106 protein-coding genes and 2 pseudogenes (1 of these 108 only partly in view) are annotated in these 113722 nt (G+C 59.1%); 59 read left to right on the forward strand and 49 right to left on the reverse strand.

From position 1 onward, the window contains the following. Positions 1-355: 355 nt before the first annotated feature. On the forward strand, positions 356-706 hold the full coding sequence (locus tag Q0859_RS12445; RefSeq protein WP_299151672.1) for a hypothetical protein: 351 nt from the start codon (positions 356-358) through the stop codon (positions 704-706). A gap of 283 nt (positions 707-989) precedes the next feature. Here the strand turns inward: Q0859_RS12445 and Q0859_RS12450 are convergent, their stop codons facing one another. Beyond that, positions 990-1919, reverse strand: a complete 930-nt coding sequence (locus tag Q0859_RS12450) for a helix-turn-helix domain-containing protein (protein WP_299151673.1) — start codon at positions 1917-1919, stop codon at positions 990-992. Positions 1920-2121: 202 nt separating this feature from the next. On the opposite strand from Q0859_RS12450, the gene Q0859_RS12455 reads away from it, so the two are divergent. From Q0859_RS12455 to Q0859_RS12495, 9 genes are all read left to right on the forward strand, one after another. Next, positions 2122-2715: a YceI family protein gene (locus Q0859_RS12455; protein WP_299151674.1), complete on the forward strand. Its 594-nt coding sequence runs from the start codon at positions 2122-2124 to the stop codon at positions 2713-2715. Positions 2716-2914: 199 nt separating this feature from the next. Beyond that, complete coding sequence (locus tag Q0859_RS12460; RefSeq protein ID WP_299151676.1) at positions 2915-4324, forward strand: aldehyde dehydrogenase family protein; 1410 nt, start codon at positions 2915-2917, stop codon at positions 4322-4324. Next, a complete protein-coding gene (locus tag Q0859_RS12465; protein WP_299151678.1) occupies positions 4321-5925 on the forward strand; it encodes a GMC family oxidoreductase N-terminal domain-containing protein in 1605 nt (534 codons plus the stop codon). Before Q0859_RS12460 ends, Q0859_RS12465 begins: the two co-directional genes overlap by 4 nt. A gap of 24 nt (positions 5926-5949) precedes the next feature. After that, positions 5950-7203, forward strand: coding sequence for an ABC transporter substrate-binding protein (locus Q0859_RS12470; RefSeq protein WP_299151679.1), 1254 nt, complete (start codon positions 5950-5952; stop codon positions 7201-7203). Positions 7204-7300: 97 nt separating this feature from the next. Continuing rightward, positions 7301-8230, forward strand: coding sequence for a branched-chain amino acid ABC transporter permease (locus tag Q0859_RS12475; RefSeq protein ID WP_299151681.1), 930 nt, complete (start codon positions 7301-7303; stop codon positions 8228-8230). 1 nt (position 8231) lies between these two features. Beyond that, positions 8232-9938 (forward strand): ATP-binding cassette domain-containing protein, encoded by a 1707-nt coding sequence (locus tag Q0859_RS12480; RefSeq protein ID WP_299151683.1) that lies wholly within the window; start codon positions 8232-8234, stop codon positions 9936-9938. Positions 9939-9943: 5 nt separating this feature from the next. Next, entirely contained in the window at positions 9944-10648 is a 705-nt protein-coding gene (locus Q0859_RS12485; protein WP_299151684.1) for an ATP-binding cassette domain-containing protein, read from the forward strand. A gap of 36 nt (positions 10649-10684) precedes the next feature. After that, positions 10685-11344, forward strand: a complete 660-nt coding sequence (locus tag Q0859_RS12490; RefSeq protein ID WP_299151685.1) for a DsbA family protein — start codon at positions 10685-10687, stop codon at positions 11342-11344. A gap of 21 nt (positions 11345-11365) precedes the next feature. Beyond that, positions 11366-11722, forward strand: a complete 357-nt coding sequence (locus tag Q0859_RS12495) for a nuclear transport factor 2 family protein (protein ID WP_299151686.1) — start codon at positions 11366-11368, stop codon at positions 11720-11722. A gap of 238 nt (positions 11723-11960) precedes the next feature. On the opposite strand, the gene Q0859_RS12500 is transcribed toward Q0859_RS12495, so the two are convergent. Together Q0859_RS12500 and rbfA are read right to left on the reverse strand one after the other, a co-directional pair. Then, on the reverse strand, positions 11961-12698 hold the full coding sequence (locus Q0859_RS12500) for a phosphodiester glycosidase family protein (RefSeq protein ID WP_299151687.1): 738 nt from the start codon (positions 12696-12698) through the stop codon (positions 11961-11963). Further along, entirely contained in the window at positions 12695-13090 is a 396-nt protein-coding gene (gene rbfA, locus Q0859_RS12505) for a 30S ribosome-binding factor RbfA (RefSeq protein ID WP_299151688.1), read from the reverse strand. The genes Q0859_RS12500 and rbfA overlap by 4 nt, the downstream gene beginning before the upstream one ends. A gap of 88 nt (positions 13091-13178) precedes the next feature. On the opposite strand from rbfA, the gene dapB reads away from it, so the two are divergent. From dapB to Q0859_RS12520, 3 genes are all read left to right on the forward strand, one after another. Further along, positions 13179-13994 carry a 4-hydroxy-tetrahydrodipicolinate reductase gene (gene dapB / locus Q0859_RS12510; protein WP_299151689.1) on the forward strand — a complete coding sequence of 272 codons (816 nt, stop codon included), beginning with the start codon at positions 13179-13181 and terminating at the stop codon, positions 13992-13994. Between the two features lie 102 nt (positions 13995-14096). Then, positions 14097-14450, forward strand: coding sequence for a dihydrodipicolinate reductase (locus Q0859_RS12515; RefSeq protein WP_299151691.1), 354 nt, complete (start codon positions 14097-14099; stop codon positions 14448-14450). A gap of 62 nt (positions 14451-14512) precedes the next feature. Continuing rightward, complete coding sequence (locus tag Q0859_RS12520) at positions 14513-15310, forward strand: nucleotidyltransferase domain-containing protein (protein ID WP_299151693.1); 798 nt, start codon at positions 14513-14515, stop codon at positions 15308-15310. Positions 15311-15319: 9 nt separating this feature from the next. On the opposite strand, the gene Q0859_RS12525 is transcribed toward Q0859_RS12520, so the two are convergent. Continuing rightward, a complete protein-coding gene (locus tag Q0859_RS12525) occupies positions 15320-15493 on the reverse strand; it encodes a DUF1674 domain-containing protein (RefSeq protein ID WP_299151694.1) in 174 nt (57 codons plus the stop codon). A gap of 86 nt (positions 15494-15579) precedes the next feature. Here Q0859_RS12525 and Q0859_RS12530 point away from each other — a divergent pair, with 86 nt between their 5' ends. The 7 genes from Q0859_RS12530 to Q0859_RS12560 all read left to right on the forward strand — a co-directional run bounded on the left by Q0859_RS12530 (position 15580) and on the right by Q0859_RS12560 (position 24096). After that, complete coding sequence (locus Q0859_RS12530) at positions 15580-16848, forward strand: transcription antitermination factor NusB (protein ID WP_299151695.1); 1269 nt, start codon at positions 15580-15582, stop codon at positions 16846-16848. A 78-nt stretch (positions 16849-16926) separates the two neighbouring features. Beyond that, the gene (locus Q0859_RS12535; RefSeq protein WP_299151697.1) at positions 16927-18672 is read left to right on the forward strand and encodes a heparinase II/III family protein; all 1746 of its coding nucleotides are present in this window, start codon (positions 16927-16929) and stop codon (positions 18670-18672) included. A gap of 15 nt (positions 18673-18687) precedes the next feature. Beyond that, positions 18688-20271 carry a bifunctional phosphoribosylaminoimidazolecarboxamide formyltransferase/IMP cyclohydrolase gene (gene purH, locus Q0859_RS12540; protein ID WP_299151698.1) on the forward strand — a complete coding sequence of 528 codons (1584 nt, stop codon included), beginning with the start codon at positions 18688-18690 and terminating at the stop codon, positions 20269-20271. 6 nt (positions 20272-20277) lie between these two features. After that, positions 20278-20751 carry a signal peptidase II gene (lspA, locus tag Q0859_RS12545; protein ID WP_299151699.1) on the forward strand — a complete coding sequence of 158 codons (474 nt, stop codon included), beginning with the start codon at positions 20278-20280 and terminating at the stop codon, positions 20749-20751. Between the two features lie 51 nt (positions 20752-20802). Next, positions 20803-21309: a DUF3035 domain-containing protein gene (locus Q0859_RS12550; protein ID WP_299151701.1), complete on the forward strand. Its 507-nt coding sequence runs from the start codon at positions 20803-20805 to the stop codon at positions 21307-21309. Positions 21310-21403: 94 nt separating this feature from the next. Next, complete coding sequence (locus tag Q0859_RS12555) at positions 21404-22765, forward strand: pitrilysin family protein (protein WP_299151702.1); 1362 nt, start codon at positions 21404-21406, stop codon at positions 22763-22765. Then, positions 22762-24096, forward strand: coding sequence for a pitrilysin family protein (locus Q0859_RS12560; protein ID WP_299151703.1), 1335 nt, complete (start codon positions 22762-22764; stop codon positions 24094-24096). Before Q0859_RS12555 ends, Q0859_RS12560 begins: the two co-directional genes overlap by 4 nt. Before the next feature lie 82 nt (positions 24097-24178). Here the strand turns inward: Q0859_RS12560 and Q0859_RS12565 are convergent, their stop codons facing one another. The 3 genes from Q0859_RS12565 to deoC are packed head-to-tail and all read right to left on the reverse strand — an operon-like array spanning position 24179 to position 27781. Then, positions 24179-26521, reverse strand: coding sequence for an aldehyde dehydrogenase family protein (locus Q0859_RS12565; RefSeq protein ID WP_299151705.1), 2343 nt, complete (start codon positions 26519-26521; stop codon positions 24179-24181). After that, a complete protein-coding gene (locus tag Q0859_RS12570) occupies positions 26518-26775 on the reverse strand; it encodes a DUF1272 domain-containing protein (protein WP_299151706.1) in 258 nt (85 codons plus the stop codon). Before Q0859_RS12570 ends, Q0859_RS12565 begins: the two co-directional genes overlap by 4 nt. A gap of 4 nt (positions 26776-26779) precedes the next feature. Then, positions 26780-27781 carry a deoxyribose-phosphate aldolase gene (deoC, locus tag Q0859_RS12575; RefSeq protein WP_299151707.1) on the reverse strand — a complete coding sequence of 334 codons (1002 nt, stop codon included), beginning with the start codon at positions 27779-27781 and terminating at the stop codon, positions 26780-26782. A 165-nt stretch (positions 27782-27946) separates the two neighbouring features. Between deoC and Q0859_RS12580 the strand changes: the two genes are divergently transcribed. The 4 genes from Q0859_RS12580 to Q0859_RS12595 are packed head-to-tail and all read left to right on the forward strand — an operon-like array spanning position 27947 to position 31853. Then, on the forward strand, positions 27947-28939 hold the full coding sequence (locus tag Q0859_RS12580; RefSeq protein WP_299151708.1) for a zinc ABC transporter substrate-binding protein: 993 nt from the start codon (positions 27947-27949) through the stop codon (positions 28937-28939). After that, positions 28936-29736, forward strand: coding sequence for a metal ABC transporter ATP-binding protein (locus tag Q0859_RS12585; protein WP_299151709.1), 801 nt, complete (start codon positions 28936-28938; stop codon positions 29734-29736). The genes Q0859_RS12580 and Q0859_RS12585 overlap by 4 nt, the downstream gene beginning before the upstream one ends. A 3-nt stretch (positions 29737-29739) precedes the next feature. Further along, on the forward strand, positions 29740-30942 hold the full coding sequence (locus tag Q0859_RS12590; RefSeq protein ID WP_299151711.1) for a metal ABC transporter permease: 1203 nt from the start codon (positions 29740-29742) through the stop codon (positions 30940-30942). Continuing rightward, positions 30939-31853 (forward strand): metal ABC transporter permease, encoded by a 915-nt coding sequence (locus tag Q0859_RS12595; protein ID WP_299151712.1) that lies wholly within the window; start codon positions 30939-30941, stop codon positions 31851-31853. Before Q0859_RS12590 ends, Q0859_RS12595 begins: the two co-directional genes overlap by 4 nt. Positions 31854-31886: 33 nt before the next feature. Here Q0859_RS12595 and map read toward each other — a convergent pair whose 3' ends face one another. Next, complete coding sequence (map, locus tag Q0859_RS12600; RefSeq protein WP_299151713.1) at positions 31887-32705, reverse strand: type I methionyl aminopeptidase; 819 nt, start codon at positions 32703-32705, stop codon at positions 31887-31889. Positions 32706-32760: 55 nt separating this feature from the next. Continuing rightward, complete coding sequence (gene sfsA, locus Q0859_RS12605; protein WP_299151714.1) at positions 32761-33465, reverse strand: DNA/RNA nuclease SfsA; 705 nt, start codon at positions 33463-33465, stop codon at positions 32761-32763. Positions 33466-33512: 47 nt separating this feature from the next. On the opposite strand from sfsA, the gene Q0859_RS12610 reads away from it, so the two are divergent. Genes Q0859_RS12610 through Q0859_RS12625 form a run of 4 tightly spaced genes read left to right on the forward strand, consistent with a single transcriptional unit; the run spans position 33513 to position 36467 of the window. Beyond that, complete coding sequence (locus tag Q0859_RS12610; protein ID WP_299151715.1) at positions 33513-34235, forward strand: molybdopterin-binding protein; 723 nt, start codon at positions 33513-33515, stop codon at positions 34233-34235. Beyond that, entirely contained in the window at positions 34232-34954 is a 723-nt protein-coding gene (locus Q0859_RS12615; protein ID WP_299151717.1) for a GNAT family N-acetyltransferase, read from the forward strand. The genes Q0859_RS12610 and Q0859_RS12615 overlap by 4 nt, the downstream gene beginning before the upstream one ends. Continuing rightward, positions 34951-35517: a peroxidase-related enzyme gene (locus Q0859_RS12620; RefSeq protein ID WP_299151718.1), complete on the forward strand. Its 567-nt coding sequence runs from the start codon at positions 34951-34953 to the stop codon at positions 35515-35517. Before Q0859_RS12615 ends, Q0859_RS12620 begins: the two co-directional genes overlap by 4 nt. Before the next feature lie 2 nt (positions 35518-35519). Further along, positions 35520-36467, forward strand: a complete 948-nt coding sequence (locus Q0859_RS12625) for an OmpA family protein (RefSeq protein ID WP_299151719.1) — start codon at positions 35520-35522, stop codon at positions 36465-36467. A 16-nt stretch (positions 36468-36483) separates the two neighbouring features. Here Q0859_RS12625 and Q0859_RS12630 read toward each other — a convergent pair whose 3' ends face one another. From Q0859_RS12630 to Q0859_RS12655, 6 genes are all read right to left on the reverse strand, one after another. Continuing rightward, positions 36484-37230 (reverse strand): DUF4344 domain-containing metallopeptidase, encoded by a 747-nt coding sequence (locus Q0859_RS12630; RefSeq protein ID WP_299151720.1) that lies wholly within the window; start codon positions 37228-37230, stop codon positions 36484-36486. Positions 37231-37404: 174 nt separating this feature from the next. Further along, entirely contained in the window at positions 37405-38310 is a 906-nt protein-coding gene (locus Q0859_RS12635; protein ID WP_299151722.1) for a LysR family transcriptional regulator, read from the reverse strand. A 121-nt stretch (positions 38311-38431) separates the two neighbouring features. Then, entirely contained in the window at positions 38432-39199 is a 768-nt protein-coding gene (locus tag Q0859_RS12640; protein WP_299151723.1) for a hypothetical protein, read from the reverse strand. After that, positions 39196-39675, reverse strand: coding sequence for an RNA polymerase sigma factor (locus tag Q0859_RS12645; RefSeq protein ID WP_299151724.1), 480 nt, complete (start codon positions 39673-39675; stop codon positions 39196-39198). Before Q0859_RS12645 ends, Q0859_RS12640 begins: the two co-directional genes overlap by 4 nt. A gap of 160 nt (positions 39676-39835) precedes the next feature. Next, the gene (locus tag Q0859_RS12650; protein WP_299151726.1) at positions 39836-40774 is read right to left on the reverse strand and encodes a zinc transporter ZntB; all 939 of its coding nucleotides are present in this window, start codon (positions 40772-40774) and stop codon (positions 39836-39838) included. 29 nt (positions 40775-40803) lie between these two features. Beyond that, entirely contained in the window at positions 40804-42831 is a 2028-nt protein-coding gene (locus tag Q0859_RS12655) for an NADPH-dependent 2,4-dienoyl-CoA reductase (protein ID WP_299151727.1), read from the reverse strand. A 62-nt stretch (positions 42832-42893) separates the two neighbouring features. Here Q0859_RS12655 and Q0859_RS12660 point away from each other — a divergent pair, with 62 nt between their 5' ends. The 3 genes from Q0859_RS12660 to Q0859_RS12670 are packed head-to-tail and all read left to right on the forward strand — an operon-like array spanning position 42894 to position 44367. Continuing rightward, on the forward strand, positions 42894-43397 hold the full coding sequence (locus Q0859_RS12660; RefSeq protein WP_299151729.1) for a GNAT family N-acetyltransferase: 504 nt from the start codon (positions 42894-42896) through the stop codon (positions 43395-43397). Further along, a complete protein-coding gene (locus Q0859_RS12665; RefSeq protein ID WP_299151731.1) occupies positions 43394-43882 on the forward strand; it encodes an RNA pyrophosphohydrolase in 489 nt (162 codons plus the stop codon). Before Q0859_RS12660 ends, Q0859_RS12665 begins: the two co-directional genes overlap by 4 nt. Continuing rightward, positions 43879-44367 carry a hypothetical protein gene (locus tag Q0859_RS12670; RefSeq protein ID WP_299151732.1) on the forward strand — a complete coding sequence of 163 codons (489 nt, stop codon included), beginning with the start codon at positions 43879-43881 and terminating at the stop codon, positions 44365-44367. Before Q0859_RS12665 ends, Q0859_RS12670 begins: the two co-directional genes overlap by 4 nt. On the opposite strand, the gene Q0859_RS12675 is transcribed toward Q0859_RS12670, so the two are convergent. From Q0859_RS12675 to Q0859_RS12705, 7 genes and pseudogenes are all read right to left on the reverse strand, one after another. Further along, on the reverse strand, positions 44364-44954 hold the full coding sequence (locus Q0859_RS12675) for a GNAT family N-acetyltransferase (RefSeq protein WP_299151733.1): 591 nt from the start codon (positions 44952-44954) through the stop codon (positions 44364-44366). The two genes, Q0859_RS12670 and Q0859_RS12675, sit on opposite strands and share 4 nt — an antisense overlap. A gap of 57 nt (positions 44955-45011) precedes the next feature. Beyond that, a complete protein-coding gene (locus Q0859_RS12680; protein ID WP_299151734.1) occupies positions 45012-46001 on the reverse strand; it encodes an adenosine kinase in 990 nt (329 codons plus the stop codon). After that, positions 45998-46642, reverse strand: coding sequence for an endonuclease III (gene nth / locus Q0859_RS12685; protein WP_299151735.1), 645 nt, complete (start codon positions 46640-46642; stop codon positions 45998-46000). Before nth ends, Q0859_RS12680 begins: the two co-directional genes overlap by 4 nt. A 190-nt stretch (positions 46643-46832) precedes the next feature. Then, positions 46833-47343: pseudogene (locus tag Q0859_RS12690) on the reverse strand (aldehyde dehydrogenase family protein). Then, positions 47250-47582, reverse strand: coding sequence for an aldehyde dehydrogenase family protein (locus Q0859_RS12695; RefSeq protein WP_299151736.1), 333 nt, complete (start codon positions 47580-47582; stop codon positions 47250-47252). The pseudogene Q0859_RS12690 and the gene Q0859_RS12695 overlap by 94 nt, the downstream one beginning before the upstream one ends. Before the next feature lie 120 nt (positions 47583-47702). After that, complete coding sequence (locus Q0859_RS12700; RefSeq protein WP_299151737.1) at positions 47703-48653, reverse strand: LysR substrate-binding domain-containing protein; 951 nt, start codon at positions 48651-48653, stop codon at positions 47703-47705. Further along, entirely contained in the window at positions 48650-49426 is a 777-nt protein-coding gene (locus tag Q0859_RS12705) for an aspartate dehydrogenase (protein WP_299151738.1), read from the reverse strand. Before Q0859_RS12705 ends, Q0859_RS12700 begins: the two co-directional genes overlap by 4 nt. Positions 49427-49570: 144 nt before the next feature. Between Q0859_RS12705 and Q0859_RS12710 the strand changes: the two genes are divergently transcribed. The 5 genes from Q0859_RS12710 to Q0859_RS12730 all read left to right on the forward strand — a co-directional run bounded on the left by Q0859_RS12710 (position 49571) and on the right by Q0859_RS12730 (position 54007). After that, positions 49571-50524 (forward strand): dihydrodipicolinate synthase family protein, encoded by a 954-nt coding sequence (locus Q0859_RS12710; RefSeq protein ID WP_299151740.1) that lies wholly within the window; start codon positions 49571-49573, stop codon positions 50522-50524. 86 nt (positions 50525-50610) lie between these two features. Further along, complete coding sequence (locus Q0859_RS12715) at positions 50611-51153, forward strand: 3-hydroxyanthranilate 3,4-dioxygenase (RefSeq protein ID WP_299151741.1); 543 nt, start codon at positions 50611-50613, stop codon at positions 51151-51153. Between the two features lie 28 nt (positions 51154-51181). Beyond that, positions 51182-52156, forward strand: a complete 975-nt coding sequence (locus Q0859_RS12720) for a TRAP transporter substrate-binding protein (protein ID WP_299151742.1) — start codon at positions 51182-51184, stop codon at positions 52154-52156. A 61-nt stretch (positions 52157-52217) separates the two neighbouring features. After that, on the forward strand, positions 52218-52751 hold the full coding sequence (locus Q0859_RS12725) for a TRAP transporter small permease subunit (protein WP_299151743.1): 534 nt from the start codon (positions 52218-52220) through the stop codon (positions 52749-52751). Then, on the forward strand, positions 52748-54007 hold the full coding sequence (locus Q0859_RS12730) for a TRAP transporter large permease (RefSeq protein WP_299151745.1): 1260 nt from the start codon (positions 52748-52750) through the stop codon (positions 54005-54007). The genes Q0859_RS12725 and Q0859_RS12730 overlap by 4 nt, the downstream gene beginning before the upstream one ends. A gap of 175 nt (positions 54008-54182) precedes the next feature. Here the strand turns inward: Q0859_RS12730 and Q0859_RS12735 are convergent, their stop codons facing one another. Genes Q0859_RS12735 through Q0859_RS12750 form a run of 4 tightly spaced genes read right to left on the reverse strand, consistent with a single transcriptional unit; the run spans position 54183 to position 58373 of the window. Next, entirely contained in the window at positions 54183-55163 is a 981-nt protein-coding gene (locus tag Q0859_RS12735; RefSeq protein ID WP_299151747.1) for a sugar-binding domain-containing protein, read from the reverse strand. Between the two features lie 3 nt (positions 55164-55166). Then, the gene (locus Q0859_RS12740; RefSeq protein ID WP_299151749.1) at positions 55167-55832 is read right to left on the reverse strand and encodes a class II aldolase/adducin family protein; all 666 of its coding nucleotides are present in this window, start codon (positions 55830-55832) and stop codon (positions 55167-55169) included. After that, the gene (locus Q0859_RS12745; protein WP_299151751.1) at positions 55825-56871 is read right to left on the reverse strand and encodes a zinc-binding dehydrogenase; all 1047 of its coding nucleotides are present in this window, start codon (positions 56869-56871) and stop codon (positions 55825-55827) included. Before Q0859_RS12745 ends, Q0859_RS12740 begins: the two co-directional genes overlap by 8 nt. A gap of 2 nt (positions 56872-56873) precedes the next feature. Further along, positions 56874-58373 (reverse strand): FGGY family carbohydrate kinase, encoded by a 1500-nt coding sequence (locus Q0859_RS12750; protein ID WP_299151753.1) that lies wholly within the window; start codon positions 58371-58373, stop codon positions 56874-56876. A gap of 116 nt (positions 58374-58489) precedes the next feature. Between Q0859_RS12750 and Q0859_RS12755 the strand changes: the two genes are divergently transcribed. The 4 genes from Q0859_RS12755 (at position 58490) to Q0859_RS12770 (ending at position 62992) form a co-directional block, all read left to right on the forward strand. Further along, positions 58490-59461 carry a sugar ABC transporter substrate-binding protein gene (locus Q0859_RS12755; RefSeq protein ID WP_299151755.1) on the forward strand — a complete coding sequence of 324 codons (972 nt, stop codon included), beginning with the start codon at positions 58490-58492 and terminating at the stop codon, positions 59459-59461. A 65-nt stretch (positions 59462-59526) separates the two neighbouring features. Then, positions 59527-61050, forward strand: coding sequence for a sugar ABC transporter ATP-binding protein (locus tag Q0859_RS12760; protein ID WP_299151756.1), 1524 nt, complete (start codon positions 59527-59529; stop codon positions 61048-61050). Further along, positions 61040-62014 (forward strand): ABC transporter permease, encoded by a 975-nt coding sequence (locus Q0859_RS12765; protein ID WP_299151757.1) that lies wholly within the window; start codon positions 61040-61042, stop codon positions 62012-62014. Before Q0859_RS12760 ends, Q0859_RS12765 begins: the two co-directional genes overlap by 11 nt. A 3-nt stretch (positions 62015-62017) precedes the next feature. Beyond that, positions 62018-62992 carry an ABC transporter permease gene (locus tag Q0859_RS12770; protein WP_299151759.1) on the forward strand — a complete coding sequence of 325 codons (975 nt, stop codon included), beginning with the start codon at positions 62018-62020 and terminating at the stop codon, positions 62990-62992. On the opposite strand, the gene Q0859_RS12775 is transcribed toward Q0859_RS12770, so the two are convergent. After that, entirely contained in the window at positions 62989-65250 is a 2262-nt protein-coding gene (locus Q0859_RS12775) for a molybdopterin-dependent oxidoreductase (protein WP_299151760.1), read from the reverse strand. The two genes, Q0859_RS12770 and Q0859_RS12775, sit on opposite strands and share 4 nt — an antisense overlap. Before the next feature lie 8 nt (positions 65251-65258). Next, the gene (locus tag Q0859_RS12780; RefSeq protein WP_299151761.1) at positions 65259-66317 is read right to left on the reverse strand and encodes an alcohol dehydrogenase catalytic domain-containing protein; all 1059 of its coding nucleotides are present in this window, start codon (positions 66315-66317) and stop codon (positions 65259-65261) included. A 104-nt stretch (positions 66318-66421) separates the two neighbouring features. Here Q0859_RS12780 and Q0859_RS12785 point away from each other — a divergent pair, with 104 nt between their 5' ends. Together Q0859_RS12785 and Q0859_RS12790 are read left to right on the forward strand one after the other, a co-directional pair. After that, entirely contained in the window at positions 66422-67348 is a 927-nt protein-coding gene (locus Q0859_RS12785) for a transketolase (protein WP_299151762.1), read from the forward strand. 13 nt (positions 67349-67361) lie between these two features. Beyond that, positions 67362-68366 carry a transketolase C-terminal domain-containing protein gene (locus Q0859_RS12790; protein ID WP_299151763.1) on the forward strand — a complete coding sequence of 335 codons (1005 nt, stop codon included), beginning with the start codon at positions 67362-67364 and terminating at the stop codon, positions 68364-68366. A 460-nt stretch (positions 68367-68826) separates the two neighbouring features. Here the strand turns inward: Q0859_RS12790 and Q0859_RS12795 are convergent. Continuing rightward, a pseudogene (locus Q0859_RS12795) lies at positions 68827-69021 on the reverse strand (endonuclease III); the annotation flags it as partial. Between the two features lie 148 nt (positions 69022-69169). Between Q0859_RS12795 and Q0859_RS12800 the strand changes: the two are divergent. The 4 genes from Q0859_RS12800 to Q0859_RS12815 all read left to right on the forward strand — a co-directional run bounded on the left by Q0859_RS12800 (position 69170) and on the right by Q0859_RS12815 (position 72249). Beyond that, positions 69170-69841 carry a hypothetical protein gene (locus Q0859_RS12800; RefSeq protein ID WP_299151765.1) on the forward strand — a complete coding sequence of 224 codons (672 nt, stop codon included), beginning with the start codon at positions 69170-69172 and terminating at the stop codon, positions 69839-69841. A gap of 123 nt (positions 69842-69964) precedes the next feature. Continuing rightward, entirely contained in the window at positions 69965-70813 is an 849-nt protein-coding gene (locus Q0859_RS12805) for a methylated-DNA--[protein]-cysteine S-methyltransferase (RefSeq protein ID WP_299151838.1), read from the forward strand. 139 nt (positions 70814-70952) lie between these two features. Then, positions 70953-71594, forward strand: a complete 642-nt coding sequence (locus Q0859_RS12810; protein ID WP_299151767.1) for an OmpA family protein — start codon at positions 70953-70955, stop codon at positions 71592-71594. A 112-nt stretch (positions 71595-71706) separates the two neighbouring features. After that, entirely contained in the window at positions 71707-72249 is a 543-nt protein-coding gene (locus tag Q0859_RS12815) for an NAD(P)H-dependent oxidoreductase (protein WP_299151768.1), read from the forward strand. Here Q0859_RS12815 and Q0859_RS12820 read toward each other — a convergent pair. Beyond that, the gene (locus tag Q0859_RS12820) at positions 72246-72647 is read right to left on the reverse strand and encodes a VOC family protein (protein WP_299151770.1); all 402 of its coding nucleotides are present in this window, start codon (positions 72645-72647) and stop codon (positions 72246-72248) included. The two genes, Q0859_RS12815 and Q0859_RS12820, sit on opposite strands and share 4 nt — an antisense overlap. Positions 72648-72742: 95 nt before the next feature. On the opposite strand from Q0859_RS12820, the gene Q0859_RS12825 reads away from it, so the two are divergent. Further along, complete coding sequence (locus Q0859_RS12825) at positions 72743-73465, forward strand: acyl dehydratase (protein WP_299151773.1); 723 nt, start codon at positions 72743-72745, stop codon at positions 73463-73465. On the opposite strand, the gene Q0859_RS12830 is transcribed toward Q0859_RS12825, so the two are convergent. Continuing rightward, positions 73462-74493: an FAD-binding oxidoreductase gene (locus Q0859_RS12830; RefSeq protein WP_299151839.1), complete on the reverse strand. Its 1032-nt coding sequence runs from the start codon at positions 74491-74493 to the stop codon at positions 73462-73464. The genes Q0859_RS12825 and Q0859_RS12830 overlap by 4 nt on opposite strands. Before the next feature lie 63 nt (positions 74494-74556). Here Q0859_RS12830 and mnmD point away from each other — a divergent pair, with 63 nt between their 5' ends. Both mnmD and Q0859_RS12840 read left to right on the forward strand, forming a co-directional pair. Beyond that, entirely contained in the window at positions 74557-75207 is a 651-nt protein-coding gene (gene mnmD, locus Q0859_RS12835) for a tRNA (5-methylaminomethyl-2-thiouridine)(34)-methyltransferase MnmD (RefSeq protein ID WP_299151777.1), read from the forward strand. Further along, positions 75204-76073: a DMT family transporter gene (locus Q0859_RS12840; protein ID WP_299151780.1), complete on the forward strand. Its 870-nt coding sequence runs from the start codon at positions 75204-75206 to the stop codon at positions 76071-76073. The genes mnmD and Q0859_RS12840 overlap by 4 nt, the downstream gene beginning before the upstream one ends. Here the strand turns inward: Q0859_RS12840 and Q0859_RS12845 are convergent. Then, positions 76047-78032: a lytic transglycosylase domain-containing protein gene (locus Q0859_RS12845; RefSeq protein ID WP_299151782.1), complete on the reverse strand. Its 1986-nt coding sequence runs from the start codon at positions 78030-78032 to the stop codon at positions 76047-76049. The two genes, Q0859_RS12840 and Q0859_RS12845, sit on opposite strands and share 27 nt — an antisense overlap. A gap of 113 nt (positions 78033-78145) precedes the next feature. Between Q0859_RS12845 and dapA the strand changes: the two genes are divergently transcribed. Further along, positions 78146-79018, forward strand: coding sequence for a 4-hydroxy-tetrahydrodipicolinate synthase (dapA, locus tag Q0859_RS12850; protein ID WP_299151784.1), 873 nt, complete (start codon positions 78146-78148; stop codon positions 79016-79018). 34 nt (positions 79019-79052) lie between these two features. On the opposite strand, the gene Q0859_RS12855 is transcribed toward dapA, so the two are convergent. The 7 genes from Q0859_RS12855 to Q0859_RS12885 all read right to left on the reverse strand — a co-directional run bounded on the left by Q0859_RS12855 (position 79053) and on the right by Q0859_RS12885 (position 88121). Further along, positions 79053-79925 (reverse strand): DmsC/YnfH family molybdoenzyme membrane anchor subunit, encoded by an 873-nt coding sequence (locus tag Q0859_RS12855; protein ID WP_299151785.1) that lies wholly within the window; start codon positions 79923-79925, stop codon positions 79053-79055. After that, on the reverse strand, positions 79925-80683 hold the full coding sequence (locus tag Q0859_RS12860; RefSeq protein WP_299151788.1) for a 4Fe-4S dicluster domain-containing protein: 759 nt from the start codon (positions 80681-80683) through the stop codon (positions 79925-79927). The genes Q0859_RS12855 and Q0859_RS12860 overlap by 1 nt, the downstream gene beginning before the upstream one ends. A 76-nt stretch (positions 80684-80759) precedes the next feature. Further along, positions 80760-80906, reverse strand: coding sequence for a hypothetical protein (locus Q0859_RS12865; protein WP_299151789.1), 147 nt, complete (start codon positions 80904-80906; stop codon positions 80760-80762). After that, positions 80903-83719, reverse strand: a complete 2817-nt coding sequence (locus Q0859_RS12870; RefSeq protein WP_299151790.1) for a molybdopterin oxidoreductase family protein — start codon at positions 83717-83719, stop codon at positions 80903-80905. Before Q0859_RS12870 ends, Q0859_RS12865 begins: the two co-directional genes overlap by 4 nt. Beyond that, positions 83716-84729 (reverse strand): phosphate acetyltransferase, encoded by a 1014-nt coding sequence (gene pta / locus Q0859_RS12875; RefSeq protein WP_299151791.1) that lies wholly within the window; start codon positions 84727-84729, stop codon positions 83716-83718. Before pta ends, Q0859_RS12870 begins: the two co-directional genes overlap by 4 nt. A 37-nt stretch (positions 84730-84766) precedes the next feature. Continuing rightward, entirely contained in the window at positions 84767-86545 is a 1779-nt protein-coding gene (xsc, locus tag Q0859_RS12880) for a sulfoacetaldehyde acetyltransferase (protein WP_299151792.1), read from the reverse strand. 118 nt (positions 86546-86663) lie between these two features. Further along, positions 86664-88121 (reverse strand): PLP-dependent aminotransferase family protein, encoded by a 1458-nt coding sequence (locus Q0859_RS12885; RefSeq protein WP_299151793.1) that lies wholly within the window; start codon positions 88119-88121, stop codon positions 86664-86666. A gap of 322 nt (positions 88122-88443) precedes the next feature. Between Q0859_RS12885 and Q0859_RS12890 the strand changes: the two genes are divergently transcribed. Together Q0859_RS12890 and Q0859_RS12895 are read left to right on the forward strand one after the other, a co-directional pair. Beyond that, positions 88444-89550, forward strand: coding sequence for a DUF2793 domain-containing protein (locus tag Q0859_RS12890; RefSeq protein WP_299151794.1), 1107 nt, complete (start codon positions 88444-88446; stop codon positions 89548-89550). Positions 89551-89839: 289 nt separating this feature from the next. Beyond that, positions 89840-92413, forward strand: a complete 2574-nt coding sequence (locus tag Q0859_RS12895; protein WP_299151796.1) for a glycosyltransferase — start codon at positions 89840-89842, stop codon at positions 92411-92413. Here Q0859_RS12895 and Q0859_RS12900 read toward each other — a convergent pair. Further along, a complete protein-coding gene (locus Q0859_RS12900) occupies positions 92355-93185 on the reverse strand; it encodes an ABC transporter permease (protein ID WP_299151798.1) in 831 nt (276 codons plus the stop codon). The two genes, Q0859_RS12895 and Q0859_RS12900, sit on opposite strands and share 59 nt — an antisense overlap. A gap of 128 nt (positions 93186-93313) precedes the next feature. On the opposite strand from Q0859_RS12900, the gene Q0859_RS12905 reads away from it, so the two are divergent. Further along, positions 93314-94753 carry a capsule biosynthesis protein gene (locus Q0859_RS12905; protein WP_299151800.1) on the forward strand — a complete coding sequence of 480 codons (1440 nt, stop codon included), beginning with the start codon at positions 93314-93316 and terminating at the stop codon, positions 94751-94753. 11 nt (positions 94754-94764) lie between these two features. Continuing rightward, complete coding sequence (locus Q0859_RS12910; protein WP_299151801.1) at positions 94765-95418, forward strand: ABC transporter ATP-binding protein; 654 nt, start codon at positions 94765-94767, stop codon at positions 95416-95418. Positions 95419-95421: 3 nt separating this feature from the next. Here the strand turns inward: Q0859_RS12910 and Q0859_RS12915 are convergent, their stop codons facing one another. From Q0859_RS12915 to rfbC, 6 genes are all read right to left on the reverse strand, one after another. Continuing rightward, complete coding sequence (locus Q0859_RS12915) at positions 95422-96426, reverse strand: hypothetical protein (RefSeq protein WP_299151802.1); 1005 nt, start codon at positions 96424-96426, stop codon at positions 95422-95424. 65 nt (positions 96427-96491) lie between these two features. Further along, positions 96492-100028, reverse strand: a complete 3537-nt coding sequence (locus tag Q0859_RS12920; RefSeq protein WP_299151804.1) for a calcium-binding protein — start codon at positions 100026-100028, stop codon at positions 96492-96494. 319 nt (positions 100029-100347) lie between these two features. Continuing rightward, positions 100348-101241 (reverse strand): glucose-1-phosphate thymidylyltransferase RfbA, encoded by an 894-nt coding sequence (gene rfbA, locus Q0859_RS12925; RefSeq protein ID WP_299151805.1) that lies wholly within the window; start codon positions 101239-101241, stop codon positions 100348-100350. Continuing rightward, on the reverse strand, positions 101238-102095 hold the full coding sequence (gene rfbD / locus Q0859_RS12930; RefSeq protein ID WP_299151806.1) for a dTDP-4-dehydrorhamnose reductase: 858 nt from the start codon (positions 102093-102095) through the stop codon (positions 101238-101240). Before rfbD ends, rfbA begins: the two co-directional genes overlap by 4 nt. A 7-nt stretch (positions 102096-102102) precedes the next feature. Continuing rightward, positions 102103-103143, reverse strand: coding sequence for a dTDP-glucose 4,6-dehydratase (gene rfbB / locus Q0859_RS12935; RefSeq protein ID WP_299151807.1), 1041 nt, complete (start codon positions 103141-103143; stop codon positions 102103-102105). Then, positions 103140-103724 carry a dTDP-4-dehydrorhamnose 3,5-epimerase gene (gene rfbC / locus Q0859_RS12940; protein ID WP_299151808.1) on the reverse strand — a complete coding sequence of 195 codons (585 nt, stop codon included), beginning with the start codon at positions 103722-103724 and terminating at the stop codon, positions 103140-103142. The genes rfbB and rfbC overlap by 4 nt, the downstream gene beginning before the upstream one ends. 289 nt (positions 103725-104013) lie before the next feature. Between rfbC and Q0859_RS12945 the strand changes: the two genes are divergently transcribed. Then, a complete protein-coding gene (locus Q0859_RS12945; RefSeq protein WP_299151809.1) occupies positions 104014-104907 on the forward strand; it encodes a glycosyltransferase in 894 nt (297 codons plus the stop codon). Positions 104908-104944: 37 nt separating this feature from the next. On the opposite strand, the gene Q0859_RS12950 is transcribed toward Q0859_RS12945, so the two are convergent. After that, positions 104945-106339, reverse strand: coding sequence for an aminotransferase class III-fold pyridoxal phosphate-dependent enzyme (locus tag Q0859_RS12950; protein ID WP_299151810.1), 1395 nt, complete (start codon positions 106337-106339; stop codon positions 104945-104947). A gap of 393 nt (positions 106340-106732) precedes the next feature. Between Q0859_RS12950 and Q0859_RS12955 the strand changes: the two genes are divergently transcribed. The 4 genes from Q0859_RS12955 to Q0859_RS12970 all read left to right on the forward strand — a co-directional run bounded on the left by Q0859_RS12955 (position 106733) and on the right by Q0859_RS12970 (position 111314). After that, positions 106733-107743, forward strand: a complete 1011-nt coding sequence (locus tag Q0859_RS12955) for an ABC transporter substrate-binding protein (RefSeq protein WP_299151811.1) — start codon at positions 106733-106735, stop codon at positions 107741-107743. A 147-nt stretch (positions 107744-107890) separates the two neighbouring features. Continuing rightward, positions 107891-108697: an ABC transporter ATP-binding protein gene (locus tag Q0859_RS12960; RefSeq protein ID WP_299151812.1), complete on the forward strand. Its 807-nt coding sequence runs from the start codon at positions 107891-107893 to the stop codon at positions 108695-108697. Further along, entirely contained in the window at positions 108694-109959 is a 1266-nt protein-coding gene (locus Q0859_RS12965; protein ID WP_299151813.1) for an ABC transporter permease subunit, read from the forward strand. The genes Q0859_RS12960 and Q0859_RS12965 overlap by 4 nt, the downstream gene beginning before the upstream one ends. A 179-nt stretch (positions 109960-110138) precedes the next feature. Continuing rightward, the gene (locus tag Q0859_RS12970) at positions 110139-111314 is read left to right on the forward strand and encodes a nucleotide sugar dehydrogenase (RefSeq protein ID WP_299151814.1); all 1176 of its coding nucleotides are present in this window, start codon (positions 110139-110141) and stop codon (positions 111312-111314) included. Positions 111315-111326: 12 nt separating this feature from the next. Here Q0859_RS12970 and Q0859_RS12975 read toward each other — a convergent pair whose 3' ends face one another. Next, positions 111327-112817 (reverse strand): AMP-binding protein, encoded by a 1491-nt coding sequence (locus tag Q0859_RS12975; protein ID WP_299151815.1) that lies wholly within the window; start codon positions 112815-112817, stop codon positions 111327-111329. 110 nt (positions 112818-112927) lie between these two features. Beyond that, a protein-coding gene (locus tag Q0859_RS12980) for a TRAP transporter large permease (protein ID WP_299151816.1) crosses the window boundary here: on the reverse strand, positions 112928-113722 show its 3' portion. Its footprint extends 489 nt past the window's final position; the window shows 795 of its 1284 coding nt (coding positions 490-1284); its start codon lies beyond the right edge, outside the window — the gene reads right to left on this strand; the stop codon is at positions 112928-112930.

Consider the following 113722-nt stretch of genomic DNA (forward strand, 5'->3'; position numbering starts at 1 on the left):
CGTCACTTGGACGAGGTGATACTGCGCGCCACCGTGTTGGTCGTCAGATGAGTCTAACATGACCGATGCCGCAGTCAGCTCGGACAGCCGCTCCGCCAAATTTAGCCGTTGTTTAAGGTTCAGTCCAAAGTCACCACAACCAAATGAGTTATGACCTTAACATTTATGCGACAAAGTTGCCTTCCGATCCCATTCCAGTCTGGATGGAACGTCTCAACACCTGCGACAGAATGGGATTTGAAATACACCCGGGTGTTAAATTCGAACTTGGCCTCAGCGGCTTTTGTCCAGTCAAAATGCCATACCCAGGCAGTGGGCTTTTACGTCACCTCAGGAGTATATATCGGGATTTGAAATGTCTCTACATAGCTTTGATTTTGAGAGTCACCTTAATCTAACTCGCGGCAACATAGTAGCAAAGAGAAGTCAACTTGAGGCACAAGGGCTCAACTTGGAGCTATGGGATAGCTTCAGGTTTCAAGTCTTAATATCATTTATACCCAAAAACAGATTTGAAGCGCTGCTTTCGCTTCTATCTGCAACTATTCTGACTGAAGAACTGAATGCGATATGTAGTGATCCGCAGACCGGTGAAATATTAGAAAAAAAGCAAGTGTCTTCTTGGGCGATTGAACGGGTGAAGCAATGTGATTTGGACATGCGTTGTCAAAATACTGTCACTCACCCCTTTGATGGCTGGAAGTAGTACCATTCTCGCAAAAGCGGTTATTAGATATTCCGGCGCAGAAGCTCATTCTATTCACTTAATTGGTCTCTGATCCATTTCTTAACGACCCGCAGCGCTACAATGCCGTTCTGAGCCCACTTCAACGGTTTCAGCAGCGAGTGTGAATGTTCGTGATAAGGAGGGTGTATTGGGCATAGTTTACCGTCGACGGCCTGCCGCTTCCACCTGCTCGCAGGCAAAATTCAGGAAGATGCCGCGTGCCTTATTTGAATGTATCCGCCGCCATAAAGCATCCAGGATTTCAGCTTACATCACTTGGTGTCTTGCCAAAGACCTTTCGGAAGCATCTGTTGAAATAAGATACGTCGGCAAAACCGGATTGATAGGCGATCGTACTGACCAAGACTGGATTGTGTAACTTGGCGTTCTCGATCAGGCGGGTTCGCGCGGTCTCCAATCGCTTGGCGAGGAGATATTTGGTTGCGGTTGTGCCAAGCGATTTGAACGCGCGCTGAACTTGATAGGGTTGAACGCCCAAATCCTGCGCAATCATTGCCGGGCTAAACTCGGGGTCCTGAAAGCGCGTCTCGATATACCCGATTGATCGAGTGAGAACGGAGCCCTCACGTTGTTCAAGCCGCGCTGTCGTGGTGCCGCCGTGAATGCGCCGCTCCATCAGGGCCACGCCAATCAGGCTTAGCAAAGCGTCCTTTAGGTGAACCTGCGCATCAACGGTAGATTCGCTTTTTGCGATGATGGCATGAATGGCCATAGCAGTTGGATCTTGGCGGTTTACGGACAGACCGCCGGGAATAACGGCACCAAACCGTTCTTCAAGATCAACACGTGGCAGGTGTAGCGACATCTGGATCGAGCGATCCCCAAAAAAAGTAAACTCTGACGGCTTGGCACTGTCTATCAACACCAAATCACCCGGATGCAGGACCGAGAAACGATCATTTTGCCCCATCAGGGCGCGCCCTTCTTTCTGCATGATCAGAAAGAAATTCTCGCCATCATCTTGCCGAATGTTCCGTGATGTCCGCAAAATCTGCTGCAAATCGGTTGCAACAAGTGCGAATTCGAGATCCATCTGGCGGTGAAGCGAGATGCCCCCCCATGTGTCTGCATCACCCTGTGTCGGGCGCACATCAAATTTTCCGCAAGCGTCTTGCAACGATGCCTCAAAGGTCTCGACGGGTAATGTCTGGGTCTGAAGTGCAACTTCCATGCCGCAAAGCTAGGCAAAAAACCGTAGTTTACCAATCAAACTTCCGCGACGAGGGTCGGGCGTCGCCGGAGTCCAATCATTTTGTCGCCCCAGTTTCAGTCCGTCGCTCTGATACAAACCTGGCGTTGCTATCGTCCTACTTGTTCTGGCGGGAACATGAAAAAATCAGGGAAGTCACCTCGTAAGACCAAAGGAACATCGAATGAAAGTCACTTCTCTAACTGCACTTGCCGGTGCCGCCCTTCTGGCCAGCGCGACCCTCTCGTTCGCCGAACAAACATTCAAAACGGATCCGGGCCACACCGAGGTCCGTTTTGGCTGGAGCCATGCGGGTGTCTCTTTTCAAACGGCGGAATTTGATAAAGTCAGCGGGACACTGGTTCTGGATCGCGACAATATCGAGGCCTCTAAAGTGTCGGTCACAGTTGACACCACAAGCGTTTCAACAGGCTTTGAGGTTTTTGACGAGCACATTCAGGCACCTGCGTATTTTGACACGGGTGCCCATCCTGAAATGACATTCACCAGCACCGAGATCAAGCTGACCGGAGACACCACCGCCAAGATTACGGGTGATTTAACAATTAAAGGTGTCACGCAACCACTTGAGTTGGATGCCGAACTGACCTTTCAAGGCGATCACCCTGTCGCGCAGTTTTTTGACTCTTACAAAGGCGATTGGGTTGCGTTTTCCCTGCGCGGAGAAATTGCAGATCACATGTCCTTTGGGGTTGGTCAATTTCCGACGGGACCGATCTCGCTCTTTATCGACACGGAAATGCAGATCGTTGAGTAGGCGCGACATCTAAAGCTTCAACCGTCAAATTTGGAACCCGCCTCAAAGAGATTTGAGGCGGGTTTTTTGTGACCCGTATCTACCAGATAAGACCGTCAAAATCTGTTGTTCCAATCCAAACGTGTTGTTGTTGGCATCCAAGACAGCGCCGAAATCAGCTGATTTCATAGCGCAAAATGATGTTGGTAAGGAATCGAAAATGACGACACTTGCGATGACCATCGGCGGACAATCCGTGAGCAGCAAAGACAGTTTTCCTGTCCTAAATCCCTCTACCGGTGAAACAGTCGGCTATGCGCCAAAGGCGACATTGGCACAGTTGGATGATGCTGTTGCCGCCGCCGAGGCCGCCTTTCAAAACTGGTCACGGAAATCGGATGAAGAGCTGGCTGCGGCCTGTGGTGCCGTAACCGAAAAGATCGGTGCGCACGCAGAAGAGCTGGCGTTGTTGCTGACAGCAGAACAAGGCAAGCCGTTGAATGGTTTGGGGTCACGTTGGGAATTGGGCGGAGCGCAGGCCTGGGCCGGGTATACCAGTGGACTGAGCCTGCCGATGAAGGTGTTGCAGGACAACAATGAGGGGCGCGTTGAAATGCATCGCAAACCTGTCGGTGTTGTCGCCTCGATCACACCTTGGAATTTTCCGGTGATGATCGCAATTTGGCATATTCTGCCGGCACTGCGCACCGGCAATACGGTGATCATCAAACCATCCCCAATGACACCGCTGAGCACCTTGCGGCTTGTGGAACTGATGAACGAGGTTCTGCCCGCAGGTGTTGTGAATGTTGTCACCTCGGATGATCAAACCGGCGACAATATCGGTGCAGGCATGTCCGTACATCCGGGTATCCGAAAGGTTGTGTTCACCGGATCATGTGCGACGGGTCAGAAAATTATGATGTCCGCTGCGGAAACCATGAAGCGTTTGACGCTGGAGATGGGGGGCAATGATGCTGGTATCGTTTTGCCCGACGTTGATCCGGCTGAAATTGCCGAAGGTCTGTTCTGGGGGGGGTTCATCAATAACGGTCAGACCTGCGCGGCGATGAAGCGCCTTTATGTGCATGAAGATGTCTATGACGACGTGTGCAGTGCATTGGTGGATTTCGCCCGGAATATCCCGGTTGGCGATGGCATGGATGAAGGGTCGATTCTTGGCCCGATCCAGAACCAAGGACAGTTCGACAAGGTCCAGCGACTGGTTGAAGCCGCAAAAACCAAAGGTCGGGTGTTGATGGGGGGCGCGCCCGGCAAGGGGTTGTTTTATCCACCAACGATCATTGCCGATCTGAACAACGGCGATCCATTGGTTGACGAAGAACAGTTTGGTCCCGCTTTGCCGATTATCAAATATTCCGACCTTGATGCAGTGATTGAAACGGCCAATGACAACCCTGCGGGTCTGGGTGGGTCGGTTTGGTCCAAAGATGTTGAAAAGGCGAAAGAAATCGCAGGGCGCATGCAATGCGGATCAGTCTGGATCAACAAACACGGTGCCATACAACCCAACGCACCATTTGGCGGGGTCAAGTCATCGGGCCTCGGGGTTGAGTTCGGCGAGGAAGGTCTTGCGGAATATACCGACATTCAGGTGGTGTTCTCATGAGCGAGGAATTTGATTATATCGTCGTCGGCGGCGGGTCGTCCGGCTGTGTCATGGCCTCACGCCTGTCAGAAGAGAGCGGCATGCGCGTTCTTTTAATCGAAAGCGGGCGCAACGATACCAATCGATGGATTCATATCCCCGCCACCTTTTTCAAGGTGTTGGAAGGCGGGCGTGACGTGGTGGCCTATGTCGGAGCGCCAAGCGATGACCTGAATGGCCGGCCTGCAATCGTACCGCAGGGCCATGTGATTGGCGGAGGGTCTTCGGTCAACGCAATGCTCTACATCCGTGGGCAATCTGATGACTATAACAGCTGGGGGCAGCTTGGGCTGCCCGGCTGGTCCTACAAGGACGTGCTGCCCGTGTTTTCGGATCTGGAAAGCAACATAGTGCTCTCTGATGAATTTCACGGGGCCGAGGGCGAGCTGAGCGTTTCGGAAAGACGCCATGCCCATCCGTTAAGCCACGCCTTTATCCGCGCGGCTCAGGAAGCGGGGTTGCCCTATAACCCAGACTTCAACGGTGCTGCACAAGAGGGTGTCGGTTTCTATCAAACCACCACCCGCAATGGGCGCCGATGGTCAGCTGCGCAGGCGTTCCTGCGGCAAGCCGAGGGGCGTTCGAACCTGAAAATTATGACCGAAACCCGTGTTGCGCGGGTGACATTTGACGGCAAGCGCGTCAGCGGTGTCGAGTTGGAAAACGGCACCACGATTGCGGCCAAAGGTGAGGTGATCCTTTGCGCCGGTGCGATTGAAACCCCGCGCTTGTTGCAACTGTCGGGCATCGGCAACGCCGAAGAACTGTCCGAGCTGGGCATCAATGTTGTGCATGACCTGCCCGGCGTGGGCGAAAACTTTCAGGATCATATGGAAAGCACCGTGCAGGGCGAAACCCATGATCCGATATCGATAATGGGGCAGGACAAGGGGCTAAAGTCAGTACGCCATATGTTGGAATACATGGTCAACCGCACCGGATTGCTGACCTCCAACGTGGTGGAATGCGGTGGGTTTGCTGATCTGTCCGATGCAGGAACGCCAGATGTGCAGTTCCACGTACTGCCCTTTATGGTTGGCGGGCTGGATCGCGATCCGATTGACAAGCACGGTATTGCGATTGGGCCCTGTTTCCTGCGCCCCCGGTCACGCGGTTCAGTGAAATTGGCATCATCCAACCCCAAAGACCCGGCAAAATTCGACAGTGGCGCGCTGTCTGATCGCCATGATGTCGACGTGCTGATGCGCGGTGTGCGCAAGGGGATCGAGATATTGGAAGCCCCATCGCTTGCCAAACTGATCAGCCGCCGACATCTGCCAGAACCCGGGATCGAAAAAGACGATTCCGCTTTGGAAGACTACATTCGCCAGACTGCCAAAACAGTCTTTCATCCATCTTCTACCGTCAAAATGGGCCCCGACACGGATCGTATGGCCTGCCTTGATGGAGAGTTGCGCGTGCGCGGCGTTCAGGGCCTTCGGGTTGCTGATGCTTCCGCAATGCCAAACCTCGTGAGCGGAAACACCAACGCTCCGACAATGATGATAGCCGAACGGTGCTCGCGCTTTATGCGCGGCCTCGAAACACTGGGCGGCTATTAAATAAATTTTCTGGGAGGAAAAAGAATGAACCGACTAATATTACCATTGGTGGTGGTCATGGCCTTTGGGGCCAATGGGGCACTGGCGGACGAGAGCGCACCACAATGCGGAACCAATACTGGCGAGGCGGCAACAGGTGAACCGATCAAGGTCGGCGGCATTCACGGCAATGCGGCACCGGGTGATTTTTCATCCTCGACTGATTCAGCGGCGGCCTATTTTTCCTGTGTAAATGCCAATGGCGGCATTCATGGCCGTCCCATTGAGTACCTTGTTGAGAACGATCAGTGGAACCCTGAGCTAGCTGGCCAGGCGGCGTCGAAACTGTTGGTGGATGAAGCCGTGGTTGCCATGGTGGGCAACGGGTCATTCCTGGAAATGGCTGTCAATGCGGGCACTTATAAAGACGCCGATATGATGGTGATGGCAAGTGCCTGTGCGGTGTCAGAGTGTTTCGAGAGTTCTAACATTGTGTCCACCAACCAGGGGCCATTGGGATCCAATGTGGGTGTCATTCAATACATGCAGGAAGAATTGGGCGTCCAGAGCGTGGCCTGCATCAGCCTTGCCATTCCCAATGTCGGAACGTGGTCTTGCGACGCGGTCGCAGGCTACATGGAGAATAATGGGGGGTCCGCACAATCCGTATTGTTGAATCCGGCTGCACCTGATGTGAATTCCGCCATGCTTGAGGCGATTGCCACAGGTGCGGACACCATGTTGATCAATCTGCCAGCCGGGTTGGCCACCGCGGTTTTGAAGGCTGCGGAGGAACAGGATCTGCGTGATGCCTACAAGTGGGGGGCTCCTACAACGCTATATGATCTCTCGGTGCCTGCGGCACTGGGTGAATACTGGGATGGGCATATTTATGTGAACGCGGAATTGGCACCCTTTACGGACGGCGGGGACGACAATCAAAACTGGATCAAGGTCATGGATGGCTTTGCCAATGATGATGATCCACGCGATACATTCTCTCAGTCCGGGTATCTGTCTGCCAAGTTCTTTGTAGAGACGTTGCTGAAGATGGATGCGAATGATGTTGGGGACCGTGAAAAGGTGAACAACGCGATCACCGCAATCAACGGTTACGCGTCTGATCTGATGTGTGGTCCCTACTATGTTGGCGAGGCTGATTTTCACTATCCAAACCATGCGGGCCACGTTGTCCTGATCAAGGACGGCAGCTTTGATGTAGTGCGTGACTGTTTTGAATATAACAGCGCCTATTTCGACCCACATGCTGAAATAGAGAAACAGCTGGGTCTTCGCTAGTTCATCGAAATCGAGGTGCGACCCCCATAACGGGGGCCGCACCCAACAGCGTTTCAGGTTTCCCATGATATTAAATCGATCCATCGTATTCTCCGCGATGCTATATTTGATCGCGATCACCGCTGTGGTTGCCGTTCTGGGGTATGGCAAACCGCTTAAAGTCATCGGCTTGTTCGCGGTTTCAGGGCTGGCAACAGGCGCGCTTTATGCCTTGGGTGGTATCGGGCTTGTCGTGCTTTATCGCGCGACCGGCGTGTTGAATATCGCCTATGGCGCGATGGGTGCTGCGGCGGCGATGTTTGCCTGGCAGTTGGGCCAGTGGGGCATTTTCGCGCCGCTGACCTGGGTTTGTGGTATCGCGCTTGCCCTTGTCTTGTCGCTGGCCTACGGGCGCGGGATCGCGCCGCGCCTCGCATTCCAACCCCCTGTCGTCAAAGCCGTGGCAACATTGGGTGCTGCCCTGATCATTCTGGGTGGCGTCAACTTCTTTTGGGTCGATGATGTGCGAAAGTTTTCGCTTCCCACCGACACCATTGGCATACAGATCCTGGGCCTTCGGGTGACGGCCACCCGTCTGATCGTGCTGCTTACGGCGATTGCGGTGGTGATTGTGATCCAATCCTATCTCAAACGCTCCGTTCGCGGGTTGCAAATGCGCTCTATCGCCAATGATCGTGCGCTGTCGGCCTTGCTGGGCATCCCGATCCTGCGGGTCGAAACATTGGCGTGGGGTATTTCGGGGCTGCTTGCCGGGTTTACCGGCTTGCTGTTTGGCGATCTGATCCGGCTTGAGCCAACCGTCATCACTTTCATGGTAATCCCGGCGATTGCCGCAGCGATTTGCGGGCGGCTTGAGAACCTTTGGCTGGTTCTGATCGGCGGTCTGTCCATCGGCCTCATCGAATCCCTGATGACCTTGTCGCCGTTGCTCAAGACGATCCGTCCGGTGACGCCTTTCGTGATTGCTGTCCTTGCCATGCTGTGGATGCAGCGTGGCATGCGCCTGATCTTTGACGAGGAGAAGTAAAATGAATCCGTTGTCGATCATATCGAGCCAAAGCGCGTCCACAAAGCTTGCCTATGTCTTTGGCTTGGTGGGCTTTGTGGTGCTGCCCTCGGTTCTGGGCGCGCAGTGGACGGATATTGTCACCTCCACCACCTGTTTTGCGATTGCTGCCGCGGGCATTGCGTTTCTCTATGGGCGCGTCGGCATGGTGAGCTTGACCCAGGTGGGGTTGATGGGAGTGGGGGGCTGGATCATGCTGCGGCTGAGCCACGGCACCATGCTGCCATTTGAAGTGAACCTGATCCTCGCTGCTTTGGGTGCGATGGGGTTCGGTGTGATCTTGTCTCTCCCGTCACTGCGGTTGCGGGGGCTGTATTTGGCACTGATCACGTTGATGGCTGCGGGTGGGTTTGAAGTCCTTTTCGCATCCTTTCAATTTCCCAACGGCGGCGACGGGTTTTGGGGTGTGCAGACCACAACAGAGGCTGGTGTGCGCCGACCCGCCATTGCGCTCAGTGACAGCGCCTATCTTCGCTATGTGATTGGCTGTGCAATCCTTGGGTTCTTGCTGATCGAAGTAAACAGACGCCTGAAACCGGGGCGCGCATGGGCCATGCTGAGCCAATCCGAAGCGGCGGCGATGTCTGCCTCGGTGAATGTTGTGCGCCATAAGATCTGGGCCTTTACACTTTCCGGTTTCTTGGCCGGAGTTGCAGGCGCATTGTTGGCTGGCAATATCGGTCTGCTTGATCCCAGCACATTTCGCGCAGGCGAAAGTATCTTGCTGTTTGCGCTGGTGGTTGTAGGGGGATCTACCTACTGGCTTGGCTGCATTATCGCCGCAGTTTTGTATCGCATTCTTCCCGCTTTGCTGAACGACTGGGGTTTGGACCCCGATCTGGCCTTTATCATCTTTGGCATTGGGCTGCTGCACGCGCTGATCACAGCGCCAAAAGGCATTGCCAGCCAGATTTTAAGGCTTAGACCGCAGGTTGTCGCCCCAAAGGAAGCGCATCAATCCATCGAAATTACCGATCTGAATGTACGTTTTGGCGGTGTCATCGCACTGGATAATGTGTCCGCCACTTTCGACAAAGCCGTCGTCGGGATCATCGGGCCAAATGGGGCTGGAAAGACGACTTTGATGAATGCGATTTCCGGCTTTATCGCCAATACCGGAACGATCCAAAGCGGCGCAACGCTGCTGACCTCACTTGCCCCACACAAGAGAAGCCAGTGGGGGTTGCGGCGGTCTTTCCAACGCGAGGAATTGTCCGAAAACCTGAATATCTTTGACAATGTTCTGGTGCAACTGGATGCCGACCCGGTGCCCTCAGCCGACAAATGGGCAGCCGTGAACAAGGCATTGGCATTTGTTGGTCTGCAAGATCAGGCAGAGAAAATGGTTGCTGATTTGGGCGGATTTGAACGTCGTCTGGTGGATTTGGCAAAATGCGTTGTCGGGGCACCTCGTGTCATTTTGCTTGATGAACCTGCGGGTGGCATGTCGAGCGATGAAACCACGCAGTTGGCGGATTTGATACTGGCGATCAGGGATCATTGCAGCGCACAGGTGCTGTTGATCGATCACGATGTCGATCTGGTGGCCAAGGTCTGTGAGGACACCATGGTGCTTGATTTTGGGCGTAAGATCGCAATGGCCCCGACAGCACAGGTGTTGAAAGATCCGGCTGTTGTGAAGGCCTATCTTGGCTCTGCGGAGGAGTGATCGATATGTCTTTGGTCTTTTCAGATGTAAGCGTTGAAAAAGCGGGCAAAACCGTCGTGTCTGATGTGTCACTTTCCATCGCACAGGGGCAATTGACGGCCCTGCTTGGCGCAAATGGGGCGGGCAAATCCGAACTGGTTCTGGGGCTGGCAGGTGTGTTGCCGATCACGCGCGGGGACATTTTGCTTGACGGTCAGAAAGTCACAAATGCCACACCGGAGGCGGTGCGAAGGCATAAGATCGCGGTGGTGCCCCAAGGCCATCAGGTGCTCACAAAGTTGAGCATAGACGACAATCTACGCGCGGCGTGCAGTCACTCCATCGCGGCGGTTCAAACCAATCTGGACTATGTCTATGACATCTTTCCCGAACTGGCAGAACGCAAAGGGCAATTGGCAGGAACCCTATCTGGCGGGCAACAGCAGATGGTCGCGTTGGGTCACGCGCTGATGCTGCGCCCCCGGTTCCTGGCGCTGGATGAAATGTCGCTGGGGTTGGCCCCGCTTGTTGTGCATCGCCTTATGGGGGTGGTGGATGAGCTGGTCGCGGCAGGAACCGGCATTTTACTGATTGAGCAGTTTACCGATCTGGCACTGCAACATGCGGACCATGCCGTTGTGCTGGGGCGCGGTGGCGTTGCCTTTAGCGGGCTGCCGACAACCCTCAAGCAAAACCCTGACATCCTGAAGTCAACCTATTTGAGCGAATAGCCAAGGTGTGACGGGCCCAAATCGGAGGAAATGAACATGAAGCTACATTATATCAATGACACCTTGTGTGGTTGGTGTTTCGTCGCCCACGAACAGATTACAACCCTGTTCGCCAAATGTCCCAAGGACGTGACTGTGCAGCTGTATCACCGCCGTCTGTTTCATGGTGGGGGTGAAATGACAATTTCGCCTTCAATGCTTGATATGGTCCGCCGCGTCGGCCAAGAGATCGGGCCAGGCCGGACCGGGGTGCGCATCGATGATGCCCATATCGAGTTCTTGAAAACCCCTGGATTGCGCTATTCCTCTGATCTTACCGCCCGCGCTTTTGCGGTGGTGCAGCACTTGGCACCAGATCACCTGTTTGCCTTCTCGACTGCCTTGCAAAAGAGCGTGTTCGAAATCGGGCTCGATTTCAGTTCTGCCGATGCAATTGCCGAGTGTTTTGCCAAGGTCACCGGGCTTGACCACGATGCGTTGTTGCAAGGGCTAGAAGCCGCCGATCTTGAGGACCGCGTTGATGAGAATGCCGCCCTTTCCGCAGCAATGATGAGCCGCGTAAATTCAAACGGCGTGCCCTGTCTGATACTTGAAGCAAACGGCGTATTTTATGAGTTGGACCCTTACGATGAGGCCAATGCGCTAAATGATATTATGACCCTCAAGGCCCAAATGCCGCACGCTTTTGCTGAATAGTCGAAATCGAAAGGACATAGAATGAACGCCCAAAATGCCAATCCCGAAGCTGTGGTGAACGCCTATATCGAGGGGACCGCAACACGAAATACCGATCTGTTGAAATCGATATTTGCCGAGAATGCACTTATGGTTGGATGGCTTGGTCCCGACCTGCTGCATGGCGGTCCCGAGCCGTTTTATGATGCGTTAGAGGCCAATGAGGTCGGGGATGACTACAGTGCTGAAATCATTCGCATCGACATCACCCATCCCATTGCAGTGGCCGAGATCAGTGAGCGGAACCTGTTGGGCATGTCATTTACCAACCATTTTCATCTTATCCACACGGATGCGGATGGCTGGAAAATCTCGTCCAAGTTGTTTCGGCATTACTAGGATCAGACCTTCAGGCTGAAAACCCGGTGGTTCAAGAAATGGCGGGCACTGCGATGTATGTCGCGACGCTGCGTTGTGTATAAGTGGCGGCTTACGCATAGACCATTCGGGCCCTGCAAATAACGGGCATGATCAGCTGTCGTAATCTGGCTTGGGGGTCAGGCCCGCCCACATAACGGCAAGTTCGCACATGCCTGTGGGGCAGCCGCGCGGTTGGACGGGATAGTCGCGCCAGGGCTTAACGCTCGGCAGGCTCAACCGTTCCAATGATCGGCCCGAGCGAAAATCCGATATCGCGCCGATTGATGTCGGGCGCATAAAGCCGCGAAACATTGCCATCCAGAAACAGCGCATTGGGCATCTCAAGGTGGTCGCGAAACAACGTGCCGAACTCGTGGAAGGTCACGGCACTGTTTGAGATCGCAAAGACCGCGGTCTTCCCATCGGCGCTGGTGCCCACCCCGTTGCGGATATATCGCGATGTGCTGTCAGGCAGGAAACGCGGATGCAACGCACCATCAATCACCAGCATGGGACCCGATTGGGTTGCATGGCTGCATTCAGGCGCGTCCTCCACAAAGCGCGATGTCTCGATCACATCCGCACGACCCGGTCTCAGGCACAGGATGCCGTTGGGCAGCAATCCAAAGTTGCCGGGGCCTGCGTTGGGAACAACACGCATCTGTTCGGTGCCGTCTTCGACATAATAGCCGACCGGCGCGCGATCATCGTGATACATACCCGCGTTCATCGCAAAGCCAAGCTGTCGCCCCTCGGCCTGCAAAGCGCGATCCACCGCGCTGAACTGGCCATAGATATTGCCGTCCTCATCGCGCAGGAACAGATCCAGCGTCTGGGTCGTCAGATTGACAGTGCAGACGGTATAGCTTGTGTCGTCAAAGCGGATGTCCTCGCAGGCGGCCGCCCAAACCGGGCTGACCCACACCAACAGAACCGCGAGAACGGCGCGTATCACGCGTCCGTATCCCGGCGGACATCGTCCTGATTAAGCATCCGGCGGGTGTCATCCATCCGGTCGAATGTCTCGTCCAGTTGGAACCGCAGGTCAGGCGCGAATTTCAGTGCGAGTTTCTTGGAGACCGCGCGGCGCAGCTCGCCCTTGTTGCGGGCCAGCAACTTGAGCACCTCGTCCTGACCTTGCCCGCCCAGGGGCAAAACATAGGCCGTCGCGATGCGCAGGTCGGGGGATGTGCACACCTCGCCCACGGTGATGGACATGCGGTTGAGGTCGGGGTCATGTACGTCGCCGCGCGCCAGCACCTCAGACAGGGACCGGCGGATCAATTCGCCCACCCGAAGCTGGCGCTGCGACGGGCCGGGGCCGTCGTGGAATTTGTTCTTTGCCATATGTCCCATCTAAGACCAACCTGGCCCTTTGCCAACCATGCGCGGGCAGGGTAGGACAGCAAGAAATCGCCAAACAGAGGGTTAGCGCATGTCAGAACTGCCGGGGATCGTGATTGCGGGTGCATCTGGGCGCATGGGCCAGATGCTGATCCGGTCTGTGTTGGATGATAACAGGATGCGGCTGGTGGGCGCGTTGGAGCGTCCGGGTCACGATTGGGTGGGCCGTGATGTGGGTGAGGCGATGGGCGCTGCCCCCTTGGGCGTGCAGGTCTATGACGACGCGCTTGAGCCGATGGCCCGCGCGCAGGCGGTCATCGACTTCACGGCCCCCGAAGCCACCATTGCGTTGTCCCATGTGGCCGCCCAAGCCCGTGCGGCGCACATCATCGGCACGACTGGCATGACGGAGGCGCAGATTGCGCAGCTTGAACCGGCCTCGCGCCACTGTGCCATTGTGCGGGCGGGCAACATGAGCCTTGGGGTCAACCTGCTGGTGCAGCTGACCAAACAGGTCGCCGCCGCACTGGATGAGGATTTCGACATCGAAGTGATCGAGGCGCATCATCACCACAAGGTCGATGCGCCCTCGGGCACCGCGCTGATGCTGGGCGAGGCTGCCGCAGAAGGGCGCGGCGTGGATCTGAACACCGTCAAGGACGCGGCCCGTGACGGGATCACCGGCGCGCGCAGCCGTGGCCATATCGGTTTCTCCAACATTCGCGGAGGGGACATTGTGGGTGAACATGATGTGCTTTTTGCCGGACAGGGTGAGCGGATCGTGCTGCGTCACATGGCCACCGACCGCGCGCTGTTTGCCAAAGGTGCGCTCAAGGCGGCGCTGTGGGCGCGGGGGCAGGCTCCGGGCCAATATGACATGCTGGATGTGCTGGGCCTCAAACGCTGAGCCAGGCCTGCGTGTTGAATTTTTCCCTACAGTGAGTGAACCAATCCGCAGGCTGGTACGTAACTCCTGATACCAACACCGCAACTCATCGGGAAAAACACCATGCGTTCACTTGCGATTGCCGCTCTCGCTGCCCTGCTTGCCGGGCCAGCCTTTGCCGAATTGGTCAAGGTCGATGATCAAAGTGAATTTGTCGAGTTGACGGCGGGCAAGACTCTGACTCGCCCCATGGTCAAGTTGACCGTGACGCCGGATGGGCAGATTGCAGGGCGCGGCTCCCTTTGGGATATCGAAGGCAGTTGGTCCTGGCAGGAAGGCTATTTCTGTCGTGATCTGTTCTGGGGCGGCGATGCGCTGGGCTACAATTGTCAGCAGGTTCAGGCCTCCGCTGATGGTCGCATCAAGTTCACATCCGATCGCGGCGCGGGCGACAGCGCGATGTTCACACTGCGCTAAGCGGTGTTTGCACGCGTTGGCGTGCACGCTACATTGCCCCAACGCAGGTTTTGGGGATCAGCATGACACATGATGACACTATCGCGACGATTGCCGATGCTTTGCGCGACGCGCCGGGTGTGCGCGCCCTGTTTCTGAGCGGCAGTTACGGCAACGGGATGGCGGATCAGTACAGCGACATCGACTTCGTGCTGGTTGCGGATGAGGGCGCAAGTGACGCCGTGGCCGCCCTGTGGCGATCCGCTGTGGAGCGGACGGGAGAGATCGTGCTGTGGTGGGATCGCACCACGGTGCCCGTCCTGATCAACGCGATCACCGCGGATTGGACGCGCACGGACGTCATCATGCTCAAACCCGAACAGATGGGCCATCATACCCAAGCGGCGCTGAACCCGGTCTTTGACCATGACGACATCTATGCCGGGCTGAATGCAGCCGCCCCACCCGCCACACCGGACCTCAGGAAATTCCGCTATCAGGTCGAAGAGTTCATTCGCATCCTTGGGCTGCTCAATCTGGCGGCAGGGCGCAAGGAATACATCAACGGGGTCCTTGGCGTCTTTCATCTGCGTAACTTGCTGGTGGAATTGATGATCGAGGAAACTGGCGCTCCCAATCGGGGCGGTGTTCTGCACCTCAATCGGTTGATCACGGATGCGCAAAAGAAGGTTTTGACCGGCTTGCCCCCGGCGGTGCCCACCCGCGCGGCCATGATCGAGGCGCATATGGCCTACGCCGCTGCATATCTACCCCGCGCCCGCAAGCGGGCTGCTGCGTTGGGCATGGACTGGCCGGACCGGTTCGAAGAGGTGACGTGGGACAAGCTGGGCACCACGCTGGACCTTGTTCGGCCCTACTGAACGCGTTCCTCAGAAATCGATTGCCAGCCCCTTCTTCTCCCAATCGCCATAGCGCACAGGCTCTGGCCCGTCCCGGCCACCCAGCTCGGTAGGCAGGTCAGGCGCCTTGTCGGCCTTGCGCCGTGCCTCTGCTTCGGCAAGGGCGCGTTTGGCGGCGGGTGGCAGGTCTGGATCATCTGACATGGCGGGTTCCTCTTGGGGCTTGCCCTTGATATACGCCCGTTTCCGATCCCGGCAAGCGGGTACGACATCATCATTCGAGGACACCCATGAGCGATATTGGCCTGCCTGCCCGGCGCAGCGCGATCTTTCTGCTGGATCAGATCATCGGCGAGGGCAAGCTGATGAGCGAGTTGATCGGATCGGGCGTGCTGGATCGTCTGGATCCTGCGGACCGCGCGCGGGCCCAACGGCTGGCGACCGAGACGCTGCGCAGCATGGAGCGCGCCGACCGCATCCTGCAACGCCACTTACAGAAATATCCCCCCCTGACCGTGCGCAACGCGTTGCGGGTCGGCACGGTCGAGCTTTGTCAGGGCGAGGCCGCCCATGGGGTCGTGAATGCGATGGTCGGCCTGATTTCGAAACACAAACGCTATGGCCATCTCAAAGGGCTGGTGAATGCGGTGCTGCGCAAAGTTGCCGACAAAGGCCCCGAGCAGTGGCCTAATCTGCGCACCCCGCGCCTGCCCAAATGGCTGCGTGGCCCGCTGGTCGAGGCGTGGGGGCCTGAGGCGGTACTGGGGATTGAGGCGGGGCACTATGCATCGGTGCCCCTCGATCTGTCCCCCAAAGCGGATGCCGAGGCTGTGGCCAAAGCGACCGGAGGGGCTGTGCTGTCCACCGGGTCGGTGCGGCTGGCCGATGCGGGGCAGGTTTCGAACCTGCCGGGTTTTACGGGCGGTGACTGGTGGGTGCAGGATGCGGCCGCGGCCATCCCTGCGCGCGTATTGGCGGCCAAACCGGGTGAGAAGATCCTTGATCTATGCGCCGCACCGGGGGGCAAGACGATGCAACTGGCGGCGACGGGTGCGGATGTCACGGCGGTCGATATCTCAAAGGGGCGGATGGAGCGTGTGGCTCAGAACCTCGTGCGTACGCAGCTTCAGGCGACGACCCAAGTGGCGGATGTCTTTGACCTGACGGGTCAATACGACGCGATCCTGCTGGATGCGCCCTGTTCGGCCACGGGGACGATCCGCCGCCACCCCGACTTGCCATTCGCCAAGGATGGGTCTGAGTTTGGAATGCTGATCGAGTTGCAGGGGCGTATGCTCGATCACGCGCTGACCCTGCTGAAACCGGGCGGGCGGATGGTGTTTTGCACCTGTTCCCTGCTGCCGGACGAGGGCGAAGTGCAGATCGAAGAGGCTTTGTCCCGCCATTCGGGCCTGTCTGTTGATCGCGCGGCGCTGGATGTGCCCGGCGTGGACCCCGCATGGGTCACCGAAGAGGGCGGCCTGCGCCTGCGTCCGGATCTATGGGCGGAACTTGGCCACATGGACGGGTTTTACGTCGCGGCCCTGCAGAAATCCTGACCAGATCGCGTGACTTGAAGGCTGCCCGAGGCTAGAGTGTGACCAAACGGCGCTCAAAGACGCATCAAGGCAGGCAGTATGACGATCCCGAATGGGTTTTCCGCACGAAAAGCCCGGTTTCTGAACCGTTGGCATGCGCGTCGCGCCACGCGGGCCAAAGCGGCGACCGCATTTGTGTCCTCGCCCGAGCCACGCACCATCGGCAGCTTTGCCAAGGGGCGGCAACTGGTGGCGGGCAACTACCTGTTTGCAGGGGCCCTGATCGAAGCGCCCGGCGTAGGTTTATGGGACGTGATTGCGCCTGATCAGGCGTTTGAGGATGCGTTGCACGGATTTGCGTGGATGGACGATCTGGCGGCGGTGGGCGATGCCTCGACCCGGCAGGCTGCACAACGCTGGCTTTGGGGGTGGATCGATCGCTATGGGCGTGGGCGGGGTCCGGGCTGGACGCCGGATCTGACGGGCCGCCGCCTGATCCGTTGGATCAACCATGCGCTGTTTGTCCTGCGTGGCCATGATGCCCCCGAAAGTGAGCTTTTTTTTCAATCTCTGGCGCAACAAACCCAATTCCTGTCCAAACGCTGGCACGCGGCCGCCCCCGGATTGCCCCGGTTCGAGGCATTGACGGGCCTCATCTATGCCGGTCTGTCGCTGGAAGGTATGGAGGGCCTGGCCCCGCCCGCCGTCGCCGCACTGGCGCGCGAATGCCGCCATCAGATTGACGATCAGGGGGGCTTGCCCACGCGCAATCCCGAAGAGTTGCTTGAGGTCTTTACCTTGCTCACATGGGCCGCCGCTGCCCTGACCGAAGCCGGACAGTTCCCGCCCGAAGCACATCTGGCCGCGATTGAGCGGATTGCGCCCACATTGCGCACCTTGCGCCATTCCGATGGCAGTCTGGCACGCTTTCATGGCGGCGGGCGCGGGCAGGAAGGGTGGCTCGATCACGCGCTGGCTGCCTCCGGGGTCAAGACGCGGCAGGCGGATGGGTTGTCCATGGGCTATGCCCGCCTCAGCGCGGGCCGCACGAGTGTCATCATCGACGCGGCCAAACCGCCAGCCCCTGCGGCGAGCCACAATGCGCATGCCTCGACCCTTGCGTTCGAGCTGACGTCGGGCAGGCGTCCGTTGATCGTGAATTGTGGCTCGGGCGTCAGCTTTGGGTCGGAATGGCGCCGTGCGGGGCGGGCCACGCCATCGCACTCCGCCCTGTCGCTGGATGGGTATTCGAGCGCCCGGCTTGGGGACGCGGACCGCGCCACATCGCGCGAAGCCCTGATTGATGCGCCCACGCATGTGCCGATCGAGGTCAGCCACGCCTCGGACGGGTTGCGGTTCCAAGGCGGGCACAACGGCTATATCCGAACCCACGGCCTGACCCACGCGCGCCAGTTGGAACTGACCTTTGATGGGCGTGGCATGGCGGGCGAAGATATGCTGCTGGCCCTTGAGGACGTGGAAAAGCAGACCTTTGACAAGGTGATGGACGCCAAGCAACTGGCAGGCATTCCGTTCGACATCCGGTTCCATCTGCACCCGGAAGTGGATGCAGAGGTCGATATGGGCGGCTCTGCGATCTCAATGGCGCTCAAAAGCGGCGAGATCTGGGTGTTTCGCCATGACGGCACGCGCGATTTGTCTCTGGAGCCAAGCGTTTACCTGGAAAAGGGCCGTCTGAAACCCCGCGCCAGCCAGCAGATCGTGCTGAGCGGGCGGGCCATGGATCATGGCACGCGGGTGCGCTGGTCCTTGTCCAAAGCCCAAGAAACTGCCATGGGCATTCGCGATCTCAACCGGGATGAGCCGGGCGAAACATACGATTAAAGGACTGCTGCCGATATGACCGATCTGAGCCCCGTGCGCCGCGCGCTGATTTCCGTTTCTGACAAGACCGGGCTGGTCGAATTCGCCAGGGCACTGGCCGGGCATGGGGTCGTGTTGCTGAGTACCGGGGGTACGGCGGCCGCACTTCGCGCGGCAGGGCTCAGCGTGACGGATGTGAGCGAGGTCACCGGGTTCCCCGAGATGATGGATGGGCGGGTCAAGACGCTGCATCCGGTTGTTCACGGCGGTCTGCTGGCGCTGCGTGACAATGACGATCACGTGGCGGCCATGGGCCAGCACGGGATTGATCCGATCGATCTGGTCGTCGTGAACCTTTACCCTTTTGAGGAAACGGTGGCCAAGGGCGCCGCCTATGGTGACGTTATCGAGAATATCGACATTGGTGGGCCTGCGATGATCCGCTCGGCGGCCAAGAACCATGGCTTTGTGAACGTGGTGGTCGATGTCGCCGACTACCAAGCCGTGATTGACGAGATGTCCGCTCATGCTGGTCAGACCAGCTATGCCCTGCGCCAGCGGCTTGCGCAGACCGCCTATGCACGCACTGCTGCTTATGACACCGCCGTCAGCACGTGGATGGCGGCCCAGGTGCCCGGTACCCCGCGCCGCCGCGTTTTTGCAGGCACTTTGGCGCAGACCTTGCGCTATGGCGAGAACCCGCATCAGGCCGCCGCCTTCTATACGGACGGGTCGGCCAAGCCGGGGGTCGCAACCGCCAAACAGCATCAGGGCAAAGAGCTGTCCTATAACAACATCAACGACACCGACGCGGCATTCGAGCTGATCAGCGAATTTGCGGGTCAGGGGCCGGCCTGCGCGATCATCAAGCATGCCAATCCTTGCGGTGTGGCAACCGGGGCAACACTGGCCGAGGCCTACACCCGCGCCTTTGATTGCGACCGCACCAGCGCTTTTGGGGGCATCATCGCGCTGAACCAACCGCTGGATGCAGAAACGGCGCAGGCCATCACCGGCATCTTTACAGAAGTGGTGATTGCGCCTGGCGCAGATGCCGAGGCTGTTGGTATTTTCAGCCGGAAAAAGAACCTGCGCCTGCTCACCACGGACATGCTGGGCGACCCGGCGCGGGCGGCTTTGGCGGTTAAGCAGGTCGCTGGCGGGTTTCTGGTGCAGGACAAGGATGTGGGCCGCATCACTGCGGATGATCTGAGGGTTGTGACCAAACGCCAGCCGTCCGAGCAGGAATTTGCGGATCTTCTGTTTGCATGGACCGTCGCCAAACACGTCAAATCCAACGCGATCATCTACGTCAAGGATGGCGCGACCGTCGGCGTTGGCGCGGGACAGATGAGCCGGGTGGACAGCACGCGCATTGCCGCGCGCAAGGCGCAGGATATGGCCGAAGCGATGGGCCTGCCCGCCCCGCTCACACAAGGGTCGGTCGTGGCCTCTGATGCGTTTTTCCCCTTTGCGGACGGGCTTGTGACGGCGGCCGAGGCGGGGGCGACAGCGCTTATCCAACCCGGCGGTTCCATGCGCGACGATGAGGTGATCGCAGCGGCGGATGAGGCGGGGCTTGCCATGGTCTTTACCGGCATGCGCCATTTCCGGCATTAAGCGCAGATGAAAGTGTTGTGGATATCGGCGTTCATCGCCTTGGTGCTGGATCAGGCGTCAAAGTATTACGTCATCCATGTGCTTGGCGTGTCGCAGTCTAACCCTGTGGACGTGCTGCCTCCGCTTCTTAACTTTCGCTATGGCGAAAACCGGGGCATCAACTTTGGGCTTGGGGATGGGGTGGGCGTTTGGGTGCTGATCGCGATCGCCATCGTCATTTGCGTCGGCGTGCTTTGGTGGATGTGGCGGCACCCGCAAGGGCGTTTGGCTAACGCCTCCGCTGGATTGCTGATCGGCGGAGCGCTCGCGAATGTGCTCGACCGACGGCTTTATGGTTATGTACTCGATTTCCTGAACATGTCGTGCTGCGGGATCAACAACCCGTTTGTGTTCAATGTGGCGGATATCTTTATTTTCGCAGGAGCCATCGGCCTCGTGTTCTTTGCCAAAGAGGACAAACCCCGCAAAAAGGGCACGTGACAAGCCGGGCCAAGCTGCGATAATGAGCGCGGGGAAAAGAGGAGAGTGTGGATGCGTTTGATCGCCGGGGCCCTGATTGCCGTCACCTGCCTTGCCGCCTGTGCGGACAAGGGTTTACGCCAAGTGACCTCGCGTGGGGATGGCCCGGACGAGTTCATCGTGGTGCCCGCCAAACCCCTTGAACAGCCAGAGAGCTTTTCGGCGCTGCCACCCCCGACACCGGGCAGCTTTAACCGCGTTGATCAGCGCCCGCTCGAAGAGAGCGTGGCCCAATTGGGCGGGCAGCGGACATCGCCGAATGCGCCGATCCCGGGCAGCGATGCGGCCTTGGTCAACCACGCCAGCCGCTTTGGGCGCGAGGCCAATATCCGCGCCACGCTGGCCGAAGCGGATGCGAAGTTCCGCAAACGCTCTGCCCGGTTGACGCGGGTCCGGATCGTGCGCGAGGATTTCTACAATCAGGCCTATCGCCGCGAGGCCCTCAATGCCAGACGCATAGCCGAACAGTACCGCCGCGCTGGTGTGCCGACGCCCGCAGCACCCCCGAACGGGCGCTAAGTCCGCTTCTATCTCACAAAGCCGCCAGCGCGGCTTGATCCTGTGCGAGGTTGGCGTATCTGTTATGCCAACCGACCATAAGTCAGGAACAGCCATGCCTCGTTTGCGTGCAGCCCTTGCAGGGCTTGCTTTGACCACCACCCTGTCTGTTGCGCCGCCACTTGCCGCCCAGAAGCGGGACGATCAGGTCACCAGTTTCGAGTTGGATAACGGGATGCAGGTGGTCGTTGTCGAGGACAACCGCGCGCCTGTGGTGCAGCATATGGTCTGGTATCGGGCCGGTTCAGCGGATGAACCTGTCGGCTCGTCCGGTGTGGCGCATTTTCTGGAACATTTGCTGTTCAAGGCGACCGACACCCTCGCGGATGGAGAGTTTTCGGCCACTGTGGCGGCCAATGGGGGCCGGGACAACGCGTTCACCTCTTATGACTATACTGCCTATTTCCAGCGTGTTGCCGCAGACCGTCTTGAGCTGATGATGCGTATGGAAGCGGACCGGATGCGCAACATCAACTTCACCGATCAGAACGTCGCCACCGAGCGCGACGTGATCCTGGAAGAGCGCAACCAGCGCACCGACAGCAATCCGCGCGCCCTGTTTTCGGAACAGATGAACGCGGCCCAATACCTGAACCACCGTTACGGCGTGCCCATCATCGGCTGGCGCCACGAGATGGAAACGCTCGATAAGGCGGACGCGCTTGGGTTCTACGACACGTATTATTACCCCAATAACGCGATCCTTGTGGTGTCCGGCGACGTGGACCCGGACGAGGTCAAGGCGCTGGCCGAAACCTATTACGGGGTGATCCCCGCCAATCCCGATCTGCCCGAGCGGGTGCGATCCGCCGAGCCGCCCCAAACGGCCGAGCGTCGTCTGATTTACCGCGATGCGCGGGTGGCCCAGTCCTATGTCAGCCGGTCCTACCTTGCGCCAGAACGTGATCCCGGTGACCAGACGGCGGCTGCAGCGCTGACATTGCTGGCCGAAGTTCTGGGCGGGGGGCAGACCAGTTATCTGACCGAAAAGTTGCAGTTCGAAGAACAGAAGGCCGTGTTTTCGGGCGCGTTCTATCGGGGCGCAACGCTGGATGACACGACCTTTGATGTGGTGATCGTGCCGGTGCCCGGCCTGTCGCTGGAAGAGGCAGAGGCCGCGATGGATGCCACACTGGCCAGCTTTCTTGAGGACGGCGTGGATGAAGAGGCGCTGGAGCGGATCAAATACCAGCTGCGGGCGAGTGAAATCTACGCCCGTGACAATGTCGACAATACCGCCCGCCGCTATGGGGCGGCGATGTCCGTCGGTTTGACGGTCGAGGATATTCAGAACTGGCCCGACGTTTTGCAGGCGGTCACCCCCCAAGACATCATGGATGCCGCCCGGATGGTGTTGAACCGGGATGCGTCGGTGACGGGATGGTTGACGCGGCCCGAAGGTGAGGTGACCCAATGATCCGTTTCGCAATGACCCGCTTGATGGGTGCTTTGTTTGTTGCGCTGGTTGTGACTCTGCCTGCGCGGGCCGAGGTGAAGATCGAGGAAGTCGTCAGCCCCGGTGGGATTACCGCGTGGCTGGTGCAAGAACCCTCGATCCCTTTCATGGCGCTTGAGCTGCGGTTTCGCGGCGGGGCGTCGTTGGATGCACCTGGCAAGCGCGGTGCGATCAACCTTATGACTGGCCTGCTGGAAGAAGGGGCCGGTGATCTGGATGCGCGCGCCTTTGCGCGTGAATTGGAAGGGCTGGCAGCCTCGTTCGGATATGACATTGGCAATGATGCATTATCTGTGTCGGCCAGTTTTCTGACGGAAAACCGGGCCGAGGCGGTCGAGTTGCTGCGCAAGTCGATCATAGAGCCGCGTTTTGATGAGGCTGCATTGGAGCGTGTGCGCGAGCAGGTCCTGACGGGTCTGCGCTCGGATGCAAAGGATCCCGCCAAGATCGCGCGCGCGACCTTTGATGCGATGGCTTATGGGGAGCACCCCTACGGATCGCAGTATCGAGGCACGATTGACAGTGTGACCGCGTTGACCCGCGCTGACATGTTGGACGCGCATGGGGCTGTTTTTGCCAAGGATCGCCTGTATGTCGGCGTTGTGGGGGACATTACGCCTGCGGAATTGGGTCCATTGCTGGACACCCTCTTGGGGCCATTGCCCGATGCCGGCGCAGCCCAGCCCGGCCCGGCAGAAATCCAGATCAAAGGCGGCACAACCGTGGTGCCCTTTGACACACCCCAGTCGGTTGCTGTTTTTGGTCAGCGCGGGATCGAACAGGACGATCCGGATTTCTTTGCGGCACGTGTGTTGAACCAGGTTCTTGGTGCGGGCGGTTTTGAAAGTCGTCTGATGACCGAGGTGCGTGAAAAGCGTGGCCTGACCTATGGCGTGTCGTCCTTCCTGATACCGCAGGATCATGCCGCGACCCTGCAGGGGCAGGTCGCATCTGCCAATGACCGCATTGCCGAAGCGGTGTCCGTCATCCGGGACGAATGGGCCCGCGCCGCGGCCGAAGGCGTGACCCAGGCCGAGTTGGACGCGGCCAAGACCTTTGTGACCGGGGCCTATCCGCTGCGGTTCAATGGCAACGCGCCCATTGCCCGGATCATGGTTGGCATGCAAATGCTCGGCTTGCCCATCGACTACATTGCCACGCGCAACGAAAAGGTAGAGGCGGTCACCTTGGCGGATGTCAAGCGCATAGCGGCGGAGCTGCTCGACCCTGAGGGATTGCATTTCGTGGTTGTCGGTCAGCCCGAGGACCTTGAGAATTCTGTTGCCAATTGAGCGCTGCGCGCACCCGATGTTTCAGGGGGCTCTGCCCCCGCCCTTCGGGCTCTCCCGCGGTATTTCTGGTCAAAAGAAGAGGCTATTCGCCGTAGGGCACCCAGATGGTTTTGATGTCTGTTGCAGCCTGGAGGAAAGGTTTGCCTTGGCCTGCATCCCCTGACCAGTCGCGCGCATGCCCGTGGTTGACCCATGTGCGTTTGAGATTGCCTGCCGCGCCATGTTCGATCGTTTTGGACAGGTCGCTGCCGGAAAAACACCAGACCGCATCGATATTGAGGTGCTTGGCCATGTGGGATGCCACGTCACTGTGATCGCCGGTCAGGATGTTGACCACGCCGACAGGCACGTCAGAAGTTTCAAGCACTTGATAGAAATCCGTTGCGGCCAGCGGGAAGGGTTGAGATGCGCTGAGGATGCAGCGGTTGCCCATTGCGATGGCAGGAGCCATGCAGGAGATCAGCCCGAGCAGCGGGGCTTCGTCCGGGCAGAGTGCTGCGATGATGCCGGTTGGTTCGTTCATCGCCAATGCAACGCCGCGCAATGGTACGCCCTTGACCGCGCCGTCAAATTTGTCCGCCCATGCGGCGTAAGTGAACAGCCGTTCGATGCTGGTTTGCACCTCTTTTTCCCCCGAGCGTCCGCCTGTTAGCGTGTTGATTCGCGTCGCGAATTCATCGCCGCGCGCCGACAGGTTTTCCGCGATGTAGTAGAGGATTTGCGCCCGCAGGTGTCCGGTGGTCTTGCCCCAGCCTTTGGCCGCTTGTGCGGCTTCGACTGCGTTGCGCAGATCCTTGCGGTTGGCAAGGCTGGCCTGGCCCAGAAGTGCGCCGTTCTTGCTATAGACGTTGCGCGAGTAGCCCCCGTCGGGCCGCGCCTGCTTGCCGCCGATATAAAGTTTTGCCGTGCGGTCCAGCGGATCAGCTGGTGTATCGTCCCCGCTAAATGCGGCAATGGCTTTGGCGGGTTTGGATGTCGCTTTGGGTTTGGTGTAGGCATTGAGCCCTTCCCATCCGCCTTCGCGCCCGAAGCCGCTTTCGCGTACGCCGCCAAAGCCTGCGGCGGCGTCCATAAGGTTTGTTGCGTTGACCCACACGATCCCGGCGGCGAGTTGCGGCGCGATGTCGAGCGCCAGATTGACGTTCTCGCTCCAGACTGTTGCGGCCAGCCCGTAGCGGGTGTTGTTGGCCAGTTCGACCGCCTCGGCGGGGGTGCGGAATGTGGTCGAGACGAGCACGGGGCCAAAGATTTCCTCCTGCATCAGCGTGTCGGCGCTGTGCAGCCCTGTGATCAGGGTGGGGGGATAGAAGCTGCCTCGCGCGGGCAGGTCGGCCTGTGCCTGATAGGTGTCGCCTGCGTTGTTGTCGCTGACCAGTCTGGTGATTGCGTCGAGTTGGACGGGGTCCACAATCGCGCCGATGTCGATGCTTTTATCGAGTGGGTCGCCAATGCGCAGTTTGTCCATGCGCGCGCGCAGTTTGCTATAGAACGCATCGGCCACGGGTTCATGCACCAGCAGTCGCGAACCTGCGCAACAGACTTGCCCTTGGTTGAACCAGATCGCGTCCACCAGCCCTTCGACAGCGGAATCGAGATCAGCATCGTCAAACACGATGTAGGGGGATTTGCCGCCCAGCTCCAAGGTCAGGGCCTTGCCGGTACCCGCGGTCGCTTCGCGGATGCGCCGCCCCACCGCTGTGGAGCCGGTGAAGGCGATCTTGTCCATGTCTGCGTTCACGATCATCTCGCCCACGGCCCCGTCGCCCGTTACGATGTTGACGACCCCCTTGGGCACCCCTGCCTGGCGGCAGATATCGGCAAATAGCAATGCGGTGAGCGAGGTGTATTCGGCAGGTTTCAGGACCACGGTGTTGCCCATAGCCAACGCGGGCGCGATTTTCCACCCGAGCATGAGCAGCGGGAAATTCCATGGGATGATCTGCCCACACACACCCATCGCCGTGCGGTCGGGCAGTTCGGCCTCCATCAGTTGCGCCATGCCTGCGTGATAGTAGAAATGGCGTTGGGCGAGGGGGACGTCGATGTCGCGGCTTTCGCGGATCGGCTTGCCGTTGTCGAGCGTTTCGAGGACCGCAAAGAGGCGGCTGTGCTTCTGCAGGAGGCGGGCGATGGCATAGAGGACGCGCGCGCGCGCATGACCACCCGATTTGGCCCATTTGGGTTGGGCCGCACGGGCCGCTTTGACGGCAGTGTCCACATCCGATTGCGTGGCCTGGCTGAGGGTGGCGAGCGTTTCGCCTGTTGCGGGATTGCGGCTGTCAAAGTCTTTCGTTGGCTTTGTAAAGGCCCCGTTGATGAAGTGCCCGAAGTTCGCGCCCTGATCCACGATCCATGCCAATGCGTCGCCTGCGGCCTCGGGGGCGGGGCCATATTCCATCGTCTCAAAGATGTCTTTGACGGTCATGTCGGGTCTCCTGATGGGGCGCAGCCTGCGGGGTTGAACACCCGCTTGGTCGAGGCCGGGAATTTGGTGAGCGCAGCGGCAGGTCGGATGGGACGGGACGCAAAGCCGCCGTCGCAGTTGGGGCACATGCTGTTTAACCTGTCCGCAACGCAAGGTGCGCAGAACGTGCATTCAAAAGTGCAGATCATCGCGATCTCGCTGTCGGGTGGCAGGTCGCGGTCACAGCATTCGCAATTGGGGCGCAGATCCAGCATCGCCCTATCCGATCGGATGCCGATACCCGGCGGAATAGGCATCGGTCAGGTGGTGTTCAAGCTGGCGTTCGATATCGCCAAGCAGTGACGAGGCTCCAAATCGGAACAGGTCGGGCATCAGCCAACGATCCCCCAGCTCTTCCTTGATCAGCGACAGGTAAACCAGCGCGTCCTTGGCCTTGGAAATCCCGCCAGCGGGTTTGTAGCCCACCCGGTATCCTGTGGCTTCAAAATAGTCGCGGATCGCGCGGATCATCACGAGGCTGACGGGCAGGGTTGCGTTCACGCTTTCCTTGCCGGTCGAGGTTTTGATGAAGTCCGCGCCCGCCATCATGCACACAAGTGAGGCGCGCGCGACATTGCGCAAACTGCCAAGCTCGCCCGTGGCGAGGATCGCCTTGACGTGCGCGTGCCCGCAGGCCTCGCGCATTTCGGCCATTTCATCATAAAGCGCCTGCCAGTTCCCTTCGAGAACGTGACGGCGCGAGATGACGATGTCGATTTCTTCCGCTCCTGCGGCCACGCTTTCGCGGACCTCTTGAATGCGGAGGTGAAAGGGGGTCAGCCCGGCTGGAAACCCGGTCGAGACGGCAGCCACCGGAATGCCCGAGCCCTTCAGGGCGGTGACCGCGGCCGGGATCATCTCGTGATAGACGCAGACCGCGCCGGTCGTCAGATCGGGCATCTCGAGAGCCTCAAGTATCTGTGCATTCACAGGCTGGCGTGCCTTGGCGCAGAGCCGCCCGACGCGGCGCACGGTGTCATCGCCCGACAGGGTTGTCAGATCGATCAGGCTGACGGCTTTCAGCAACCATGCGGCCTGATAATCCTTCTTGATCGACCGCCGGCCAGGCAGCGTCGCGCAGCGGCGTTCGATGGCGGATGTGTTCGCCTGCACCCGTCGCACCCAATCCATATCCAGCGCCATGCCGGGATTGTGCGGCTCGGTCACTTGCGGCAACTGGGCGGTGCCCGTTTGCGTTGTATCGGTTGGTATCTTGTGCATGGGAAGGATCCTCTCGGACGATGCAGGTATCCGAAGTGGCATGGCCTGCGTCATTTGGCAAGCGGTGCCGCAGCGGAGGGTGATGTGCCCGGCCCACATCCGGGATCAGGCTGGTACACCGTAGTGTGATTGCGAGTCATTCGCATTCTCATTGACTTTCTGCGAATGACTCTCATATTCATTCCCATGACGCACAACTTACCCCTTTACCCGTCTCGGCGCGCCGTCTTGGCCGGGCTATCGGCCTTTGCGGCAACGCCAGCCTTTGCGGCCTCCAGAATCAACATTGTTGCCACGACCGGTATGATTGCAGACCTCGTGCGCAGCATCGGGGGCACGGGCGTTAAGGTCGAAGGGCTGATGGGCGCGGGCGTTGACCCGCACGCCTATCGGCAAACCCGCAGCGATATTGTGGCGATGACCCGCGCGGATGTGGTGATGTGGCATGGCCTGTATCTTGAGGCGCAGATGGAGGCGTTCTTTGAAGATCTGGGCCGCCAGCGCCCGGTTCGCGCCATAGCAGAGACGCTAGACAAGGATCGCCTGCGCGCCCACGAGGACTATGAGGGCCGTTACGACCCGCATATCTGGATGGCCCCTGACCTTTGGATTGAATGTGTCCCGGCTGTGGTTCAGGCGCTGAGCGCGTTGCGCCCCAAGGGCAAGGCGATGTTCGAAGACAATGCGGCGCAATTTGTGGCCGAGGCACAGGCGTTGCAGGGATACGCGCGGGACACGCTGGCGCAGGTTCCGGCCGAGCGGCGCATGCTGCTGACGGCCCATGACGCGTTCGGCTATTTCGGAGCGGCTTACGATTTCGAAGTGCTGGGCATCCAAGGCATTTCGACCGAAAGCGAAGCGGGCCTGAACCGCATCAGCACATTGGTGGACACACTTGTTGAGCGCCAGTTGCCCGCAGTGTTCGTCGAAACCTCGGTCTCGGATCGTAATATTCGTGCCCTTGTCGAAGGGGCTGCGGCACGGGGCCACACGGTCACCATTGGCGGGTCGTTGTTTTCGGACGCGATGGGGCCGGACGGAACCTATGAAGGCACATGGCTGGGCATGATCGACCATAACGTCACTACAATCGCCCGCGCGCTGGGCGCTGATGTGCCCGCAACGGGTCGGTTGGGCAAACTCAAGGGGGCGGTATGAACATTTCGCTGGTAACAGATCGGACCGCGTCAAATGAAAGCGCGCGGATGGCCAGCCCTCTGGCAATCCGTGGCATGACTGTATCCTACGGGCAAAACCCGGCAGTGTTTTCGGTTGATGTGACCGTGCGCGCCGGTGCGATGACCGCGATTGTCGGTCCGAACGGTGCGGGCAAATCTACCTTGCTCAAGGCGACGTTGCAGGTGATCAAGCCGCTTGCGGGCACTGTGAGCGTCTTTGGCAAACCCTTGGCGCAGATGCGCGACCGCATTGCCTATGTACCACAGCGCGCCAGCGTGGATTGGGATTTTCCCACCCGCGTGATCGATGTGGTCCTGATGGGGATGTATCGCCAGCTTGGCTTGCTTGGCCGGGTGCGCCGCCATCACCACGAAGCCGCTATGGCAAGCCTGACCCGTGTGGGAATGGCCGACTTCGCAACCCGTCAGATCGGGCAATTGTCGGGTGGGCAGCAACAGCGTGTCTTCCTCGCGCGCGCACTTGCGCAAGAGGCGGATATCTACGTGCTGGATGAACCTTTTGCCGGGGTCGATGCGGCCACTGAAAAGGCGATCATCGCTGTGCTGAAAGAGCTGCGCGATGCGGGCCGCACCGTGCTGGCCGTGCACCACGACCTTGTCACCGTGCCCGAGTATTTTGACGACGTTGTGCTGCTTAACACTCAGGTGGTTGCCGCGGGGCCTGTTGCAGAGGTGTTCACGGACGCCAACCTGCAAGCGACCTATGGCGGGCGCCTGACCACGGCGCGTATCGATCCTGAAAGCGTGGCGGGCTAGCCCATGTTGGCCGATGCGCTGCTATTGCAGCTTGGCTACAACGCGACCCTTGTGACGATTGGGGCATGTCTGTTGGGCATTGCCGCCGGGGTCGCTGGCACCTTTCTGTTCCTGCGAAAACGTGCGTTGGTCAGTGACGCGATCAGCCATGCGACCTTGCCGGGCGTTGGCTTGGCCTTCATCCTTATGGTGGGGATGGGCGGCGACGGACGGTCGTTGTTCGGACTGCTTGTGGGCGCGGGGTTCTCGGCGGCGATCGGGTTGCTGTGCGTGCATTGGCTGACCACCCGGACCCGATTGGGCGAGGACGCGGCCATCGGTGCGGTGTTGTCGGTGTTCTTCGGTTTCGGGATCGTCATCCTGACCGTCATCCAGACGATGAACGCAGGCCGCCAAGCGGGACTGGAAGGATTCTTGCTCGGCTCGACCGCAGGCATGTTGCGGGGCGATGCGATCCTGCTGGCGGTGTCGGCGACACTGGTGTTGCTGCTGGTGTTGATCCTGCGCCGACCGCTTGAACTGGCCGCGTTTGATCCCGGCTATGCCCAGGCAACCGGCTGGTCCATGGGTCGGATTGATCTGGCGATGATGGGGATTGTGTTGGTGGTGACGGTCGTGGGCCTCAAGGTGGTGGGCCTGATCCTGATCGTTGCGCTGTTGATCGTGCCGGCGGTCACGGCGCGGTTCTGGACCGAACGGGCGGGCCACGTGGTGATCATTGCCGGGTTTGTCGGGGGTGTCTCGGGATATGTGGGTGCGGCGATCTCGGCGATTGCCCCGGCCTTGCCCACCGGGCCAATTGTTGTGCTGGTGGGATTTACGATGTTTTTGGTGTCACTTTTGCTGTCGCCCGGGCGTGGGGTTTTGGCCTCGGTCCTGATGCATTGGCGGTATCAGCGGCGGGTGCATATGCGCCAGGGATTGCTGGCGCTGGCCCAAGGACAACCCATCTTTGAAACGCTGACCCACCGCCTGTTGCGGCGTGCCGGGTTGATCCTGCCGGACGGTGTGCCCACAAGCGACGGGCAGGCAGCGGCCGCCAAGGCGCTGCTGGATGAAACCCGCTGGTCCATCGTGCGCGCCGATCAAAGCTTTGCCGCCGCCGCGACCCGCTATGACGGGCTGACTGCGATTGAAACTGTCCTCACCCCCGATCAACTGAACGAGGTCGATGCGCGCATCAAAGCCCCCGAGGTGGTCACATGATGGGTGTGGAGTTTGTTGCCCTGTCGCTGACTCCCATTCTGATCGGGGTTTGTGTGGCGGTGGCCTGTGCGCTGCCGGGCAACTTCTTGCTGTTGCGCCGTCAGGCGTTGATTGGGGATGCGATCAGCCACGTGGTTCTGCCCGGTATCGTGGTGGCGTTTTTGCTGACGGGTGTGGTTGCTACGGGTTCGATGTTGCTGGGGGCTGCGGGTGCAGCAGTGCTATCGGTGATTGCCATTGATCTCATTCGCAGGCTTGGGCGGATTGAGGCGGGCGCGGCGATGGGCGTGGTCTTTACCGCGATGTTTGCGGGTGGGGTTTTGCTGCTCGAACGCTCGGACACCTCAAGCGTCCATCTGGATGTGGAACACGCACTGTTTGGCAACCTTGAAAGCCTGATCTGGCTGGATGCGCGGGGGTGGTCATCCCTGCTGGACCCCGCAGCGCTGTCCGGCTTGCCGGTCGAGCTGCCGCGCATGGCCGTTGCATTGGTGGTGGTGACTGCGTTCCTGTGGTTGTTCTGGCGACCGCTTGCCTTGTCCACCTTCGACGAAGGCTTTGCGCGCGGCCTTGGTATGCCAACGGGGCCGTTGGGTCTGGCACTGGTGGTGGTGTCGGCCATCGCGGCTGTGGCAGCGTTCGATGCGGTGGGGTCGATCATCGTGATCGCGATGTTCATCTGCCCACCCGCAGCGGCGCGGATGATGACGAACCGGCTTGGACATCAAATGGTATGGTCTGCAGCGTTTGCGGCCTTCTCAGCAATCATTGGCTATGTGCTGGCAGGCTATGGGCCGATCTGGATCGGAGCCTCAGCCTCCGTCAGCGCGGCGGGGATGATTGCCACGGTGTCTGGCGTGATCCTTGGGGTCGCAGCCGTTGCAGGACCGCACAGGGCGAAAGCCAGCTAGGTAAGGCGGAGGTGTCCTCCGCCCTGCTCAGCCCTATGTCGGGTGAAACGTGCCTGCGGGGGACAGCGTGAAAATCTCGCACCCATCCTCGGTCACTCCGACCGAGTGTTCAAATTGCGCCGACAGCGATTTGTCACGCGTCACAGCCGTCCAGTCATCCGAAAGGGTCTTGGTTTCGGGGCGGCCCAGATTGACCATGGGTTCGATGGTAAAGAACATGCCGGGTTCCAGCACAGCGCCCGTGTTCGGGCGACCATAATGCAGCACGTTGGGGGGGGCATGGAACACCCGGCCCAGCCCGTGCCCGCAAAAATCGCGCACAACCGACATGCGATGGGATTCGACGAAACTCTGAATGGCGTGGCCGATATCGCCAAAAGTGTTGCCGGGCTTGACCGCCTCGATGCCGCGCATCAACGCGTCATGGGTCACCTCGATCAGACGCTCGGCCTTGCGGGGCAGTTTGCCAGCCACATACATCCGGCTCGTGTCACCGAACCAGCCATCCACAATGACGGTGACGTCGATATTCAGGATATCGCCATCCTTCAGGACCTTGTCCCCCGGAATGCCGTGGCACACCACATGGTTCACGCTGATGCAGCTGGCGTGCTTGTACCCCTTATAGCCGATGGTCGCTGATTTGGCACCCGCCGCATCCACCATGTCGGTGATCAGCTTGTCGATGGTACCGGTGGTCTGGCCGGGAAACACATGTGCGCTCATCCCATCCAGAATTTCCGCCGCCAGCTTGCCAGCGGCGTGCATTCCGCCAAAGTCGGCGGTGTCATAAATGCGGATGCCATCCTTTGTCAGACGGCCACGGCTTTCTCGGTCCAATTTCGGCTCCATCGGCGAAAAATTTGATTACAGCATACTGCACTGCGGCAAAAAGGGCCAGTCCGTGTCAGATGCAGACCGAAACCGGACCCGCGACGCAGACACCTTTGGGGTCTATATGGGTCCCGAGGCACAGGGTTTCCACCCCCGCCCCCGACGCCTGCGCATAGCGGGTTGCGTAGGTGGGGTCGATATCGGCTGCAAGCGCAAAGCGATCACAATCTGTGCGTTGTACAAGATACAGCATGACAGCCCTGTGCCCGGCGCGCACCATGTCCGCCAGTGCGTCAAGATGCTTGGCCCCGCGCGCGGTTACACTGTCGGGAAATTCGGCCAGACCGGGCGTGCGCGACAGGGTCACAGACTTCACCTCGACATAGGCATCGGGCAGGCCCGTGCCTTGCAGCAAGAAATCGACCCGGCTGTTTTCGCCGTATTTCTGTTCGGGACGCACGGTGGTGTACCCCCCAAAACCCGGCACCACGCCTGCTTCGAAGGCTGCTTTTAGCGCGCGGTTGGGCACCGATGTGTCAACGCCCGTGAAATGCCCGTTTTCATGTTCGACCAGCCGCCAGCCGAATTTCAGTTTTTTCCTGGGATCGTCATTGGGTTCAAGCCAGATTTTGGCCCCCGGCACCGCCAACCCCATCATGGATCCGGGGTTGGCACAATGAGCCACAACCTCGCGCCCATCCGCCAGCGTGCAATCCGCCAGAAACCGTTTGTAGCGACGGATCAGGGTGGCGGGTACAAGTTCGGTTTGAAAGCGCATGGGGGCAGGCCTATACCGTGTTTCATCGATGCTCAAGGAGGCCCATCATGCCCAACCCCACCGCCGCCATGCTGGTGATCGGAGACGAGATTTTGTCGGGCCGCACGCGCGATGCCAACATGCACCATCTGGCCGGTCAACTGACCAATCACGGCATCAGCCTGCGCGAAGTGCGCATTGTCAGCGATGACCGCGATGCGATTGTTGATGCCGTGCGGGCCTTGTCCGCGAGCCATGACAGCGTGTTCACCTCCGGCGGCATCGGGCCGACCCATGACGACATCACCGCCGATTGCATCGCAGCGGCCTTTGAGGCCCATATCGACGTGCGCGATGATGCCCGCGCGATTTTGGCAGCGCATTACGCCAAATCCGGCACCGAATTGAACACTGCGCGCTTGCGCATGGCGCGCATTCCCGATGGGGCCGCGCTCATCGACAATCCGGTCTCTGCCGCGCCCGGCTTTATCCTTGGCAATGTGCATGTGATGGCCGGTGTCCCGTCGGTGTTTCAAGCAATGGTTGCCTCGGTGCTGCCGACCTTGACGGGCGGTGCGCCGTTGATTTCGAAAACCCTGCGGATTGAGCGGGGGGAGGGCGATATCGCAGGCCCGTTGGGTGAGCTGGCGTCGCAGTACCCCGAGCTCAGTATCGGGTCCTACCCCTATCAGAAAGACGGAAAATACGGCGCAAATATCGTGATCCGTGGCACGGACGGGGCCGAAGTTGATACAGCCATTGACGCCTTGGCGCAGCACTTTCCCGCATGATCGAACCAAACCCCTTTTATGACGCTATCGAGGGCACATGGCCGCCCGCCCGAACCAAGGCGGTTGGTCCATGGTTGATCCGCGATGGACGGGGGGGTGGTAAACGGGTGTCTGCGGCAATTGCAACGTGCGCGATCACGGACGGGGATGTGCCAGAGGCCGAGGCCGCAATGCGTGGGCTTGGGCAGGTCCCGCTGTTTATGATCCGCTGTGACGATATCGCCCTTGATGCCATGCTGGCCAGGCGGGGTTACACCATGGTCGATCCGACAAACGGGTATTGCATTGCGCCTGGGCAACTCACCGACATCCCCATCCCGCGCGTCACCACATTCGCGATCTGGGAACCGCTGGCGATCATGGGCGAAATCTGGGCCAAGGGCGGTATCAGACCTGCCCGCCTTGATGTCATGGCGCGGGCCAAGATCAAGACTGGCATTCTTGCCCGTTGGAATGAAAAACCTGCCGGTGCCGCCTTTGTTGCGCTGCACGATGGAATTGCAATGGTGCACGCGGTCGAAGTCCTGCCGCATCAGCGCCGTCAAGGCGTTGCGCAGTGGATTATGCGCCAGGCCGCCTTTTGGGCGCAGGATCAGGGTGCGGCCACGCTGGCGGTTTTGACCACGGCGTCAAATGACGCGGCCAATGGGCTTTATCAGCGGTTGGGTTTTCAGCCATTGCCGGGCTATCATTACCGCACCGCTCCGGAGGACACATGACAGACCGCCCCACCGCCCTCGACCTGCCGATGGTCGACCCGCTGCCCGATACGACCCAAAAGTACTTCGATATTTGCCAGGACAAGCTGGGGATGGTCCCGAATGTACTGCGCGCCCATGCGTTTGATATCGACAAGCTGAACGCGTTTACCGCGCTTTATAATGATCTGATGCTGGCCGGTAGCGGGCTGAGCAAGCTGGAACGCGAGATGATCGCGGTGGTCGTGAGTGCGACAAACCGCTGTTATTACTGCCTGACAGCCCATGGGGCTGCGGTGCGCGAGTTATCGGGCAACCCGATATTGGGCGAGCAGTTGGTGATGAATTGGCGGGTCGCCGATGTGACCCCGCGCCATCGCGCGATGCTGGGGTTTGCCGAGAAAGTGACGCTTGCCTCGGCCCAGATCAGCGAGGGGGATCGTCAGGGGCTGCGCGATGTCGGGCTCAGTGATCGCGACATCTGGGATGTGATCAACGTGGCGGCATTTTTCAACATGTCCAACCGGGTGGCCAGTGCGACGGCGATGCAGCCCAATGGCTCCTATCACGGGCAGGCCCGATAGACGTGGATTGGGTGCGCAACAGTCTTGCGGCTGCGCTGTGCTGCGTTGCGGTCCAGACGCAGGCCTTGCAGTTGACCTTGCCCACAACCGCGCGCCAGACGGCATCGCGTGACAGTGCCCTTGATCAGGTTGCCGTGCCGGTCGCGCCCTTTTACAACGGGGCCTTGAAAACCGAACGCAGCGAAGGGGCCGTGACCCGGCGCGCCTATCGCATACCGGCTTCTGGCATGACGCCGTTGCAACTCGTGGCCCCGATGCGGGCACAGATTGCTGCGGCGGGCTATGATATTCTGCTTGATTGCGATGATGACATTTGCGGCGGTTTTGATTTCCGGTTCGCGATTGAGGTGCTGCCGGCCCCAAACATGTACGTCAATATCCGCGACTATCAGTTTATCAGCGCGCGCCATCCCGAGACGAAGGCGATCATCACCCTGCTGGCAAGTGCGGCGGCAGGGGCCGGATATTTGCAGATCACCCAAGTGGCCAAAGGCTTGGCTGGGGCGGTGCAGCCTACGGCCGTGGTGCCCACCGCCTCCGCTCCCGAGGTACGTGCGCCGGGGCCTGCGGGTGATCTTGAAACCCAACTGCTCAACACCGGGTCAATCGTGCTGCGTACCCTCGACTTTGCGGTTGGCACGACGACGCTGAGCGAGGGATCAAGTGCTGAGCTGTCAGCCCTTGCTACTTTGTTGCAGGCGCGTCCTGGCCTGCAGGTTGCTGTTGTCGGGCACACGGATACAGTAGGCGGGTTAGAGACCAATATCTCCGTCTCGCGCGCCCGTGCGCGAGCGGTGCGCAGTGCGCTCATCAACACCTATGGCGCGGACGGGGATCAGATCGAAGCGGAGGGCATGGGCTATCTGTCGCCGCTCGCATCCAATCTGACAGCCGAGGGGCGTGAGGCCAACCGCCGGGTCGAAGTGATCGTGGTGCGCGAAGACAAGTAGGCTGCACTCGCTTGTCCTAGTTCTGCGACCATGCGGCATGCAGGTCTTCGAGGTGGGGAATGAATTCGGTACAGAACGTGACCGATATCTCTTGAGGGTCGTAAAACGCGTTTGGTTCGCCGCAAGACGAGACGGTCACGACCACTTCCTGCGGCAGTCTGATATCCCCGTTCATGCTGGCGACCTCGGCTGCCAATACCTCGTTCAACAGGGTTGCCCCGTCGCCTGAGCCTGCGCGAAAGATCATGGGCACGCCCGCGCGTTGGTCATCCATTTCGTCAAAAATAATACCCCAACTGTAGGCTGCCTGCTCGTATTCTTCCACACAGGTCTCGGCACGACCCTCGGGCAACCCCAGATCGACCGCCAGATCGTCGCGCGCGTCGGGGTTGGCCCCGTAAAACAGGCAGACGTGATTATAGTATCGCTGTTCGTCCGGGCCATGCAGATCCCAGTAGGGCACCTCCTCGGTCTGGTCGGGGTCGTTGATAAAACCAAAGGCGCTGTCATAGGCGATGGCCTGCGCCGTGTCCTCGTCAAACAGCCAGTCGATCATCAGCACCGACATTACGTCGGCGGCGTCCTCTTCCTGACCAAAGATCGGCACCTCCATCAGATCGATCACAGCATGCCCAAGTTCGTGATAAAAGATCGACAGGATATTCGCCTCGATAAAGGCCTGCCGTTCGTCAAGATCCTGCGCCTGCGCGGGTGTTGCAGATGTGATTGTCAGGACGGCAATCAGGTGGGGGAAGATGCGCATGGTGGTCTCGATATGTGGTGGTGATGTCGTGTCGTGGTTTCTGGTGATCTATGGAAACCACGGACATGTCAAATTCGACACCTTGGCGTGCTTGCGGTCGGTCTGCAAAGACAAAAAAACCCCGGCGCATGCACGCCGGGGTCAGGTCACCTCGCATGAGGTCAGGGGAAAACCTTACCAGTCGGATGGGCCCTTGTCAGCAAAGGCGTGGGCCAGAAAGTCGATGAACGCACGCACTTTGGGCTGGGTGAAGCGGCCGGGCGGGTACACTGCATAGATGCCTTGGGTTTCCATCGGCAGCTCTGGAATGGCGTCTTCGATCAGGCCTTGTTCCATCGCATCCGCGTACAAAAAGCTGGGCAGGTACGCGATGCCAAGACCCGAGATCGCAGCGTTCAACAAGGATTGCCCGTCATTGACCGACAACCAGCCCGCGGTACGCACTTGCCGCTTTTCGCCCGAGGGGGCGGTCAGTTTCCAGACATTGCCCGAAGATTGGTTGGAGTAATGCAGCAGCTTGTGCTCGTTCAGATCGTCGATCTTTTCGGGACGGCCGTATTTCTCGAAATAGTCGGGGCTGGCGATCATCCGTTTGGTGGTCTCGGTCAGCTTGCGGGCGCGCAGGGTGCTGTCTTCCAGCTCACCGATGCGGATCGCCATGTCGAACCCTTCCGATATCAGCTCAACATAGCGGTTGTTCAGAACCATGTTGACGGTGATATCCGGGAAGTCTTCGAGGAACTCGGACAGGCGGGGGGACAGGTGGTTGACCCCAAAATCCGTCGCCACGGAAATCCGCAGCAGGCCCGAGGGGGCCGATTGCATGGACGTCACCAGCGAGTCCGCTTCGCCTGCGTCATTCAGAACGCGGCGGGCGCGGTCGTAATAGGCAAGGCCAATCTCGGTGGGGCTGACCCGGCGTGTGGTCCGGTTCAGCAGGCGGGCCCCAAGGCGTGCCTCAAGCGATGAGACGTGTTTGGAGACGGCGGACTTCGAAATCCCCATCTTTTTGGCAGCGTCCGTAAATCCGCCCTGGTCCACGACCATGGCGAAAGCTTCCATTTCAGTGAGTCGGTCCATGCCCGGCCCTTTCAATCTTTGTGCGTCGAGGATCAGGTATCAACGCCAAAGAGGGCACAATCAGGGCAGGGGTGGGATAATATCAGGGTGATAACTGGGATCGTTGAAGGCACGGAAACGATCAGGTCGCGATATCCGTGCTCCAGTTCTGGAAGGTTTCGGCCTCTTCGGCCAGAGGGGCGGTATCGGTTCCTCCGATCAGAAGGAACCCGAAACCGGGCGTGTTCCAGCGCGCGATGTCCAACCCTTCGGCCTGGGCCATGTTGATCGGTTGGGAGTCCGGTCCTGCCGGCAGGATGCACAGGGCCACAGGCGTCCCGTCATCGCGCAGATAGGCGATCTGGATCAGCGGCTTGCCTTTGAAGCCCAGCACCTGTGCACGTTTGAACGTCAGTCCTTCGGTCTGTGGAATGGCGGTCAGATCAAGGCCAAGTGCGTCCGACACTGTCGCAAGCTGTAGTGTGGCTTCCTCTGCACTGGGGTCCGCCACGTTGAGCGTCGCCGTGGTATAAAGCGCCTGATAGCTGGCAACGAAGGACACCCACCCGCGTTGGGCGGGTTCGGGTGTGCCAAAGCCGGTGAACATAGCGACGGCAAAACCTGCCGCAATACCGGTGCCGAATGTGCTTACACCCCAGCCCCAGCCAAAACGGGATTTTGGAGCGTTCGCAACAGGTGTTTCGAACACAGGCGGTTCAGGGACCGTGTTCAGCAATCTGGCATAGGCATCCGTGATCGCACCCATTGGGATGTCGAGCTCGGCCAGGCGTTCGCCCAACGCCTCGTCTGTTTCCAGCGCTGCATCAATGGCAGCGTGCAAGACATCTTCCGCCTCTCCGTCAAGATAGGCGGTCAGATCCTCGTCACTGAAGTGGGTTCTGTCAGTCATTTTGCATCTACCTGCACATCTGCCAGTTGGGCACTCAGACGCTTGCGCGCCCCTGCCAGCCGACTCATCACTGTGCCTATCGGTATCTCCATAATCTCAGCGGCTTCTTTATAGCTGAACCCCTCGACATAGACGAGAACCACGGACTGGCGCTGCGCTTCAGGCAAGGCATTCACCTTGTTCAACACGTCACGGGCCAGAATATTCGTTTCTGCACCAGGAGTTTTATCCGGCAGGTCAATTTCTTCGACGGGGACAAGGCCGCCGCCGGTGCGCACCTTGCGCGATCGCAGCTCGTTCAGCCAAATCCGTTGGGTCATTCGAAACAGCCAGCGGTCCAGATGTGTGCCGGGTTCGAACTGATCCGACTTGTCCAGCGCGCGCATACATGCGGTCTGCACCAGATCATCGGCCCAGTCGCGCCGTCCCGTCAATGACAGCGCATAACGCCACAGCCGCGGGTAGACCGCCGACATACCATCGCGTACTTCGTTTGAGGCAATTTGTGCAAAGCTGGAAATTGGCATCGTCCTGACCGTCAAAAATAATGTTTGCACAAGATCACGAACTGCGCCGGACAGACAATGAAATATTCTGACATTCCCTTGAGGAGTGCCAGGTTTAACCTGATCCGATCTAAATCCAACGCATCCGGCGCAAAACCCAGATCGCGGTGGCGGTCAAGATAACCAACCCGGCGCAAAGGGCTGCAAAGGCCCATGGCACGTCCACACCCGGCATGCCCGCCACGTTCACCCCGAACAGGCCCGTCAAAAAGCCCAACGGCAGAAATACCGCCGCGACAATGGACAGGACATAGCCGTTACGCCCCTGTGCCAGAGCGGCCTGGGCGGTGTGATGGTCCTGCACTGCCGTCATCCGCGCGATCAGGGCCTCCAGTTCTTCAACCGCCAGCTTGGCAAGGTTCGTGTGTTCCCTCAGCCGCGCCCTCTGACCCTGGGACATCATCGCAGTGTCCGTTGCAAGCAACGCCATCAGTGCATCGCGTTGCGGCCCAAGATAGCGGCGCAGCCGGATCGCCATGCGCCGTTCCTCGACCAGTTCGGCGGGCAGGGGGGCAGCATCGTCGTGCATCGTATCCTCAAGCGCGTCGATCCGTTCGGCCAGATCAAACACGGTGTCACGCACCCGCCCCATCAGCCCTGCGGTCAGCGCGCCGACAAATCCCATCGGCGTCGTGGGGGCCTGGCCCGCCTCGGCCCGTTCCCGGATTTCGTTCAGTGCAAAGATGCGTCGCATCCGCACCGTCACTACCATTGAACGTGTCACCCATATGCGCACTGCCACCATCCGGTCGGCAGGCCCATCCGAGTTCAGGTTCACGCCCCGCAGGTTCAGGATCAGCCCGTCGCCGTACATATCCGCGCGGGGCCGTGTTTCAGGGGCCGTCAGGGCGGCAGCTGGAATATCAGGCACGTGATCTGCCAGAAATTCAGGCAGGTCCGGGTCACTCAGGTCAAAGTGCCACCAACGATACCCATCGCCCAAGGGGCGGTCCGCAACAGGTGGTAGGGCGGTGCCATCGGGTGTAATATCAAAGACGCATATCGGCATGGTGCGACGCTAGCGCCCGTGCGCGACCTTTACAATGTGGCCGCCAGTCGAGTGCCCTGATCAATGGCACGCTTGGCGTCGAGTTCTGCGGCCACATCGGCCCCGCCGATCACGTGATGCGCAATGCCAGCCTGCTTCAGCGCATCGGCAAGGTTGCGATCCGGCACCTGGCCCGCACACATCACGATATCATCGACCTCGATAATCGACGGGTTCTCGCGCGCCTCACCAAAGGACACGTGCAGACCCCGTTCATCAATCCGCTCGTAATTCACGCCACCCACAAAATCGACGTCTTTCATCTTGAGGGCCGAGCGGTGGATCCAGCCGGTCGTCTTGCCTAACCGCTTTCCGTGCTTTTCAGCCTTGCGTTGCAGCAGGGTCACGGCGCGGGCTGGCGCTTCGGGTTTGGGACCTTCGGGGGCAAGACCGCCGCGATGTTGGGCAGGATCAGTGACGCCCCATTCGGCCATCCATTCGGGCAGGTTTTCCGTGGGGCTTTCGCCTTCCTGCACGAGGAACTCGGACACATCAAAGCCGATCCCCCCAGCCCCGACCACGGCGACGCGTTTGCCGGGGCTGGCGTGCTTTTTCAGTACATCGATATAGGAATGCACATTGGCGCTGTCCTGACCGGGAATGACCGGGTCGCGGGGCAGGACGCCGGTTGCAATGATCACCTCGTCAAAGGCGCGCAGCATCTCGACATTGGCCTCGGTGTTCAGCCGCACGGTGATGCCCATTTCGGTGACCATCGTGCGATACCAGTCGACGAGGCCCCAGAACTCTTCCTTGCCCGGCACCTGTTTGGCCATGTTCAGCTGACCGCCGATTTCGTCTGACCGGTCGATGATCGTGACACTGTGCCCGCGTTCGGCGGCTGTCATGGCGGCGGACAGACCTGCGGGACCTGCACCGACAACAGCCACGGTTTTGGTGGCGGAGGCCCGTTCGATCACCAATTCGGTTTCCGAACAGGCGCGCGGGTTCACAAGGCACGAACTCAGCTTGCCCGAGAATGTGTGATCAAGGCAGGCTTGGTTGCATGCGATGCAGGGCGCGATCTGGGCGGCCTTGCCCTCTATCGCCTTTTTCACGAAATGCGCATCCGCCAGCATGGGGCGCGCCATCGACACCATGTCGGCGCAGCCTGTGGCCAGCACCTCTTCGGCCACATCCGGCGTATTGATGCGGTTCGATGTGATAACGGGGATGTTCACCTGTCCCATCAGCTTTTTGGTGACCCATGCAAAGGCCGCGCGAGGGACTGAAGTGGCGATTGTGGGAATGCGCGCCTCGTGCCAGCCGATCCCGGTGTTGATGATGGTGGCACCGGCCTTTTCGGTTTCCTTGGCAAGTTGGGCGACCTCGTCATAGGTTGAACCGTTGGGTACAAGGTCGATCATGCTGAGGCGGTAGATGATGATGAAATCGGTACCCACAGCCTCACGCGTGCGGCGTACGACCTCGATAGGCAGGCGCATCCGGTTCTCGTAAGACCCGCCCCACCGATCCGTCCGCTTGTTGGTGTGCGTCACGAGGAACTGGTTCAAAAAGTACCCTTCGGAACCCATGATCTCGACCCCGTCATAGCCTGCGTCCTGTGCGCGCTTGGCGGTGGCGACGATATCGCTGATCTGCTTTTCGATCCCGTCCTCGTCCAGCTCAGCAGGAGGAAAGGGCGAGATTGGCGATTTCACGGACGAGGGGGCCACGCAGGCAGGCCCATAGGCATAGCGGCCCGCGTGCAGGATCTGCATCGCGATCTTGCCGCCCGCGTCATGCACCCGCCTGGTCACAACGGAATGATTGTCGATGTCGTCCTGGCTGACCATCATGGCTGCCCCCGGCAGCACAGACCCTTCAAGGTTCGGCCCGATCCCGCCTGTGACCATCAACCCAACCTCGCCGCGCGCACGCTCGGCATAGAATTCGGCGACGCGGTTCCAATCCTTGGTCTCCTCAAGCCCGGTGTGCATCGACCCCATCAACACACGGTTCTTCAGTGTGGTGAACCCCAGATCAAGCGGGGCAAGCATGTGGGGATAATTGGTCATGGTCACTTCCTAACAGAATGGGTCGAACACATTTGCACTTGGTTTCGAGCATAGGGCAGGTGATGTCACGTGCAACGCGGCGTCATGGGAAAGGTCTGAAATTGATCAAAGTGCGCGAGATGACTGAGGGGGAGGCGGACACCCTGGGGGCGATCCTGTTCGAGGCGATCCATCATGGGCCCCCCGAATATTCCCAAGCGCAGCGCATGGCGTGGGCACCAAAGCCCCCCACAGGACCGGCATGGGTGGCGCGTCTGGCCGCGCAACACGTGTGGGTCGCAGCCCGAAGGTCAGATGCGTTGGGGTTCCTCACGCTGGATGAGGCCGGATATATCGACCTTGCCTTTGTGCGATCTGATGCGCAGCGTCAGGGTATTTTCGCAGCATTGTATCGTCAGGCGGAGGATGTCGCCCGCGCTTTGGGCATGGCGTCGCTGCACACCCATGCCAGCCTGACCGCACAGCCTGCATTTGCGCGTCAGGGCTTTCATGTTACCCAACACGAAACAGTTGAACGGTCGGGGCAGTCCCTGCGCCGTGCCGAGATGGAAAAGGCTCTCACATGACCGCTGACGAGATTGCAAAGCTGCCGTATCGCAAGAATGTGGGCGTGATGGTGCTAAACGCGGATGGGCACGTATGGGTCGGGCAGCGCCTTGACCGCCGCGCCAGTCAGGACGCCTGGCAAATGCCGCAAGGGGGTATCGACAAGGGCGAACAACCGCGTGATGCGGCCCTGCGCGAGTTGGAAGAAGAGACGGGGATCACCCCGGATCTGATCGAGATCGTGGCCGAGACGGATGGTTGGATCAAATACGATCTGCCCACCGATTTGATTTCCAAGCTGTGGAAGGGCCGATTTCGCGGTCAAAAGCAAAAGTGGTTTCTGATGCGCTATGCCGGGACGGATGCACAAGTGAACATCGCAACGGATGAGCCCGAATTTTCCAGCTGGAAATGGCTGGCACCCGACGCGCTGCCCGATGCCATCGTCCCGTTCAAACGCGATGTCTATGTCCGCGTTCTGGCGGCATTCGAGGCGCATCTGTGATCCGGCTGCTGTTCGCCTGTTTCGCAGCGCTCGCCCCTGTGTCCGCAGTGGCGCTGTCCTGCGTGCCATATGGGGTCAGTGACGCCTATCTTGCAGCGGCCCAATCCGACGCAGGCTATGTGCCGGTGATCGGAACGCTGACCTTTGATGCGACGCTGCTGCCCGAGGTCGATTGGGAGTCCCGGCAAGAGGCACCGCAGGAGACTTTATTGCCCGCACGGTTTAGTGGCGAGGCGCTCAGCGTGCGGGGTATTCGCACAGCCTTCGAGACGGATGTAGTGTTGAAGGTGCAGTGTATCGGTCCCTGGTGCCCATCGGCAATACCGGGGCGCATGCTTGGCTTCCTGCGCAAGGCAACGCAGTCTTATGTGCTCAGCATCAATGCGTGTGACGGTTTTTGGTTCGGTGATCCGACCAAAGAACAGGTCACGGAGCTATCCGACTGTATGGCCGGACTTACCTGCACAGGCTGGCAGGATCGTTAGGGATCAAAGATCGGGATGTGCGGTCCAAGGGTGCGGTCATACTCATGGGCAATGCGCGGATCATCTGCAATCTCGACCCGCTGGCGTGTGGGCTTGAACCCCGAGCGGCGATAGAACCCCAAGGCCTGCGGGCTGTCGAGGGTGCAGGTATGCAGGTGAAACCGCTTGGCCCCGCCCTCAAAGGCAAGCGCAATGGCGCGGTCCATCAGATATGCACCCGCCCCGGCCCCGATCAGTGTCGAGGTCAGCCCGAAATAGGTCAATTCACACTCCCCCTCGACACGGAAATCCAGTTCGAGCAAGGCTTCGGCCTGACCGTCCCTTTCCAAAGCGTAAATATGCACATCCGGGTCACGCAGGATGGTATCCAGTGCCTTGTCACTGAGCAAGGTGCGCCCGAACCACAGCCAATCCTGCCCCACCCGTTTGAACAGATCACGGTAGGTGGGCACGTCAGGGTCAAGGCGGATGAACGCAAGACCCTCGGGCCGTGTTGCACCCCGTAGTTGGGGTGCGTGCATCTCCAGATCGGTGACAATCGTCGCGATCTTGCCGTGCGGCACATCGTGAAATCCGTCACTCAGCATGGCTTCATTGTTCCCAAGATGCTCAAAATCGGACCGTGCAGCACATGCAGGGCCGGATCATTCCAATCCGGCCTGGGCAAATTGCTGTTTCATGTCCGCCTCGGGGCGCGGGCCGATATGGCTGATGACCTCGGCCGCACACAGGTTGCCCATGCGCCCACAGGTTTCCAGATCACGGCCTGTGGACAGCCCGTAAATGAAGCCGGCCGCAAACTGATCGCCCGCCCCTGTCGCATCCACCGGAGTGACCTTGTTGACTGCAATGTCATGGCGCTGACCGTTCCCGATGATCGTGACCCCATCGCCTGACCGGGTACAGACCATCAGATCAATCATATCTGCGGTCCTGGCCATGGCGGCCTCAAGGTCGTCGGTTTCAAACAGGGATTTGATCTCGTGTTCGTTGCCGATCACGTAGTCCAATTCGTTCTCGATCATGTCGAGGAAATCGGCACGGTGGCGATCTACGCAGAACGGGTCGGAAATTGCGATGCCCGCCTTGCCGCCCGCGGCGCGGGTCAGGCGCGATGCCTGGCGGAACGCTTCTTTGCCATGGTCTTTGTCAAACAGATAGCCCTCAAGGAACATCATCTCGGCACCGGAGGCGACGTCATCCGGTACATCACCCGGCCCAAGTTCGGTCGAAATGCCCAGATAGGTATTCAGCGAACGTTCCCCATCCGGGGTCACAAAGATCATACAACGCGAGGTCGGCAACTCGCCACCTGACACCGGCACATTCACAAAGTCCGTGCCGCTGTCCTGCATGGATTTCGCATAAAATGACCCCAGGCTGTCATCGCGCACCCGGCCAATGAACGCCGTGGGCAGCCCAAGTGCACCCACGCCCGCGATGGTGTTGGCCACAGCCCCACCCGGCGTCTGCAGCCGGTCTTTCATCGCGCCATACAGGACCTCACCCCGGTCCCGTTCGATCAGTTGCATGATCCCTTTTTCAATTCCCATTAGGTCCAGAAAGGAGTCGTCGGCATGCGAAATCACGTCAACAACGGCGTTGCCGATGCCGACCAGCTTGTACTTGGTCATTCAGTTTTATCCTCAAATGGGCAGAGATCGCGGATGATGCAGGTGGGGCACTGCGGCTTGCGCGCCTTGCAGTGATAGCGCCCGTGCAGGATCATCCAGTGATGGGCGTGCAGCTGAAAATCAGCCGGAATGTGGTCTTCAATGGCGCGCTCGACCGCCTCGACGGTTTTGCCCGGTGCGATACCGGTGCGATTACCAAGCCGGAAGATATGGGTGTCCACGGCCTGCGCGGGGTACTGCCACCACATGTTCAGCACCACATTGGCCGTTTTCCGCCCCACACCGGGCAATGATTGCAGGGCCGCGCGCGAGTTGGGAACGACGCCATCGAAATCATCGACGAGGATCTGCGACAGCTTGATCACGTTCTTGGCCTTTTGGCGGAACAGGCCGATGGTCTTGATATGCTCGGTCAGCCCGTCGATCCCGAGATCGAGCATTTTTTGCGGCGTGTCCGCAATCGCGAACAGCGCCCGCGTGGCCTTGTTCACCCCTGCGTCAGTGGCTTGGGCCGACAGGGCGACCGCAACAACAAGGGTGTAGACATTCACATGCTCCAGCTCCCCTTTGGGTTCGGGGTCTGCGTCCTGAAAGCGGGTAAAGATCGCGCGGATCGTGTGATAGTCGAGTTGCCTGGCCATGGAAGGGAGGTATGGGGGAAGTTGATGTGGGGGGCAAGGTGTGGGGTGCCATGACGCGGAGGCGGCGAAGGGTTGGGAATAGTCCAAGCTGCGTACTTGAATTTCCTGCTACATGTGCTCACAGCACGAAAACCAGCCTTTCGTGATATCGCAGCGGGACTTTTTTGCCCGAATGCACCGGGGGGCGGGCCTAAGTGATGCGGGCAGAGTGCCAGACGTTTTTGATGTTCAGATAATTGTCGAGCCCCTCTGTCCCACCTTCACGACCGTAACCGCTGGATTCCACGCCTCCGAACGGGGTTTTGGGCATGGACGCCTCCAAGGTATTGATCGCCAGGTTCTCCACTTCAACTTCATCGACCATACGATCAATGCAATCTGCCCGATTGGTAAATGCGTAGCCAGCAGGGCCGTAAGGCACGGAATTGGCCTGTGAAATAGCGTGATCCAGGGAACTGACAGGAAAAAGGTTCTTCTTGCATGATCCGCGCGGTGTCCGGGACGCTCAATAGAACTGTTGGCTGGAAAAAGTACCCCTTGTCGCCATGGCCCGCCCCGCCCGTTACGACGGTGGCCCCTTTCGCGCGCGCATCTTCAACCAGTTCAGTTAAGATGGACACTCGCCGATCACTGGAGGTCGGGCCCATTTCCACGCCGTCGTCCATACCATTTCCAACCACGGTTGCTTTGGCATGTTCAATGAAGCCCGCAGCATAGTCGTCAAAATGCTCTCTTGCGCAAAGAACCGGGTGGGCGACATGCAGACCTGTCCGGCATTGCGCATTTTACGGACGGCACCGGAGATAGCGGCGGTTTGCACGCCCGCGTCCCATTCAAAGAATTCCGCACCGCGAATGACTTCCAGCCGCGCCTGAGCAATGGGCTTGCCTTGTTCCAGCGTGATGGAGGTCGCGATTTCCTCCTGCCGGTTACGTATCAATCGGGCGGCACGCAGGATTGTATCGGAACGCTCGCGTGGCGATGTCCTGCCCCTAGATCACCCGCCACCGCATCGTGCTTCAAACGAATTGGATGAACATTGGCATCAGTTTGAGGAATATCAGACGTGTCGGGTCTGCGCCGCGATGTGTAACGCGGCCTTAAACGCGCGCCCGGCAGGCGAAAGATCATCGTTGCCCCTTAGCGAGACACCAATCGGGCCATGGCCAAACGGGACCTGCCAATCAAGCTGTGCCAGATGGCCGTTCTGAACGTCGTGTGACACCACCTCTGCCGGCATCAATCCAATCAGATCGCGCGATTGCAACAGCGCGCGATTGCTGAGGTACGAGACGCTTTCGATGGACACCGCCGGCACGTATTGCTGCTGCGCCACAAAGAAGTGATCAATCTGCCGCCTAAGGGTGGTTTCCAATGGGGGCAATATCCAACCGAACGGCTTGGCCTGAGGAAAGCTGATCCCGGTTTTCCCAGCCAGGGGATGGTCAGGCCCGACAACGGCGAGAATGTGATCCTCAAACAGTTTTTCCTGACGCAGCTTGTTGCGATGGCGATGTGAGGGAAGCCGCCCGACCACCATGTCGATCTCGCCCGATAGAAGGCCCGGCATCAGCACTTCATTGGTTCCTTCGCTGATCTTGATTGCGACGTTCGGGCGTTCCGCCAACACGAGCTCAATCGCCTTTGGCAACAGGCTCGTCGAGGCGGCCAGCAACGTGCCCACCACCACGCGACCTGCGTTACCTTCGCTCAGGTCATCGAGTTCCTGTGCGGCATTCGAAATTTGCGCGAATATCAATTTGCCATGCCGGATCAGCGTTTCCCCAAAGACCGTCGGCACGACGCCGCGGTTGGTCCGCTCAAACAGCTTCACCTCAAAATCCAGTTCGAGGTCCTGTATCATCTTGGTCGCCGCTGGTTGCGAGATGCCCAAAGACCGGGCCGCATTCTGTATGCTGCCATGGGCACCGACCGCGACCAGCAAACGCAACTGCCTCAGCTTTAGTCGGGTCAGAGCGCGGTCGACAATGCGGCTGTGACGATCGATCATAGGACGATGCTTTGCTCAAGTTGGTTGACCTTGCTGACCACGCTCATCGCGGCAAGCGCGGACGAGCGTGGGTTATCGGGAAGAGAATGGCCGCTGATCTGGAAGCTGAACTGGCCAAAGTCGCCTTGCGCCGTCACCTCGTGGATGTTTTGCCCAATGCTTGCATCTGCGATCAACCGAACTTGTGTGTCATCAAATCCAAGTCCCGCTAATGCAACAGCCGCCGCGACATTGGCATTTTTAGGGTATTCCAGCGCAGCAGCCCGCGCGGATCCTTCAAAATGCACCGCTGCGCCCTCAATCATGCCGTCCAGATCCAGCTTTACCTCTGCGGGTGATCCTTTCCATCCCCTGGGTGGCTTGCGGCCTGTATATGTCACCGAGGTCAGCTTTCCTGCGCGCGCGGCACTGAGACAATCCAATGCGCCGATGGCGCCACTGGCCAAATGCAACTTTGACCCGCCATCCCTGGCTGCCTGTGCCAGAGCGGTTTCGATCTTTGTGTCAGCCAGTGCACCAAGCGATACGGTGATCAGGTTCAGGCCCCGCGCCAGGATCTGCGGGCCGTAGGTCGCCAGTGCCTCATGCCCGGCGCAATCAATCACTATGTCCAGATCCGTAGGAAGCGCCGAAACTGACCCGACCTCCAAACTGGTGCCTGATGACACATGGTCAGGACGCAGCAACACCGCCCCTATTTCATGCCCGTGGGCCTTAAGGGCCGCCCAAGCATAGCGCGCGATGGCACCTTTTCCGATAAATCCAATTTTCATTCGGGAATTCTAGGTCATTCCACCCATCTCTGGAATTAGAAAGCTGTTGGTATTCATTTTTTATATATCCACATGCCCGCTTCGCCTTGGACGATGCCGCTGTGATAAGGTCTTCTATGGTCGAAATCCAAAGGGGCCTGCCGCATGCACTACACCAGACACGAAGCGAAAGACTATGCGCGTGAGAATATGCGTGGCATTTGGGCTGCTGCGCTGAACCCGTTCAACGATGACCTCACCTTGGACGAAGCGGGTCTGCGCGCCAATATCCGCCATTGGATAGACGATCTGGGCATTCAGGGTCTGTTTGTTGCGGGTAAGCAAGGCGAATTCTGGGCGATGTCTCTGGAAGAACGCAAGCGCAACATGGCCATTGCTGTTGACGAATGCGCAGGCAAGGCCGGGACAATCATGTCGATTTCGGATCAGAACCTGAACACGGCGCTCGAGCTTGGCCGCCATGCCCAAGCATGTGGTGCGGATTATGTCGTGGTGCATGCCCCGATGCTGAGCTTCTGTCAGGATCGCGGGGAGCTGCTGTATCAGTATTACAAGCGCTTTTGCGATGAGCTGGATATTGGGATCGCGATGTGGAGCCACCCGGACGCCGGTTATCTGATGCAGCCCGAGGAATGCGCGCGGATTGCGGAACTGCCCAATATCGTGGCGATCAAATACTCGGTTCCGCGCGAAATGTATGTACGCCTATCCCATATGGTCGGTGACATGATCCACGTCTCGACCTCGGCCGAACATGAATGGCTCGACAATATTCTTGAACTGGACTGGAAGCTCTACCTCTGTTCATCGCCGCCTTACCAGTTGCAGACCAGAAACGACCAGCGGATGAACGAATACACCCGCCTCGCCTTTGAAGGCAAAGCGGATGAGGCGCGGCGTGTCTTTGACAGTCTCAACCCGGTGCGCGATGCAATGAAGCGCACAAAACCTGTTGGAAAGCCGACGGCCTTTGGCAAATATTGGCAGGATCTGCTGGGTCAGTGTGGAGGCCGCGTGCGTGCGCCAATGCTGGAGCTGACCGAGGCTGAGAAAGAGATCATTCGCAAAGGGTTTGCAGAATGCGGGCTAAAGCTCTGATATAATCAATTTGGATACCTACATACGGACAATTTCTTTGCGGCGAATGCGGGTGTCAGGGACACTTTGGGGAAAGGGAGACCAAAATGTCAAAGCTAGCGGCGTTTAACTTCAAAGCCTGGATTGACGAACACCGTCATCTTTTGAAGCCTCCGGTGGGCAACAAGATGGTCTTTGAAGAGTCTGATATGATGGTCACCGTCGCGGGCGGACCCAACAAACGTACCGACTATCACGATGATCCGGTCGAAGAGTTTTTCTATCAGCTTGAAGGCGACATGCTTTTGAAGCTCTATGATGGTAACGAGTTCTATGATGTGCCGATCCGTGAAGGGGAGATTTTCCTTCTCCCGGCCCATGTGCGCCATTCGCCACAACGCCCACAGGAAGGTTCTGTTGGTCTGGTGATCGAACCCAAGCGACAGGAAGGCCAGCACGATGCGATCGAATGGTACTGCTTTGAATGCGAGCACAAGGTGTTCCGTGCTGAGTTCCAGTTGCAGTCCATCGTGAAGGATCTGCCGCCGGTTTACGAGAAATTCTATGCCTCAGAAGAGGACCGAACCTGCCCCAACTGTGGCGTGATCCATCCGGGAAAAGAGCCACCGACCGGTTGGGTGCAACTCTAATCAAAATATCAAAAAACAGGGAAACAACATGAAACACTTCACGAAACTGATCGCGTCAGTCGCCATGGTCGCGGCGTCAGCGGTTGCATCACAAGCCGCGGAATTTCGGCTTGGTCTGATTACACCGCCGCCGCATATCTGGACCAAGGCGGCCGAAGCCTTTGGTGCTGAGTTGGCCGAAACCTCGGGCGGGATCCACAGCGTGTCGGTCTTCCCGGCTCGCCAGCTGGGCAACGAAGCAGAGATGTTGCAACAGCTTCAGACCGGGGCGCTGGACATGGCGTTTATGACTGTTGCCGAAGTGTCAAACCGTGCACCGGAACTGGGTGCTTTTTATGCACCCTATTTGGCCAAGGATATCGGCCATGCGGGTCGAATCCTGCGCTCTGATATGGCCAAATCCATGCTGGAACCGCTGCCCGGACAGGTTGGCGTCGTGGGCGTGGGCTATGGTATGGCGGGTCTGCGCCAGATCGTCAGCCGTGGAGAGGTGTCTTCGGCAGCAGACCTTGCCGGCCTGAAACTGCGGATCACGCCATTCACGCCGATTTTGGATTTCTATAACGCGGTTGGTGCCGCACCGACGCCGATGCCGCTTCCGTCGGTCTATGATGCGCTGGCCAATGGACAGGTTGATGCCATCGACATGGATGCAGAGCTGATCTGGGTACTGAAGTACTATGATCATGCGGATACCGTCGTGCAGTCCGACCATATGATGTTCCCGATGGTTGGCCTTGTGTCGGCAAAGGTCTGGGCCGGGCTTTCCGAGGATGACCGCGCGATGATTGGCGCGTTGATGGCCAAACATGTGGACAGCACGATTGACAGCTATGTTGAAAAGGAAGCGGGTTGGTTGGAGCAGATCGAGGGTACGGGCAAGACCTTTACCAAAGTCGATGCGTCGTTCTTTGGTGACGCGATTGACCAGTGGAATGCCATCTGGTCAGAAAAAACCTCCTCCCTTGACGCCTTGAGGGCAACTGCCGCAGAAACCGAGTAAGGTAACCAAAGCATCAAGACGGGGCGCGGGCAGGCTCGCGCCCTTTTGCTTGGAGATGAGCATGTTATTCAAGGCATCCGCCTTTTGGGCGCGGATTGAAATGTTTGGGGCGGCAGCCTTTGCGGTTTGTGTGACGTTGCTCATCCTGCTCAATGTTGTGACGCGGAATGTCGGACAGGCTCTCTTCTGGGTCGACGAACTGGCCATCTATGCCATGGTCTGGATGACCTTTCTGGGCGCATCTGCCGCCTTGCATCACCGCAGCTCGGTTTCGATTTCACTGATCTCGGACTCGGTTTCGCCTGCCCTGCGCCGGATGATCGGTAAATTCGTGGATACGATCGTTTTTGCCTTTTCCGTGATGATGCTGTGGTTTTGCTGGCGCTGGTTTCTGCCGCTCGATCTGATCCGGTCCGGGTTTGATGTGATGGAATTTCAAGGCAGTACGTTCAATTTCATCTATGCGGAACCCACGCTGACCGTTGGGTTGCCAAAATACCTGTTCTGGCTTGTGATGTGGCTGTTCTCGCTTGGTGCGACGCTACACTCCGTCGCGCATCTGGTTTCAGGACCGAAACCGGAGGATGCCGCATGAGCCCCGTGGTCTTCCTTGTCACCCTGCTGTTGTCTGTTCCGATTGCCATTGTGCTTGGCGTCACGGCGATCTGGTACATCTGGGAAAGTGGCAACACCATTCTGTTCGACAGCTTTGCCCAAAAGATGTTCGCGGGTCTTGAGAATTACGGGCTGCTCGCCATTCCCCTCTTTATGCTGACTGGTGAGTTGATGAACGAGGGGGGCATGACCCGCCGTCTTGTCGCCTTGGCGCGGGTGTTTGTTGGCGGGTTCAGAGGTGGGTTGGCTTATATCAACCTGCTGGCGAACATGTTCATGGCCGCGATCATTGGTTCGGCCACCGCGCAGATTGCCGTCATGTCGCGCGCCATGGTGCCTGCGATGAAAGACGAAGGCTATGACGAAGGATTCGCTGCGGCAACGACTGCGGCAGGAGGGTTACTTGCCCCTGTCATTCCACCGTCGATGATGTTCGTGATTTTTGGCGTGCTGGCACAGGTCCCTATCGGCGAGATGTTCATCGCGGGGATTATTCCGGGCCTCCTTCTCGCTGTATCCTTTGCTTTGGTGATTACCCTCATTGGCTGGGTGCAGCAGTTTCCCAAAGGCGAATGGTTGTCGCGGAGAGAAGCGTTCAGCGCTCTGATCTCTGCACTGCCCGCCATGCTGGTGCCTGTCGCGATCATTGGGGGTATCCTGTTTGGTGTTGCAACGCCGACGGAATCCGCCGCCATCGCATCGCTCATTGCCTTTCTCGTGGGCTGGCTGATGTACCGTGACCTTGATCCGCGCAAACTGGGTGAGATGTTCTTTCGAACGGCGGCGAACGCCTCAATGATCCTGTTTATGATTGCAGCGGCCAGCGTCTTTGGCTGGGTCATCATCTATGAAGAATTGCCCCAAAGGCTTGCTGGTCTCATCACCGCAATCACCTCTGATCCGTTCATGTTCCTGCTGATCGTGAATTTATCGCTTCTTCTCGTCGGTATGGTGATTGACGGGATCGCGGCCATTATCTTGATCACGCCGATCCTGCTGCCTATTGCGACCGGTTCATACGATATCAGCCCCTATCAATTTGGTGTCGTTATCTGCCTGAACCTGGTTTTGGGTCTCCTGACACCACCTGTTGGCATTGGTCTTTATATCGCCTCATCGATGAGTGGTGCCAAACCCGGCGCTATCCTGAAATCGCTCTGGCCGTTTTTGCTCGCAGTGGCCGCAGTATTGGGTTTGCTGAGCTATTTCCCGATACTATCGACGTTTCTGATCTGATGCGGGGCCCACTGCGGGGAATCTGAAATCGTCAGATGTTTCGCCTGAAGCAGGCTCATATCCACAATTTGGCAGGCATTTTCGATTGATGTGCACACTATGTGTGGCGGTCAAACTGGCGACCCCTTGCAAGGCAGGACAAACGGGTCTTGTCAGAAAAAAGTACTGCCGCCGGTCACTCGGCTTGTCTCAGTAACGCATTTGCAAGCTGTCGGTCGGCACATAGATGGCTCACGTATCCGCCTGCAATAGCGGCGCGGGTTGCGGTGGCCCGGTCTTCTCCGCAGACGACCAATAGGCGCTTCCGTGCTGCGCGGATGTTGTTAAGGCTCGTCGATACCAAACGCTCGGACGGGGGCAAGGCAAGTTCATTGCCCTGCGCATTGATATAGCGGCAACACATAATACCGACGACACCGGCCTTTTGTGCAGCAGTCAATTCATCCACACCGGCCATACCGGCGGCAACAAGATGCGTGTCTTGTGACATATTCCCGATGGAATAGATCACCAGATCAAGGGATCTCAGCCGGTCCATCTGGGCTGCAATCGTCGGCTCTTGCCGCAGGGCTACGGCGAGCTCCGCCGTCGAGACAATCGCGGGGGCGTGCAACGTATAGCATTGCGCGCCGATTTGATTGGCGATCTGAATGGCGCAGGTCTCGGATGCAGGCACGCGGCCTGAAATCATCGATCCGATCAACTGGCTGACTTCGGCACCCTCGACACGCGCGCGCGGCAATGCGCTTGAAAGGGCATGAACCGTCTCACCCCATGCCACGCCAACTTTGTCGCCTGGTTCGATGATATTCAGAAAGGCGGTCGCAGACACACGCCCAAGCTGTCGCAACGTTGCGGCGCGATCGACCTCGGTTCCGGTAAACGCATCGGAAATATAGACGTCGTCTAACCCGAATTTTTCACACAACTCGCGCGACAGAGTGCTTTCGGCCAGATGTTGGCCGCCCACATGAATTTCGACGATGCCCTCTTCGCGCGCGTCGCGCAGCAGATTGACGACCGTAACCCGCGACACCTGAAGGCGCTTGGCAATCTCCGACTGGGTCATCCCCTCGCCGTAATAAAGCAGCGCGACGTTCGACAATTGCGTCGTCCGGTTGCCGTCTTTTGAAAAGGTGCCGCCTGTTTTGTTCATAGGTCAGCTGTTGATCTTCTTTTGCCCGGTCTGTCCATAGTTTTCCCTAAACCAGCTATAGCAACGGTCGATTTCTTCCTGAGGCAGTTCTTTGATGGGTCCGCGCGTCAGGGCCAAATGCGTCGTCATGGCCGCTTCTTCGAGGTACATTGCGATACTGGTCGCTTCGCTTGCGGATTTGCCCATTGTAAAGACGCCGTGTGCTTTCACCAGAACCGCCCACCCACCATCAGCGGCGTCGATGATAGCCTGGCCGGTGTCCACCTCGCCGGGGGTGGCATAGCGCGAACATGGCACGTCACGGCCCAGAATGTGGGTAATGGGCGTCAGCACGGCCGGGATACGTTCGCCCCGTGCGGCAAAGCTGCTGGCATAGGGCGAGTGGGTGTGGGTAATGCCAAGGACATCCGCCCGGTGTCGATAGACAAACAGATGGATGCCCGTGTCGACGGAGGGCTTCATCTTGCCCTCAACGACATTCCCGTCGAGGTCCACGACCACCATCGTCTCAGGCGTCAGTTTGGCAAACTTGACGCCCGAGGGTTTGATAACGACCAGTCCGGTTGCTGCATCACGACCCGACACATTGCCACCCGACCCCACCACCAGCCCATTGGCGGGCAATTCGTGGTTCTGGGCGCAGACTTCTTCCTTGAGGGCTTCAAGCATCGGGAACTCCATGCGGGTAAACAACGATCTTCAAAGACTTCTCGGCCTCCACAAGCATACGGAACGCCTTGGCGCTGTCTGCGATATCAAAGCGGTGCGAAATCGCATCCCGCGCGTTTATCCTGCCTGCCTCAAGCAGCCGGATGTAGCTGTAGGTGTCGGTGTGGTCTGACGAATAGCGCGAGGTGATCGTGATCTGGTCAAAATAGGCCTTGTGGCCGTTCTGGACCCAATCGGTTTCAGGCGGCATCGGCGCGCCCAGATGCAGGCAGCCGCCGACCTCAACAAGCGCGAGCGCCTGATCCCACGCGGCCGGGAAGGGCGCAATGACAATCACCGTATCTGCAAGACGCCCATTGTTGAGCGCGCGCATGGCCGCTACGGCGTCCTCCGACTTCGGGTTGATCGTATGGGTCGCACCAAAGTGGCGCGCCTTGCCCAGCCGCCAATCGGAGAAATCCAGTGCCACGACTTTGCCAGCCCCAAACAAGGGTGACATATGGACGAAACCCTGGCCCATAAACCCTGCGCCGACCACAGCCACGGTATCGCCGGGCTGGATATTGCAGACCTTGAGGCCGGACAGCACGCAGGACCACGGTTCGATCGTTACGGCCTCTTCGTCAGTGATGCCGTCAGGCAGTTTATGGGTATCCATCGCCAAATGCTGGGCTGTGACGCGGAAATAGTCACAGACCCCGCCGGGGTCGAGCCGCATGGTCTTGTAAAAGGGATCGCGCGTGAAATGGCCGCGGCGCGACAGATGGCTGTTCACGCGGCCCACGTGGTGGTTCACGAACACCCGGTCACCGACCTTGTAATCCGTGACGCCCGCGCCGATCTCGACCACCTCACCGGAGGGCTCATGGCCAAGAACCTTGGGTTCGGTCTTGTACCACGCCATTGTCTCGCCTCCGCACAGGCCGCAGGCGCGGGTTTTGAGGAGAAGCTCACCGGGGCCGATTTCCGGCACCGGCACGTCTTCCACACGGATATCGTCGATGGCGTATTGAACGGCAGCGCGCATCATGTTGGACATGGTCAGGCCCCTTTCGAGTAGTTGATGTTTTGCATCGCGTCAGACAACACGACGAAGCGATGGTATGGGTCTTGATGCGCGGCATGTGCGGCTGGATCGCAAACATAACGCGTGATTTCACTGGGTCGTCGGGTCAGAGTGAAAACGTCTTTGCCGTTGATCGCTGCACGCCCAAGACACGCCGCGCCCCACAGACCCAGATCTGACGCCGGGTTGACGAGTACGTCTTGTCCGATGACATCGGCGATGATCTGGCACCAGACGTCATTGCGCGCGCCCCCGCCGGTCAGATGCACCGGGGCTCGGGGCAATCCGCCTTCGGCCTCGAAACAGTGGCGCAAGCTGTAGGCCGTGCCTTCCATGACGGCCCGTCCCAGCTCGCCTTTGGTGGTTGACTGGGACATGCCGATAAAGGACGACCGGATGGATGGATTGACGAACGGTGCGCGTTCCCCGTTCAGATAGGGCAAAAACGTCACGCCGTTTGCGCCGATGGGAACGTCCTGCACCAGCGCGTTCAGCTTTGCCGCGATATCGCCCGCACATTCGCCACCAAGGCTTTGGGGATGTAGGCTGGAAAACCAGTCAAAGGCCGCAGCCCCGGTGGAGGGGGCCAGAATGCGCAGGATCGCAGGGCCAGCGGCATGCAGTGTCGCGGCGGCAATTGGCGGGGTGCGGAGTGCCACCGCATCGCGCAACAGGGTGACGACAGCAGTCGTACCCAAGATCATCATGGCATCGCCGGGTTCTGACAGGCCAAGCCCTGCGACCATTGCTGCGATATCAAGTGTTGCCACGGAAACGGGCGTGCCTTCGCGCAACCCGGTTTGCGCCGCCACATTCGCTGTGAGAGTCCCCAACAGGGTTGTCGCAGATCGGGGATCGGGGAGCTTGTCCTCCAAATCCTCGCACTCAAGGGCATTGAGCGCTGCACCGTAGCTGCGGGCCTTCAGGTCAAGAAACGGGATTGACGCATTGGCAAAATCGGTACTCACAACGCCTGTCAGTTGCGCCCCGATCCAGTCACCGCAGGTGACCACATGGGCAACTTTTGCGGCGGCCTCGGGTTCACAGGTGCGCAACCAGCGCCAGCCTAAGGCCGACGTGCCGGGCCAAAGCGCCGTGTGGCAGCCGTGACTGACCGCATCAAGGGCCCCAACCGCACCGAGTGTCGCAAGATCAGCTATCAAGGCGGGTCGTGTGTCGGACCAAAGGATCGCATTGCGCACTGGCTGTGCCATATCATCAAGCGGCCAAAACCCGTCACCCTGTGCGCAGACCCCGATTGAGCTTACATCATTGGTGTCAATCTGTCGGCTCAGATCCGTCAAACACAGCGCAACAGTATTCCACACATCTGTTGGATCCTGTTCATTGATGCCATCGGCCAGGCGGATCACTTTTGCCGCATGATCTGATTGCGCCACAAGGGCGCCATCCGCGCGATATGCCGCTGCCTTAATGCTTGTTGTTCCAACATCCAGACCGATTGTCAGTGGCATTCCGTACTCCTTCGCGCCTTAAACATGTGAAATAAAAATTGACATTTGTAAACAACTTTGGTTTCCCTTTTGCAGTAGGTGACGAAAAAGGCACCTGGAATCCAAGGGAGGAATTCATGACAAATTTTGGAAAGGCTATTATTGCCAGTGTCGTGGTCAGCTTTGCCGCGCCGGCCTGGGCGGATGAACACGTGAGTCTTGAAGGCAAAACAATCGGAGTGGCTGTTGTTGGCACCCAGCACTTCTGGGACCGTGAGGCGTTTAACGGCGCCACCAGCACCATCGAAGAATTGGGCGGCACGGTTGTTCCGGTCGATGGCGGTCGCGACAATCAGGTGCACGCAGACAACCATGACATTCTGTTGAATAACGAAGTTGATGCTGTGATCTCGATCCTTGGCGACGGCGCGGTGGAGCCCAAGTTCGAGGCTCTGAAAGGTGCGGGTATTCCGGTATTTACTGTTGATCACCCAAGCCCCCACGCAGTGAATAACACGACTTCCGACAACTACTATATGGGCACCACAATCGGTCGCTATATGGCGGATGCGATTGGTGGTGAGGGCAAGGTCGCTGTCTTCAATGCGTTCGAAGGGGCGCTGCGTATCTGCGGCATCCGCACCGGACTTTGGAAATACGTTCTGCAAGACTATCCTGGGATTGAAATCATCCAGCCGGAGCTGGCAGAGGAATTCGCCAATGCGCCGGAAAATGCCCGCATCCAGACGCTCGACCTGCTGAGCCAGTATCCCGAAGGTGAGCTTGATGCGATCCACGTCGGTTGCTGGGACCAGCCGGCCATTGGTGTGGTGCAGGCGCTTGAAGAAGCAGGCCGCACAGACGTTCTGGTTACCGCCCTTGATGGTGGTCCGGATACGCTTGAGATCATGGCGGAAGACGGATCACCCTTTGTGGCGAACGTTGCACAGCAGCCAAACCTGATCGGGTCCACCGCCGCCATGAACGTGGCGCGCCACTTTGCTGGCGAAACGCTGTTGCCGCAGACATATGTCGAGGTGGTCCCGGTGAACGGGCAGGCCGAGGCCAAAGCCGCCTATGAGCAACTGGGGTACGGCACGCTCGAATAACGACTGGATTTGACGAATAAGGGCGGCGGGGCAACTCGCCGCCCTTTGATCTAAGGAACTGTTTCATGGGGCAATCTGCATTCCGCCTGTCTGGTATCACCAAAGAATTTCCAGGGGTGCGGGCGCTGGACGACGCATCACTTGAGGTGTTGGCCGGGGAGGTCCACGGGTTGGTTGGTGAAAACGGTGCCGGCAAGTCGACGGTGATCAAGGTTCTCGCGGGGGTCTATCAGCCCGAGGCCGGCAAGGTCGAGGTAGACGGCCAGCTCTTGTCCCCCGCCACCCCCGCAAATGTTCATGCCGCCGGTGTCCGTTTCATTCATCAGGAATTGCATCTGGTCCCGCATTTCACGGTGACCGAGTCTGTCTTTATGGGGCAGGAACGGCGCGGCCCATTCGGGTTGGCCAAGCGTGAGATGCGCAAAGCGGCAGAGACCTTTCTGCGTGATACCCTCGGCCTTGACGTTTCGGGCAACCGGCTCATCCGTGATCTTGGAACAGCCGAACGCAAATTGGTGCAAGTTGCGCGTGCGCTGATTGATGGGGACGCCAAAGTTGTGGTGTTTGATGAACCCACAGCGCCGCTTGCCTCCAACGAGGTTGATATTGTGATGGGTGCCATTGCCCGGCTCAAGGCACAGGGTATCGCGATCCTGTATGTCTCCCATTATCTGTCCGAGATCACCGACATCTGCGACCGCGTGACCGTGTTTCGGCAAGGTCAGACCGTGGGCGTCTTTGACAACATCACCGCCGACAGCGCGGGCGATCTGGTGTTTGCCATGGTGGGGCGCAACATCACCGATATGTTCCCGCCCAAGGGTGACCGCGTCGTCAGCGACGGACTGCAGATCACCGATTTCACAGATGGGCAAAAGTTTGCACCCCTGACCATGTCGGTCGGCAAGGGAGAGATTGTTGGCATTGCTGGCCTGATCGGGTCCGGTCGCGAGGAATTTGTCGACACGCTGTATGGGTTGCGCCGCCGCAAGATGGGTGCCGTATCATTCGAGGGCGCGGATTTGACCATAACCACCGCCGCGCAGGCCGTTCGATCGGGGCTTGTGCTTGTCCCGCGCGACCGGCGCCATGACGGCTTGGTCCTGTCGATGAGCGTGGCTGAAAATGTCACGCTGGCCACCTTGGAAGATAATGCCGTGATGGGGCTGGAAAACCGCAACGCGGCGCGTAAGGCCACGCTAGCGCAGGTGCAATCGCTTGATATCCGCCCCCCCAACCCGGATGCTATCACCCGCCTGCTGAGCGGTGGAAATCAGCAAAAGGTCGTCCTGGCCCGATGGTTGTCTACATCGGCACGCATTTTCATTTTCGATGAACCGACCGTGGGCGTCGATGTGGGGGCCAAGGCGGAGATCTATCAACTGATCGAAGAACTTGCCGGAGAGGGGGCCTGTGTGATCGTGTCCTCCTCGGACCCAGTCGAATTGCAGGGTGTCTGTGACCGCATCGTCGTAATGACCCGTGGTGCATTGGTGGGTGAAATGCAGGCGGATGCGATCAGCGTGGATGATCTTGTTGCGGCCACCACAGGGGCCAGTTCGGTTGAGGAGATCCGCAATGCAAGCTGAGGCCCAAGGTCGGCGTATTGTCCTCGAGATTTTCGGCTTCTTGCCTGTGATCATCTTTGTGGCTGTTCTGATTTATATCAGCTTCAACGCGCCGAATTTCCTGACACTGCGCAACCTCGAACTTGTCCTGATGCAAAGCCTGCCTGTCGTGCTGGTCTGCGCTGGTCTGGCCGCGGTGGTGATGGCGGGTGGGGACGACGTTGTCTCGGGGGGGATTGATCTGTCGATCCCGGCGACGGCTGTACTGGCTGCGGGGATTACAGCGCAAATGCTGAGCCTTGGCTATCCCCTGGCTCTATGTGCGGCGGTGGCATTCGCGGCGTCGATGATTGTCGGGGGGCTCAATGCTGTTCTGGTGACACGTATCCAGATGACACCGCTTTTGACCACGCTTGCCATGTTCGTTGCGGTTGTTGGCGTCAATAATGTCGTTACAGCCAGCCGCAGGATCAACGTGGACCATCCGTGGATCACCGTTTTGCGTGCCCAGGAGGTCGGCGGCGTGCCGCTTGGCATTCTAGTTGTTGCATTGCTTGTGGCCGTGATCTTTTTCGCGCTGCACCAGACCCGGTGGGGGCTGAACCTTCAGGCGGTGGGCGGCAGTCGGGACGCCGCGGAAATTTCCGGCCTCAACGTGAACAGGTTTATCGCCCAAAGCTTTATCCTTGCGGCCTTCAGCGGCTTTGTCTGCGGGTTCTTCATTCTCGCGCGCGGCTCCGGCAGTTCGCCCGGGGTCGAAGACAACCTGATGCTGGAGATGGTGCTGGCGACATTCCTGGGGGCTGCGTTCTCGCCTCGACGGGTTGTGACCATGTGGGGGGCGATATTGGGCGCGATTCTGGTTGCCGCCATTTCGATCGGCTTCAAGTCCATGGGTGTCAATGTGTTCTGGACTGGTCTGATCAAGGGATCGCTGATCGTTCTTGTCGTCGCATTTTCCGCCATTTCGCAAAGGGTTCGCTAAGCCATGTCCGACGCGTCTGCCCCGACAAATCTGCTTATCAATATCATCCTGCGTTTCGGCTTTCTGATCGTCTTTGCGGCGTTCTTTGCGCTCTTTGCATTTTGGAACCCTGTTTTTGTGCAGGGCGGGAACCTGATGAATATCGTCGAAGGTTCGGCGGTATTGATGATCCTGGCCCTGGGAATGACATTGATCGTGGCGACCGGCGGCATTGATCTGAGCATCGGGATCGCGCTTGATTTCGGAGCAGCTTTTGCCGTTGTCGCGATGAAGTCCTACGGCCTTGACTGGTTCGGTGCGGCCTGCGCGGGGGTTATCGGTGGCTCGATTGTGGGGCTGTTTAATGCGTTGCTGGTCGTTGGGCTGAAGATCAGCCCGTTTCTGGCGACGCTGAGCACGTTTTTCATCGGCTCCTCGGTGCAGCGGATCTTTACCAACGGAGGCGGCCCGATCTCGCACCGCCGCATGCCCGAAGAATTTCGCAACCTCGCACTTGGCGATGTATTCGGGGTCCCGACCGAGGCCGTGATCGCCTTTGTGCTGGTGGTCATCTACTTTATCGTGCTTGAGCGGTCGATCTGGGGGCGGCGCATCCATGCGATGGGGATGCAGCGATCGGCTGCCGTGGTCGCAGGCATCCGTGTGAACCGCATCCTGATCCTGTGCTTTGTCGCAGCCGCGGCCACCTGCGCGATTGCGGGTCTGATCGCCGCAGCCAACATTCGGATGTTCACGCCGCTGTCCGGGTTTTCCTATCTGCTGGACGCCATCGCGGCCGTGTTTATCGGTGCGGCACTGCATTCACGCGGGCGTCCCAATATTCCGGGGACGGTGATGGGGGTACTGTTTCTTGGGATGGTGGCCAACGGGCTGAACCTGATGGGATTGAACTTCAACACCAAGGATGCGTTGCAGGGGATTATCCTTGTTTCGGCACTCGCGCTGGCGGTGGCCCAACGCAAGGCGCGCAACGGTTAGGTTTCTATCGTTGGGGGCCGCGTGACCCGCATGGCGGGGACCGGGCCATCCCATTTTTCGGCCCTTACAACACAGGTATGTGCGATATTCCCCTGGCTTAAGGATGAACATCCCTGATCAATCGTCAGCACGTTCGGATTGCCATGTACATCGATTGTCTCACCGTTGATGGTCTGGGGGTCAAACCACGCGCCGGTCGGCAGGGAAAGGCAATCCGCACGAAGATCATCGCGAAGTTCAGCCGCGCATAGGCACGCACCGCGCGGGCTGGTCAGTTTTATCAGATCGCCGTCCCGTACCCCCAACGTCGCCGCGGCCTCGGGATGCAGCGCGCACACCTCGCGCCCCTGTCTCTTGGCGGCCTGCGCCTCGCGTCCCATATCGTTTTGTGAGTGCAGACGCGTCGCGGGTTGGCCAGAAATCAGATGGAATTCACCCGGTTTCAGGTGCGCGCCTTCAACGGGGGCCAACCACGCCGGATGGCCGGGGCAGTCAGGCAGACCCATGGCTGCGATCGTTTCGTTGAACAGGGTGATCTTGCCACTTTCGGTGGCCAGTTTATGAGCGTCAGGGGCCCCCACGAAACGCTTGAACGCGATCCGTTCTTCGACCGCATCGGGCAAATCAAACCGACCCGTATTCCGGAAGGTTTCAAAATCGGGCAAGGCAAAGCCGTGCGCCTGTGCCACCTCTTGGGATTGCGCCCAAATGTGGCGCAGCCAACCATCGGTGTCGCGTCCTTCGGTGAAGGCTTCTTGCAGGCCCAGCCGTTCTGCCACGCCGACGAAAATCGTATGATCATCGCGGGCCTTGCCCAAGGGTTCGAACATTGCGCTCATATACAGCAGCGTTGGATCGCGGCGGTTCATCATAATGTCGTCGCGTTCCAGAGGTGTCGTGGCTGGCAGTACAAGATCGGCCCGGCGCGCCGTAGCCGTCCAGCTGTGCTCGTTTACGATCACCGTTTCAGGCCGGCACCATGCCCGTTCAAGCCGAAACAGATCCTGATGGTGATGAAACGGATTGCCACCTGTCCACCAGACCAGACGCAGGTCAGGGTAGTGGCGGGTTTCGCCGTTGTAGACATATGGCGCGCCCGGGTTCAGCAATGCGTCCGCGATCCGCGCCACCGGGATGAAATCCGGGACGGCGTTTTGTACCCCGGGCAGCGATGGCCAGGGGATCAGCTTTGCTGCGCGACCCACGGGCGTGGTCGACCCATAGCCAAACGCATACCCCGTGCCGGGCTGACCGATCTGGCCCAATACACAGGCCAGCGCGAGCCCGGCCCAGATCGGTTGCTCTCCGTGATCAGCGCGCTGCATGCCCCAGGCCATTGAAACCATGACGTTTTTACGTGCCAGCTCTGCGGCCAATGTGGTAATGATAGTCGCATCCAGATCACAAATCGCCGCCGCCCATTCTGGCGTCTTGGGCGTGCCATCCGATTGCCCGCGCACATAGCGTTCCAATTCCGCCCAACCGCTCGTGTATGTTTCCAGGAACTTGCGGTCCTCACGTCCCAAGCGCAAGATTTCGTGAATGAGGGCGAGGATCAGCGCGCTGTCTGTTCCGGGTCTGATCGCCATCCAGTCATCGCGCGCTTCACCCCGTTCGGGCGCAATAGTCACCACCCGCACGCCGCTGTCCTTGAGTGCGTCAATCCATGGTCCGACCTCGTGGGTGGACGTGCCAGCCGCAGTGATCTGCGCTGTGCGCGCGGAAATACCGCCAAATGCGAGTACGATGTCACAGTGTTGGGTGACCAGTGGCATTGCCGTCATCTGATCCTGAAAGGCGCGGTTCGAAAGGCCGATGATATGGGGGAACAACACTTCGGCGGTGGCGTGGGAATAGGTTTCGCGGGACGATGTGAAGCCACCCGCAAGTGCCAGAAGCCGCCTCATCTGGCTTTGGGCGTGATGGAAACGCCCGGCGCTTGACCAGCCGTAGGACCCGCCGAAAATTGCCGCATTGCCATAGGTTTGCCGAACACGGTCCAATTCTGATGCGGCCAGATCAAGCGCATGATCCCAGCCAATTTCAACAAAGCTATCGTCGCAACGCCCCGCACCTTTGTCCCCGTTCAGCCAGCCCTTGCGGGCGACCGGGGACATGACACGTGCATTGCTGTTGCGTGCCGCACTGACCCAGCCCCGCCCAATCCGTGATGGTGCAGGATCACCCGACAGCGGGGTCAGTTCCGTATCACCGACTTCAAACTGGTAGCTGCCCCAGTGGGCTGCGGTATACTTCATCGAAACTCTCACAAAGTTGGGTCGAGCATCACTTTGATCTGAAGCTCGCCTGGTTCCGGTTTGTGCGTCAAGGCGGCCTCGAAATCCTCCAAAGGATATACATGCGTCACGCTGGCGTCGCCATCAATCTTGCCCCGCGCCATCAAATCCAGCGCTGTTTCATAGGTGAATGGCGCAAGATGCCCGCCGCGAATGTCCAGTTCCTTGAATTCACCAAAGATGTTCAGATCAATGCTGGCGGGGGATTTGTAAACGCCGAAAACCACCAGCCGCGCGCCTTTGCGCACAATCTGCAAACCCTGTTCGAAGGCCGATGTCTGGCCCGACGCCTCAAGGAAAACATCCGCCCCGCGCCCCTGCGTCAGGTCACCAAGGGCTTCGGCCAATTGCGGATCGTCGGGTGCAAAGGCCAGATCGGCACCAAGGGTCAAAGCCGCGGCGCGTTTGGCTGCACCGGGGTTGATCAGGATCACCTTGCGCGGGGTTTTCAGGGCGGCGGCCTGCACCATACCCATCCCGATGGGGCCGGCACCTGAGATCACGACCACATCATCAAACTGAATATCAGCCCGCTGCACCCCGTGGATCGCATTGGCCAAAGGTTCGGTGTAACAAGCCGCCTTGTTGCTCAGCCCATCGGGCACCTTATGGATCACAGCACCTGCGGGATAAATCATGTATTCCGCCCATCCGCCGTCCAGCGTGGCCCCCAGAACCTGCATATGATCGGTAAGATGATACGCCCCACGCTGGCGATAGAAATCGTCGCCCGTGGTGACGTTCAGTTCCGCAATGGCGCGGTCACCGGGTTTTAATCCAGTGGCCTGCGCCGCTTGTGCATCAAGCTCAACGACGGTGCCTGTAAATTCATGGCCGGGCGTGAAGGGAAAGTTCAGCGCCCAAGGCCCTGTTGCATCCCACATGGCGCGATCGGCGGCGCATATCCCGGAGGCGTCCACGCGCACAAGAACCTCGCCGGGACCCGGCTGAGGAAAGGGTTGGTCGGACACCAACCGATGCCGTCCACCAAAGCCCTCACATCGCACGGCTTTCATGGTGCCTTTCATGGTCACAGTCCTCCACAGCATAAATTCCGGCCTGTCGGCCCAATGGTCTTGCTCTATACATTTGATCAGTATATTGACTAATGTAAAGAAAAAGGAGACGAGCGATGCGCAATGAACGACAGACGGACAAGGTCGCCCTGGGCATTCGACGCCGCGTCTTCGAACATGCCATTCGCAACAATGGCGGCTACCTGAGCCAAGCCTGTTCGGCTGCCGAACAGCTTGCATGGCTTTACAACGAAGAGCTGAACCTTGGTGCGCCAACGCTGCCCTTGATCCCCAAACCCTTCGAAGGCGTGCCGTCCCCAGGCAACCCGGATTACCATACCGGTGCCGGATACAATGGCCCCTCGACGCCTGAGTTTGACCGTTTATTCATCGCGCCCGCACATTACGCTCTGGTCGCATATGCAACGTTGATCGAGGTGGGCCGCATGGCACCTGAAGGGCTTGAGATGTTCAATCAGGACGGCTCTTCGGTTGAGATGATCGGCGCGGAACACAGCCCCGGTATGGAGGTGCACAACGGCACGCTTGGCATTGGTTTGTCGACCGCCTCTGGCCTTGCCTACGGGCGGCGGCTGCGCGGAGACACCGGACGGACATGGGTGTTCATGTCCGATGGCGAGGTCCAGGAGGGCCAGACATGGGAAGCCGTGCAGGCCTGTGCGCATCACGGCATCGACAATGTGCTGGCAATGATGGATGTGAACGACCAGCAATGTGATGGCGCGATGTCATCAGTGATGGAAGTGGGCGACATCCGCACGAAATTCCTGAATTTTGGCGCGGCCTGTGTCGAAATCGATGGCCATGACCTGAACGCGATGCGCGACGCGGTGCACGAGCCCCACGATGGCAAGCCGCTGATCATTCTGGCGCGGACCAACCCGTTCCACACCATGTCCATTCTTGAAGAACGCTTTCCACGGCTGCATTACGTGCGCTTCAAGTCCGAGGTTGAGCGCGCACGCTTCAACACATCCATTGCGGCCGACCTTGGCGTCGATCCCGTTGACTACACCCATTAAGGAGGCCCGAGACATGGTAGAAATGGTAAACCGCCCCTACGCATCGGCCTTTGAAAGTTTTGCTGCGGGTAACCCGGATATTTTATGCCTCAGCGCGGATCTGACATCGTCGTGTGAGATTGACGGGTTTCGCGACAGACATCCCCATCAGTTTCTGTCTCTTGGCATGGCCGAGCAAAATATGATGAGCTTCGCCGGTGGTCTTGGCCTTGCCGGGTTTCGCCCTTTCATTCACACCTTTGGCGTCTTTATGTATCGCCGTCCCTATGACCAATTGATGGCTTCCATCGCATATCCTCGGCGTAAGGTGCGTATGATGGGCTTTCTGCCGGGTGTCACCACACCGGGCGGCATGACGCACCAGTCCATTGAGGACATCTCGGTCATGCGATCGATCCCCAATATGACCATTCTTGAGACTGGCGACGCCACGGAAGTTGAAAGCATCTGCGAGGCGGCCGACAGCATCGATGGCCCCGTGTGGTGCCGCGTCTTGCGCGGATCGGTGCCCCGCCTGTTTCACACGCCGATCAAAGTGGGTGAGATGAGGGAGTTGTCGTCAGGGGATGATATCCTTGTGGTGACATCCGGTATCTGCACCGAGGAAGCCATGCGCGCCTGCGCCGCTTTTGCGAATGCGGGGCTATCGATCCGTCACCTGCACCTGCACACCATCAAGCCGTTCAATACCGAAGCGCTGCTGGATCAGATCGGCAGCGTCAAGCATGGGGTTGTGACGCTGGAAAATCACGTGACAGAAGGTGGGATCGGCTCGCTTGTAGCGGAAACCATGGCCGATGCGGGCGTGGGTAAGAAACTGGTGAGGCTGGGACTGCAAGATACCTATGCACACGGTGGATCGCGCCCATACCTGATGCGCTATTATGGTCTGGACGCCCTTGCGTTGGTCAAGGGTATCGAAGGGTTGATGGGACAGGAATTCGGTATCACGGAAGACGATCTTGCGACCGCGCGTGTCGATGATGTGCACTCATTGGTCAAGGCGGAGGCGCTGTGACGGAACCGCAAACTGCAAAAGGGTCATAGAACCCGGATGCCGACCCAAAACCGCTCCAGAGTGACGAGGTCTGCGTCTGGTCTGCCAATGTGGGTTAATGCGAACCTACCTTGATGAAGCTCCGTTGATTTCGGCCGTTCTGCGTTCATCACCGCCCCCGAGTCAAGCGGTGAAGATGTCTGATCTAGTGTGATTGGTGACGCGTACTGGGCGCGGTGAAGCGATAAGGGCGTCTTCGTTCCGATGCCGGTGAAATCGGTGGCGGTTCACGGTGAGGAGAAGACGGTGATGACCCTCCCCCGGTGGTCCCTCACGAAGTGGTGCTGGAACCCAACGGATCTGAAAGCCTATCGTAGGGGCATCCACTGAACCCCTTTGTTACTGTGGGTTCTGCGCATCCATCGCTGGCGCTGGCTTTTGATCTCTGATCCGGCAACCGAACGCATCATCATTGCGTTTGCGGCGTGTCCGCAATCGCGAACAGCGCCCGCGTGGCCTTGTTCACCCCTGCATCAGTGGCTTGGGCCGACAGGGCGACCGCAACAACGAGAGTATAGACATTCACATGCTACAGCTCCCCTTTGGGTTCGGGGTCTGCGGCCTGAAAGCGGGTAAAGATCGCGCGGATCGTGTGATAGTCGAGTTGCCTGGCCATGGATGGAAGGTAGGGGGGAAGTTGATGTGGGGGGCAAGGTGTGGTGGCGCGGAGGCGGCGAAGGGTGAAGAAGCCGACAGTTACAACCGTTCGGCAATGCGTTGAATTTCTGATATTGGTTTAGTGACCTCAAGATGGATAGCTTAGCATGTCTGCGAAAAAACCTCTGGTACGAGTTGAGGACTTCATCGGTGATTGGCAAAAGTCTCCATTTGCCAGTGCGTCGGAATTTCCCTGGGACGTCACCACACGTGCAAGCGAACTCATCTCCCGGCAGATCAAGTGTCTCGGTGACGATTATCTTATTGACGGGGATATCGCGATCCACCGCTCCGCGACGGTCGAGCCAAACGCCACTCTCAAGGGGCCAATTATTATCAGTGAAAGCTGTTTCGTGGCAAATGGGGCGTACCTTCGAGGCGGCGTGTTCCTTGATCGAAATTGCATAATCGGCCCTTCGTGCGAGGCCAAAACCGTGTTCATGTTTGAAGGTTCAAAAATCGCCCATCTTAGTTTCGTAGGAGATAGTATTATTGGCAGCCACGCAAATATCGAAGCTGGTGCCATGGTCGCCAACTATCGCAATGAGATGCGTTTGAAAGGGATACTCATCCAATGGGGGGATCATATCATCGATACAGGCCATGACAAATTCGGAGCGTTGATCTCTGATGATGTACGGCTTGGTGCCAACTCGGTCGTTGCGCCCGGTGCAATTCTGTCGCCTGGATTCAGGTTGAAACGCCTTGGTTCGATCGACATGCATCCGGATGCTGTCCAAACTGATCCGCCAGCACATCATGGCAGAAGCGGATATTGAAACCTCCGCTTGCGCACAGCAACAAAGTTCCGCAAACCTGACGGACGCCAACCGTGGTTCAGCCCCAATACTATCCGCACGAAACGGGTCGCGTCTGGTCGTAACACACCCTACCTTCTCGATATGCAACACACACCCGATACCGCCTACCACTACAACGTCATGCGTCGCGCCATTGATCTGATCGATGCTGCGGGCGATCCCCTCAGCCTTGATGCACTGGCTGGCGAAATGGGCATGAGCCCGGCGCATTTTCAGCGTGTCTTTTCCCGGTGGGTTGGTGTGTCCCCCAAGCGCTATCAACAATATCTCACCCTCGGACATGCCAAGGCGTTGCTTGCGGATCGCTTTACCACCCTTGAGGCGGCGCATGAGGCCGGGTTGAGCGGGTCGGGTCGCTTGCATGACCTGTTCCTGCGATGGGAGGCGATGAGCCCCGGGGAATTTGCCAAGGGAGGCGCGGGCCTCACGATCTATTGGGGATGGTTTGACAGTCCTTTTGGGTTGGCCCTCGTCATGGGCACAGACAAGGGTATCTGCGGCTTGGGCTTTGCCGCCGAAATGGGCGAGGACTGGGCGATGGAGGACCTTGTCACGCGCTGGCCCAAGGCGGATTTCATTGAGGACCCGCTGCGTTTGCGCCCGTGGGTGCTGGCGGCGTTCGGGGCGGAAGAGGCAGAGTTGAGCCACGCGCCCCTTTACCTGATCGGCGCGCCATTCCAGATCAAGGTGTGGGAGGCATTGCTGCGCATTCCATCGGGTCATGTCACCACCTATTCCGAAATCGCGGGCAGCATCGGCAATCCACGGGCGGTGCGCGCCGTGGGCACAGCCGTTGGGCGCAATCCGGTCAGTTGGCTGATCCCGTGTCATCGGGCGTTGCGCAAATCGGGTGGCTTGGGCGGCTACCATTGGGGTTTACCAGTCAAACGGGCGCTGCTGGCCTATGAATCCGCGCGGATTGAGGCCTGATCTTTATGAAATAATATGCGCGGGATGCCGCTTATGTGATTTTCCCCCTATTTTGTCGGAACCGTGCAGGACTATCTTGTGGTGGAATGAGGTGCTCTGCCCGAACAGGGCCCGTTTTCGAAGGCAGTAGGATAAATTGATGACCAAACTTACACTTTCCATCGCCATGAGTGCCGTGATTGCACTGGGCGCATGCACCGAACCAGACGGCAGCGGTGTGAACCCTAACCAAAAACGCAACACCGGTGCTGCGATCGGCGCGGCCTCCGGTGCGGTGATCGGTGCCATTGCGGGTGATCGCAATACAGCCATCGCGGGTGCCCTCGTGGGTGGCGCAGTGGGGGCCGGAATCGGCTATAACCTCGACCAGCAAGAGGCCGAACTGCGGGCGAGTCTGAACAACAATGTCACCATCACCAACACAGGTGATCGGTTGATCGTATCCTTCCCCGAGGCGATCCTGTTTGCAGTCAACAGCTTTACCGTACGCCCAAGCCTTGGTGCGGACATGGCTGCACTGGCTGACAGCTTGCAGCAATACCCGGACTCGACAGTGCAGATCGTGGGTCACACGGACTCTGATGGCGATGCCGCCTTTAACCAGCAACTCAGCGAACGCCGGGCCAATGCAGTTGCGGACGTGTTGCTGAATCAGGGCGTCCCGTTCAACCGCGTGCGCACCTTTGGGCGCGGTGAAAGCCAGCCCATCGCGACGAATGCGACGGCCGAGGGCAAGGCGCAGAACCGCCGCGTTGAAATTGTGATCCTGCCCAACGCATAAATACCCAAAATCTTGGTAACTTGACGCTAAGGCCCGTGATGTGATCGCGGGCCTCTTGTTTTGTGGGGCTTCAGCGCGGATTGTGGATCTGGAAACAAGCAGGACTTAACATATGAGCACGCCAACCCTTTTGGGCATTTCAGGTTCTTTGCGGGCCGGTGCGACCAACCGAAAGCTTTTGCGCGAGGCGGCGCGGCTGTTTGGTGACTGCACCTATGTTGAGGCCGATATTCTGATGCCGCTCTATGATGGTGACAGTGAGGAGGCCGATGGCCCGCCTGAAGCTGCGGAAACCCTTGCGGGCCAGATTGTCGAAGCGGATGCGGTGCTGATTTCGACGCCGGAATACAACAAGGGCCCCTCTGGCGCGCTCAAGAATGCGCTTGATTGGGTCAGCCGCATACCGGGTAATCCGTGGGCAGACAAACCCCTCGCCGTGATGTCGGCTGCCGCGGGTCGCGCGGGCGGAGAGCGCGCGCAGATGATCCTGCGCGGTTACATGGTCCCTTTCCATCCGCGCATCCTGCAAGGCCCCGAGGTGCATCTGGCTGAATGCCACACCCAGTTCGATGCGAACAACACCTTGACCAGCGAGATTTATGCCCGGACGCTCGGCGACTTGATGCAAAAACTGCGGGCCGAGCTGCGCCGTTAGAGGGATGTGCTGATCTCGATCAGATTGCCATCCGGGTCGCGAATATAGAGCGAGCGTATCGGGCCGGTTGCGCCTGTGCGCATCACAGGTCCTTCAACGATCCGGGTCTTTGTTGCGCTGAGATGTGCCGTCCAGTCGCTGAGGGGCACCTCGGTCCGAAAACACAGATCGGCACTGCCCGGTGTCGGTGTTACGGCCTTGGGCTCAAATTCGGCCCCTGCCTGGTGTAAATTGATCTTGTGCCGGCCAAATTGCAGAGCGTGGCGGGTGCTGCCATCTGCGATAGTAAAGGGCGCATGTGCCATCCCCAACACATCCGTGTAAAAGGTCAAGGTCGCGTCAAGATCGCGGACCGTCAGCACCAAATGGTCGAGTGTGTGGACTGTGGGTTGTTCCAATTTCCGGCGGCCTCGCGCATGGTTTCTCAATGCAGGATGCCCGACCTATCATATATCGTCAAAGTGACGTTCTGGACCCCGCCCGTGCGTGCGCGATGTATACCGCGTTGGGGATGCCGTGTGATGTGCAAACGGGTGATCCCTTGCCCCCGTTTTTCCATCAGCTTTATTTCTGGACACCTCAACTGCCTGGTACTCTGGGCCGCGACGGACATCCCAAAGTCGGGGGGCTGATCCCGGATATGGGCCTGCCCCGCCGCATGTGGGCCGGTGGTCGGCTGCAATTTGATGCGCCGCTGCGTGCGGGTGTGCCAGCTGAACGGCGCTCGGTGTGTGAGGCTGCTACCCGGAAGGAGGGGCGCAGCGGCCCGCTCGCGGTTGTGACCCTACGCCATGAGATTTGGCAGGATGGCGCGGTGTGCCTGCTGGAATGGCAGGATTTGGTTTATCGCGCAGATGCTGGCCTGACACCGGGTTCCCCGATGGCCGACACCAATGAGGATGAGGCGCGCGATGTGCCTTTCGATCCGACATTGCTGTTTCGCTATTCCGCGCTCACCTTCAATGGGCACCGTATTCACTATGATGTGCCTTATGCCCGCGACGTCGAAGGCTATGCGGGTTTGGTCGTGCACGGCCCGTTATTGGCGCAATATCTGATGCTGATGGCTGAAGAGGCGTTCGGGCCTTTGACGCAGTTCTCATTCCGTGCAACTGCCCCTTTGATGGACTTTGAAACAGCGACCCTGTGCCGACGAGGCCGGACGCTATGGGTGCGTGGCCCGGATGGGCGGCAGTGCATGGTAGCCGAGGCCTAGAACGAGGCTGCGACCTCGAACCCCCTAGGAATGGTGTTGCGCCCCTCGATGATCAGGTCCGCCATCGTTTGGGCGACTTTGGGGGCCATGCCAAATCCGATCTTGAACCCCCCATTGGCGATGAAATGCCCCGGCCTGTCCGGCCAGGGGCCCATCATAGGCGCCCGGCTGCGACTGCGGGGGCGCAGCCCGGCCCATCGCCTGAGCTCTGGTGCGTCGCGCAGCGCAGGCACGGCGTTGCGGGCGCGGCTCAGGATTGCGTCAAGTTGTGCGTCTGTGGCGGTCGGATCGTCATACTCTCGCTCGGTGGTGGAGCCGATGGCCGTGGTCCCGTCGCTGTGTGGAATGATGTGCAGCGTATCCGCAAAAAGCTGCGGCGCGTTCGGCATGGCATAATCCAGCAGAACCGCTTGCCCTTTGATCCCTGCACCCACCATGCGGCTATGATTGGCGTTGAGTTCATTGAGACCCGCAACCCCGGTGGTGTGGATAGTGAGCGCGGTATCGGGCCCATCGGGTCGTACGGTGACCCTCTTTGTCGCCAGTGCCGCGACAAGGGTGAGACAGGCCTGATGCGGATGAATGCGCGCGCTGAGTGTGTCGTGAATTTCGTATCCTGTCGGGCTGTGCGCGCCCCAATTTGTGTCGGTGACAGGTCGCACGATCCACTGCGCCGTGTCCCCCCAAAGCGTTGCGGCGGTTTCAGCGCGTTGATGAGCCAATGCGAGGGCTGCGTCATCGGCGATGGGTTGGGTGCGCCCCAGGCGGCCATAGCCTGCGCTTTGACCACCCGTCCGTTCAACATTGGCCCAGAACTCCGCGGCCATCAGCAGGCTTTCAAGCTGAAACTGCTTTTTCGGGTTCCAGTTTTCGGGCACATGCGGTGCCAATGCACCGACGATGCCCCCGCTTGCCCCTGCGGCGGCCCCATTCGGGTCGATGACCTGCACGGATGCGCCGCGCTGCGTCAATTCCCATGCGATCGATAGCCCGAAAATACCCGCACCGCGCACTGTGATCTTGTCGATTGCCAAGGTGGTGCCCTTTCGGTCAATGTCTGCCTCGTCAGGAGCGTCTTACAGGGGCAGGCAATGCAGGACCAGCGCGCGGAACTGGACTGGCGGGATGGTGGTGTGCCAGTGTCGCGCCGCTTTGATGATCCGTATTTCAGTCTCGACAATGGGCTGGCTGAAACGCGGCACGTGTTTCTGGAGGGCAACGGCTTGCCGGGACGGTTTGTGGACGGGTTCCACGTTGCCGAGTTGGGGTTTGGCACGGGCCTGAATTTCCTGACCACTTGGGCTGCATGGCGCGCGGCTGGCGTGAAAGGTACGCTGCGTTTCACGAGTTTTGAGGCCTTTCCGATGACCCCCAAAGATATGGGCACCGCGCTGGCTGCGTTTCCAGAGGTGACAGAGCTGGCCCACGCGATGTTGAGCGGTACACCTTTGGAGGGGGTCGAGTTGCGCGTCATCAAAGGCGATGCACGCATCACACTGCCTGCATGGGACGGCATGGCCGATGCGTGGTTTCTGGACGGGTTCTCACCCGCCAAGAACCCCGAATTGTGGGGTGCGGATCTGATGGCATCTGTTGCAGCGCATACGGCTTTCGACGGCACCGCCGCGACGTACACTGCCGCGGGGTTTGTGCGCCGGGGGCTGGAGGCCGCAGGCTTTGACGTCACCCGCGTTCCCGGTTTTGGGCGCAAGCGTCACATGACGGTCGCGACCTTGCGATGAGTGCGGGCAACAACACACGCCTTGGGATTGCGCTGATGATCGCCGTGTCGGTGGTGTTTGCAGGTCAAGACGGCATCTCGCGCCATCTGGCGAGCGAATATAACGTCTATATGGTCGTGATGATCCGATACTGGTTTTTCGCCGCCTTCGTTATCACCATTGCGGCGCGTAAGGCCGGAGGCGTCGCTGCCGCTGCCAGCACCAAGCGGCCCGTGGTTCAGGGGTTTCGAGGGCTGCTGCTGGCCGCTGAGATTTGCGTGATGGTCAGTGCCTTCACGATCCTTGGGCTCGTGGAAAGCCATGCGGTCTTTGCCGCCTATCCGTTGCTCGTGGCCGCCCTGTCTGGGCCTGTACTGGGCGAGCATGTGGGCTGGCGGCGATGGGCCGCGATTGGGGTTGGGTTTGTCGGTGTGCTGTTTATTCTCAAGCCCGGACTGGGCGTGTTTAACCCGGCGGCGGTGATCCCGCTGATCTCGGCGGTGATGTTTGCGATGTACGGATTGCTGACCCGGTACGTCGCCCGTGATGACAGCACGGCCACCAGCTTTTTCTGGACAGGCACGACGGGCGCGGTGGCGATGACCTGCGTCGGTCTGTGGTTCTGGGAGCCGATGAGCGGTGTTGACTGGGCGTGGATGGGGGCACTTTGTATGACCGGATCGCTTGGGCACTGGCTGCTGATCCGCTGTTATGAGGTGGCAGAGGCAAGTGCCGTGCAGCCGTTCGCCTATTTTCAGATGGTGTTTGCCGCTGGGGTCGGGATCGTGCTTTTCGGCGAGGCGTTGCAGATCAACGTGTTGATCGGTGCCGCGATCATTGTGGCTGCGGGCCTGTTCACCCTATGGCGCGAACGGCAGCAGGGTTGAGCCTGTGAGTTCTTCGCTGAACGGGATCGGCAGAGCGTCTTTGCCGAGTCGTGCACGATAGACAGGCAGGCTTTCGGTGACCCGCATCACGTAGTTGCGCGTTTCGCGGAAAGGGATGTGCTCAATCCAGTCAATAACGTCGAACTCCGGACCAAGGCGGCGTGGATCTCCATAGAGACCCATCCAACGGATCGGACGGCTGGGGCCTGCGTTATAGGCTGCGGACATCAGGATCACGTTGCCGCCGAACTGGGGCACAAGCTGGCTGAGAAAGGTGGACCCGAGTTCGGCGTTGTAGACCGGATCGGTTGTCAGTCGCGCTGTTGAATGTTCATCATTGCGCCCAAGACTGCCCGCCACCTCCTGGGCTGTTGCAGGCATCAACTGCATCAGACCGCGCGCGCCTGCACTTGATTGCACCTTGGGATCAAATTCGCTTTCACGCCGAGCGATGGCGAGGTTCATCTCGGGGGCCATGGGCAGGTCCGCCTCTGCCAGTGGGTGTAGCGCGTAATAGGGGGCGTGCAATGTGATCCCACGCCGCGCCACCTGCTTGCCGATCATCACCGCCAGATGGGGTTGCTCCGCATCAATGGCGGCTTGCCCAAGCTGAGCGGTTTCAGTGGGGTGAAGCGTTTCGGCCAGATGGGTCCAGAACCGCTCGGCCAAATCCAACTCATCGGAGGCTTGCAGGAGCAGACCCGCCTGGAACAGGTCCCGTTCGGCGAGGTCAGAGCTGCGCCAATCCGGCACGGAGGCGGTGCCGGCCAACAGTGGGTCGATGGGCAGATCGCCCCGTTCGGCGGCCAGCAATCCATAGAATGATGTCTGAAACTGCGCCCCATCAGCATAGGCGGCTTGGGCGGCATCGGAACTGCCCATCGCTTCGTGCGCGCGCCCGATCCAGTATCCGGCGCGTCCGCGTGAGATGAGGGAGGTGATGGCGGCCCGGTGGTTCTGGAAATGCCCGAGGGCCAGTTCGGGATCGTCAAGCTTGCGCAGCGCGATATAGCCTGCGAGCCATTCCAGATCGGCGTAATTCGACCCGAACATCAGAAAGTGGTTGGCTGCCATCTGATAGGCGCGGCTGGCATCCCCGCCACGCATTTCATCGCGCACCACGGCGCGGCGACGGTTCGCCCATGCCTCGGGTCGGCCAAGCGTGTCGGCAGAGCGGGAGGTTGCCAGCAGCAGGTCTTTGGCATCATCCCATCGCCCCTTGCGGATACGCCATTCAAAGCGGTCGTGGGACAGGCCTGCGTCCGATTGCAGCGCCGCAGGCAGCGCATCAATCAGGGCGTTCACAGTGGTGCTGCCAGCTTGCAGAGCAAGGCGGGCGCGTCCGAGTGCTGCCTGATCATCCGGGATCAGATCGAACATCCGGCGTGCGTCGTCGCGTTGACGATCCCAGAGCATTGCCGTGGCGCGCGCCTGATGATGGGGGCGGATCACCTCGCCGTAGAGCGACAGATAGAGCGCGTGGGTGGCTGCGGACATTGGCATGGTGCGCCACGCCAGGATCAGGGCAGTCTCGGCTTTGCTGCGTTGACCTGCGCTGATCAGGGCGGCGGCGTAATCAAGGGTGGCGGAGGCGGTTTGCGGGATCGCATCGTCATAGAACCGTAGCAGGGCCGCGTCCCCGGCTTTGGCCACGGCATCCTCTGATTGGCGCAGCAGATAGGCTTGTCCCGGCCAATCGGGCCGCCGGCCCAGGAATGCGCGCACCTCGGCGTAGGTACCACGGCCTGTGCGCAGTCGATGCCATTCGATTACGTCCGCCGCGATGGGGCCATCCCGGGCAGCAAGTGCGGCGGCGGTGTCCCAGTTGCCTGCGCGCATCGCATCCAGTGCCCAACCAAGTGGGCGGGGTCGTTCGGCCAAAGCGGTCACAGCCAGCAGAAAAAGCGCCATTACGGCGCAGGCACATCGGCTCATCACTTGCATTTCCCAACGCCTCATGGCTAGAGCCTTGCAGCATATGACAGGACTGCGGGGTTTCAACTCACGATGCTGCCATATGCGCATTTCATCCCAGGCCATTTGCCTGCCACACGTAAAAAAGGAGCTTCGAGATGTTTAAAGGTTCTATGCCTGCCCTCGTAACGCCGTTTCGTAACGGCGCTTTGGATCTGGAAACGCTCAAGAAGCTGGTTGAGTGGCATATCGGCGAGGGGACCAACGGGTTTGTGCCCGTCGGCACCACAGGCGAAAGCCCCACGCTGACCCATGAAGAGCACGAGACCGTCATCGACACGGTGGTGAGGGCCGCTGCGGGCCGCGTGCCCGTGATCGCGGGGGCCGGGTCCAACAATACGGTCGAGGCGATCCGCTTTGTGCAATTCGCCGAAAAAGTTGGGGCGGCTGCCGCGCTGGTCGTGACGCCGTATTATAACAAGCCGACGCAACGCGGGTTGATTGCCCATTTCACGGCCTTGCATGATTGCGCCGATATTCCGATTGTCATCTACAACATTCCCGGCCGGTCCGTCGTCGATATGACGCCCACGACCATGGCTGAACTGGCCAAATTGCCCCGTATTGTGGGGGTAAAGGACGCGACCGGCGATCTGGCCCGTGTGTGCGAAACCCGCATGGCCTGTGGCCCTGACTTTGTGCAGCTGTCTGGTGAGGATGCGACTGCACATGGGTTCAACGCCCAAGGTGGCGTGGGTTGTATTTCGGTTACGGCAAACGTCGCCCCCAAGTTGCTTGCGCAGATGCAGGCGGCCTGTCTTGCGGGGGACTATGCCACCGCGCTCGAGATTCAGGACAAGGTCATGCCGCTGCACAAGGCGATCTTTACCGAGCCGGGCTTGGTCGGTGCGAAATATGCGATGTCACAGTTGGGCCTGTGTTCGGACGAGGTCCGTCTGCCCCTGACAGGCTTGGCGGATGAAACCAAAGCATTGATCAACGCAGGCCTGACCCACGCGGGCTTGATGTAAACCGTTGGGGCGGGCGATTACGCTCGCCCCAAACTTAGCGTTTGCCGTAGTAGAGGCCGACGACGTGTTCAGCTTCGGCAAAGAACAACCAACGTGAGACAAGCGCGCCCGCGACGTGGCTGATCACGGCCAGCAGAGCCAGCACATGCGAGAATGATACCGCCAGCAGCGCGATGGGCAGTACTGCCATGAGCGCGATCGCAATGATCCGCAGCTTTTGGCTGTGTTTGCGCCCCACGACGTATACAAACTCCTTGAGAAGGTAGTTCGTGCCGGTATGCGGCGGTTCAAACGCGCGCACGCTGCCGATGTTGCCCAGCCCCGTTGCGGTGGCGAGCGATGTGCCTGACCCGGAAAGTGCCCCATCGCCCTGAGCCCAGAGAACGACCTGCACGACAGCCGCAATCGCCAGAAGCCCCATCGCCCACGTGACTTGTCCGGCCAGCAGTGCACCGCCCGCAAAGGCGTAGCTGAGGAACATCGCGGGCGTTGCGGTTGAGTTCCAGCGCGGGACCGACTTGAGCTGGGTGTAGATCATCGATGTGGTAAAGATCGTCAGCACCGAAAACACGGCCCCGATCAGGCCAAGAATCGTCCAGCGTTCCCCGAAAAAGACGAGGCCCATGCCGTAGACTGCCATGACGAGAAGCGCGATCACCGCACACCATCCTTCGCGGCTGAGCCAGGAAGAGCGCCACTGCGTGAATGCCTTGAGTGCGCGTTCGGGGCGGCCAAGGTGGAAGGTTGATGACATCAACCCACCCACTGCGCATACATATGCGATGGCGAAAAAGGCGAAGGCGGTCCAGCCTGTGACGCCCGGATATCCCAACCCAAGAAACGCCAGAAGCCCAAAGCCGATGCCCGAAAAGACGGTGAAGAAAATGACGGAAGGTGCGGGATGCATCAGAGTTTCTCCAGCGTTTTGTCGAGCCAGCCAAGGAAGCCTGTGGCCTCTTGCGCAACCGGCTCGAGGTAAGGTGCCAGAACGTCGATATCGCCAGCCCCCTCACTCAGCGTGTCCTTGGGCCGGGGGGGCAGGTATTGGTTGACCGGTTTTGTGCCCTGTTCAGGCATCAGGTCCATGCCGCCGCGTTCCGCGGTGAGCTTTGAAACGTGACTTTCGGGGTCGGCGAAGTCGCCAAAATGGCGCGCCCCTGAGGGGCAGGTCCGCACGCAGGCGGGTTCACGATCCACCTCGGGCAGGTTTTCATTGTAGATGCGGTCGACGCAGAGCGTGCATTTTTTCATCACATTTTCGACCGCGTCCATTTCGCGGGCACCGTAGGGACAGGCCCATGCACACAAGCCGCACCCGATGCAGTCGGATTCGTTGACCAACACAATGCCGTCCTCGACCCGCTTGTAGCTTGCCCCGGTGGGGCAGACGGTTACGCAGGGCGCGTCTTCGCAATGCAGGCAAGATTTGGGGAAGTGGATGAGTTGTGCTTCGCCCTGGGCGGGCTGCACTTCGAAGCTGTGGACGCGATTGAGGAACGATCCCGACGGATCTGATCCATACGCATCCATATCAGAGAGCGGTGCCCCGTAGTTTTCGGTGTTCCATCCTTTGCATGAGATCACGCAGGCATGGCATCCGACGCAGGTGTCGAGGTCGATGACGAGCCCGAGCTTTTTGGTGGTGCTTTGGGGGAGTTGTGTCATGCCAGCGTCTCGCTTGTCGTGAGGACGGACTGGGGCGCTGCCCCAGACCCCGCCGTATTTTTGGTCAAAAGAAACATCATGCTGTCGCGTCCGTGGTCAAGGTCAACTGGCTGACGGGTTTCGTTTTGGATTTGTCCCAACTGGCGATGAACCAAATGAAGGATCCGACCGCGATGGCCACGAAAGCGGCGATGGCGAGCAGAGTGCGTTGGATACCGCTCATTTGCCGACCTTCCAGCTGACTTTGGCGGGGCCTTTGCCGACAGGTGATTTGATCGGTGCCATGACGGGGTGGGATTCTTGTGGTGCGTCGACTTTTTCGATCCGCACCTTGAGGTCGAACCATGCAGCCTGTCCGGTGATCGGGTCGGAATTGGCCCATCGCAGTCCGTCGCCCTTGGGTGGCAGTAATTCGTGCATCAGGTGGTTGAGCAGGAAGCCGCGCGTTGCCTCGGGTGCTTTCTCGTCCAGCGCCCACGCCCCCTTGCGTTTGCCGATCGCATTCCACGTCCAGACCGTGTTTTCGTTCAGCGCTGCCATTTCGAGAACGGGTACCGTGATTTCGCCATGGGGTGAGGTGACCTTGGCCCAGTCCCCATCGCTGAGCGCGTTGTCCCGCATCAGCTTGGTCGGCAGATAGAGCGGGTTGTGCCCGTGCAATTGTCGCAGCCAAGCGTTTTGTGAACCCCATGAGTGATACATGGCCATGGGCCGCTGTGTGAGCGCCGTGATGGGGAAGTCGTCAACCTTGTTTTCGGGTGCGGGGTCGTACCAGATGGGCAGCGGATCCATCGTTGCCTTGATCCGTTCACGCAGATGATCGGGGGGTTGGCGATCCCCGTGCCCTTCGGCGGCGAGTTGGAACCGGCGCATGGGTTCGATGTAGAGCGAAAAGAGATAGGGTTGTGGGCTGTCATAAAGCCCCATGCCCACGGCCCAATCCTGATAGGCGGCATTCCACGGTTTGTAGTAGTTCGCCCCTTCGGGGATGTGTTCAATAAAGAAGCCCCCGTTTTCGATGTAGTTGTCGAGCTGGCTTTCGTTGACGTCGCCGCGCCCCGAAGTCAGCCCGTCTTTGCCCATGCGGAACCCTGCGAGGGGGCCGATACCGGGTTTGCGTTCGTGGTTGACGATGTAGTCCGCGTAGTCGGCGTATTTCTGGCTGCCGTCATCGTTCGTGAAGCCCGGCAGGTGCAGTCTTGCGCCCAGTTCGCAGAGTACGGATTGGAAACCACGCACATCACGGTCGGGTTCGATCACCGGCCAGCGGATCGCATCGGCGGCGGCATCCGCCTCGCAAATGGGCCGATCCAGCAGCGAGATACAGTCGTGCCGCTCAAGGTAGGTGGTGTCAGGCAGGATCAGGTCGGCGTAGGCCACCATTTCCGAGCTATACGCATCCGAATAGATGATGCGGGGGATGACATATTCGCCATCGTCGCCCTTGTCCGTCAGCATGTTGATCACACCGCCGATATTCATCGATGAATTCCAGGACATGTTGGCCATGTACATGAACAGCGTGTCGATCTTGTAGGGATCGCCCGCATGTGCGTTCGAGATCACCATGTGCATCAGCCCGTGGCTGGACATGGGGTTTTCCCACGTAAAGGCCTTGTCGATGCGAGCCGGGCTGCCGTCATCCTTCAGGGCGAGGTCTTCTGGGCCGTGCACAAAGCCCAGGTGCGGGCCGTCAAGCGGGCTGTCGGCGGTGACTTTGCAATGTGGTTTGGGATGCGCGGTCGCGGGCTTGGGGTAGGGCGGTTTGAAGCGGAACCCCCCGGGCACCTCGACGCTGCCAAGCAGGATTTGTAGCACGTGCAGCGCGCGACAGGTCTGGAACCCGTTTGCGTGGGCACTGATACCGCGCATGGCGTGGAACGACACGGGCCGCCCTTGCATGGTCTTGTGTGTTTCGCCCCGAAAATCTGTCCATTCCTGATCCAACTCGAACGCTTCGTCAAAGGCGACACGCGCAATTTCGGCGGCGAGCGTACGAATGCGTTTGGAAGAGATCCCAACACGTTCAGCGACGGCTTCGGGGGTGTATTCATCGGCCAGGTACCGTTCGGCCATATGTTGCATGACGGTGCGATGGCTGACGCCGGCGTGGCGGTGTGTGGCGGTGAGGTCTGGTTTCACCCCCTTTTGGTCAAAGGGCGTCAGTTTGCCCGTGGCCCGGTCCATGACCAGTTCCTTGCCCGCATCATCACGCAGCAAGAGGCCAAATTCAGGCGATTTTTCGTCACCGTTGACAAGGCAGGGTGCGTTGGTGAATTGAGCCAGATAGTTGACATCAATATTACCGGTTTTCATCAGGCAGTGCACCAATGACAGGATGAAAAGCCCGTCTGTGCCCGGCGTGATGCCGACCCAATCATCTGCGACCGCATTATAGCCTGTGCGGATCGGATTCACGCCGATCACGCGGGCACCGCGCCCCTTGATCTTGCCGATACCCATCTTGATCGGATTTGAATCGTGGTCTTCGGCGACGCCGAACAGCATGAACAGCTTTGTGTGGTCCCAGTCCGGTTGTCCAAATTCCCAGAACGCACCGCCCATCGTGTAGATGCCTGCGGCTGCCATATTGACCGAGCAGAACCCGCCATGGGCTGCATAGTTCGGTGTGCCAAAATTCTGCGCCCAGAAGGATGTGAAAGATTGAGACTGATCCCGGCCGGTGAAGAAGGCGAGCTTGGAGGGGTCCTTTTTGCGCAGGGGTGCAAGCCAGTCGGTGGCGATCCCCAGGGCTTCGTCCCACGAGATTTCCTCAAACTCGCCCGAACCGCGCGGGCCGACCCGTTTCAACGGGGCGCGCAGACGCGATGGCGCATTGACCTGCATGATCCCGGCGGACCCTTTGGCACAAAGCACACCCTTGTTCACGGGGTGGTCGCGGTTGCCCTCGATATAGGCAACTTTGCCGTCTTTGAGGTGCACGTTGATCCCGCAGCGGCAGGCGCACATGTAACAGGTCGTCTTGCGAATTTCGTCGGAGACTTTGGGCGACAGATCAAGCTTGGGCTGGTTCATGTGGTCTCCTGATGGGCGGCAGATTGCAGGGCGGTGACTGCGATCATATGCAGTACGTCGTCAGCGGTGCAGCCCCGGCTGAGGTCATTGGCGGGTTTGGCGAGGCCCTGAAGGATGGGGCCGATGGCGGTGCATCCCCCGATGCGTTGGGCAATCTTATAGCCGATATTGCCTGCATCGAGGTTTGGAAAGATCATCACGTTGGCGTGGCCTGCGACGGGGGATCCGGCGGCCTTGCTTGCCCCGACATCGGGGACAAAGGCGGCGTCGAATTGCAGCTCTCCATCCGCGTCGAGGCCTGGATATTGTTCCGCCAGAATATTTGCGGCCTCGGTCACCTTGGTGACGCTCGCATGGCGCGCGCTGCCTTTCGTGGAAAAGGACAGCAGGGCCACTTTGGGCGTTTCAGCCATGAGGGTCCGGCATGAGGCGGCGGATTGGACCGCGATTGCGGCAAGGTCATCGGCATTTGGGTCAATCACCAGCCCACTGTCCGAAAAGATCATGGCGCGCCTGCCCGATGGGTGGTTTTCTGGCAGAACCATGAGGAAAAAGCTGGATACCAAAGCGGCGTCGGGAGCTTTGCCGATGACTTGAAGCGCTGCGCGCACGGTATCAGATGTTGTCGCAACCGCCCCGCCCACAGTACCATCGGCGTACCCCATGCGGACAAGCATGGCGGCAAAGACCAGCGGGTTCTCTGTCAGCGTTTCCGCTTTTTCAAGTGTGACGCCTTTGTGCTGACGGTGTTCGAAAAAGCCCTGTGCGATCTCGGCCTTGCGAGGATCGACAGCGGGATCAGCTATGCGTAACTGATCAGATGGCTGGCCGCCCGCATTTTGTAATGCGGCGGTGACGGCCTTCGTTTCACCCACAAGGGTGATTGTGCTCAGACCAGCGGCAACAGCGCGAATGGCAGCGGCCACGATCCGGGGATCGTGGCCTTCGCTCAATACGATATGAGCGGGATGGGCCGCTGCACGGCTCTGGAGGTCATCCAGAACACTCATGCGGCCCAACCTGTTTGCTCAGAGTTTTTCACGTGGCTCAAACAACCTGCTCGCGCATGTCGTCTTTGCTGATCCCGGCCACTTGGACGGGCTTCTTCATGGCATCGCGACGGAATGGGTCGCCGAGTTCCTGGTTGATCATCGCTTCGATCAGCGTGGTGATCCCGTTTTCCATCTGGTCCTTGATGGCTTGGGCCAGTGCCTCGGTCAGTTCGTCTTGTGTGCGGCACACGACACCTTTGAGGCCGCATGCGTTGGCGATCCCGGCGTAGGACACATCTTCGTCCAGCTCGGTGCCGACGAAGTTGTCGTCAAACCACAGGGTCGAGTTCCGCTTTTCCGCACCCCATTGGTAGTTTCGGAAGACGATCTGCGTGATCGCAGGCCAGTCGCCGCGCCCGATGGCGGTGAGTTCGTTGACCGAGATGCCAAACGCGCCGTCACCAGCAAAGCCCACGACAGGCACATCGGGCTTGCCAATTTTCGCACCCACGATTGAGGGCAGGCCGTAGCCACAAGGGCCGAACAGGCCGGGGGCCAGATATTTGCGGCTTTCGTTGAACGACGGGTAGGCGTTGCCGATGGCGCAGTTGTTGCCGATGTCGGACGAGATGATCGCCTCGACCGGCAGCGCCTTCTGGATCGCGCGCCATGCCATGCGGGGGGCCATCCAGTCGGGCTTGGCCGCGCGTGCGCGCACGTTCCAGTCGGTGCCCGGATCGTCCTGTTCCTCGGTCATCGAGGTCAGTTCCTGCGCCCATGCGGACTTGGTGGTCGCGATGGTGTTCTTACGTTCGGTGCGGTTTGTGTCGCCCGCATCATCGCTGAGTTGCGCGGTGATGCCCTGAGCAACCTTGGCCGCGTCGCCGACGATGCCCACAGTGACCTTCTTGGTCAGGCCGATGCGGTCAGGATTCAGGTCGACCTGGATGATCTTGGCGTCGGTGGGCCAGTAATCAATGCCATAGCCGGGCAGGGTCGAGAACGGGTTAAGGCGCGTACCGAGACACAGCACCACGTCGGCCTGGCTGATCAACTGCATACCCGCCTTGGAGCCGTTGTAGCCTAACGGACCTGCGAACAGCGGATGGTTGCCGGGGAAGGCGTCGTTGTGCTGGTAGCCGACACATACGGGAGCGTCTAGGCGCTCGGCCAGAATGCGCGAGGCCTCGATGCCGCCCTTGGACAGCACTGCACCTGCGCCGTTCAGGATGACGGGGAACTTCGCCTCACTCAGCATTTTTGCAGCGTCCGCAACAGCGGTATCACCCCCTTGGGGCAATTCGAAGTCGACGATGACGGGCAGGTCGATGTCGACCACTTGCGTCCAGAAATCGCGGGGAATGTTGATTTGGGCGGGAGCCGACGCGCGCTTGGCCTGCATGATCACCCGGTTCAGGGTTTCGGCAATGCGCGACGGGTCACGCACTTCTTCCTGATATGCCACACAGTCGGCAAACAGGTTCATCTGTTCCATTTCCTGAAAACCACCCTGACCGATGGTCTTGTTCGCGGCTTGCGGTGTGACCAGCAAGACCGGCGTGTGGTTCCAGTATGCGGTTTTGACGGCGGTGACGAAGTTGGTGATGCCGGGGCCGTTCTGCGCGATCATCATGCACATCTTGCCGGTCGCGCGGGTAAAGCCATCGGCCATCATGCCGCCGGACGTTTCATGGGCGCAGTCCCAGAATTTGATGCCGGCATCGGGGAAGATATCCGAAATCGGCATCATGGCGGATCCGATGATCCCGAATGCATTGTCGATCCCGTGCATTTGCAACGTTTTTACAAAGGCTTCTTCGGTGGTCATTTTCATGGCGGCGCTCTCCAATAGAAAAGGGGGGCGTCGAATCGCCCCGGCTAGGTTGACCCACAGGGTAAAGACCAGCACGCTCTGAAGTTAGGGCCAGTTGTGAAGCTGCCTTAGGTCCAGGTCAGGGATTGAGGGCGCGCGCGATCAATGAGATCCCGTTCGCGATTTTGTCAGCCTGGATCGAGGAGTATCCGAGCCGATAATAGTTGCGCGGCAGTTCGTCACCCGAGAAGAACGCATGCCCCGGTTCGATGAGGACGCCGTGGTCGCGCAAGCTACGGGCCAGATCGCGGGTATCGACCCCATCAGGCGCACGCATCCAGAAAGATGAACCCCCAAATGCACCAATCCCGGCCACGTGCAGTCCATGTTCGTCAATGGCCTGTTGCATCGCTGTGCGACGCTTGTGCAAGGCAGCCCCCATCTTGCGAATTTGGGCGTCGTAATGTCCCATCGAAAGGAAATAAGCAGCCGTACGTTGAATGTGCCCCGGTGGGTGGCGCAACACCGATGTGCGCAGTGCGCGCGCTTCGCGCACGAACGGCTCGGAGCCAACCAGATACCCGAGGCGCAGCCCCGGAAACAGCGATTTCGAGAAACTGCCCACATAGATCACACGCCCGTCCGTATCCATCGATTTCAAGGCCGGAGAAGGCGGTTCAAGAAACGACATTTCGAACTCGTAATCGTCCTCGACGATCAATGCCTCAAGCTCGCGGGCTCGGTCCAAAAGCGCTTGTCGGCGTGCCATAGGCATGGTTGCGGTCGTTGGGCACTGGTGGCTTGGCGTCGTGAAAATGACGTCAGCGTCCGGGGTAATTGCATCTGGTGGCAGGCCATCTCGGTCAACCCGTACTGGTGCCATATGGCAGCGCGATTGGGTCAGAATTTCGCGCAAAGCGGGGTAGCAGGGGTCTTCGAATGCGGCGGTGCGCCGTTGGGTCAGCAATACCTGTGCGGCGAGCCATAAAGCGTTTTGCGCGCCGAGCGTGATCAGAATCTGGTCCGCATTGGCGGCGATCCCGCGGCGCGGTAATGTATGGCGTTGGATAAATTCGATCAGTTGAGGGTCGTCCTGGTCGAAGTAGTCCGAGGTCAGTGCCGAGAAGTCACGTTGGCCGAGGGCCTGCAGCGCGCATTGCCGCCAATTGGCATGATCAAAGAGCTGTGGGTCCGTCTGCCCGTAAATGAAGGGGTATCGAAATCGTGCCCAGTCCTGTGGTTTGTTGAGGGTCTGTCCGCCCGAAAAACGTTGGCCGATCGCGCGTGTCCAGTCGACATTGTCGCTGACCATCTGCTGAGGCCGGTAGACGGGTGGGATTGGTGCATTGGCCGAGACATAATATCCTGAACGCCCCCGTGCTGACAGGTAGTCGGAGGCCACCAATTCAGTGTAGGCCAGCGTGACCGTAATCCGGCTTATGCCCAAATGTGTTGCCAGTTTTCTGGTCGAAGGCAGCTTTTCTCCTGCCCCGAACCGGCCTGACAAAATACCGTGCGCAATCATCTGCTGCACCTGACCTTGCAGGGTGCCCTGATGTGTGGGCGAAAGGAAAAATGTTTCGACCGGGAGCGCCATGCGCCAGTCTTAAACTGGTCTTATGGCTGGGTCAATCTGGCATTACAGATTGCTGAATACATTATACCTCGTAATCAGGGTATTCTGGTTAACCTGCAAGTGCAACAAAAATCGAGACGTTTTGTTTCATTTATTGGAGCGAACTTCTCCTTGGCTCATCCCTTGATATCACGATCAATGTATCGATGATGATTTATCGCATAATCCTTGCGCGCTTTCGAAGTCTTACAATCTTGTTAACCTCCCGAGCGCGGAGACAGCGTCTTATTAAGATATGCGTAGGCAAATGTGTGCTTTCGAAATCCATGAGAAAGCGCCCTCCATGACCGAGCAATCGACCCGTCTGTCACTTCCCCTTATCCAGCCATCGCAGGCTCAAAAACATGTCACGCATAATAGTGCGCTTGAAATTCTGGATGCTGTTGCGCAGTTGAACGTGCTGTCGCGTGAGGCAAACACGCCCCCAACGCTGACGGAAGAGGGTACTGTTTTTGCGCTTGGTGCTGCACCGCAGGCTGTGTGGGCTGGCCATCCCAATGAGGTTGCAATCTGGTCAAATGGCGGCTGGTTGTTTGTCGAGCCCCGCGAGGGTTGGGTGCTTTATGATCAAGCTGATGACGTCATATGTGTGCGCAAAGGTGCTGTTTGGGAGCCGGTGACCCCGAACCTCGACAATATTGCGGGCGTTGGCATCAATGCGAGCGCTGATGCGGTGAACAGGTTGATTGTATCGGCAGATGCAACGTTGCTGACCCATGAAACAACGGGCGGTCATCAGTTGAAGGTCAACAAGGCCGCCACCTCTGATGTTGCAAGCCTGCTGTTCCAATCCGGTTATTCGGGCCGCGCGGAGATGGGCACAATGGGCAATGATGATTTCGCGATCAAAGTTAGCGCGGATGGGGCGACCTTTGTCACAGCCCTTGCCTTCGATGGGGTCACGGGCCGTGCGACAGGTGAGGCCGTGCAGCAAAGCAGTGATGACGTCACGCCCGGCCGTCTCATGCGTGCCGATTGGGGGTACAGCTCCGGGAATGTCGTCGGCACCGTGGCTCAGACTGCTGGTTCGCCAACGGGTGCCGTGATTGAAAGTGCCACTACGCCGCAGGGTGCATATGTGCGTTTTGCCGATGGCACGCAGATATGTTCAGGCCCCCTCAACCTGAATTTCGGCGGTGCCAACCGGATCGAGGCTGTATGGGTGTTCCCTGTGCCGTTCGTGGGGGTGCCGGTTGTGACCGGATCCGTTGATGCCAACAGTATTCAGGCTGACGCGACGCCTGATCCGGATGCGTTGGGTGCCCTTATGAGCGCCAACACAGATGGGACACAGGCGACGTTCGCCCAGTATCGCATTGCCGGACTGACCGATTTTCAAAGTGGTGACACGGCTATGTGCCAAGTGATGGCAATTGGTCGCTGGTTCTAAAGTGCACGCATGTCTGTCGGCCAATGGCAGGCGCGCTGGCAACCTCATATGTGTGGATGGTCTCACCTGAGGTGACCACGCAAAACCTCAATACTTCTTTACGATTCAACATGATAGAAACGCTCCTGGTGCCCCATTTCTTCTGTTCGCGCCCTAAAATCTGGTAAAAAGTAGGCCGTACTTACCGTTTCCTAAGACTTCTGCTGGATCATCCGCTTGGTCAATGACACGCAATTGTCAAAGACCAAAGGCCCGGACCCAATCGTCCGGGAGTGATTTGGAGGTCTAGGTGTTTCAACGTATTTTCCAGCTTTTTAAACGGTATGCGGACCAACATCTGACTCTGGAGGGCGAAGGGTTTGCGTTGCTCGGGCATGACGGTGAGGTGGCTGGGTATGTCGACCTGGTTTCCGTGGCGAATGGGCGGCTGGTGATCGAGGGCTGGACCGATGCGCGCGAGGTTGTCCTGTCGTTTGCAGGTACGGAGCATCGCGTGGCACCGAGCCTGCCGCGGATCGATGTGGCTGCCATGCGCGGAGCCGATCCAAAGAGGCCCTTTGGTTTTGTTTTGGACGTGGCGTGGATGGACCAGGACGGCGCTCTCAGCTTGATGTTTCAGGTTGGACGGACTCAGCCCCAAATCTTGCCGCGATTTTCGAGCCAGGCCTTGAAGGATGCACATCGGCAGATGATCCGCCCCTTTGTGCGTGATGCGATCCTGGCGCTGCCGGATACATGGCGGTGGTATCGTCACGGCGATCACGCAGCACGTCAGGCCGTCAAACGTATTCTGGGTTTGCAAACGCGGATTGAGCCCACGGTCGTGGATAGTGCGCTTTTGCTTCCGGCGCTCCAGGGCGCTTCTGACGACACACCCGTCACCATTATCATTCCGGTTTACAATGCGTTCGACCTGTTGGCCGAGTTGTTGAACCGGGTCGCGCTACATACCGATGTTCCCCATCATATCGTCTTGATTGACGACTGTTCGCCTGATCCGCGCGTGCGCCCGTTCCTGCGGGGTTGGGTTCAGGGGCAACCAAGGGGCAGCGTCAGTTTGATTGAAAATGTGAAAAATCGGGGATTTGTTGGATCGGTCAATGCGGGTTTTGATATTGCTGCACAGCGCAATGAGGACGTGATCCTGCTGAACTCGGATGCAATGGTGCCATCAGGTTGGGCCAGCCGGTTGATGGCCCCGATCCGTGCACGGGCGGATATTGCCAGCGTGACCCCCATGTCAAACGATGCTGAGATTTTCACGGCTCCACATATCTGCGAACGTGTCGATATAGTGGACGGTGCTGTTGATGTCATTGATGCACGTGCGAGATGTTTGAATGTCGGCGCGACATGGCAGGATACACCGACCGGGGTTGGGTTCTGTATGGCAATGTCGCGACACTATCTGAATCTTGTGCCGCAGTTTGATACGGTTTTCGGCCGCGGTTACGGAGAAGAGGTGGACTGGTGCCAGAAAGCGCGCGCTAACGGCGGATATAATGTCGCCCATCCGGGCCTCTTTGTGCAGCACAAGGGTGCGGCATCCTTTGGCAGTGCCGAAAAGCTCGAAATGATCCAGCAGAACAATCAAAAGATTGTGGCACGCTATCCAAGTTTCGATGCCGAGGTGCAGGATTTTATCCGACGTGATCCGCTGGCGACCGCGCGTCTGGCCTTGGGCATGGCAGTGCTTGAGGCGCAGACGGCCCTCCCGATTCCGATCTATCTGGCACATAGTCTGGGCGGCGGTGCCGAGATCTATTTGCAGTGCCGTCTTGAGCAAGACATCATTGATGTCGGTGGTGCGGTGGTTCTACGCGTGGGTGGCGTCGCGACTTGGGATGTCGAACTTGTGACGGCTCAGGGGAGCCACCGGGCCGGGACGTCCGAGTTCAAAGATGTTGAGGCGTTGCTGGCCCCGCTGACCAGACGCCGGGTGATTTACTCCTGCGGTGTGGGGCACGTGGACCCGGTGGAGTTGCCTGCGCGACTGTCAGATCTGGCGACACCCGGTGCGCAACTGGAAATATTGATGAACGACTATTTCCCGATTTCCCCGTCATTCAATCTTTTGGATAAAAACGGGAAGTTCTCGGGGGTCCCCGATGAGGAAAATACCGATGATGTGCACACCACACGCCGCCCTGATGGCACGTTGATCACGTTGGCCGATTGGCGCGCTGCGTGGCGACCAGTTATGGCGCACGCGACCGAGGTGCGCGTCTTTTCCAAAAGCGGGCACAGTCTGGTGATGTCGGCCTTTCCCGAAGCGGCTCGTGCATTGCGCATCGTGCCCCATACCCTGCCGCATGATGTTCCCCGCTTGCAGCAACCCAAGCGCGTCGCCGGTGACGTGATCGGTGTCCTTGGCAACATTGGGTTCATAAAAGGTGCTGCTGTACTGGCAGATCTGAGCAAAACAATCGCATCGCGACCCAATGCGAAATTGGTCGTCTTGGGGAATGTAGATCCGGATTATCCCCTCGCTATGGGCACAAAAATTCATGGTGGGTACAAGGTTTCAGAACTGCCTGAATTGGTGGCCCGCTATGGCATCACCATGTGGTTGATCCCGTCGATCTGCCCGGAAACCTTTTCCTTCACAACGCACGAGGCGCTTGCGACCGGTTTGCCGGTCTGGACCTTTGATCTTGGCGCGCAGGCCGAGGCGGTCTCGGGTGCGCTCAGCAGTGGCGCATCGGGTGGGCTCAGCAGTGGCGCATCGGGTGGGCTGATCAAGCTACCAAAGGGGGACATCACCGCGGAAATGATCCTGGCGCATGTCCTGCCGGAACCCAACGTCACCGATTTAGTATTTCGCTGTGATAACGGCGCAGAAAGACGAGCCCGATCAGCATGAAAAACAGTGATAGGCCGAACACATATGTGGGCGAAGTATAGTCTGCCGTATAGTTGAAATAGAACCCGCTGCGCATTACCCCGATGACATGGATCAACGGGTTGAACCAAACGTAGGAGGCGTAGGGTTCAGGAATTGAGTCAAACGTGAACAGCACACCTGATACGATGAACAGCGGCCTGGTAAACACGCTCCAGACCTGCTGCCAGATCGGGAAAATGGTAAACATAAAGCAGTTGAAGCTTCCAACCCCGAGGGCAAGCGCTGCAACCATGACCAATGCCTGAGCGATAACAGGCAGGTCTGGCGAGGTACGTGTATCCAAGGCAAGGACCAAACCAAACAGAATGATGTAGGCAACCATCACTTGCGTCATCATGTTGACCGTAAATCGCGCGATCATCGCATCCAGAAATGTCACGCTTGGGTAGGTCAAAAGGGCACGGGAATAGGTCAGCGCCCCCGCGACCTTCAGCGACACATCCGTGAACATCAAAAATGGCACGACACCTGTTGCGTAGAATATCGGGAAATTAACGCCGATCGAGGGAGCCTGAAAGCCCAACGAAAAGATCGCTGTTAAAACGGTAATCGCGGCGACCGGTTCCAGAATGGCCCAGAGATAACCGCCCGGCGACCTGCCATAAGATGTCGTCATTTCGCGCAGGATCAATGCCAAGATCGTGCGCGCGCTGGCAAAACTGCGCCCTTTTGAGACAGCGCGCAGTTTTGGTGTGGCGGTTCCACCGGTGGGTTCGAAGTGTTTGGTCATGTGTCCTTCTCACTGCGTCATGGTGTCGAATTGTCCCGACCGCGGCCGTGCGAGCCATGAACGTTGGAGTTTGTTAACCAATTTTCACTACCAAAGACTTAATCGAGAGGCAGACGGGGACGCCACGCATGATCAAAAATTCGCCGACGAACACAGCGATAAAGCGGGACTCGGAGGCTGGCCGTCCGCCAGCGTTACAGTCAAAGACCCACGATCAAGCGGCGGTTGAAAAGCAAATTGCCCCAACGCAGGTCAAGGATCCCGAGGCGAACGCCATCCCGATTGCCGCACGACCGGTGAAAACGGTGCCGGCGCAAAACCTCGGGACGTCAGGTGCGGATGCGCCTGCTGTGGCCTCGCCAAAACCGACCGGTGCCAAATCACCACCTCAGCCCACGCGCCCCGCCAGGCCCGTAGTTGTCCCGGCAGCAGGTGCCCGCGTTGCCCCCCCGGCCAAACGCGCGAAACGTCGCAAACGGCACTGGGCTGTTATCTTCAGCTTTTTCTTCTGTGTTGTCGGGCCATCAGCGGCCGTTGGTTGGTATCTTTGGGAACGTGCGGCGGACCAATATGCGTCGACCGTTGGATTTTCGGTGCGCACAGAGGAGGTCAGTTCAGCGATCGAGCTTCTGGGCGGCATTACGGAGTTGTCTGGATCGTCGTCCTCAGACACCGATATTTTGTATGAGTTCATACAATCGCAACGCCTGGTCGCAGATATTGACGCCGAAATTGATTTGCGCGGCATGTGGTCTAAACCCACGCAAGACCCGGTTTTCAGCTACAAGGCCCCCGGTACGATTGAGGATCTGCAATCGCATTGGCAACGGATGGTGCGGGTTTCGTATGACAGCGGTACCGGCTTGATCAACGTGCGAGCTCTGGCCTTTGACCCCGAGGATGCGCAAGCAATTTCCAATGCAATTTACCAGAAGAGCCAGCAGATGATCAACGCGCTCTCCGATATTGCGCGCAGCGATTCCATCGAATTTGCGCGGGTGGAGCTTGATCGCTCCGTTGAGCAGCTGAAAATCGCACGGGCCGCAGTGACGGCCTATCGGAACCGTACGCAGATTGTGGATCCGAGCCAGGCGGTTGGCACTCAGACGGCGCTGATCGGGAATCTGGAACAACAACTTGCGACAGCCCTGATCGACCTGGATCTGTTGTTGCAAACCACGCGCGAACAAGACCCAAGAACGGTTCAGGCGCGTCTTCGTGTGCAGGTGATCGAAGAACGAATTGCCGAAGAGCGCCGAAAACTGGGTATTGGAGATGGTGCCGACAATCAGGCCGCCTTTGCCGATCTGGTTGGGGAGTTTGAGAGCCTGCATGTGGATCGTGAGTTTGCGGAAAATTCCTATACCGGCGCGTTGGCCGCTTTTGAGGCGGCACAGGCAGAGGCGCGCCGTCAGAGCCGATACCTTGCGGCACATGTGTTGCCAACCCGCGCTGAGCAGGCAAAATTTCCACAGCGGGACGTCCTGTTGGCCATCTTTACCCTGTTCGCATTTCTGATCTGGGGCATCGCGGTGCTGGTGATCTATGCCCTGCGCGATCGGCGCTGAACGGTGCAGATATGATCCAGCTGGAAAACCTGACCAAAACCTTTGTCCTGGAGGGGCAGCGTAAAACGGTGGCTGACAACTTGAGCGTGGTCTTTCCCACAGGGCGGTCGGTCGCGCTTTTGGGGCGCAATGGTGCGGGTAAATCCACCCTGCTGAAGATTATCTCGGGCAATATGGATGCGACGTCGGGGCGGGTGTTGTCGACGGGCACGATTTCGTGGCCGGTTGGCTTTGCCGGGGCGTTTCATGGTGATCTGAGTGGGGCGCAAAATGCCCGTTTCATTGCGCGGATATACGGTGTCGATACGAATGATATGGTGGATTTTGTCGCTGATTTTGCCAAGCTGGGCACTCAATTTCATCTGCCGGTGCGCAGCTATTCGTCAGGGATGCGGGCGCGTTTGGCGTTCGGCATTTCCATGGCCGTCGCGTTTGATACCTATCTGGTGGACGAAGTCACGGCCGTGGGTGATGCTGATTTTCGCCGCCGATCAAGCGAGGTTTTTCAGGCCCGCATGGACAAGGCCAGCGCGATTGTCGTGACCCATTCCATGCCACTGGTGCGTCAACTGTGTGATGCGGGGGCGGTGTTGGAAAACGGGCAACTCACCTATTACGACGATCTTGATCAGGCCATTGAACACCACGAGCAAAACCTTGCCTGATCCCTAGGCCGTTTGCTGATCCAGCAGCGTGCCCAGCATCAGCATCAGGTCGCGAAAAGCGATGTTTTGCCGCTCACTATCCTCCGGCAAATCGGCGATGCGACTGTCTATCGTGTATGGGTTTTTCATCCCGAACGCGGCGAAAAGCGCGTGATTTTCCGCCTCGACCGAGCGCAGGATTTTACGCCGGTTTTCTGCGCTGAGAAAGTAGGACGGTCGGTCGGCCAATACTTGATTTGCCAGCCAAAACACCTGCTTTTGTGCGTGCGGCGATAGCCCCGTGGCTTTGCTCAGCCGCATCACTTCAATCACGGCACCCGGCAGGCTTTTGTTGATGGCTGTGCTTTGGGGCAGGGCATCGGGTTCAAGTCCCAAGACCCCCAGCATCTGATCGACGGCGGGCCCGGTTTCATATTGCAGCAACGTCATATCGCACGAAAACGTGTCGCGCCAATTGCGAATGCAGGACCAGAACGACAGATCGCTATCCAATGTCTCTGGCTTGTCCACGAATGACGTGATCAACCGATTGAATCCATTGTTGGGCTGCTTGGCCTTTTGATTGTACATCGACACGAACATCGTGTCGGGGCGGCGCACGGTGGCGATGATGTGGGTGCTGTCCACATCCAGCCGATCCTTCAACCGCATCACCGCATCCGCGCTGCATGAAAAGAATTCTTCGGAGGAAATGAACACATTTGACGTCTTGGCAGAGGCGACCGCCGTATTCAGCGCGCCCACTTCGCGGTCAAAATCCGGGATGTCTTTTTGCAAGGGATCGCGCATACCTTTCAGGGCAAAGGCCAGCCGATGCTGTGAGTGATGGAACCAGTTGCTGCGCGGATATGTGACCCCCAAGGCCGCGAGGGCCGCGCTATTTTCATCGAAACACCGCTGCAACGTCGTTGTCCCTGTCTTGTGTGCGCCGATGTGAATAAACAGTTTGGTCATAATGGCTTGGGCCGCTTCCTGAAGAGTGCGCACAGTCTCGGGTCGGTGTGACATCTCGCCCGAAAGCGCGTGTAAACCGGCCCGATGCTGCAACAAAAGATTGCTCTGACACTCGCCTATCAGAAAAAATCAAAGCCAATGTTAATGCCGTCCAAACTTGTGAGCCCTTCGAGGGTCAACCCGTTGAACCCCCCAAAATTGATGAACAGATCGCCGTTGCTGGTGCTGCTCATCCCTTCGAGTTCGGCATTTGAAGGGGCAGTGCCGCCAAACAGATCAAGGTCCAGCATCAGCTGATCGTTTTGCGCGTCAAAGTCGAGGATGACATCCCGCCCTTCGGCGAAGATGAACGTGTCTGCACCACCACCGCCCAGCAACCGATCACCGCCCCCGCCACCGTTGAGGGTGTCGTTGCCAAAACCGCCAAACAACTCGTCTGCCCAAGTCCCCCCATCAAGGCTGTCATTGCCGCCACCACCATAAAGCTGGTCCTGCCCCTCGCCGCCAAACAGAACGTCGTGGTCGTCGCCGCCGTTCAAGCCATCATTGCCCTGTCCGCCATAGATCGTGTCATTGCCACCGTCGCCAAAAAGCAGATCAGACCAGCCGTCGCCCATCAACACGTCATGGCCCGTGCCGCCTTCGAGACGGTCGCGTTCTTCGCCGCCTTGCAACAGGTCTGCCCCGGCACCGCCAAAGAGGCGGTCTGCCCCGTCTTCTCCGATCAGGGTGTCGTTGCCATTACCGCCCTCCAGCACGTCATTGCTTTGGCCGCCGTTCAGCACGTCGTTCCCGTCGTCGCCCCACAACTGATCCGCCCATGTGCCGCCGTGCAGCTCGTCATCGCCCGCGCCGCCGTACATCCGGTCGCGACCATCATCGCCATACATCGTGTCGTTGCCCAGCCCACCCCAAAGTTGATCGTCGCCTGTGCCCGCATCCATCAGGTCGTCGCCGTCATTGCCATAAAGAAAATCAGACCACGACCCCGACAGCAGCGTGTCCTGCCCTGCGCCCCCATACAAAAAGTCCTGCCCGACATCGCCCACCAGCAGGTCGTTGCCTGCGTCTCCATGCAGCCGGTCATTGCCGTGTTCACCGTTGAGGGTGTCATTGTCATTGCCGCCATGGATCTCGTCATCGCCCTGACCACCGTTCAACAGGTCGGTACCTTCACCGCCCGACAAGGTGTCAGCCCAGAAATCACCGTTGATGGTATCATTGCCGCTTTCGCCTGAAATGGCGTCGCGCCCTTCGCCGCCATGCAGCAGGTCATTGCCTGCGCCGCCAAAGATGATGTCGTCCCCTTCGCCGCCATAGACCGTGTCGGTGCCTTCGCCCGCTTCGACCGTATCGGCCCAAGTCCCGGCCCAGATTTCGTCGTTCCCCAAGCCGCCGATCAGGCTGTCGCGCCCTTCACCGCCATAGATCAGGTCGTCCCCCACGCCACCGTCAACGGTGTCAAAACCGCCGAGTGCGTCGATGGTGTCATTGCCCGCGTCGCCGATCAGGCTGTCTGTGCCAGGCGTGCCCAAAAGGTTCAGCGGCTCTGGTCCGTTTCCGAATTGCAGCAGGCCGTCGGTGCGCAGGGACTGGTTCGTAAAGGTCGCACCATCTGCGGTGAACAGCTCCAGAATATCGCCACCGATGTTCAACCGCGCACCGCCCGTGATCGAGGTCACGATGATATCGTCAGCGCTGATGACGTTGTAGTTGCGCAAGTCCAGCACATCGCTCGCCACGGTGAAATCGGTGATGATGTCCCACGCGCCATCATTGGCGAGGACATAGGTGTTGGTATTTACGCCGCCGCTGAGGGTGTCACTGCCTGCGCCGTCGATGAGAGTGTCATCGCCGCTGCCACCTTCGATGCTGTCGTCGCCCGCGCCGCCGTCAATCAGATCGCTTCCGCCAAGGCCGTACAAAATGTCGTCGCCCAGATTGCCGCTGATCACGTCATCGCTGCCGCCGCCATCGACGGTGTCGTTGCCCGCACCCGCGTCAATCGTGTCGCTGCCATTGCCGCCTTCGATGATGTCGTCGCCATCGTTGCCCATCAAGGTGTCATTGCCGCCCGCACCGCGGATGAAGTCTGCATCATCGCTGCCGGTCAATGCGTCGCCGCTGCTGGTGCCAAGTATTTCGGGCGGGCGGGTCTGAATCCAGAACCGGCTGAGTTCCAGCGCGGACAGATCGCGAAAGGCGGTTTCTGAAATCGACTGCCCATTGTGGCTTTGGATCACGATATCTTCGGCGCGATAGCTGACGTTGATGCCGTTGCCGGTGGAGGTGAGCGTCAGCTGGTCCATCGACCGCAAGAAGCCGAAGGCCGAAAGATCAATCTCGTCCTCATTGATATTGAAGTCGTCGATATAGTCGGTCTCGCCATCCGCGCTGAGCACAAAGGTGTCCCGGCCTGCGCCACCGGTCATGCGATCAACGCCTGTACCATCCATTACGATGTCATCGCCGCCCGCCCCGCTGAGGGTGTCATCGCCTTCCCCGCTGTTCAGAATGTCGGCACTGGCGGTGCCTGTCAGGGATTGATTGCCTGCGCCCGTGCTTTGGGTTGTGCCAACCGTGCCGGGATCGACCGCAAAGCGCGTGACGCCGGACTCTGTCGCGCTGGCGACCAGCACTTCGATCTGACCACCGGTGTAAGCCGCTGTAACCGCGCTGACATTCTCAAGCGTGGTGGTCAAGCTGTCTGCCAGCGTGTGTTCGTGCAACAAACGCCCGTCGGGCAACAGACGCAGCAGGCTGATCCCGTCATCCGCGCCGCCAACGATGACAAAGACCTGATCGCCCACCGTCACCGTATCCATTGCGGTGATGCCTTCAAACCGGGTGTTCCGGTCGTCGATGACATGGTCGGTCACGCTCAGAAAGCCGCTTGCTGAGACGTGGATTACCGTCAGTGAATTGCTGCCCGCCGAGCCGAGGATGGCAAAACTGTCGCCCGCCACGTTGACCGTTTCCATGGTGGTTGGGTCGGAAATCGGAAGATAGCCGCTGGCGGCGTCGATCTGATCCGCATCGCCCAGATTGCCGCTGCTGCGCACCTCGAATGATGCAAGGCTGTTGCTGCCCCGCTCAACAGCCAGCAAATAGGTATTGCCGCTGACGGTGACCTGCCCGAATGCTGTGGTGTCGGTGCCGATCACGTCCTCGCCAAACGGGCGGGTGGTGCGCGCGCTGAAATCGCCCGAGGCCGTCACATCCCATATGGTCAGTCCGGGCGCGTCGGGGTTGGCCGCATAATAGATCGGGGTGCCGTCAACATCGATCACCTCAAGGCTGGACAAGGTGACCGGGGCAGGCGCGGCGGCCGTGGTTTGAGCACCCAACCGTCCCGCCGCATCAAGGGCAAAACCGGACAGTCCGCTGTCGAGCTGACCAAAATAGCCCATCACCGACGCACCATCGAGCTCCATGGCCATCAACCGGGGGCTTTCACCCGCCGTGCTGGCACCGATCCACGCCTGATCAACACTTGCCAGCGACGTTCCAAACTCAAGCACGCTGACCCCGCCAGCCTGTGTTGTAACATACACACGCGGCACGCCGCCCACCCAGTGCACCAACATATCTGTAATGTTGGACACATACTCACTCGGTCCAAAAGTACTGGTTTCGATATATTGCAGATACGCCACGTGAATTGCCCTTTTTCCAAATCTTGGTTCACTGACCGATATGGAAGGGCCGATGGGTCGGGGCGGGGAAGACTGGTGACGAGAATGGGGCGCTTGGCCTGACTTCGTTTAAAATTCCTTTCGTGATGAAAAGGGGGCGTTAACCAGAGTGGATATCGATTTGACATGACATAGGAAATTCACCGCTTATATCATTGATATATATAGATAATATAAGTCTTAATAAATTCCCAAGACCTTAACGCAATATGAACGCCAAAGGTGCGTGTTTATGGTCTGCCGATCTTGGCCACGCAGCCAACAGACACCCTTGCCTTAATCATACGGTTCCGGCTGCGCGTTCTTTCAGCAAACCCTCAAGGTACGCGCCGTAGTCGTTCTTGGCGAACATGCGGGCGCGTTCCTGAAGGCTGTCGGCGCTGATCCAGTCCCGCCCAAAGGCGATTTCATCAGGGCTGCCGGTTTGCATCCCCTGCCGCATCTGCAAGGTGCGCACGAAATTACCGGCATCGAGCAGACTGGCATGCGTGCCCGTGTCTAGCCATGCATAACCGCGGCCCATCCGCTTTACGCTGAGGCTGCCATCATGCAGATAGCTTTCGAGCAGAGTGGTGATCTCCAACTCCCCCCGCGCCGATGGGGTCACATCCCGTGCCCGTCTTGGGGCATCCGCATCCAGAAAATACAGACCCGTCACCGCATAGTTCGACGGCGGCACGCTTGGCTTTTCGATGATTTGACGGGCCATCCCCTGATCATCAAAGGCGACCACACCATACCGCTCAGGGTCCGCCACCCGATAGCCGAACACGGTGCCTCCATCGGTTTGGGCATCCGCATCTGCCAGCAGTTCCGGCAGACCATGCCCAAAGAAGATGTTGTCGCCCAGCACCATCGCCGATGGTGCGCCATCCAGAAAGTCCTCGGCCAGAATATAGGCCTGTGCGAGGCCCTCGGGTTCCGGCTGCACAATATAGCTGAGGGTGATGCCCCATTGGCTGCCATCCCCAAGGCCGCGTTTGAACTGGTCCTGATCCTGCGGTGTGGTGATGACCACGATCTCGCGGATGCCTGCCAACATCAGGACGGACAGCGGGTAGTAGATCATTGGTTTGTCATAGACCGGCAAAAGCTGTTTCGAGATGGACACCGTCACGGGATAAAGCCGCGTGCCTGATCCGCCTGCCAGAACGATCCCTTTGCGCTGTGTCATGTCCCGAGGTCCTTTAAAATATGTGCAAGGCTTTGACGCCAGTCTGGTCGCGTGATCCCGAATGTCTGTTCCAGCGTGGTGCAGTCCATCCGTGAATTGAGCGGACGGGTGGCCGGTGTCGGATAGGCGGAGGAGGGGATATCGCTGACCGTGCAGGACAGGCCCGCCGCATCAAAGATCGCGCGCGCAAAGTCGGCCCAACTGGTGTCGGGGTACCCTGCAAAGTGATAGATGCCCGTGGTGCCTGCGTCCATTTTCAGTGCCTGGGCAACCTCTATGCAGGCGGCTGCAATATCGCGCGCAGGTGTTGGCCCCCCAACCTGATCAGACACGATTGACAGCGCATCACGCCCGGCCCCAAGCCGCAGCATTGTTTTGACAAAGTTCGTCCCATGTGCGGACACGACCCAAGAGGTGCGCAAGATCGCGTGTCGCCCACCGGCCTTGATCACACCCTCTTCGCCGTCCCGCTTGGTGCGCCCATAGGCCCCCTGCGGCTCTGTCGGGTCGTCTGGTTGCCAAGGGCGCGATCCAGCGCCGGAAAAGACATAGTCGGTGGACAGGGTCACGAAAGGGATATCCAGCGCAGCGCAGGCTTGTGCCATGGTAGCCGGAGCTTTGGCGTTGACCAGATGTGCAGTGGCCTCGTCGGTTTCGGCCTGATCGACGGCTGTATAGGCGGCCGCGTTGATAACGGCATCGGGCGCATGATCGGCAATGGCGCGCGTGCAGGCTGCCGGGTCACACAGATCCGCACGGCTCCGATCCAGCGCGGTGATCTGCACCCCATCTCTGGCGAGGCTGCGCAATTCGGTGGCCACCTGACCGCTATGTCCGAAAACGAGGATGTGCATGTCCATCCTACCCTGTGCCCAACCGCTGCCCGACCCCGTCGCGCAATTGCAGGGCGCGCCACCAATCCTCATTGGCAAGGTACCACTCAACCGTCAACGCAAGCCCCTCTTCGACGGTGACCGACGGGTGCCATCCCAGTTCATCCCGAATGCGGGTTGCATCAATCGCATAGCGCGCGTCATGGCCCGGACGATCCGCAACAAAGGTGATCTGATCCGCATAAGACCCGCGCGCCTTGGGGCGTTTGTCATCCAGAATGGCACAAAGCGCCTGAACCAGCTCCAGATTGGTCCGCTCGTTGTCGCCTCCGATATTGTAGGATCTCCCGATCGCCCCTTTGGATAGGACAGTGAGCAGCGCGTCGGCATGATCCTCGACATACAGCCAGTCGCGCACGTTTGATCCATCCCCATAAATCGGCAGGGGCTTGCCCGCCAATGCGTTCAGGATGATCACCGGCACCAGTTTTTCGGGGAAATGAAAGGGGCCGTAATTGTTCGAACAATTGGTCAAGACGATGGGCAGGCCATAGGTTTCGCCCCACGCGCGCACCAGATGATCAGAGGCGGCTTTGGAGGCGGAATAAGGGCTGCGTGGGTCGTAGGCCGTCGTTTCTGTGAACTGGCCGGTGGGCCCGAGGCTGCCATAGACCTCATCGGTCGAGATATGGTGAAACCTGAACGCATCGAACCGGTCGCGGGCCTGCCAATATCGCCGTGCCGCTTCGAGCAGGGTGTAGGTGCCGGTGACATTGGTCTGCACAAAGGCACCGGGTCCATCGATAGATCGGTCCACATGGCTTTCGGCGGCGAGATGCATGACTGCATCGGGGCGATGCGTGTCAAACACCCGCACCATCGCGTCCCAATCGCAGATATCAGCATGTTCGAACGCATAGGCAGGGCTGTCGGCGACGCTGGCCACATTGTCCAGACACGCTGCATAGGTCAGCGCATCGACGTTCACGACGTTATGGCCGCGGGCCACTGCCAGCCGCACCACGGCTGATCCGATGAAGCCGGCCCCTCCCGTCACCATCAATTTCATGTCCGGGCACCTGTATGTGGAGTAACATAATAGGCAAATGGGGTGTCCAGGGCGTCTAACAGGGGGGCCGCCGCATCCTTGTCTGACAGAATGGGGTCACCTTCCAATGCCCAGTCGATTGCAAGATGGGGGTCATCCCACCGGATCGCCCCTTCGGTCTGAGGGGCATAGACGTCGGAACACTTATAGATGACTTCGGTATCCGGGCTGCGCGTCACAAACCCATGCGCAAATCCGGCGGGCACCAGCAATTGTCGCCCATTCTCAAAACTCAACTCGATGCCAAACCACTGACCAAAGGTCGGGGAGCCGGCGCGGATATCGACGGCTACATCGAACAACACGCCCTTTCCACAGCGCACCAGCTTGTCCTGCGCATGTGGCGGGGCCTGAAAATGCAATCCACGCAGGGTGCCGGTGGCCGCCGAGAGCGAATGATTGTCCTGCACAAAAACCGTATCGATCCCGTGCTTGGCCAGGTTTTGGGCGCTGTAGCTTTCGGAAAAGAAGCCGCGTGCGTCGCCAAATCGGGCTGGCGTGATCACCACAAGGTCGGGCAGAGGTGTCGTTTCGATCTGCATCACTCTGTCCTTTATCAAAGTCTTCGCCATTGCTTAGCAATTGCGCCAATCCCTGTCCATTCAGCGCATCATATCCTCGGTGCGTCGGTGTTTACCGGGTTGGGATATCAGGCGAATTTTCGCTTGATCCGCCTGCGTGACGAAAAGACGCTCATATTAAGTGCACCTTAAGGGAGGGCGGATATGCAGGGCCGATGTCGGGTGTTTGTCCTCCTGGAAATTGGGCCGGTCGGTATGGCGTGTCATTGTCTTTGCGAGGTTTAGTGCTGTGCCAGCCCTCAACATCCTGATGGCAACGTGTAATGGGTCGCGTTTTATCGGTGCTCAACTCGATTCACTGCTGGATCAGACCCATGCCGACTGGCGGCTCTGGGTCAGTGATGATGGATCGCAGGATGACACCTGTACGCAGGTGCGCGCCTTTGGGGTGGCGCATCAGGACCGTTTGCGCGCCTTGCGGCAGGGGCCACAGCAAGGCAGTGCGGCCAATTTCCTGTCCCTGTTGGCTGATCCCGCCCTGGCCGGAACATGGGTGGCGTTTTGCGATCAGGATGACATCTGGATGGCGCACAAACTCGCCCGTGCGGTGGCGCAGATTACGGCTGCGGGCCAGCCCAGCATCTATGCCAGCCGCACCGTTCTGACAGATGAAGGTTTAGGCACGCGGCGTCTGTCGCCGCGGCACGCAAAGCCATTTGAGTTCGGCAATGCCCTCGTGCAGAACGTATTGGCTGGCAACACCATCGTCATGCCGCCTGCGGTGACGGATGTGATGCGCGGGTCGCTGGATGCCGCCTGCCGCGCACGGGTGCCGTTTCACGATTGGTGGATGTATTTGATGGCAACCGGGGCCGGGATGGGCGTGATATATGATGATACCCCCGGCGCGTTTTATCGCCAGCACGCAGGGAACCTGATGGGCGATGCCGCTTGGCGACGGCTGGATCGCCTGCGCGCGGTTGCAGATGGGCGGTATGCGCAGTGGATGGCACGTAACATGGCCGCGCTTTGCGAGGTGCAAGGACTGCTGACGCCGGCATCGGTGGCCCAGCTTTCGCAGGTCACGTCTTGGCGACATGCCTCCCGATGGGCACGGGATAGGCCGCAGACCCTCGGGCTTTATCGTCAGACACGGGCCGGGAACGCGGCGCTGGCTCTTTTGGCGCGATCCCAATTGATCTAGGCGCGTAAGGCGGGCGTGTCGCCCGCCAAACTGCGGCTCAGCCAAACACGTCTGTCAGGGCCGCATCCACCGCACTGACGATGTGATTGATGTCGTCCTTGGTGGCGATCAGCGCGGGCGAGAAACACAGCGTGTTGTTCTTGCCCGGCAGTGATCGGTTGGTGGCCCCGATAATGACCGCCTGCTTCATGCAGTGCCCCACGACCGCCTGTACCTTTTTCTCGTCCGCCGGGTCGCGGCTGTCGCGGTCGGCAACCAGCTCGGCCCCGAGGAACAGACCCTTGCCGCGCACATCACCGATCACCGCGTGCTTTTCCTGCAAGGCGCGCAACTGGTCGAGCATATAGTCCCCCATCGCCGTGGTATTGGCGAGCAGGTCTTCATCCTCGATGATCCGCATGTTTTCAAGCGCCGCCGCCGGGCCCGCCGTGCAACCCCCGAAGGTCGAGATATCGCGGAAATAGTTCAGATGGTCGCTGGTGTCGTCCTTGAACATGTCAAAGACCTCGTTCGTGGTCGCAAGACACGAAATCGCGGCATAGCCCGAGGCAACACCCTTGGCCATCGTGACCATGTCGGGCTGGATGCCGTAATGCTGATAGCCAAACCACGTGCCCGTCCGCCCGACACCACACACAACCTCGTCGATGTGCAGCAGGATGTCGTATTTCTTGCAAATCTCTGCAACGCGCGGCCAATACCCTTCGGGTGCCTCGATCACACCACCACCCGCCGTGACGGGCTCAAGGCACAGCGCACCGACGGTGTCCGGGCCTTCGCGCAGAATGATATCTTCGATCTGGTTGGCAGCCCATTCGCCGTAGTTCTCGTCAGGTGCGCCGTCCTGTTCGTGCTTGCGATACTCAAGGCAATGCGGGACGCGGACAAAGCCGGGGGTAAAGGGGCCGTATTGCGCGTTCCGCTCGTCCTGGCCACCTGCACTCAGGCACGCGATGGTCGTACCATGATAGTCGCGGTCGCGGTACAGGATCTTGTGCTTTTTGCCGCCATACCGCTTGTGCGCGATCTGGCGGACCATCTTGAACGCCTTCTCGTTCGCTTCCGAGCCGGAGTTGGCATAGTAGATCCGGTCGAGCCCTGGCATCTTGGTCAGCAGCTTTTCGGCAAACAGCGCGCCGGGGATCGAGCCCACGGTGCCGCCAAAAAAGTTCATCTTCACGATGGCATCGCGCACAGCGTCGCCCATGGATTCGCGGCCATAGCCTACGTTGACTGTCCAGACGCCACCGGAAACGGCATCTATATGCTCGATCCCTTTCTGGTCCCACACCTTGAGGCCTTTGCCTTCAACGATGATCTTTGGATCAGCGCCTGTGAAAAACGGCTGGTGCTGGGCCAGATGGTGCCAGACATGGGCGCGGTCGGCTTCGACAACGCGGCTGATATCGTTTTCGGTGAATGTTCCGTCCATGGCGTTCAAACCTTTCGATGATGGGGGGCGGCCAATAAAATAAAGGCGCACCTCGCCCGCTGAGACGCACAATCGCTGAGAATCTGGTCACAACAATAGGGCCAGTTTGAGGCCGTAAGTAAAGCCAGATATGCTGATGATTGACGCCCGAAACCCCGCGCGCATCGCCAAATTGCCTTGTTTTCAGGGTGATGGCGGCAATTCAGGAAACCAACAGGTACACTTCAGCATGGTGGTTTTGTGACCGTACCCCCGATTTATCGTTGATCCTGCGTAAATTATCGGCTCGGATCACGCCAGCGCCGCGACTTATCGCGTGCGACCAGAGGCGGATCACCGCCCAATCTAATCAAAACATGCCGCTCAAGCGGCGATGTGAAACACGGGAGTACTATGATGACTTTTAAAACCAAGCTGATGGGTGCCGTTGCGGCGACCGCAATGCTGGCAGGCGCACAAGGTGCAGTGGCAGATGGCCATGGCGGTGAAATCACCGTTGCCTATTTCCTTGAATGGCCCATGCCATTCCAGTTCGCCAAAGAAACCGGCATGTACGAAGAAGCCATGGGCGGCACCAAGATCAACTGGGTCAGCTTTGACACAGGCACCGCGATGTCGGCCGCCATGGCGTCGGGCGATGTGCAGATTTCCGTCAGCCAGGGTGTTCCGCCTTTCGTTGTCGCCGCCTCTGCCGGTCAGGACATCCAGATCGTTGATGTGGCCGTGTCCTATTCCGAAAACGACAACTGCGTCGTGGCCTCGGGTCTGGAAATCGACAAGGAGTCGGCTGGTGAATTGGCTGGCAAGAAAGTTGCTGTACCACTGGGCACCGCGGCGCATTACGGCTTCCTGAGCCAGATGAACCATTTCGGTGTCGACGTCGCCGGCCTTGATGTTGTGGACATGGCCCCTGCCGAAGGCGCTGCCGCCCTCGCACAGGGTTCGGTGGACATGGCCTGTGGCTGGGGTGGCGCACTGCGCCGCATGAAGGAATCGGGCAACATTCTACTGACCGGCGCGGAAAAAGAAGCGTTGGGCATTCTGGTGTTTGACGCGACAACCGCACCCGCAAACTTCATCGCCGAAGAAGGCGAGCTGCTGAGCCAGTTCCTGGCCGTCACTGCCGAAGCCAACGCAATGTGGGCCGACGAATCCAACCACGCCAAGATGCTGCCAGTGATCGCCAAGGACGCGGGCATGGACGAAGACGCGACAGCCGAAACGCTGGCGGGTTTCGCCTTCCCCACCATTGACGAGCAGCTGAGCGACAAGTGGCTCGGTGGCACAGCCGCATCCTTTATGAAGGGTGTTGCGGACGTCTTTGTGGCCTCCGGCTCCATCGACGGCGCGCTGGACAGCTATGAAGGTGCGATTAACGCCGCACCTCTTGCCGCCGCCAAATAAGTCGCGACTGGCCCGCGCAGCTGGCGTTGCGCGGGCCACTTCAGAGACCTGAGGCGGGCAGCCACCCGCCCCATATCCGGGTCTGGCCCGTAAGGCGGAGGTGTCCTCCGCCCGCCCCAGCCCCGGCCAAGCGACAGGTGGGAACCCATGTCCGGACTTTCGATCCAAAATCTTTCGATGCGCTTTGATCTGCCAGATGGCGGCGCGGTGCAGGCGCTCCAAGACGTCTCGCTCGACCTCAAGGCGGGTGAGTTGCTCAGCGTGCTCGGCCCCTCGGGTTGCGGCAAGACCACATTGCTGAACATCGTTGCGGGCTTTCTTGCGCCCACGGACGGCAAAATGATCCTCAACGGGCACGAGATCAACGGCCCCGACGCCGAACGCGGTATGGTGTTCCAGCAGGGTGCGCTGTTTGAATGGATGAGCGTGCGCGAAAATGTCGGCTTTGGGCCTTCGATGAAGGGGATGCCCAAGCGCGACAAGGCCGAGATTGTGGACCACCTTCTGGATGTCGTCGGCCTTCAGGATTTCAAGGAAAAGGCCGTTTACGAATTGTCCGGCGGGATGCAGCAGCGTGTGGCGCTGGCCCGCTGCCTTGCCAATGACCCGGACGTTATTCTGATGGACGAACCCCTTGGCGCGCTTGACGCGCTGACCCGCGAAAAGATGCAGAGCCTTGTGCTCAAGCTGTGGAAAGAGACGGGCAAGACGATCATCCTCATCACCCACTCGGTGGAGGAAGCATTGCTTCTGGGCGAGCGGCTGCTCGTCATGGCCCCTCGTCCGGGCCGCATCCACAAGGAATACCGTCTGCCCTTTGCCGAGATGGGCGTTGATGCCGATCTGCGTGAGGTCAAAAAGCATCCTGAATTCGCAGAGCGCCGCGAGGAAATCCTCGGCATGATCTGGGATATGGAAGAAGAAATTATGGGCCGCACGGAGGCAGCGACATGATCCCCTTTCTGATTTACGTCGCGATCTTTGTGGTCGCCTTCTTTGCTGTTCGCGCCATCGCCGCCGGGGCGGCGCGCAACGACTATGGATCGCTCAAGACTGTGACCTTCGGAGATGAAAGTGCGGTAACCCCGAGCCGGGCTGCCTCTGTCATCTCGATCCTGACCATTTTCCTGTTGTGGGGTATGTTCACAGGCTCGTCCCTGTTGCCGAGGTTCCTGCACGCACCCGGCCCCTACGAGGGGACAGGCACGTTTGAATACACCGCTCAGGCCGGAAACGAGCGCGACAGCGCCACCGTGACCGTCCTGGTACACCCCATTGATGTGCCAACGGATGCGCCCGACGTCGCTTCGGGTGATGGCTGGGCCAAGGACGATGCGGTGGCCATCGGCATGTGGCGTTCGGGTCTGTTGCGTGTGGATCGCAATGACGAGATCGGGCGCGGCGACGGGGCCGAGATCATCGAGATCAACGGCGAAAAAATCCAACCCGGCGGATCCGTCGATGTGGGTTGGGCCACCGTCACCCTGACCGACAAGGGCACCCCCAACATCCAGCCCGACAAGGGCTGGCAAATGGAGCCGATCTGGTTGCCTTCACCCGAAGCGGTTGTCAAACGTGTGGGCGAGATTGCGAGCGCGGGTTTTCGTGGCTCGACCCTGTGGGAGCATTTGGGCTATTCCCTGTTCCGCGTTGTTGTCGGCTTCTTCTTCGGCGCGCTCGTCGGTATTCCGCTTGGCTATGCCATGGGCCTCAGCAACTGGTTCCGGGGCTGGTTTGATCCCATCGTGGAATTCATGCGCCCGGTGCCACCGCTTGCCCTGATCCCGCTGGTCATTATCTGGGCAGGCATTGGTGAAACGGGAAAGATCATCCTGCTGTTCCTTGCCGCCTTGTGGATCATGGCCATTGCGGCCCGATCGGGTGTGAGCGGGGTCAAGATTTCCAAGGTCCACGCGGCCTATTCGCTTGGGGCGTCAAAGTCACAGATCATGCGTCATGTGATCGTGCCCAACTCTTTGCCCGAAATCTTTACCGGTGCCCGCGTTGCGATGGGGGTCTGTTGGGGCACGGTTGTGGCCGCCGAACTGGTCGCCGCCGAACAGGGCGCGGGCATGATGATCATGGTCGCCTCGAAATTCCAGAACACCGATATCGTGATCATGGGGATCATCCTGATCGGCATCATCGGCTTCGGGATCGATATGCTGATGCGTTATGCTGAAAAGCTGCTCGTGCCGTGGAAAGGCAAAGGCTGATCCGACCGGTTCAAAATCTTGAACAAAGTGCTCAAACCCTCCCTACGGAGGGTTTGTTGCGTTTCGGGCCTGGGGCGGGGTTGCGCCATCAATGACCCAAAGTACCGCTTTGTGTTTGTGACGCCTCAATGCAGTCGATATCAGTCCGCTAACCCTGTTGGTCAAAAAGGCGATCTTTTATGTCATCCACGAAAATTGCTGTTGCAGGCATCGGCTATGTTGGCCTCTCGAACGCGGTCCTGCTGGCCCAGCATAACGAGGTCGTGGCAATCGATATTGATGCCAACCGGGTCGAAGACGTCAATCATCGCCGTTGCCCCATTGTGGACAGCGATTTGCAGCACTACCTGCGCGAAAAAGAGCTGAACCTGAGCGCGACCACCGATCCGCAGGTTGCCTACAAGGATGCGGATTTTGTGATCGTGGCGGCCCCCACGAATTACGACCCTGATACGAACTTTTTTGACACCTCGAACGTCGAGGCGGTGGTGCGGTCTGTCATCGCGGTCAATATGTCGGCCACGATTGTGATCAAGTCGACGATCCCTGTCGGCTATACCACCACGCTCAGCGCGGAACTTGGGACCGATCAGCTGATCTTCAGCCCGGAATTCCTGCGCGAGGGGCGGGCATTATTCGACAACCTCCACCCCTCACGGATCGTGATCGGCGAGCAAAGCGCGCGCGCCCGCCGCTTTGCTGATTTGCTTGAGCAGGGGGCGCTCGATTCCGACGTGCCCAAGCTGTTCACAGGGGCCTCCGAGGCCGAAGCGATCAAGCTGTTTGCCAACACTTACCTTGCCATGCGTGTCGCCTATTTCAACGAACTCGACAGCTATGCGCTGGCTTTGGGCATGGACAGCCGGCAGATCATTGACGGCGTTTGCCTCGATCCGCGGATTGGCAACCACTACAACAACCCCTCGTTCGGCTATGGTGGTTATTGCCTGCCCAAAGACAGCAAACAGTTGCTCGCCAATTATTCTGACGTGCCGCAGAACCTGATCAACGCGATTGTGGCCGCCAACCGGACCCGCAAGGATTTTATCGCTGACAGCATTATTGCCAAGGCACCGAAGGTCGTCGGCGTCTACCGTCTGGTGATGAAGGCAGGGTCCGACAACTTCCGCCAAAGCTCGATTCAAGGGATTATGAAGCGGCTCAAGGCCAAGGGCATCGAGGTGATCGTTTATGAACCCGCGCTGGAGGATGCGCAGTTCTTTGGCTCGACCGTGATGCACGATCTAGCGGCCTTCAAGGCGGCCTCGGATCTGGTGCTGACCAATCGGGACAGCGCGGAACTGGCGGATGTCTCGGACAAGGTCTTTACCCGCGATCTTTTTGGCAACGACTAGACGGTCGCACGATCAGTCGGAATAGTTGGCCCGCAATACGTTCTTTTGCACTTTGCCCATCGTGTTGCGCGGCAACGCGTTCAGCAAGATATAGCGGCGCGGATGTTTGAACCGGGCCAGATGCGGTTCGACCAAGGCCGCGATCCCCGCAGCCGTCAGTGCATGATCGTCCAGCACAACCGCCGCCAAAACGCTTTCGCCGAAATCGGAGTGGGGCACGCCGAACACCGCACTTTCCGCCACGCCCGGGACGTTGTTGATCACGTCCTCCACTTCTTTGGGATAGATGTTGTATCCGCCCGAGATGACCAGATCCTTTTGCCGACCTACGATGGTGATCCGACCATCCTCGGTTTTGGTACCCAGGTCGCCTGTGATGAAAAAGCCGGTATCGCGCAGTTCTTCGGCTGTCTTTTCCGGCATGTTCCAGTAGCCCTGAAATACGTTGTCGCCGCGCACTTCGATCATGCCGATCTCACCGGCTGCCACAGGGGTGCCGTTGCCGGTGATCTCGACCTCGGTGCCGGGCAGGGCGTAACCGACGGTGCCTGCCACCCGCGTGCCGTCATAGGGGTTTGAGGTGATCATGTTGGTTTCCGTCATCCCGTAGCGTTCAAGGATGCGGTGGCCTGTGCGCGCCTCGAACGCAGTGTGGGTTTCGGCCAGCAGCGGGGCCGAGCCTGACACGAACAGCCGCATCTTGGCGACCAGTGCAGGGGTCAGTTGGGCCTTGTTCAGCAGGCGGGTGTAGAAGGTGGGCACGCCCATCAGCAGCGTCGATTTGGGCAATTCGTCGATGATGGCGCTCGCGTCAAAGCTGGCCATGAACCGCACCTGCGCCCCGGCCAGTAGCGCGGTGTTCATCGCCACGAACAGCCCGTGCGTGTGAAAGATGGGCAGCGCGTGGATCAACCGATCTGCTTCGGTGATCTGCCACAGCTCGGTCAGGCTTTGTGCGTTCGACAGCAGGTTCTTGTGCGACAGCATCGCCCCTTTGGACCGGCCCGTGGTACCCGATGTATAAAGCAGAGCGGCCAGATCATCTTCGCCCCGTGCAACCGTCTCAAAGTGCCGCGGTTTCTTATCGGCTTTGCGTGACAGTGACCCGCTGCCGTCTCCGGCAAGGGTCAGGATCTGGGCTGCCTGCGCGCACAGGCCCTCAAACGTCGCCTGATTGCCTGCATCGCAGATCACCAGCTTTGGCGTCGCATCCTCGACAAAGTACCGCGCCTCACTTTCGGTATAGGCAGTGTTCAGGGGCAAGTAGACAGCGCCCGCCTGCACCGCCGCCCCATAAAGTGCGATGGTATCGATCAGTTTCGGGGCCTGCACGACCACCCGGTCACCGGGGCTGACCCCAGCCTCTACCAGCGTATGGGCGATCTGGGCGATCCGGCCCACAAACTGCGCATAGCTGAGCGTTTGGCCGTTATCGTCCGTCAGGAAAGGCGCATCGTTTTGGGTGTGCCGCGCAAACAGGGCATCATAAAGCGTATTGGTCACGGAGGGATGTCCTCGTGTCGACGTTCGGTTTGGCCCTGATCATAGAGATAGTTGGTGATGGTGCCACTTGATTGATACCTCCGGATGTGCCGCAGGCACAGGTCAGAACATCAGCCCCCGATGAGACGTGGCAGGGTCAGCGAAATGGCCGGAACGAAGGTGATCAACATCAGCGCAATCAGGATTGCGATGTAGAAGGGCCAGATCGTGCGTACCGCCTTTTCCATCGGCAGCTTGCCCACCGCGCAGCCCACGAACAGGCAGGACCCCACGGGGGGCGTACACAGCCCAAGGCCGAGGTTCACCAGCAGGATCATTCCGAACTGCAGCGGGTCGATCCCAAGGCTGTTGGCGACAGGCAGAAAGATCGGCGTGCAGATCAGGATCAGCGCCGCCATGTCCATGATCATCCCCAGAACAAGCAGCACCAGATTGATCAGCAACAGGATCAGGACCGGATTGTCGGTCAGCCCGGTCAGCAGATCGACGGTTTTGCTGGGGACCCGGTAGAAGGTCAGCATATAGGCAAAGGCCCCCGCACAGGCGATCAGGATCATCACCATTGCGGTGGTCTTGACCGCTTGGGTCACCGCAAGGCGGAACTTCGCGACGGTGATGGAGCGGTAAACCAGCAGCGTCACGACAAAGGCATAGATCGCTCCGAAGGCCCCGGACTCGGTGACCGTGAATACCCCTGACAGCACACCGCCCACGATGATTACCGCCGTCAGCAACCCCGGTATTGCGCCAAAGAACGCAAGCAGCAGTGCGGTCCACCCCGGAAAAGGTTCCGCCTGATAGCCCCGTTTGACAGCGACCAGATAGGCCGCCAGCGCAAGGCACACGCACATCAGGATACCCGGCACGACGCCTGCCAGAAACAGTTTGGAAATCGAAATGCCACC

Origin of the sequence: uncultured Tateyamaria sp. (assembly GCF_947497045.1) — a bacterium.
Lineage (GTDB): Bacteria > Pseudomonadota > Alphaproteobacteria > Rhodobacterales > Rhodobacteraceae > Tateyamaria.

Excerpts from the sequence above, each read along its gene's own strand:
- Q0859_RS12615 (WP_299151717.1), top strand. The coding sequence starts at position 34,232 with ATGATCGAACCAAACCCCTTTTATGACGCTATCGAGGGCACATGGCCG.
- Q0859_RS12610 (WP_299151715.1), top strand. The coding sequence starts at position 33,513 with ATGCCCAACCCCACCGCCGCCATGCTGGTGATCGGAGACGAGATTTTG.
- deoC (WP_299151707.1), bottom strand. The coding sequence starts at position 27,781 with ATGCACAAGATACCAACCGATACAACGCAAACGGGCACCGCCCAGTTG.
- Q0859_RS12775 (WP_299151760.1), bottom strand. The coding sequence starts at position 65,250 with ATGAAGTATACCGCAGCCCACTGGGGCAGCTACCAGTTTGAAGTCGGT.
- rbfA (WP_299151688.1), bottom strand. The coding sequence starts at position 13,090 with ATGGCAAAGAACAAATTCCACGACGGCCCCGGCCCGTCGCAGCGCCAG.
- Q0859_RS12765 (WP_299151757.1), top strand. The coding sequence starts at position 61,040 with ATGCAAGCTGAGGCCCAAGGTCGGCGTATTGTCCTCGAGATTTTCGGC.
- Q0859_RS12885 (WP_299151793.1), bottom strand. The coding sequence starts at position 88,121 with ATGGCGCTCCCGGTCGAAACATTTTTCCTTTCGCCCACACATCAGGGC.
- Q0859_RS12735 (WP_299151747.1), bottom strand. The coding sequence starts at position 55,163 with ATGAACAAAACAGGCGGCACCTTTTCAAAAGACGGCAACCGGACGACG.
- Q0859_RS12665 (WP_299151731.1), top strand. The coding sequence starts at position 43,394 with ATGACCGCTGACGAGATTGCAAAGCTGCCGTATCGCAAGAATGTGGGC.
- Q0859_RS12815 (WP_299151768.1), top strand. The coding sequence starts at position 71,707 with ATGAGCACGCCAACCCTTTTGGGCATTTCAGGTTCTTTGCGGGCCGGT.
- Q0859_RS12645 (WP_299151724.1), bottom strand. The coding sequence starts at position 39,675 with ATGTCGGCGGTCTACCCGCGGCTGTGGCGTTATGCGCTGTCATTGACG.
- Q0859_RS12460 (WP_299151676.1), top strand. The coding sequence starts at position 2,915 with ATGACGACACTTGCGATGACCATCGGCGGACAATCCGTGAGCAGCAAA.
- Q0859_RS12660 (WP_299151729.1), top strand. The coding sequence starts at position 42,894 with ATGTCACGTGCAACGCGGCGTCATGGGAAAGGTCTGAAATTGATCAAA.
- Q0859_RS12535 (WP_299151697.1), top strand. The coding sequence starts at position 16,927 with ATGACGATCCCGAATGGGTTTTCCGCACGAAAAGCCCGGTTTCTGAAC.
- Q0859_RS12965 (WP_299151813.1), top strand. The coding sequence starts at position 108,694 with ATGATCCCCTTTCTGATTTACGTCGCGATCTTTGTGGTCGCCTTCTTT.
- Q0859_RS12555 (WP_299151702.1), top strand. The coding sequence starts at position 21,404 with ATGCCTCGTTTGCGTGCAGCCCTTGCAGGGCTTGCTTTGACCACCACC.
- Q0859_RS12845 (WP_299151782.1), bottom strand. The coding sequence starts at position 78,032 with ATGAGGCGTTGGGAAATGCAAGTGATGAGCCGATGTGCCTGCGCCGTA.
- Q0859_RS12480 (WP_299151683.1), top strand. The coding sequence starts at position 8,232 with ATGAATCCGTTGTCGATCATATCGAGCCAAAGCGCGTCCACAAAGCTT.
- Q0859_RS12655 (WP_299151727.1), bottom strand. The coding sequence starts at position 42,831 with ATGACCAATTATCCCCACATGCTTGCCCCGCTTGATCTGGGGTTCACC.
- Q0859_RS12730 (WP_299151745.1), top strand. The coding sequence starts at position 52,748 with ATGAGCCCCGTGGTCTTCCTTGTCACCCTGCTGTTGTCTGTTCCGATT.
- nth (WP_299151735.1), bottom strand. The coding sequence starts at position 46,642 with ATGGCCAGGCAACTCGACTATCACACGATCCGCGCGATCTTTACCCGC.
- Q0859_RS12970 (WP_299151814.1), top strand. The coding sequence starts at position 110,139 with ATGTCATCCACGAAAATTGCTGTTGCAGGCATCGGCTATGTTGGCCTC.
- Q0859_RS12520 (WP_299151693.1), top strand. The coding sequence starts at position 14,513 with ATGACACATGATGACACTATCGCGACGATTGCCGATGCTTTGCGCGAC.
- Q0859_RS12490 (WP_299151685.1), top strand. The coding sequence starts at position 10,685 with ATGAAGCTACATTATATCAATGACACCTTGTGTGGTTGGTGTTTCGTC.
- Q0859_RS12760 (WP_299151756.1), top strand. The coding sequence starts at position 59,527 with ATGGGGCAATCTGCATTCCGCCTGTCTGGTATCACCAAAGAATTTCCA.
- Q0859_RS12955 (WP_299151811.1), top strand. The coding sequence starts at position 106,733 with ATGATGACTTTTAAAACCAAGCTGATGGGTGCCGTTGCGGCGACCGCA.
- Q0859_RS12860 (WP_299151788.1), bottom strand. The coding sequence starts at position 80,683 with ATGACACAACTCCCCCAAAGCACCACCAAAAAGCTCGGGCTCGTCATC.
- Q0859_RS12755 (WP_299151755.1), top strand. The coding sequence starts at position 58,490 with ATGACAAATTTTGGAAAGGCTATTATTGCCAGTGTCGTGGTCAGCTTT.
- Q0859_RS12450 (WP_299151673.1), bottom strand. The coding sequence starts at position 1,919 with ATGGAAGTTGCACTTCAGACCCAGACATTACCCGTCGAGACCTTTGAG.
- xsc (WP_299151792.1), bottom strand. The coding sequence starts at position 86,545 with ATGAAAATGACCACCGAAGAAGCCTTTGTAAAAACGTTGCAAATGCAC.
- Q0859_RS12750 (WP_299151753.1), bottom strand. The coding sequence starts at position 58,373 with ATGCCACTGACAATCGGTCTGGATGTTGGAACAACAAGCATTAAGGCA.
- dapB (WP_299151689.1), top strand. The coding sequence starts at position 13,179 with ATGTCAGAACTGCCGGGGATCGTGATTGCGGGTGCATCTGGGCGCATG.
- Q0859_RS12740 (WP_299151749.1), bottom strand. The coding sequence starts at position 55,832 with ATGCTTGAAGCCCTCAAGGAAGAAGTCTGCGCCCAGAACCACGAATTG.
- Q0859_RS12770 (WP_299151759.1), top strand. The coding sequence starts at position 62,018 with ATGTCCGACGCGTCTGCCCCGACAAATCTGCTTATCAATATCATCCTG.
- Q0859_RS12840 (WP_299151780.1), top strand. The coding sequence starts at position 75,204 with ATGAGTGCGGGCAACAACACACGCCTTGGGATTGCGCTGATGATCGCC.
- Q0859_RS12945 (WP_299151809.1), top strand. The coding sequence starts at position 104,014 with ATGGCAACGTGTAATGGGTCGCGTTTTATCGGTGCTCAACTCGATTCA.
- Q0859_RS12560 (WP_299151703.1), top strand. The coding sequence starts at position 22,762 with ATGATCCGTTTCGCAATGACCCGCTTGATGGGTGCTTTGTTTGTTGCG.
- Q0859_RS12915 (WP_299151802.1), bottom strand. The coding sequence starts at position 96,426 with ATGTCACACCGACCCGAGACTGTGCGCACTCTTCAGGAAGCGGCCCAA.
- Q0859_RS12680 (WP_299151734.1), bottom strand. The coding sequence starts at position 46,001 with ATGACCAAGTACAAGCTGGTCGGCATCGGCAACGCCGTTGTTGACGTG.
- Q0859_RS12515 (WP_299151691.1), top strand. The coding sequence starts at position 14,097 with ATGCGTTCACTTGCGATTGCCGCTCTCGCTGCCCTGCTTGCCGGGCCA.
- Q0859_RS12675 (WP_299151733.1), bottom strand. The coding sequence starts at position 44,954 with ATGCTGAGTGACGGATTTCACGATGTGCCGCACGGCAAGATCGCGACG.
- Q0859_RS12455 (WP_299151674.1), top strand. The coding sequence starts at position 2,122 with ATGAAAGTCACTTCTCTAACTGCACTTGCCGGTGCCGCCCTTCTGGCC.
- Q0859_RS12530 (WP_299151695.1), top strand. The coding sequence starts at position 15,580 with ATGAGCGATATTGGCCTGCCTGCCCGGCGCAGCGCGATCTTTCTGCTG.
- Q0859_RS12855 (WP_299151785.1), bottom strand. The coding sequence starts at position 79,925 with ATGCATCCCGCACCTTCCGTCATTTTCTTCACCGTCTTTTCGGGCATC.
- mnmD (WP_299151777.1), top strand. The coding sequence starts at position 74,557 with ATGCAGGACCAGCGCGCGGAACTGGACTGGCGGGATGGTGGTGTGCCA.
- lspA (WP_299151699.1), top strand. The coding sequence starts at position 20,278 with ATGAAAGTGTTGTGGATATCGGCGTTCATCGCCTTGGTGCTGGATCAG.
- pta (WP_299151791.1), bottom strand. The coding sequence starts at position 84,729 with ATGAGTGTTCTGGATGACCTCCAGAGCCGTGCAGCGGCCCATCCCGCT.
- Q0859_RS12825 (WP_299151773.1), top strand. The coding sequence starts at position 72,743 with ATGTATACCGCGTTGGGGATGCCGTGTGATGTGCAAACGGGTGATCCC.
- Q0859_RS12550 (WP_299151701.1), top strand. The coding sequence starts at position 20,803 with ATGCGTTTGATCGCCGGGGCCCTGATTGCCGTCACCTGCCTTGCCGCC.
- Q0859_RS12570 (WP_299151706.1), bottom strand. The coding sequence starts at position 26,775 with ATGCTGGATCTGCGCCCCAATTGCGAATGCTGTGACCGCGACCTGCCA.
- Q0859_RS12565 (WP_299151705.1), bottom strand. The coding sequence starts at position 26,521 with ATGACCGTCAAAGACATCTTTGAGACGATGGAATATGGCCCCGCCCCC.
- Q0859_RS12640 (WP_299151723.1), bottom strand. The coding sequence starts at position 39,199 with ATGACTGACAGAACCCACTTCAGTGACGAGGATCTGACCGCCTATCTT.
- Q0859_RS12620 (WP_299151718.1), top strand. The coding sequence starts at position 34,951 with ATGACAGACCGCCCCACCGCCCTCGACCTGCCGATGGTCGACCCGCTG.
- rfbD (WP_299151806.1), bottom strand. The coding sequence starts at position 102,095 with ATGCACATCCTCGTTTTCGGACATAGCGGTCAGGTGGCCACCGAATTG.
- rfbA (WP_299151805.1), bottom strand. The coding sequence starts at position 101,241 with ATGACACAGCGCAAAGGGATCGTTCTGGCAGGCGGATCAGGCACGCGG.
- Q0859_RS12705 (WP_299151738.1), bottom strand. The coding sequence starts at position 49,426 with ATGAAAATTGGATTTATCGGAAAAGGTGCCATCGCGCGCTATGCTTGG.
- Q0859_RS12805 (WP_299151838.1), top strand. The coding sequence starts at position 69,965 with ATGCAACACACACCCGATACCGCCTACCACTACAACGTCATGCGTCGC.
- Q0859_RS12725 (WP_299151743.1), top strand. The coding sequence starts at position 52,218 with ATGTTATTCAAGGCATCCGCCTTTTGGGCGCGGATTGAAATGTTTGGG.
- Q0859_RS12630 (WP_299151720.1), bottom strand. The coding sequence starts at position 37,230 with ATGCGCATCTTCCCCCACCTGATTGCCGTCCTGACAATCACATCTGCA.
- Q0859_RS12905 (WP_299151800.1), top strand. The coding sequence starts at position 93,314 with ATGATCAAAAATTCGCCGACGAACACAGCGATAAAGCGGGACTCGGAG.
- Q0859_RS12870 (WP_299151790.1), bottom strand. The coding sequence starts at position 83,719 with ATGAACCAGCCCAAGCTTGATCTGTCGCCCAAAGTCTCCGACGAAATT.
- Q0859_RS12465 (WP_299151678.1), top strand. The coding sequence starts at position 4,321 with ATGAGCGAGGAATTTGATTATATCGTCGTCGGCGGCGGGTCGTCCGGC.
- dapA (WP_299151784.1), top strand. The coding sequence starts at position 78,146 with ATGTTTAAAGGTTCTATGCCTGCCCTCGTAACGCCGTTTCGTAACGGC.
- Q0859_RS12495 (WP_299151686.1), top strand. The coding sequence starts at position 11,366 with ATGAACGCCCAAAATGCCAATCCCGAAGCTGTGGTGAACGCCTATATC.
- Q0859_RS12810 (WP_299151767.1), top strand. The coding sequence starts at position 70,953 with ATGACCAAACTTACACTTTCCATCGCCATGAGTGCCGTGATTGCACTG.
- map (WP_299151713.1), bottom strand. The coding sequence starts at position 32,705 with ATGGAGCCGAAATTGGACCGAGAAAGCCGTGGCCGTCTGACAAAGGAT.
- Q0859_RS12585 (WP_299151709.1), top strand. The coding sequence starts at position 28,936 with ATGAACATTTCGCTGGTAACAGATCGGACCGCGTCAAATGAAAGCGCG.
- Q0859_RS12710 (WP_299151740.1), top strand. The coding sequence starts at position 49,571 with ATGCACTACACCAGACACGAAGCGAAAGACTATGCGCGTGAGAATATG.
- Q0859_RS12950 (WP_299151810.1), bottom strand. The coding sequence starts at position 106,339 with ATGGACGGAACATTCACCGAAAACGATATCAGCCGCGTTGTCGAAGCC.
- Q0859_RS12445 (WP_299151672.1), top strand. The coding sequence starts at position 356 with ATGTCTCTACATAGCTTTGATTTTGAGAGTCACCTTAATCTAACTCGC.
- Q0859_RS12650 (WP_299151726.1), bottom strand. The coding sequence starts at position 40,774 with ATGCCGATATGCGTCTTTGATATTACACCCGATGGCACCGCCCTACCA.
- Q0859_RS12475 (WP_299151681.1), top strand. The coding sequence starts at position 7,301 with ATGCTATATTTGATCGCGATCACCGCTGTGGTTGCCGTTCTGGGGTAT.
- sfsA (WP_299151714.1), bottom strand. The coding sequence starts at position 33,465 with ATGCGCTTTCAAACCGAACTTGTACCCGCCACCCTGATCCGTCGCTAC.
- Q0859_RS12890 (WP_299151794.1), top strand. The coding sequence starts at position 88,444 with ATGACCGAGCAATCGACCCGTCTGTCACTTCCCCTTATCCAGCCATCG.
- Q0859_RS12800 (WP_299151765.1), top strand. The coding sequence starts at position 69,170 with ATGTCTGCGAAAAAACCTCTGGTACGAGTTGAGGACTTCATCGGTGAT.
- Q0859_RS12785 (WP_299151762.1), top strand. The coding sequence starts at position 66,422 with ATGCGCAATGAACGACAGACGGACAAGGTCGCCCTGGGCATTCGACGC.
- Q0859_RS12635 (WP_299151722.1), bottom strand. The coding sequence starts at position 38,310 with ATGGACCGACTCACTGAAATGGAAGCTTTCGCCATGGTCGTGGACCAG.
- Q0859_RS12525 (WP_299151694.1), bottom strand. The coding sequence starts at position 15,493 with ATGTCAGATGATCCAGACCTGCCACCCGCCGCCAAACGCGCCCTTGCC.
- Q0859_RS12595 (WP_299151712.1), top strand. The coding sequence starts at position 30,939 with ATGATGGGTGTGGAGTTTGTTGCCCTGTCGCTGACTCCCATTCTGATC.
- Q0859_RS12715 (WP_299151741.1), top strand. The coding sequence starts at position 50,611 with ATGTCAAAGCTAGCGGCGTTTAACTTCAAAGCCTGGATTGACGAACAC.
- Q0859_RS12790 (WP_299151763.1), top strand. The coding sequence starts at position 67,362 with ATGGTAGAAATGGTAAACCGCCCCTACGCATCGGCCTTTGAAAGTTTT.
- Q0859_RS12700 (WP_299151737.1), bottom strand. The coding sequence starts at position 48,653 with ATGATCGATCGTCACAGCCGCATTGTCGACCGCGCTCTGACCCGACTA.
- Q0859_RS12485 (WP_299151684.1), top strand. The coding sequence starts at position 9,944 with ATGTCTTTGGTCTTTTCAGATGTAAGCGTTGAAAAAGCGGGCAAAACC.
- Q0859_RS12720 (WP_299151742.1), top strand. The coding sequence starts at position 51,182 with ATGAAACACTTCACGAAACTGATCGCGTCAGTCGCCATGGTCGCGGCG.
- Q0859_RS12960 (WP_299151812.1), top strand. The coding sequence starts at position 107,891 with ATGTCCGGACTTTCGATCCAAAATCTTTCGATGCGCTTTGATCTGCCA.
- rfbC (WP_299151808.1), bottom strand. The coding sequence starts at position 103,724 with ATGCAGATCGAAACGACACCTCTGCCCGACCTTGTGGTGATCACGCCA.
- Q0859_RS12590 (WP_299151711.1), top strand. The coding sequence starts at position 29,740 with ATGTTGGCCGATGCGCTGCTATTGCAGCTTGGCTACAACGCGACCCTT.
- Q0859_RS12865 (WP_299151789.1), bottom strand. The coding sequence starts at position 80,906 with ATGAGCGGTATCCAACGCACTCTGCTCGCCATCGCCGCTTTCGTGGCC.
- Q0859_RS12900 (WP_299151798.1), bottom strand. The coding sequence starts at position 93,185 with ATGACCAAACACTTCGAACCCACCGGTGGAACCGCCACACCAAAACTG.
- rfbB (WP_299151807.1), bottom strand. The coding sequence starts at position 103,143 with ATGAAATTGATGGTGACGGGAGGGGCCGGCTTCATCGGATCAGCCGTG.
- Q0859_RS12745 (WP_299151751.1), bottom strand. The coding sequence starts at position 56,871 with ATGTCCAACATGATGCGCGCTGCCGTTCAATACGCCATCGACGATATC.
- Q0859_RS12910 (WP_299151801.1), top strand. The coding sequence starts at position 94,765 with ATGATCCAGCTGGAAAACCTGACCAAAACCTTTGTCCTGGAGGGGCAG.
- Q0859_RS12470 (WP_299151679.1), top strand. The coding sequence starts at position 5,950 with ATGAACCGACTAATATTACCATTGGTGGTGGTCATGGCCTTTGGGGCC.
- Q0859_RS12780 (WP_299151761.1), bottom strand. The coding sequence starts at position 66,317 with ATGAAAGGCACCATGAAAGCCGTGCGATGTGAGGGCTTTGGTGGACGG.
- purH (WP_299151698.1), top strand. The coding sequence starts at position 18,688 with ATGACCGATCTGAGCCCCGTGCGCCGCGCGCTGATTTCCGTTTCTGAC.
- Q0859_RS12580 (WP_299151708.1), top strand. The coding sequence starts at position 27,947 with ATGACTCTCATATTCATTCCCATGACGCACAACTTACCCCTTTACCCG.